72 protein-coding genes and 1 tRNA gene are annotated in these 81084 nt (G+C 63.7%); 32 read left to right on the top strand and 41 right to left on the bottom strand.

The annotated features are described in order from the left end of the window. Positions 1-224: 224 nt before the first annotated feature. The 3 genes from NKH30_RS24575 to NKH30_RS24565 form a co-directional block, all read right to left on the bottom strand. On the bottom strand, positions 225-1070 hold the full coding sequence (locus NKH30_RS24575) for an aldo/keto reductase (protein WP_352969908.1): 846 nt from the start codon (positions 1068-1070) through the stop codon (positions 225-227). A 109-nt stretch (positions 1071-1179) separates the two neighbouring features. Then, positions 1180-1566, bottom strand: coding sequence for a CopM family metallochaperone (copM, locus tag NKH30_RS24570; protein ID WP_352997397.1), 387 nt, complete (start codon positions 1564-1566; stop codon positions 1180-1182). 43 nt (positions 1567-1609) lie between these two features. Further along, entirely contained in the window at positions 1610-4114 is a 2505-nt protein-coding gene (locus NKH30_RS24565) for a heavy metal translocating P-type ATPase (protein WP_352997396.1), read from the bottom strand. A 226-nt stretch (positions 4115-4340) separates the two neighbouring features. On the opposite strand from NKH30_RS24565, the gene NKH30_RS24560 reads away from it, so the two are divergent. The 5 genes from NKH30_RS24560 to NKH30_RS24540 all read left to right on the top strand — a co-directional run bounded on the left by NKH30_RS24560 (position 4341) and on the right by NKH30_RS24540 (position 11666). Continuing rightward, positions 4341-7139 (top strand): [protein-PII] uridylyltransferase, encoded by a 2799-nt coding sequence (locus NKH30_RS24560; protein WP_352681365.1) that lies wholly within the window; start codon positions 4341-4343, stop codon positions 7137-7139. Positions 7140-7185: 46 nt separating this feature from the next. After that, entirely contained in the window at positions 7186-8784 is a 1599-nt protein-coding gene (murJ, locus tag NKH30_RS24555; protein ID WP_352997395.1) for a murein biosynthesis integral membrane protein MurJ, read from the top strand. Between the two features lie 280 nt (positions 8785-9064). Beyond that, positions 9065-10141: a tryptophan--tRNA ligase gene (gene trpS / locus NKH30_RS24550; RefSeq protein ID WP_352997394.1), complete on the top strand. Its 1077-nt coding sequence runs from the start codon at positions 9065-9067 to the stop codon at positions 10139-10141. A 185-nt stretch (positions 10142-10326) separates the two neighbouring features. Further along, positions 10327-10818 carry a universal stress protein gene (locus NKH30_RS24545; RefSeq protein ID WP_352997393.1) on the top strand — a complete coding sequence of 164 codons (492 nt, stop codon included), beginning with the start codon at positions 10327-10329 and terminating at the stop codon, positions 10816-10818. Positions 10819-11096: 278 nt separating this feature from the next. Further along, on the top strand, positions 11097-11666 hold the full coding sequence (locus NKH30_RS24540; protein WP_023676386.1) for a NifU family protein: 570 nt from the start codon (positions 11097-11099) through the stop codon (positions 11664-11666). 110 nt (positions 11667-11776) lie between these two features. Here the strand turns inward: NKH30_RS24540 and NKH30_RS24535 are convergent, their stop codons facing one another. The 4 genes from NKH30_RS24535 to NKH30_RS24520 form a co-directional block, all read right to left on the bottom strand. After that, positions 11777-12394 carry a L,D-transpeptidase gene (locus NKH30_RS24535; protein ID WP_352448678.1) on the bottom strand — a complete coding sequence of 206 codons (618 nt, stop codon included), beginning with the start codon at positions 12392-12394 and terminating at the stop codon, positions 11777-11779. A 339-nt stretch (positions 12395-12733) separates the two neighbouring features. Continuing rightward, on the bottom strand, positions 12734-12859 hold the full coding sequence (locus tag NKH30_RS24530; protein WP_352997392.1) for a hypothetical protein: 126 nt from the start codon (positions 12857-12859) through the stop codon (positions 12734-12736). Continuing rightward, complete coding sequence (locus tag NKH30_RS24525) at positions 12860-12988, bottom strand: hypothetical protein (RefSeq protein ID WP_023676389.1); 129 nt, start codon at positions 12986-12988, stop codon at positions 12860-12862. 159 nt (positions 12989-13147) lie between these two features. After that, on the bottom strand, positions 13148-13474 hold the full coding sequence (locus tag NKH30_RS24520) for a GYD domain-containing protein (protein ID WP_352997391.1): 327 nt from the start codon (positions 13472-13474) through the stop codon (positions 13148-13150). A 149-nt stretch (positions 13475-13623) separates the two neighbouring features. Between NKH30_RS24520 and NKH30_RS24515 the strand changes: the two genes are divergently transcribed. Both NKH30_RS24515 and NKH30_RS24510 read left to right on the top strand, forming a co-directional pair. After that, positions 13624-13923, top strand: coding sequence for a DUF1330 domain-containing protein (locus NKH30_RS24515; RefSeq protein ID WP_023717905.1), 300 nt, complete (start codon positions 13624-13626; stop codon positions 13921-13923). Between the two features lie 164 nt (positions 13924-14087). Beyond that, positions 14088-14161 (top strand) — tRNA-Cys (locus NKH30_RS24510). A 605-nt stretch (positions 14162-14766) separates the two neighbouring features. On the opposite strand, the gene NKH30_RS24505 is transcribed toward NKH30_RS24510, so the two are convergent. Further along, positions 14767-15012: a hypothetical protein gene (locus NKH30_RS24505; protein ID WP_352681357.1), complete on the bottom strand. Its 246-nt coding sequence runs from the start codon at positions 15010-15012 to the stop codon at positions 14767-14769. 214 nt (positions 15013-15226) lie between these two features. Here NKH30_RS24505 and NKH30_RS24500 point away from each other — a divergent pair, with 214 nt between their 5' ends. Beyond that, positions 15227-15727: an MmcB family DNA repair protein gene (locus NKH30_RS24500; RefSeq protein WP_352818486.1), complete on the top strand. Its 501-nt coding sequence runs from the start codon at positions 15227-15229 to the stop codon at positions 15725-15727. 434 nt (positions 15728-16161) lie between these two features. Here the strand turns inward: NKH30_RS24500 and NKH30_RS24495 are convergent, their stop codons facing one another. The 9 genes from NKH30_RS24495 to NKH30_RS24455 all read right to left on the bottom strand — a co-directional run bounded on the left by NKH30_RS24495 (position 16162) and on the right by NKH30_RS24455 (position 25968). Beyond that, positions 16162-16524 carry a nuclear transport factor 2 family protein gene (locus NKH30_RS24495; protein ID WP_352997390.1) on the bottom strand — a complete coding sequence of 121 codons (363 nt, stop codon included), beginning with the start codon at positions 16522-16524 and terminating at the stop codon, positions 16162-16164. A 77-nt stretch (positions 16525-16601) separates the two neighbouring features. Further along, positions 16602-17075, bottom strand: a complete 474-nt coding sequence (locus NKH30_RS24490) for a carboxymuconolactone decarboxylase family protein (RefSeq protein ID WP_352767174.1) — start codon at positions 17073-17075, stop codon at positions 16602-16604. 111 nt (positions 17076-17186) lie between these two features. Beyond that, a complete protein-coding gene (locus NKH30_RS24485) occupies positions 17187-18740 on the bottom strand; it encodes an alpha/beta fold hydrolase (protein ID WP_352997389.1) in 1554 nt (517 codons plus the stop codon). A gap of 105 nt (positions 18741-18845) precedes the next feature. After that, the gene (locus tag NKH30_RS24480) at positions 18846-19154 is read right to left on the bottom strand and encodes a formate dehydrogenase subunit delta (RefSeq protein WP_352469984.1); all 309 of its coding nucleotides are present in this window, start codon (positions 19152-19154) and stop codon (positions 18846-18848) included. Beyond that, positions 19144-19974, bottom strand: coding sequence for a formate dehydrogenase accessory sulfurtransferase FdhD (gene fdhD / locus NKH30_RS24475; protein WP_352540452.1), 831 nt, complete (start codon positions 19972-19974; stop codon positions 19144-19146). The genes NKH30_RS24480 and fdhD overlap by 11 nt, the downstream gene beginning before the upstream one ends. 3 nt (positions 19975-19977) lie before the next feature. Further along, on the bottom strand, positions 19978-22890 hold the full coding sequence (gene fdhF / locus NKH30_RS24470) for a formate dehydrogenase subunit alpha (RefSeq protein WP_352997388.1): 2913 nt from the start codon (positions 22888-22890) through the stop codon (positions 19978-19980). Positions 22891-22902: 12 nt separating this feature from the next. Continuing rightward, a complete protein-coding gene (locus NKH30_RS24465) occupies positions 22903-24459 on the bottom strand; it encodes a formate dehydrogenase beta subunit (RefSeq protein ID WP_352997387.1) in 1557 nt (518 codons plus the stop codon). Then, positions 24456-24935: a formate dehydrogenase subunit gamma gene (locus NKH30_RS24460; RefSeq protein ID WP_352997386.1), complete on the bottom strand. Its 480-nt coding sequence runs from the start codon at positions 24933-24935 to the stop codon at positions 24456-24458. Before NKH30_RS24460 ends, NKH30_RS24465 begins: the two co-directional genes overlap by 4 nt. Positions 24936-25068: 133 nt before the next feature. Then, on the bottom strand, positions 25069-25968 hold the full coding sequence (locus NKH30_RS24455) for a LysR family transcriptional regulator (RefSeq protein WP_352470186.1): 900 nt from the start codon (positions 25966-25968) through the stop codon (positions 25069-25071). Positions 25969-26161: 193 nt separating this feature from the next. Here NKH30_RS24455 and NKH30_RS24450 point away from each other — a divergent pair, with 193 nt between their 5' ends. Together NKH30_RS24450 and NKH30_RS24445 are read left to right on the top strand one after the other, a co-directional pair. Continuing rightward, positions 26162-26803 (top strand): DUF47 family protein, encoded by a 642-nt coding sequence (locus tag NKH30_RS24450; RefSeq protein ID WP_352469989.1) that lies wholly within the window; start codon positions 26162-26164, stop codon positions 26801-26803. Continuing rightward, complete coding sequence (locus NKH30_RS24445; protein ID WP_352997385.1) at positions 26803-27810, top strand: inorganic phosphate transporter; 1008 nt, start codon at positions 26803-26805, stop codon at positions 27808-27810. Before NKH30_RS24450 ends, NKH30_RS24445 begins: the two co-directional genes overlap by 1 nt. Positions 27811-27851: 41 nt before the next feature. Here the strand turns inward: NKH30_RS24445 and NKH30_RS24440 are convergent, their stop codons facing one another. Then, complete coding sequence (locus NKH30_RS24440; protein ID WP_352469991.1) at positions 27852-28229, bottom strand: VOC family protein; 378 nt, start codon at positions 28227-28229, stop codon at positions 27852-27854. 194 nt (positions 28230-28423) lie between these two features. Here NKH30_RS24440 and NKH30_RS24435 point away from each other — a divergent pair, with 194 nt between their 5' ends. From NKH30_RS24435 to NKH30_RS24415, 5 genes are all read left to right on the top strand, one after another. Next, entirely contained in the window at positions 28424-29608 is a 1185-nt protein-coding gene (locus NKH30_RS24435; RefSeq protein WP_352469992.1) for an Mrp/NBP35 family ATP-binding protein, read from the top strand. 237 nt (positions 29609-29845) lie between these two features. Beyond that, on the top strand, positions 29846-31651 hold the full coding sequence (locus NKH30_RS24430; RefSeq protein ID WP_352613838.1) for an IlvD/Edd family dehydratase: 1806 nt from the start codon (positions 29846-29848) through the stop codon (positions 31649-31651). A 318-nt stretch (positions 31652-31969) separates the two neighbouring features. Next, positions 31970-32803: a chromate resistance protein ChrB domain-containing protein gene (locus NKH30_RS24425; protein ID WP_352997384.1), complete on the top strand. Its 834-nt coding sequence runs from the start codon at positions 31970-31972 to the stop codon at positions 32801-32803. Beyond that, positions 32800-34188, top strand: coding sequence for a chromate efflux transporter (gene chrA / locus NKH30_RS24420; RefSeq protein ID WP_352997383.1), 1389 nt, complete (start codon positions 32800-32802; stop codon positions 34186-34188). Before NKH30_RS24425 ends, chrA begins: the two co-directional genes overlap by 4 nt. A 116-nt stretch (positions 34189-34304) precedes the next feature. After that, positions 34305-34703 (top strand): hypothetical protein, encoded by a 399-nt coding sequence (locus NKH30_RS24415; RefSeq protein ID WP_352997382.1) that lies wholly within the window; start codon positions 34305-34307, stop codon positions 34701-34703. A 46-nt stretch (positions 34704-34749) separates the two neighbouring features. Here NKH30_RS24415 and NKH30_RS24410 read toward each other — a convergent pair whose 3' ends face one another. The 3 genes from NKH30_RS24410 to pdxR form a co-directional block, all read right to left on the bottom strand. Beyond that, a complete protein-coding gene (locus tag NKH30_RS24410) occupies positions 34750-35979 on the bottom strand; it encodes an aromatic ring-hydroxylating oxygenase subunit alpha (protein WP_352540459.1) in 1230 nt (409 codons plus the stop codon). Positions 35980-36094: 115 nt separating this feature from the next. Further along, positions 36095-37684: a trimethylamine methyltransferase family protein gene (locus NKH30_RS24405; RefSeq protein WP_352469998.1), complete on the bottom strand. Its 1590-nt coding sequence runs from the start codon at positions 37682-37684 to the stop codon at positions 36095-36097. Positions 37685-37876: 192 nt separating this feature from the next. After that, positions 37877-39370 (bottom strand): MocR-like pyridoxine biosynthesis transcription factor PdxR, encoded by a 1494-nt coding sequence (gene pdxR, locus NKH30_RS24400; protein WP_352997381.1) that lies wholly within the window; start codon positions 39368-39370, stop codon positions 37877-37879. A 255-nt stretch (positions 39371-39625) separates the two neighbouring features. On the opposite strand from pdxR, the gene pgi reads away from it, so the two are divergent. Together pgi and NKH30_RS24390 are read left to right on the top strand one after the other, a co-directional pair. Next, a complete protein-coding gene (pgi, locus tag NKH30_RS24395; protein WP_352997380.1) occupies positions 39626-41269 on the top strand; it encodes a glucose-6-phosphate isomerase in 1644 nt (547 codons plus the stop codon). Between the two features lie 5 nt (positions 41270-41274). Next, complete coding sequence (locus tag NKH30_RS24390) at positions 41275-41997, top strand: HAD family hydrolase (protein WP_352448533.1); 723 nt, start codon at positions 41275-41277, stop codon at positions 41995-41997. Here NKH30_RS24390 and NKH30_RS24385 read toward each other — a convergent pair. Beyond that, positions 41981-42715, bottom strand: a complete 735-nt coding sequence (locus NKH30_RS24385; RefSeq protein WP_352830379.1) for a class I SAM-dependent methyltransferase — start codon at positions 42713-42715, stop codon at positions 41981-41983. The genes NKH30_RS24390 and NKH30_RS24385 overlap by 17 nt on opposite strands. A gap of 7 nt (positions 42716-42722) precedes the next feature. Further along, the gene (locus NKH30_RS24380; RefSeq protein ID WP_352769182.1) at positions 42723-44354 is read right to left on the bottom strand and encodes a long-chain-fatty-acid--CoA ligase; all 1632 of its coding nucleotides are present in this window, start codon (positions 44352-44354) and stop codon (positions 42723-42725) included. A gap of 16 nt (positions 44355-44370) precedes the next feature. On the opposite strand from NKH30_RS24380, the gene NKH30_RS24375 reads away from it, so the two are divergent. The 6 genes from NKH30_RS24375 (at position 44371) to NKH30_RS24350 (ending at position 50445) form a co-directional block, all read left to right on the top strand. Continuing rightward, entirely contained in the window at positions 44371-45066 is a 696-nt protein-coding gene (locus tag NKH30_RS24375; protein WP_352997379.1) for a hypothetical protein, read from the top strand. A gap of 94 nt (positions 45067-45160) precedes the next feature. Then, positions 45161-46753: an ABC transporter substrate-binding protein gene (locus NKH30_RS24370; RefSeq protein WP_352448537.1), complete on the top strand. Its 1593-nt coding sequence runs from the start codon at positions 45161-45163 to the stop codon at positions 46751-46753. A 58-nt stretch (positions 46754-46811) separates the two neighbouring features. Continuing rightward, the gene (locus NKH30_RS24365) at positions 46812-47819 is read left to right on the top strand and encodes an ABC transporter permease subunit (RefSeq protein WP_023676822.1); all 1008 of its coding nucleotides are present in this window, start codon (positions 46812-46814) and stop codon (positions 47817-47819) included. 1 nt (position 47820) lies between these two features. Next, the gene (locus NKH30_RS24360; protein WP_023676823.1) at positions 47821-48738 is read left to right on the top strand and encodes an ABC transporter permease subunit; all 918 of its coding nucleotides are present in this window, start codon (positions 47821-47823) and stop codon (positions 48736-48738) included. Between the two features lie 4 nt (positions 48739-48742). Then, positions 48743-49618, top strand: a complete 876-nt coding sequence (locus tag NKH30_RS24355) for an ABC transporter ATP-binding protein (RefSeq protein WP_023676824.1) — start codon at positions 48743-48745, stop codon at positions 49616-49618. Further along, positions 49615-50445, top strand: a complete 831-nt coding sequence (locus NKH30_RS24350) for a dipeptide ABC transporter ATP-binding protein (protein ID WP_352448539.1) — start codon at positions 49615-49617, stop codon at positions 50443-50445. The genes NKH30_RS24355 and NKH30_RS24350 overlap by 4 nt, the downstream gene beginning before the upstream one ends. Positions 50446-50467: 22 nt before the next feature. Here the strand turns inward: NKH30_RS24350 and NKH30_RS24345 are convergent, their stop codons facing one another. Then, a complete protein-coding gene (locus NKH30_RS24345) occupies positions 50468-51388 on the bottom strand; it encodes a LysR family transcriptional regulator (protein WP_352997378.1) in 921 nt (306 codons plus the stop codon). 93 nt (positions 51389-51481) lie between these two features. Between NKH30_RS24345 and NKH30_RS24340 the strand changes: the two genes are divergently transcribed. Then, complete coding sequence (locus NKH30_RS24340) at positions 51482-52354, top strand: NAD(P)H-dependent oxidoreductase (RefSeq protein WP_352997376.1); 873 nt, start codon at positions 51482-51484, stop codon at positions 52352-52354. On the opposite strand, the gene NKH30_RS24335 is transcribed toward NKH30_RS24340, so the two are convergent. From NKH30_RS24335 to NKH30_RS24260, 16 genes are all read right to left on the bottom strand, one after another. Next, positions 52285-53577, bottom strand: a complete 1293-nt coding sequence (locus NKH30_RS24335; RefSeq protein ID WP_352921884.1) for a cysteine desulfurase-like protein — start codon at positions 53575-53577, stop codon at positions 52285-52287. The genes NKH30_RS24340 and NKH30_RS24335 overlap by 70 nt on opposite strands. Positions 53578-53606: 29 nt before the next feature. Continuing rightward, positions 53607-54281 (bottom strand): amino acid ABC transporter permease, encoded by a 675-nt coding sequence (locus NKH30_RS24330; RefSeq protein WP_292656040.1) that lies wholly within the window; start codon positions 54279-54281, stop codon positions 53607-53609. A 109-nt stretch (positions 54282-54390) separates the two neighbouring features. Continuing rightward, complete coding sequence (locus tag NKH30_RS24325; protein WP_352997374.1) at positions 54391-55182, bottom strand: ABC transporter substrate-binding protein; 792 nt, start codon at positions 55180-55182, stop codon at positions 54391-54393. 177 nt (positions 55183-55359) lie between these two features. Further along, positions 55360-55755, bottom strand: a complete 396-nt coding sequence (locus NKH30_RS24320) for a RidA family protein (protein WP_352681321.1) — start codon at positions 55753-55755, stop codon at positions 55360-55362. Positions 55756-55826: 71 nt separating this feature from the next. Further along, positions 55827-56975, bottom strand: coding sequence for an acyl-CoA dehydrogenase family protein (locus tag NKH30_RS24315; protein ID WP_352470006.1), 1149 nt, complete (start codon positions 56973-56975; stop codon positions 55827-55829). A 224-nt stretch (positions 56976-57199) separates the two neighbouring features. Next, the gene (locus NKH30_RS24310) at positions 57200-58012 is read right to left on the bottom strand and encodes an enoyl-CoA hydratase family protein (RefSeq protein ID WP_352969864.1); all 813 of its coding nucleotides are present in this window, start codon (positions 58010-58012) and stop codon (positions 57200-57202) included. Continuing rightward, on the bottom strand, positions 58009-58479 hold the full coding sequence (locus NKH30_RS24305; RefSeq protein WP_023676834.1) for a MarR family winged helix-turn-helix transcriptional regulator: 471 nt from the start codon (positions 58477-58479) through the stop codon (positions 58009-58011). Before NKH30_RS24305 ends, NKH30_RS24310 begins: the two co-directional genes overlap by 4 nt. Beyond that, complete coding sequence (locus NKH30_RS24300; protein ID WP_352743132.1) at positions 58473-59246, bottom strand: SDR family NAD(P)-dependent oxidoreductase; 774 nt, start codon at positions 59244-59246, stop codon at positions 58473-58475. The genes NKH30_RS24305 and NKH30_RS24300 overlap by 7 nt, the downstream gene beginning before the upstream one ends. After that, on the bottom strand, positions 59243-61537 hold the full coding sequence (locus NKH30_RS24295) for a bifunctional salicylyl-CoA 5-hydroxylase/oxidoreductase (protein ID WP_352997371.1): 2295 nt from the start codon (positions 61535-61537) through the stop codon (positions 59243-59245). Before NKH30_RS24295 ends, NKH30_RS24300 begins: the two co-directional genes overlap by 4 nt. A 143-nt stretch (positions 61538-61680) precedes the next feature. Continuing rightward, positions 61681-62280, bottom strand: a complete 600-nt coding sequence (locus NKH30_RS24290) for a VOC family protein (protein ID WP_352623230.1) — start codon at positions 62278-62280, stop codon at positions 61681-61683. A gap of 80 nt (positions 62281-62360) precedes the next feature. Continuing rightward, on the bottom strand, positions 62361-63191 hold the full coding sequence (locus tag NKH30_RS24285; protein WP_352997369.1) for an ATP-binding cassette domain-containing protein: 831 nt from the start codon (positions 63189-63191) through the stop codon (positions 62361-62363). Then, positions 63184-64074 carry an ABC transporter ATP-binding protein gene (locus NKH30_RS24280; protein ID WP_352921869.1) on the bottom strand — a complete coding sequence of 297 codons (891 nt, stop codon included), beginning with the start codon at positions 64072-64074 and terminating at the stop codon, positions 63184-63186. The genes NKH30_RS24285 and NKH30_RS24280 overlap by 8 nt, the downstream gene beginning before the upstream one ends. Further along, entirely contained in the window at positions 64071-64919 is an 849-nt protein-coding gene (locus tag NKH30_RS24275) for an ABC transporter permease (RefSeq protein ID WP_352997367.1), read from the bottom strand. The genes NKH30_RS24280 and NKH30_RS24275 overlap by 4 nt, the downstream gene beginning before the upstream one ends. Then, a complete protein-coding gene (locus NKH30_RS24270; protein ID WP_352540477.1) occupies positions 64912-65919 on the bottom strand; it encodes an ABC transporter permease in 1008 nt (335 codons plus the stop codon). The genes NKH30_RS24275 and NKH30_RS24270 overlap by 8 nt, the downstream gene beginning before the upstream one ends. A 64-nt stretch (positions 65920-65983) precedes the next feature. Continuing rightward, entirely contained in the window at positions 65984-67510 is a 1527-nt protein-coding gene (locus tag NKH30_RS24265; protein ID WP_352470015.1) for an ABC transporter substrate-binding protein, read from the bottom strand. Between the two features lie 107 nt (positions 67511-67617). Then, positions 67618-69192, bottom strand: coding sequence for a phytoene desaturase family protein (locus NKH30_RS24260; protein ID WP_352997365.1), 1575 nt, complete (start codon positions 69190-69192; stop codon positions 67618-67620). A gap of 117 nt (positions 69193-69309) precedes the next feature. On the opposite strand from NKH30_RS24260, the gene NKH30_RS24255 reads away from it, so the two are divergent. From NKH30_RS24255 to NKH30_RS24235, 5 genes are all read left to right on the top strand, one after another. Then, a complete protein-coding gene (locus tag NKH30_RS24255; RefSeq protein ID WP_352997363.1) occupies positions 69310-70101 on the top strand; it encodes a cyclase family protein in 792 nt (263 codons plus the stop codon). Positions 70102-70232: 131 nt separating this feature from the next. Continuing rightward, the gene (locus NKH30_RS24250; protein ID WP_352501691.1) at positions 70233-71804 is read left to right on the top strand and encodes a phytoene desaturase family protein; all 1572 of its coding nucleotides are present in this window, start codon (positions 70233-70235) and stop codon (positions 71802-71804) included. Continuing rightward, entirely contained in the window at positions 71804-72283 is a 480-nt protein-coding gene (locus NKH30_RS24245) for a MarR family winged helix-turn-helix transcriptional regulator (RefSeq protein ID WP_352819183.1), read from the top strand. Before NKH30_RS24250 ends, NKH30_RS24245 begins: the two co-directional genes overlap by 1 nt. Before the next feature lie 42 nt (positions 72284-72325). After that, positions 72326-74479: a thiamine pyrophosphate-dependent enzyme gene (locus NKH30_RS24240; protein ID WP_352997361.1), complete on the top strand. Its 2154-nt coding sequence runs from the start codon at positions 72326-72328 to the stop codon at positions 74477-74479. Beyond that, the gene (locus NKH30_RS24235) at positions 74472-76061 is read left to right on the top strand and encodes an indolepyruvate oxidoreductase subunit beta family protein (RefSeq protein ID WP_352470021.1); all 1590 of its coding nucleotides are present in this window, start codon (positions 74472-74474) and stop codon (positions 76059-76061) included. Before NKH30_RS24240 ends, NKH30_RS24235 begins: the two co-directional genes overlap by 8 nt. 26 nt (positions 76062-76087) lie before the next feature. Here NKH30_RS24235 and NKH30_RS24230 read toward each other — a convergent pair whose 3' ends face one another. Then, on the bottom strand, positions 76088-76462 hold the full coding sequence (locus tag NKH30_RS24230) for a hypothetical protein (protein ID WP_352470022.1): 375 nt from the start codon (positions 76460-76462) through the stop codon (positions 76088-76090). A 128-nt stretch (positions 76463-76590) separates the two neighbouring features. On the opposite strand from NKH30_RS24230, the gene NKH30_RS24225 reads away from it, so the two are divergent. The 3 genes from NKH30_RS24225 (at position 76591) to NKH30_RS24215 (ending at position 80952) form a co-directional block, all read left to right on the top strand. Next, a complete protein-coding gene (locus NKH30_RS24225; RefSeq protein WP_352769226.1) occupies positions 76591-79275 on the top strand; it encodes an ATP-binding protein in 2685 nt (894 codons plus the stop codon). Between the two features lie 320 nt (positions 79276-79595). Then, positions 79596-80222 (top strand): hypothetical protein, encoded by a 627-nt coding sequence (locus NKH30_RS24220; protein ID WP_352969845.1) that lies wholly within the window; start codon positions 79596-79598, stop codon positions 80220-80222. A 109-nt stretch (positions 80223-80331) separates the two neighbouring features. Then, positions 80332-80952, top strand: coding sequence for a LysE family translocator (locus NKH30_RS24215; RefSeq protein ID WP_352969843.1), 621 nt, complete (start codon positions 80332-80334; stop codon positions 80950-80952). Positions 80953-81084 lie beyond the last annotated feature (132 nt).

Here is an 81084-nt window from a genome sequence, read left to right as displayed (position 1 = left end):
ACCGTCATGTGTCCGCCGCTCCGCTAAACACGGGGGCTGCGCGGCGGACACGCCGACGTCAACGCAATGCCACGCCATTTTGCAGAACTTGACGCACACAACTTCTTTTCTTCGTTTGAAGTTGGCGAAAGCCGATGCGACGTCCAATCTCCCCACTCGTGGGGGAGATGTCCGGCAGGACAGAGGGGGGCGCGAAGGATCGCAACCTTGTACTGCGCGAACCCTCAAATCATCGCCAGGCCCGACTTCCGCCTCGGCGGTGGGAAGGCGTGGTCAATTTCGGCGAAATCTTCGCTCGTGAGCTCGATGTCCAACGCCGCGACATTCTGCCGGATATGCTCCGGGCGACTGGCCTTCGGAATGGCAATCACCCCGTCCTGCGCCATCACCCAGGCAAGAGCGATCTGCGCCGGCGTCGCACTGTGGCGGGCGGCGATGGCATCTAACCTGGCATTGCGCGCCAATACCCCCTGATCGACCGGCGAATAGGCCATCAGCGGCATGCCGCGTTGCCGGCTCCACGGGGCGAGGTCGAACTCGACGCCGCGCTGCGACAGATTGTAGAGCACCTGGTTGGTCTGGACGTTGCCGCCGGCCGGCAACCGAACCAGCTCTTCCATCTCATCGGTATCGAAATTGCTGACGCCCCAATGGCGGATCTTGCCGGCCGCCTTCAACGCTTCGAACGCCTCTACCGTTTCCATCAAAGGCACACTGCCCGGCCAATGCAGCAGATAAAGATCGATGCGGTCGGTGGCGAGATGCCTCAGGCTGTTCTCGCATGCCCGTTTCACGCCGGCGCGCGAGGCATTGGACGGCAGCACTTTGGAGACCAGGAAAACCTCGTCGCGGCGACCGGCGAGGGCCTCCGCCACCACCTCCTCGGCACCGCCGCTGGCATACATTTCGGCGGTGTCGATCAGCGTCATGCCGAGATCCAGCCCGAGCTTCAGGGCATTGGCCTCGTCGCCACGGCGGCGGCCGTCTTCGCCCATATTCCAGGTGCCCTGGCCGAGCACCGGCACGGCTTCGCCGCAGGGCAGGGTGGTCGTTCTTATCGTCGACGGCATGGCATGCTCCAGTCCGAGGCCCGGATAGCACCATAGCCGCCAAGGGAAATCCAGGTGAAGCAGAAATCCAGGTGAAGCCTCTCGCCCGGATTCCCCGACAGCGTGACGCCTACTTCACCGGATGGGCGGCGAGCCAGTCCTGCATCTGCTTGATCTCGGCTTGCTGCGCGGCGATCACTGCTTCCGCCAGCTTGCGGATTTCCGGATCCTTGCCGTTGGCGAGCTCGACCTTGGCCATGTCGATCGCCGCCTGGTGATGCGGGATCATGCCGCGGGCGAAATCGACGTCGGCATTGCCGGAATATTCGAGTGCCATCATGTCGGTATGCATCTTGTCCATCGCCGCCTTGTAGCCCTCGGTCGAGGGGCTCTGCGCGCCCATTGCGCCCATGTCGTGCTTCATCTCCTCGGCTTGTGCCGGAACGCTTTCGAGGAAAACGGCAAGCAGCATTCCCGCCGCCATCATCAACAGCACGATCTTCTTGGCCAAGGTCATTCGTCGTCTCCTTTTTTGAACAGGGTCTATCTGGAAGTTTTACTCAGAGTTTCAACGTCCTGAGCCGCAATGCGTTGGCGATCACCGAAACCGAAGACAGGCTCATCGCCGCCGCCGCAATCATCGGCGACAGCAGCGTGCCGGTGAGCGGATAAAGCACGCCGGCAGCAACCGGCACGCCGAGCACATTGTAGAGGAAAGCAAAAAACAGGTTCTGGCGGATGTTGCGGATCGTCGCGCGGGCCAGCGTCCTCGCCCTGACGATGCCGTTGAGATCGCCCTTGACCAGCGTGATCCCTGCACTCTCGACCGCGACATCGGCGCCGGTGCCCATGGCGATGCCGACATCGGCAGCGGCGAGTGCGGGCGCATCGTTGACGCCGTCGCCGGCCATGGCGACGCCGGCGCCGTTTGCACGCAATTCCTCGACCAGCGCGTTCTTCTGTTCCGGCAAAAGTCCGGCACGCACCGCGTCGATGCCGAGCTTGGCTGCGATGGCCTTGGCGGTGCGCTCGTTGTCGCCGGTCGCCATGACGATCCTCAGCCCGCTGTCATGCAGCGCCTTGATCGCCTCGGCGGTGGTCGCCTTGATCGGGTCGGCAACGGCGACGAGGCCGGCGAGCTTGCCTGCGACAGCGACGAACATCGCGGTCTTGCCGTCGGCCTGCAGCGCCTCGGCGCTGGCCTGGACCGGTGTGCTGTCGATGCCGAGATCGGCCATCATCGCGGCATTTCCGAGCGCCACCTTCTGTCCCGAAACCGTGCCGGAAACACCCTTGCCGGTGACGGCCTCGAAACCGCCGGCGTCCGGGATATTCACGCCGCGTTCGCGGGCGCCGTCGACGATCGCCTCGGCCAGCGGATGCTCCGAGCCTTTTTCCAGCCCGGCGGCGAGCGCCAGCAGATCGTCTTGCGCCATCCCTTCGAAAGCGACGACGTCGGTCAGCCGCGGCCGGCCTTCGGTCAGCGTTCCCGTCTTGTCGACGATCAGCGTGTCGACCGAGGCAAAGCGCTCGAGCGCCGCCGCTTCCTTGATCAGCACGCCGGCATGCGCGCCGCGCCCGGTGGCGGTCATGATCGACATGGGCGTGGCAAGGCCCAGTGCGCACGGACAGGCGATGATCAGCACCGAGACCGCCGAGACGATGGCAAACACCAGGCTGGGTTCCGGTCCGACGATCGCCCAGGCGACGAACGCAATGATGGCGACCAGCACGACGGCCGGGACGAAGTAGAACGAGACGCGGTCGGCCAGCCCCTGGATCGGCGCGCGTGAACGCTGAGCCTTGGCGACAAGCTCGACGATCCGCGCCAGCGTCGTCTCGGCGCCGACTTTGTCGGCGCGCATGATCAGCGAGCCGTTCTTGTTGAGCGTGCCGCCGGTGAGGTTGTCGCCGTCGGTCTTTTCGACCGGCAGCGGCTCGCCTGTGATCATCGATTCATCGATGGAAGAGCGTCCTTCGAGCACAATGCCGTCGACCGGCACAGCGTCACCGGGGCGGATGCGCAGGCGGTCGCCGGCCTTGACCGTATCGAGCGGCACGTCGTTTTCGGAACCGTCCGCGCCGATCAGCCGCGCCGTCTTCGGCGCCAGGTCGAGCAGCGCACGGATCGCCGAACCGGTTTTCTCGCGGGCACGCAATTCCAGCACCTGGCCGAGGAACACCAGCGCGACGATCACCGCCGCCGCCTCGAAATAGACCGGTACGGTGCCGTCATGGCCGCGGAACTGGTGCGGAAAGAGGCCTGGAAACAGCGTGGCGATGACGCTGTAGAGGTAGGCGGCACCGACGCCGAGCGAAATCAGCGTCCACATATTGGGGCTGCGGTTGAGGATCGAATCCCAGCCGCGGTGGAAGAACGGGAATGCCGCCCACAGCACCACCGGGCTGGCCAGCGCCAGCTCCAGCCAGACCTTTGCGCGGTCGTCGATGAAGGCCTGGAACGTCAGGCCGAGCATCGGTGCCATGGCGATGACCAGCAACGGCACGGACAGCACCGCGCTCACCCAAAAGCGCCTGGTGAAGTCGACCAGTTCCGGGTTAGGCCCCTCGTCGCCGGTCGGCACGCCCATCGGTTCCAGCGCCATGCCGCAGATCGGGCAGGAGCCGGGCTTGTCGCGGATGATTTCGGGATGCATCGGGCAGGTGTATTGCGTGCCCTTGGGCATCGGCTGCGGCGCCGGCCTGTCGCCGAGATATTTTGCCGGCTCGACTTCGAACTTCGCCTGGCAAGCGGCCGAGCAGAAATAGAAGCCCCGGCCCTCGTGCCGCAAAAAGTGCTTGGCCGTGGCGCGATCGACGCTCATGCCGCAGACGGGATCGGCTGCGGTCAGGTATTTTTTCGGCTCGGCGACGAATTTCGAACGGCAGCTTTCGCTGCAGAAATGATAGCGATGGCCGTCATGCTCGGCCGTCGGCTTGCCGGCAGCCGGATCGACGGTCATGCCGCAGACCGGATCGCGGATGACGGCGTCCGCGGCAGAGGGTGCGCCTTTTGCCGAGCAGCAGCTGCCATGGGCGTGATGATGGTGATCGGAATGCGTCATGCCGAAAGCCCCTGTATTTCGATGTTGTGGCGGAGGTAGTGCTTCCAGTAACTGGAAGGTCAAGGGCCGATTTCGATTTTTCGTGGCCAGGCCCTAACCGAACCGGCCGCGGGCGCGAGATGATCGTCCTGTCCGCGGCCGTGGAGAACGCGTCCGTCCGCCCCATACCCAGCGCCGCGAAAACGCGCTATAGACGCCGCCGAAACGGCGAGGCCGAACGGCATTTATGGCAAGAATATCCCTGAAGCTCGAGGAACTGATCGACGGCGAAGCCTTGCGCCGCGAGATGACCGAACTGACCGCGGCCACGGCAGGCGACGGCTCCGGCAAGGCCGCGCGCAGCGGCGTCCTCAAGCTTCTCAAAAGCCGGCTCGCCGACGGCCGCACGGTCGCCGAACGCATGCTGATGGACGATGGCAGTGGCACCGCCTGCGCCGCCCGGCTGTCGCATCTGATGGATGAGATCATCCGCGCGCTCTACGATTTCGCCGCCACCCACGTCTATCGCGTCAAAAACCCGTCTTCGGCCGAGCGCATGGCGGTCGTGGCCGTCGGCGGCTATGGCCGCGGCACGCTGGCGCCGGGGTCCGACATCGATCTGCTGTTCCTGCTGCCCTACAAGCAGACGCCATGGGGGGAGCAGATCGTCGAATACATGCTCTACATGCTGTGGGATCTGGGGCTGAAGGTCGGCCACGCCACGCGCAACATCGACGAGTGCCTCAGGCTGTCGCGCACCGACATCACCATCCGCACCTCGATCCTGGAGGCGCGCTTCCTGTGGGGCGAGCAAAAGCTCTATGACGAGCTTTTGCAGCGCTTCGACCACGAGGTGGTGCGCACCACCGGCCCCGAATATGTCCAGGCCAAGCTCGCCGAACGCGACGAGCGCCACGCCAAGGCCGGCGAGAGCCGTTACCTGGTCGAACCCAACGTCAAGGACGGCAAGGGCGGCCTGCGCGACCTGCAGACGCTGTTCTGGATCGCCAAATATTTTTACCGCGTGCGCACCGGCGAGGAACTGGTCGACAAGGGCGTCTTCACCGACGCCGAATACAGGGAATTCCAGAAGGCCGAGGATTTTCTATGGGCGGTGCGCTGCCACATGCATTTCCTCACCGGCAAGGCCGAGGAGCGGCTGCATTTCGATATCCAGCGCGATATTGCCGAGCGGCTGGGCTACACCACCCATCCCGGCCTGTCGGCGGTCGAGCGATTCATGAAGCACTACTTCCTCGTCGCCAAGGATGTCGGCGACCTGACCCGCATTTTCTGCGCCGCGCTGGAAGAAGAGCAGGCCAAGCATGTGCCGGGCTTCAACCGTATCTTTCTGACCTTTTCGCGCCGCAAGCGTAAGCTCGCCGGCACGGCCGATTTCATCGTCGACAACCACCGCATCAACATTGCCGACGACGAGGTGTTCGAGCGCGATCCGGTCAACCTGCTCAGGCTGTTCTGGTTTGCCGACAAGCATGGCCTGGAATTTCACCCCGATGCGCTGAAGCTTTTGACCCGCTCTCTCGGCCTCGTCGGCAAGGCGCTCAGGCGCGACGAGGAGGCCAACCGGCTGTTCCTCGATATCTTGACCTCGGACCGCAACGCCGAGCTCAATCTGCGGCGCATGAACGAGGCCGGACTGCTTGCCAAGCTGATCCCGGACTTCGGCAAGATCGTCGCCATGATGCAGTTCTCGATGTACCACCACTACACCGTGGACGAGCATTTGATCCGCTGCATCGGCGTGCTGGCCGAGATCGAGCGCGGCGACGGCGAAAAGGTCCATCCACTCGCCCACTCGCTGATGCCGGGGCTGAAGAAGAGCCGCGAGGCGCTCTATGTCGCCGTGCTGCTGCACGACATCGCCAAGGGCAGGCCGGAGGACCATTCGCAAGCCGGCGCCAGGATCGCCCGGCGCATCTGCCCGCATATGGGGCTGTCGCCGGCCGACACCGAAACGGTTGCCTGGCTGGTCGAGAACCACCTCGTCATGTCGATGACGGCGCAGACCCGCGATCTCAACGACCGCAAGACGATCGAGGATTTTGCCGCCATCGTGCAGTCGGTCGAACGGCTGAAGATGCTGCTTGTGCTTACCGTCTGCGATATCCGCGGCGTCGGGCCTGGGGTCTGGAACGGCTGGAAGGGCCAGTTGCTGCGTACGCTCTACTACGAGACCGAGCTTTTGTTGACCGGCGGGTTTTCGGAGGTGTCGCGCGCCAAACGGACGGCGGCGGCGCGCGAACAACTGGCCGAGGCGCTTGCCGACTGGCCGGAAAAGGCCCGCAAGCGTTATGTCGGCCAGCACTACGAGAACTATCTGCTGGCGGTCGATCTTCCCGACCAGCTCCGCCATGCCGAATTCATCCGCGAGGCCGATCACGCCGGCAAGAAGCTCGCCACCATGGTCAAAACCCACCAGTTCGAGGCGGTGACCGAGATCACCGTGCTGGCGCAGGACCATCCGCGCCTGCTCTCGGTGATTGCCGGCGCCTGTGCCGCGGCCGGCGGCAACATCGTCGACGCGCAGATCTTCACCACCTCGGACGGCCGCGCGCTCGACACCATCCTGATCTCGAGGGAGTTCGACCGCGACGAGGACGAGCGCCGCCGTGCCGAGCGCGTCGGCCGGCTGATCGAGGACGTGCTGTCGGGCAAGAGCTGGCTGCCCGAAATGATCGAGAAGCGCACCAAGCCGCGGCGCGGCGCCAAGGTTTTCCGTATTCCGCCACGCGCCGAGATCCGCAACACGCTGTCGAACCGTTTCTCGGTGATCGAGGTCGAGGGGCTGGACAGGCCGGGCCTTCTGTCGGAGATCACCGGCATGTTGTCGGACCTGTCGCTCGACATCGCCTCGGCCCACATCACCACCTTCGGCGAAAAAGTCATCGACACGTTCTACGTCACCGATCTCACCGGCCAGAAGATCGACAGCCCGTCGCGTACGGCGACCATCCGCAACAGGCTGATCGCGGTGCTCGAGGGCACGGCGTCCGAGCGCGGCAAGACCAAAACGGCCGCCGAGTGACTGTTACCTTCCATTTGCCCCAATCGCACAGGCAGTCTTCAAGCGCATGAGCCTTGTCAAGAAATTCGCCACGGTCGCTTCCGGCACGCTGATGAGCCGCGCCCTCGGTTTCGGCCGCGAGATGCTGATGGCTGCCGCACTCGGCACCGGGCCGATCGCCGACGCCTTCAACGCCGCCTTCCAGTTTCCCAACACCTTTCGTCGGCTGTTCGCCGAAGGCGCCTTCAATGCCGCCTTCGTACCGCTATTCGCCAAGGAGATCGAGACACACGGCACCGACGGCGCCAAGCGCTTTTCCGAAGAGGTGTTCGGCGTCTTGTTCACGGCGCTTCTGGCGCTGACCATCGCCATGGAACTGGCGATGCCGCTGATCGTGCGCTACCTGGTGGCGCCGGGCTTTGCCGACACGCCGGGAAAATTCGAGACGACGGTGGCGCTGGCGACCGTCATGTTCCCCTACCTGATCTGCATGTCGCTCGGCGCCATGATGGCCGGCATGCTGAATTCGCTGCGCCGCTATTTCGCCGCCGCGGTGGCGCCGGTGTTCCTTAACGTCATCCTTATCGCCGTGCTTGCCTATGCCTGGTACAAGGGTTCGGACGCCCGCACCGTTGGTTTCGGCCTGGCCTGGGGCGTGCTGGCGGCCGGCCTGGTGCAGCTGGCGATCGTCTGGGCGGCGGTGCGCCATGCCGGCATTTCGATCGGCTTCCGGCGGCCGAAGATGACGCCGAACGTCAAGCGGCTGCTGATCCTGGCACTGCCGGCGGCGATCACCGGCGGCATCACCCAGATCAACCAGCTGATCGGCACGGCGATCGCGTCGGCGCAGGACAGCGCGGTGTCGTCGCTGGCCTATGCCGACCGCGTCTACCAGCTGCCGCTGGGCGTCGTCGGCGTCGCCGTCGCCATCGTGCTGTTGCCGGAACTGTCGCGGGCGCTGAAATCAGGCAATCTGGTCGAGGCCGCCAATCTGCAGAACCGCTCGGTCGAGTTTACCCTTTTCATGACCTTGCCGGCGGCGGCCGCGCTGCTGGTCATGTCCGAGCCGATCGTGCGGCTGGTCTATGAGCGCGGCGCCTTTGCCGCCAACAATTCGACGCCGACGGTCGCGGCAATCCTGGCGATCTTCGGGCTCGGCCTGCCGGCCTTCGTGCTGATCAAGGCGTTCACCCCAGGCTATTTCGCTCGCGAGGACACGCGCACGCCGATGATTTTCGCCGCCATCTCGGTGGCGGTTAACATTACGACGGCACTGACGCTGTTTCCGACCATGGGCGCGCCCGGCATTGCCGTTGCCTCCGCTGTCGCCGGCTGGGTCAATGCGGCGATGCTGCTCGCCGTGCTGATCCGGCGCGGCCATTGGGGCCGCGACGTGCCGCTCATGAAACGCATCCCGCGGCTGGTGCTGTCGGCGGCGGTGATGGCCGCGGCGCTCTATTTTGCCGAACACTGGTTCGCCGCAAGGCTCGCCTCCGGCTCGCCGCTGGTGATCAAGGCGGTAACCCTGCTTGCGCTCGTCGCCGGCGGAGCGCTGCTTTACTTCGTCACCGCCTTCGCCACCGGCGGCGCCGATTTCGGCATGATCCGCCGCAATATCGGGCGCAAGGGCTCCCAGCCGGTCACGGAGCAATCTCCGGATCCGTGAGGGGGAAATTCATCAGCGCCAATTTTGTTCTTGCTTTGTGCCGGCAGCTATGTTATTAATTTCGGTATGGTGCTAATTGGCTCCAACGACCCGCCCACCGAGGCGGGTTTTTGTTTCTGGTCGGCGCCATCCCTCAAACAGCCTTCTGTTCGGCCGACGTCAAAGCCTGCGCGCCCTGGCCAACGCCCCTCTTGATCGTCTCCTCGCTCTCGTCCATAAGCGCGCCGTCGCAAGACTCTCGCCGCGCGCGAAACGGCCCTCCACAAGCCAGGGAAACACCATGACCGATCAGCCCCCCTTCAAACCGCTCGTTTTTTCCGGCGTCCAGCCAACCGGCAATCTGCATCTCGGCAATTATCTCGGCGCCATCAAGAAATTCGTCGCCCTGCAGGACACCTCCGACTGTATCTATTGCGTCGTCGATCTGCATTCGCTGACCGCACAGCTCATCCATGAGGATCTGCAGGACCAGACGCGGTCGATCACCGCGGCGTTTCTCGCCTCCGGCATCGACCCGACCAAGCACATCGTCTTCAACCAGTCGCGGGTGATGCAGCACGCCGAGCTTGCCTGGATCTTCAACTGCGTGGCGCGCATCGGTTGGATGAACCGCATGACGCAATTCAAGGACAAGGCGGGCAAGGACCGCGAGAACGCCTCGCTCGGCCTGCTCGCCTATCCCTCCCTGATGGCCGCCGACATCCTGGTCTACCGCGCCACCCACGTACCGGTCGGCGACGACCAGAAGCAGCATCTGGAGCTGACCCGCGACATTGCGCAGAAGTTCAACAACGACTTTTCGGACCGCATCGCAGCGCTTGGCGTCGGCGTCGAGATGCAGGTCGGCGAAGAGACGGTGAACGGTTATTTCCCGCTGACCGAGCCGGTCATCGGCGGCCCGGCAGCGCGCATCATGTCGCTGCGCGACGGTTCGAAGAAGATGTCGAAATCCGATCCGTCGGACCTGTCGCGCATCAACCTGACCGACGATGCCGACGCCATCTCGAAGAAGATCCGCAAGGCCAAGACCGACCCGGAGGCTTTGCCCGGCGAACTGGACGGGCTTGCCGGCCGGCCGGAAGCGGAAAACCTCGTCGGCATCTATGCCGGCCTCGCCGAAATCTCGAAAGAGGCGGTGCTGAAGGAATATGGCGGCCAGCAGTTTTCGGTGTTCAAGCCGGCGCTGGCTGATCTCGCCGTGGAAAAGCTGGCGCCGATCGCCGAAGAGATGCGCCGCATCTCCGGCGACCGCGCCTATGTCGACGCGGTGCTGCGCGATGGCGGCGAGCGTGCCGGCACATTGGCCGAAGCGACCATGAAGACCGTGCGCGACATTATCGGCCTGCTGCAAGGCTAATGCATGGCGCGCAAAAGTGTGCAGCGGTTTTGCGATAACGACATGCATAAAACAAGAACCTGAAGCGCGTCGCTGGTCGAACGCGACGCGCTTTAAGCTGCACCAGCATTGCCACAGCCGCCGGTCGCTTGCGGGCGGGCTGTGGCGGTGGCAGATTGCGGCCGAAACCATCGAACAGGGTGAATATGGTCTCCAAACGCCTCAGCCGCGAAGTCGGTCATCGCCGCAGGTTCCTGGCGATCATCGACGATACGCCCGAATGCGAGCGCGCCGTCGCCTACGCCTCGAAGCGGGCGCAAAGCACGGGCGGCGTGCTGGTGCTGCTCTATGTCATCGAGCCGGATGATTTCCAGCACTGGCTGGGCGTCGAGAAGATCATGCGCGAGGAGGCGAACGCCACGGCGCGCGCCGCACTCGACAGCTACGCCAACAAGGTGCGCCAGAAGCTCGGCATCGAGCCGGAACTGGTGGTCCGCGAGGGCAAGCCGACCGAAGAGATCCACAAGCTGATCGAGGAAGACCAGGACATCGCCATCCTGGTGCTGGCGGCAGGCGCCGGCAAGGAAGGGCCTGGGCCGCTGGTCGGCGCGGTCGCCGGCAAGGGCGCCGCCTTTCCGATTCCCGTCACGGTGGTGCCGCAGAATCTGTCGGACGAAGAGATCGACAGCCTCGCCTGAGATGCGCTGATATTCAGGTGAGGCCGGCCTGCAATTGGCGGCTTCCTGCGCTTCCGGTGCTCACGTACCAAAAGTACGCTCCGCTCCGGTTCTCGGAACCCACCATTTTCGGCTCGGCCTGACCTGAATCTCAACACATCTCCAAGCGTTTCAGGGCGCTAGCAAAACATTCCGCCAGCCAGCCGTTCCCCGCGATGCCTTTCGCTTGAATGTCGGGCGGATAAGGCCTAATTAGAATTATTCCAAACTAGCTGCCCCAAACGGGCACGGAGACGGCCATGTTCATCCAGACCGAGTCGACGCCAAACCCGGCGACGCTGAAATTCCTGCCCGGCAAGGAAGTGCTGCAAGAAGGCACCGCCGATTTCCGCGATGCCGATAGCGCCGCGACGGCTTCGCCGCTCGCCGGCCGGCTGTTCGAAATCCCCGGCGTCACCGGCGTCTTCTTCGGCTATGACTTCATCACCGTGACCAAGGACGGCCCCGACTGGCAGCATCTGAAGCCGGCTATCCTCGGCGCCATCATGGAGCATTTCATGTCCGGCGCCCCGGTGATGGCCAAGGCCGGCCCCGCCGCCGAGACCAGCCAGACCGGCGAATTCTACGACAAGGCCGACGAGGAGCTGGTCGTCACCATCAAGGAGCTGCTCGACACGCGGGTGCGCCCGGCGGTGGCCCAGGACGGCGGCGACATCACCTTCCGCGGCTTCGAGAACGGCACCGTGTTCCTGCACATGAAGGGCGCCTGCGCCGGCTGCCCGTCGTCGACCGCGACGCTGAAGCACGGCATCCAGAACCTGCTCCGGCACTTTGTGCCGGAAGTGCAGCATGTCGAACAGGTCTCCTGACGCACCGTTCCATCGTCAACGTCGATAGACAACAAAAAACCGGGCCAAAGTGCCCGGTTTTCTGTTTGCGACGTCTGTGTTGTTGCCTAGACGGTCCGCGTATAAGGGTTTTATATCACAATGACCTTGGCGCCGACCGAGGTGCGGTCGTAGAGGTCGATAATGTCCTGGTTCATCAGCCGGATGCAGCCCGACGACATCGCCTTGCCGATCGAATTCCATTCCGGGCTGCCATGCAGGCGATAACCCATGTCGCCACCCTTGTTGAACAGGTACATGGCGCGCGCGCCGAGCGGGTTCTTCAACCCCGGCTCCATGCCACCGGCAAACTTGGCCAGCTCCGGCTGGCGCTTGATCATCTGCGAAGGCGGTGTCCAGGTCGGCCATTCGCGCTTCAGCGCGATATGGGCGGTGCCGTGCCATTCGAAACCCTCACGGCCGACGCCGATGCCGTAGCGCATCGCTTCGCCGTCGCCCATGACGAAGTAGAGGAACTTGTTCTGCGTATCGACGATGATGGTGCCCGGCTTTTCCCTGGTGTCGTAGTCGACGATCTGCCGGCGGTATTTGAACGGCACCTTTTCGATCGGAACGCGCGGCAGGTGATAGCCGGCGTCGGTCACCGCGCCGTAGTTGTTGGTGAAGATCTGCGAGCCGATGGTGCTGCAACCGGCGACAGCCGTCGACAGCGCCAGGGCCGCGACGATTGCAAGTGACTTCATGCGCATGAAAAGGTCCGATGCCTGCCCAAACAACAGCGGCTCGAGTCGGCCGCTTTTTTCATCTTCATTCATGCTGGCATTTGCTTTGCTTGCCAAGCGGGCGATGCCTATATCCTTGCGCTTGCGTGCTGGTAAACCTGCGACTATGGCATTTCGGCAACAGCCCCCGCAGGATTATGTTGCAAAATCAATGGGGCCAGGAACAAGGACCAGGAGACGAAGAAATCACCCATGAATGTCGGCGACGCTGCCCGGCGCTCTGGCCTGCGGCCAAGACCATCCGTTGCTACCAGGAGATCGGCCTGAGACGCGGCCGCCGCAGGGGAAAGTCCAGACGGGCCGGGTTTAATAAAGGACGCCGCGAAGCACGGTCCAGGCCAGAAGCCCGAACGTGCCGATCACCACCAATGCACCAAGGACCGTGCCGATCTTTTCAGGCAATCCATCGGGGCGACCAGGACCGTCGGCCATTCAACTATCGATCATGACGTAGGCCGCACCAAACACGGCAACGATAATTGCCCCAAGCACCGCCCATCCTCTGATGGCCGGGCGGATTTCCTCCGGCGTCGCTGATTTCCGGTCGTCATCTTCCGTCATCTAATGCTCCTCGTAAAAGACCGTAGCCGACATTGAAAGCGCAAGCTGCCGGCGCTGCCAAGAGCCGCAGTGGACTCTTTTGCGCAAAAGTTTAGGAACGTGCGCAGTTCGCGAGCAAGCGTTACCAGCCTTCGACACTCCGCAAAGCGCGGGCGGCGGTCACGATCCCGGTGGGCGATACCGGATCGACTTGGCTTTCCCAAGAGCGTCCATCGTCTCTTCGACACTTAACAGCACGGTGGTCTGGTACGAGCTGAGCGCGCCTGCCGCACCGATGGCCAGCATGACGGATGCCATCGACACGTTGTCCGGCGCCTCCCATAGGTTCCAGCCATCGTACTCTCCGAAGGCATACCAGAACCCGTGCAGCTTTCCGCCGACCGACTCGATGTAGGAACGGGCAGCCTCGCGTCTATCCTCGGGATTATCCATCAAGCGCGCCCAGGTTTCGGGCCTGTAGCTGAATCGCGTGAGATACATCGGCATGGTTCGTCTCCTCCCAGAGCTGCCCCCACCAAGACAGTTAAGCGCCCCAATCCGGGAGAACGCGAGTCGTTTCCGAGGCGTAGTACCGCTGGCTTAGTTGCGGGGCCGCTAATAGACCTGTTTCAATGTTTTTTCAGGGAGTAAGGTCAATGGCCGCATATCTCATTGCTGATGTCGACATAACCGACGCCGCCGTTTTCGAGGAATACCGCCGGGACGTGCCGGCAACCGAAGCCCGCTACGGGGGGAGGTATATCGCTCGCGGCGGAGCCACCAAAGTTCTGGAGGGCGATTGGGAACCTCATCGCCTCGTCATTGTCGAATTCCCGGACATGGCGTCCCTCCTGGCATGGTACGACTCTCCAGAATACGGCCGCCTCAAAGCCATCCGCGAACGCTGCGCAAAGACCAGGATCATTGCCCTGGAGGGCATGATGCCGGTTAGTTAAAAGTCGAATATCTACGCATGTCACGGCGAGGACAGGCCCGACTGCCCGATTTTGGAGGATATGCCGGGCGGCGGACGGCTTGCGACAAGCGTGCTTCGGCGACGGCTGGGTATCCTGGCATCGACGGGTTGACTGCGCTGATGGATTGGGCATAGAGGCACCGAGGTCTGAGGGCGGGACGGTGACGCATCGGTCTGCAAAACCGACGTAGTGGGTTCAATTCCCACTCAGACCTCCAGCCGCGCAACACCCGGCGCTGATTTGTTCCGCTGTAATCAATTATAGACGCATCCTAAAATGTTGATGCCGGCCGGTCGAGGACCATATTCCTGTTCGTCTTTGGGTTCGTCGAACAGATAATCGCCGGAAAAGTCCGCACGATCTTCGTCCGCAGTACCGCCCTCATAGGCAGGGCGCGCGGGGTGAGACCAAACGCATCTATGCGCTCATTGAACGGGACCTCCATATCAATATGGACCCAACACCGGATCGGCAGGCGATGTTTGACCTAGGGTTGTGTCATGGCGTTGAAAATGCCGGCGCCAACTATCGCACATAAGGCTGCGGCCCCAAGCCCTCCCACAATGATGCACCACCAGGCGCGGCCATTTCCCCGAAGCATGGGATTCATTTTTATTATCCGTCGCGCCAGAAGCCCCTGGTAAAGCGCATAAGAAGACCCGAAACCGGCAAGCCAAACGACGGAAAATACGATGCCCCGCATGAGTATCCTATTGAGCCTAGTCTGCTCGACCGTCAAACTTGCATTCTCAGTAACCATGCTTCGCCACCTTTTTTGATTACGCTGCGACCACTATCGGGCCTGCAGCGGTGAATATTAGATCAACGGCGACGCCTCGCGAAAACATAGCTCCCCTCACCCGTAGGAATTGCATTGCCACCACCGGCTACAAACATTTGCGGGTGCTTGCTGCCGCCAAAGCTATCCTCGACGCTGTTAAGTTGTTGGAAGGGGGCGCGCTCTGCCAGCCATTCCTGTATGCTCTCGAAGAGAATGGGCAGGCCGTTCGGGCTCGATCGATCTTCAGCAGAAGACGTACAAAGCACCACACCGCTCACGACGCTCATTGTGACTTAGCCATTGCCTAACGGGCCTTCTTGCCCGTCTCCAGCCGTTCGAAAGCAGCTTCTTCGTTGTGGAAGTGTGGCTCGAAAAGGACACCCATAACCCGGATTCCTACTGTGGATTCAAGGTATCAGGCACATCGCCGTGTTTGTAAAGTGCGTAATCGCCCGCAAAAACCGGTTCAAACCGTGAACAAAATCTGGCATGGTGGTCGCCATGCCGATCATTTCACCTCTACCTCTCAACCCGCTCATCGACGGCCGCCAGTCGGAGCGCGCCATGCTGGTCCGGCGCGGCGTGCAGCGGCTGCTCAGGCAGATGGGCGCGCATGTCTTGCCCGAACTGTCGCTGGCCACCGGCCGCCGCGCCGACCTCGTCGCGCTGACCCGCCACGGCGACATCTGGATCATCGAGATCAAATCCTCGATCGAGGATTTCAGGGTCGACCGCAAATGGCCGGACTACCGGCTGCATTCCGACCGCTTCTTCTTCGCCACCCATCCCGGCGTGCCTTCCGAAATCTTTCCGCAGGAATGCGGCTTCATTCTCTCCGACGGCTATGGCGCCGAGATCTTGCGCGATGCGCCCGAGCATCGCATGGCGGCGGCGACGCGCAAGGCGCTGATGCTGCGGATCGCACGCGCCGGTGCGTCGCGGCTGCTCGCGGCCGAGCTTGCCGGCGTGTCGGTGCCGGCGCTGGACGGCGAGAGCGAGTAGGGGGGTGCGCTCGTCGTGATTTCAGACGTCGTGCTGCCCCTCGTCCGGCCGGTGCGCGGGTGAGGGGGCATCTTCCCAAATGCGATAGCCCTGCGGAAGCGAGGATGAGAACCGCTATTCCACGATGCGGTAGATATTCCACAGGCTGGTGCCCGACACCACGTAAGGCTCCATCTCCTTGCCCCATTTGGCGTGCGCGTCGATCTTGTCGATCCTGGCGAAGAACGCCTCCAACTGGCGAGGCTTTCGACCTGGTGATGTGACCCGATCGTCGCTTCCCGCGCGCCGATCGATCCGGTCATGATCTGGAACTTGAGGTCGTCGAGACCGATCTGCGAGCCGATCTCGCGTTCCCATTTCTTCAACAGAGCACGGCCTGCTTGTGGCCGAATTTTGCGTCGATCTGCCATCTGGCACTAAACATCGCCGCCTCCTTATTCGTCCCAGGCCTGCACGACCGTCTGCCGTGCGATCAGGCCGTTCTTCAGCTCGAGCATCGCCGCGCAGAACACCTTGGTCCCGTCCGGATAGGCGCAGGCCTGGGTAAAGGCGAGATTGTTGCCGTCGGCGATGGTGGTGTCGACCTTGTGGGTCATCGCCCGGCTGCAAATGTCGTCCCAGAACGTGGTGATCGCAGCGCGCCCGCGGATTTCGCGCGGCTTGCTCGGCGGGTTGTTGCGGTCGATCACCCGCACCAATGCGTCGTCGGCATATAAGCTCGCCAGCAATTTTCCATCACGGCCCTCAATCGCCTTCTTGATCGCAGCGCCGTCTAGCGTCTGTGTCTTGGTCAGCATTTTTTCCTCCATAGGCCCGTCTTAACCGGGCGTTCAATTGATCAGAACCGCCCTGCGCTCACAGACGGGCAGGTGGCTCACTGCGACTTCGCCTTGACGGCCGCGAACACCTCGTCGGACTGCTTCTTGAAAGTGGCGAGATCGACCTGGCTGCCGTTGAGCATCGTCGACCAGTGGCGCACGATCGCCGCCATCGCCACCGCCTCCTTGATCTCCTCGTCGCTGGCGCCATTGAGCTTGGCCGCCTGCGTGTGGAAATAGATGCAGTACTGGCAGGGGATCTGCGAGGCGACGGCGAGGCCCATCAATTCCTTGGTCTTGCCGTCGAGCGCGGTGTTCGGGTTGAGCTGCACGCCCTTGATCTCGGCCCAGGCGCCGGCAACAGCGACATCCGGCAGCGTCTTGAACATGTCCGGTACCGAGCCGAGCGTTGCCTGGATGTCCTTGTAGGCAGCCGTCGCCGAGGTGTCTTCGGCCTTGGCAGGAACGATCGCCAACAGCGCGCCAACGCCTGCCGCAAGCACCAGTGATTTGAGTGTCGACTTCAGCATTTTATTCCTCCCTTCGCAGCGCCTTTCCCGGCGATATCCGCCTGGCCTGCATGGGACGAAGTGATAGCGCTTACGCATGCCCGGCCGCTTCGCCCGAAAGCGCCATGGCTCCTATGGCCCGTGCGGGCCAGCGTGCCGGGCCGAGAACGCCGCCGCCGCCGCCCGCGACGGCAGGTCCAGCTTGAGCAGAATATTGGCGACGTGGCGCTTGACGGTGTGTTCGCTCAGCCCGAGTTCGGCGGCGATCGCGGCATTGCTCTTGCCATCGGCGATGAGGTTCACCACCTCGCTTTCGCGCGCCGTCAGTGCGGCCGGCTCGGCAGCCTTGGCCTTCGGCCGGCAGGCCGGCTCCAGATGCTGTTCCGAGGTCGCCTGCACCAGCGCCAGCGGCTCATCCAGCTCGTCAAGCGCAATGCGCCCGGCGTCATTGAAATGAAGCCCTGAACCGGCGGCGAGATCGGCGACCAGCCGTGAAGCGAGGATGTCGCCGCGCCCGGCATGCGCGGCAAGCTGCATCGTCACGCGCGCCGTCAACCCCGTCGGCGGCCCACGCAACTCGACCTCGCCGACATGCACGCCCTGCGCGCTGGCGACGCCGATCTCCTGCGCCGCATCGCGCAGCCCCGCCGCGCAGCGTACGGCCCGCGCCGGGCCGTCGAAGCGCGCCATCATCAGCTCGCCATGCGTGCCGGCCGGGCGGCCGCCATGGCGCCCGACCGTAAGCCGCCACGTTTCCTGAAAACGCTGGCTGCGCTCGCTCCACATGCGGTCGCCAAGCCGCGCCGTGTCGTAGATCCGGGTGACCAGCAGTGCAGCCAGCACGCGCTCGGCCTCGGCAACGGCGCGCGCTCCGGTCAGGAATTCCTCGATCAGATCGGCCACCCGGTCGACATCGCCGGTCCAGATCGGGTGGTCGCGCCCGGCCACCTCGACCAGCCGCGCATTCGGGATCTTCCTTGCCAGGAAGCGGCTGGCCTCCGGGTCGACGCGCGCATCGTTGCGGCGATGGATGAGCAGCGTCGGTGCGCTGATCGCCGCCAGCACGCCGCGCACGTCGATAGCCGCATTCATGCGGGCCAGGGCGATTGCCGCGGTCGGGCTCGCCGACAGCCGCTCGAAGCGCGCCCACCATGTGGCGAAACGCGGATCGTCGACGCGGCCGGGCGCGAAATGCGGCAGGGTGGCGCCGGTGCCCCATGCGGTCTCCGCCGTCGCGATGAACGCCTCAAGGCGTTCCGGCGGCATCACCCATTTGTGGAAATGCGCATAGCCGCCATAAAGCGCCAGCGCCCGCGTCCGCTCCGGGTAGGTGGCGGCGAACAGCATTGCCATCGGCGCGCCTTCCGAAGCGCCGAGCAAGGCGGCGCGGCCGCTGCCGGTCGCATCCATCACCGCGCGTACATCGTCCATGCGGGTTTCGAGGCTGGGCAGGTGGTGGACATCGACGCGGTCCGACAGACCGGTGCCGCGCTTGTCGAACAGGATCAGCCGTGAGAACGCGGAAAGCCGCTTCAACAGCCGGGTGTAGCCCTCGTCTTCCCAGTGCAGGTCGAGATTGGAAATGAAACCCGGCACGAAGACGAGATCGAGCGATCCCTGGCCGACCACCTGATAGGCGATCCGCACGTCGCCACTGAGCGCGTATCGAGTTTCGATCGGCCTCACGAGTTGTCCGCCCGACCCGACGATTTCTTATCGCCGGATCATAGCAGAGGCGCGCGGCTTGCGGCAGATGAAACTTTAGAGAGTGTGAATGTGGGCCCGCGGCGCCTACTTCTGTGACGCGGCGGCAGTCTCGGTGTTCGCTCCGCCGACGCTGAAACCTGCGCCCTCCGGCGCGCCCGGCCGCTTGATGTGTGGCGCGGCCGCGACGACAAGCTCGTTGAACCCCTCGCCACCGCTGTCCAGCATCTCGAACAATTGCCGGCGCATCCTCGGCTCCCAGAACTTGTTGATGTGCTCGGCGACGCCGGCAATGCCTTGCTCGCGCGGCTTTGAGTGGAAAAAGGCGGCAATCTGGTTGGCCATGCGAACCAGCTTTTCGCTGGTGCTCATGAGGTGGCCTTCGTCATGCGACATGCTTGGCAACTCCGGAAACCACGCGGTCAGGATGGGTGAAAATATCGAAATCGTCGCCGCGCACCAGTGCCACCAGCGTCATACCGGAATCGTCCGCGGTGCGGATGGCAAGTGCGGTCGGCGCCGAGACGGCAATGATGACGGCCGAGCCGATCGCCGCGGTCTTCTGCACCATCTCGACCGAAACGCGCGACGTGACGACGACGGCCCCCGACCTGCCGTCGATACCGGCTTTGGCCAGCGCGCCAGCCAGCTTGTCCAGCGCGTTATGGCGGCCGACATCCTCGCGCGCCATGACGATGCCCTTGCCGGGAAGGTAAAAACCGGCCGCGTGGACGGCACCGGTCTCGGCGTGCAGCGGCTGCAGCTTCGACAAAAGCTTGACCGAGCGGACGATGTCATTGGCCTGAAGTGTAAGTTGCGACGCACCGACCGGGTTTACCGAGCGCATCGCCTCCTCGATCGATTCGATGCCGCACAACCCGCAGCCGACCGGGCCGGCCAGGCGTCTGCGACGCGCTTCGAAGCGGGTGTTGGCCTGGTCCTTCAGCCGGATCTGGATATCGATGCCGGCGCCGTGATCCTCGACCTCGATCGCTTCGATTTCGTCCGGCGAGGCAATGATGCCTTCGGTCAGCGAGAAGCCGAGCGCGAAATCCTCGAAATCAGCCGGGCTTGCCATCATCACCGCATGCGTGGTGCCGGCAAAGGAGAACGCCACCGGCGTCTCTTCCGGCACCATGCGGTTGGCGGCCGCAGTGCCGCCGGCGCGGCGCGCGAGACGCGAGATCTGCGCAATGGCTTTGCGGCGCGCGGTCAAGGACTACTCCGCCGCTTCCAACTTCGCGATGCGGCGGCTTTGCTTTGCCTGCTCGTCATAGTCGCGCTGCCATTCCGACGGGCCGTTGGATGCACCCACCTGCACCGCGGTCACCTTGTATTCCGGGCAGTTGGTCGCCCAGTCGGAGAAGTCGGTGGTGATGACGTTAGCCTGGGTGTCGGGATGGTGGAAGGTCGTATAGACGACGCCCGGCGACACCCGCTCGGTGATCAGCGCGCGCAGCGTCGTCTCGCCGGAGCGGCTGGTCAGCCGCACCCAGTCGCCGTCGCGCAGGCCGCGATTTTCGGCATCGTGCGGATGGATCTCCAGCCGGTCCTCGCTATGCCAGACCACATTGTCGGTGCGCCGGGTCTGCGCGCCGACATTGTATTGCGACAGGATGCGGCCGGTGGTCAGCAGCAGCGGGAAGCGCGGTCCGGTCCTTTCGTCGGTCGCGACATATTCGGTGCGGATGAACTTGCCCTTGCCGCGCACGAAGCCGCCAATGTGCATGATCGGCGTGCCTTCCGGCGACTTCTCGTTGCAGGGCCACTGCACCGAGCCCACCCGGTCGAGAAGGTCGAAGGAAACGCCGGCGAAACTTGGGGTTGTCTTGGCGATCTCGTCCATGATCTGGGACGGATGCGTGTAGTTCCAGCCGAGGCCGAGCGCCTTGGCGAGCTCCTGCGTCGCTTCCCAGTCGGCATAGCCGCATTTCGGCTCCATTACCTTGCGCACCATGTTGATGCGGCGCTCGGCGTTGGTGAAGGTGCCGTCCTTCTCGAGGAACGTCGAGCCGGGCAGGAACACATGCGCGTAGTTGGCCGTCTCGTTGAGGAAGAGGTCGTGCACGACGACGCATTCCATCGCGGCGAGACCGGCGGCGACATGCTTGGTGTCGGGGTCCGACTGCAGGATGTCCTCGCCCTGCACATAGAGCCCCTTGAACGAGCCGTCGACGGCCGCATCCAGCATATTGGGGATGCGCAGGCCGGGCTCGTCGTCGAGCTTGACGCCCCACAGGCTCTCATAGATGGCGCGCACCGCGTCGCCTGAAATGTGGCGATAGCCGGGAAGCTCGTGCGGGAACGAGCCCATGTCGCAAGAGCCCTGCACATTGTTCTGGCCGCGCAGCGGGTTCACGCCGACGCCCGGCCGGCCGATATTGCCGGTCGCCATGGCGAGGTTGGCAATGGCGATGACGGTGGTCGAGCCCTGGCTGTGCTCGGTCACGCCGAGGCCGTAATAGATCGCGCCGTTACCGCCGCGGGCGTAGAGCCGCGCCGCGCCGCGTATGTCGTCGGGATCGACATTTGCAAGCTGGCCGATCACTTCCGGGCTATTTTCCGGCAGCGCCACGAACGATGCCCAGTCCTGGAACTCGTCCCAGTCGCAGCGCTCGCGGATGAAGGCCTCGTCGAACAGGCCCTCGGTGACGATGACATGGGCAAGTGCGGTCAGCATGGCGACGTTGGTGCCCGGCTTCAGCGGCAGATGGAACTGCGCCTCGACGTGGGCCGAGCGCACGATGTCGGTGCGGCGCGGATCGAGCACGATCAGCTTGGCGCCCTCGCGCATGCGCTTCTTCATGCGCGAGGCGAACACCGGATGCGCATCGGTCGGATTGGCGCCGATCAGCAGGATCACGTCCGTCTGCTCGATCGAATCGAAATCCTGCGTGCCGGCGGAGGTGCCAAAGGTCTGGCCGAGGCCATAGCCGGTCGGCGAATGGCAGACGCGGGCGCAGGTATCGACATTGTTGTTGCGGAAGCCCTGCCGGACCAGCTTCTGGACGAGGTAGGTCTCCTCGTTGGTGCAGCGCGACGAGGTGATGCCGCCGATCGAGGTGCGGCCGTACTGGTACTGGATGCGGCGGAACTCATTCGCCGTATGGGTGAGCGCCTCTTCCCACGACACTTCGCGCCACGGATCGCTGACCTTTTCGCGGATCATCGGTTTCAGGATACGGTCCTTGTGCGTCGCGTAGCCATAGGCGAAGCGGCCCTTGACGCAGGAGTGGCCGTGGTTGGCCTTGCCTGCCTTGTAGGGCATCATGCGGATGACCTCGTCGCCCTTGACCTCGGCCTTGAACGAACAGCCGACGCCGCAATAGGCGCAGGTGGTGACGGTCGAGCGCTCGGGCAGGCCTTTCGCCAGCACGGTCTTCTCCCTCAGCGCATCGGTCGGGCAGGCCTGCACGCAGGCCCCGCAAGAGACGCACTCGGAATCGACAAACGCCTCGTGCATGCCGGCCGAGACCCTGGATTCGAAGCCGCGGCCCTCGATGGTCAGCGCGAACGTGCCCTGCACCTCCTCGCAGGCGCGCACGCAGCGCGAACAGACGATGCACTGCGCCGGATCGTAGGTGAAATACGGGTTCGATTCATCGCGCGCGATGTAATCGATGGTCAGCGAGCCATGGCCGGGCGCCACGCCGTTTTCCTGCTTGACGTGGTTGCGGCCGTCCACGCCATAGCGGTTCTTGGTCAGGCCGACCGTCGTGACGACCTTGTCGAACTCGCTGGCGCCAGTGCCGGCCTTCTCGCCCCACGCCGCAGGATGGTCGGAGACGTAGAGTTCCATCACGCCGCGGCGAATCGCGTTCAGCCGATCGGTCTGCGTATGCACGACCATGCCTTCGCCAACCGGCGTCGTGCATGAAGCCGGCGTGCCGCCGCGCCCGTCGATCTCGACGAGGCAGATCCGGCAGGAGCCGAACGAGTCCAGCATGTCGGTGGCGCACAGTTTCGGGATTTCGACGCCCGCTTCCATCGAAGCGCGCATGATCGAGGTCCCCGCCGGTACCGTTATCGACTTGCCGTCGACCGTCAGCGTCACTTGCTGCTCGGCTTCAGAGGCAGGTGTGCCGTAGTCGATTTCCTGGACCAGCGATTTGATGTCGAATGCCGCGTTCATGGCTGTCCGCTCCTATTCCGCTGCTTCGGCGACCGGCGTCGGCCGAAAGTCGTCCGGGAAATGGTTGAGTGCACTCATCACTGGATATGGGGTGAAGCCGCCGAGAGCGCAAAGCGAGCCGAACTTCATTGTGTTGCAAAGGTCGGTGGCCAGCGCGATCTGCTTTTCCGGTTCGACGTTCTGGGCGAGCCTGTCCAGCACCTCGACACCGCGCGTCGAGCCGATGCGGCACGGCGTGCACTTGCCGCAGCTCTCGATGGCGCAGAATTCCATGGCAAAGCGTGCCTGCTTCAGCATGTCGGCGCTGTCGTCGAAAACGACGATGCCGGCATGGCCGATCAGCCCGTCCTTGGCGGCAAACGCTTCGTAGTCGAACGGCGTGTCGAACAGCGCGCGCGGGAAATAGGCGCCGAGCGGGCCACCCACCTGCACCGCTTTGACCGGGCGTCCCGTCGCCGTGCCGCCGCCGATATCGTCGACGATCTCGCCCAGCGTCATGCCGAACGCCGCCTCGTGGAGACCGGGATACTTGACGTTGCCGGCAATCTGGATCGGGATGGTGCCGCGTGAACGGCCCATGCCGAAATCCTTGTAGAAGGCAGCGCCCTTGTCCATGATCACCGGCACCGAGGCCAGCGAGATGACGTTGTTGATCACTGTCGGCTTGCCGAACAGGCCCTTGTGCGCCGGCAGCGGCGGCTTGGCCCGCACCTGCCCGCGCTTGCCTTCGAGGCTGTCGAGCAGCGCGGTCTCCTCGCCGCAGACATAGGCGCCGGCGCCGACCCGCACTTCCATGTCGAATGAATTGGCCGAGCCGAGCACATTGACGCCGAGCACGCCGGCCTTGCGGGCGATCTCGACGGCCTTCTGCATCACCGCCACCGCATGCGGATATTCCGAGCGGATATAGATGAAGCCCTTGGTCGCGCCGGTGGCGATGCCGGCGATCGCCATGCCTTCGATCAGCACGAAGGGGTCGCCTTCCATGATCATGCGGTCGGCGAACGTGCCGGAATCGCCTTCATCGGCGTTGCAGACGATGTATTTGCGGTCGGCCGACGTATCGAGCACAGTTTTCCATTTGATGCCGGTCGGGAAGCCGGCGCCGCCGCGACCGCGCAGCCCGGACTCGGTCACCTGCTTGACGACCTCGGCCGGCGTCATCGCCACTGCATTCTGCAGGCCCTTCAGCCCGCCATGCGCCTTGTAGTGGTCGAGCGACAGCGGATCGGTGACGCCGCAGCGCGCAAAGGTCAGCCGTGTCTGCCTTGCCAGGAACGGGATCTTGTCCGGTGCGCCCAGCCAGCGCTTGTGGTGGCCCCCGGTGAGGAAGCCGCAGTCGAACAGGCTTTTGACGTCGGATGGCTTCACCGGCCCGTAGGCGACGCGGCCAGTGGCTGTCGCAACCTCGACCATAGGCTCGAGGAAATAGGCGCCGCGCGAGCCGTTGCGCACGATCTTGGCCTCGATGCCGCGCTCGGCCAATTCCGCACGAACCGCCTTGGCAACCTTTTCCGCACCGAGCGCCAGCGCGCCGGAATCGCCGGGAATATAGATACGCGGGATCATGAGCGCACCTCGGCAACGATCTCGTTGAGCTTTTCGTCGTCGAGCCGCCCGATCACCTCCCCGTCCAGCATTGCCGACGGCGAGCAGGCGCAAAGGCCGAGGCAATAGACCGGCTCCAGTGTCACCGAACCGTCGCGGGTTGTCTCGTGGAAACCGATGCCCAGCAATGATTTGAGCTTGGCGGCAATCGCATCCGAGCCCATCGACTGGCAGGCTTCCGCCTGGCAGAGCTTCAGCACATGGCGGCCGGCGGGCTGGCTGCGGTAATCGTGATAGAAGGTGACGACGCCATGAACCTCGGCCCTGGAGATGTTCAGCGCCACGGCGATGATCGGCAGTGCGTCCTGCGGCACATAACCGAACTCTTCCTGTATGCCGTGCAGGATCGGCAACAGCGGGCCTTCGAGGCCTTTCAGCTCGTGGATGATCGCCGCCGTGCGCGATGCGATCTCGGTACTTGCTAGCTGCATCGTCATGCAGCGCCCTCCCTGGTCGTGGCGGTCTTCCGCTAAGTGGTTAGGAAATCAGAGGAAACCCGCCAAATCAATAAAGCCGATCCGTTGCTCGATAGAAATTTTCTATCGTTCGCGTTCACCAGCATTGTCTAGACTAGCGGCGGCCGTGGAAATCGTCCGCCAGCGCCATTGCCTCGTCCAACAGCGCCGAGACCAGCGGCGTGTGCGGTTCGCGCCGCGCCGCCACCAGCCCGACCGTGTGGCTGGCATCCGGCTCGACGATCGGGATCGCCCGGATCGGCTCGGAAAAACCGAAGGTTTCCGCAAGGTTAAGCGGCATGATCGACGACCATTTGCCGGTGCGGATATGCGAAAACAGCACGATCATCGAGTTGGATTCCAATGTCGGCCGCACCTGCACGCCGGCTTCGGCCAGATGCTGGTCGATGATGCGGCGGTTCTGCATGTCCGGCGTCAGCAGGCAGAGCGGCAGCTGGCTGAGTTCCGCCCATGTCACTTTGTCGCGGTCGAAATAGGGGTTCCCGACCGCGGTGATCAGCTGATAGCGCTCGTCATAGAGCGGCACGCTGGTGACGCGTCCGAGCGGCTCGTTGTCGAGATAGGTGATGCCGGCGTCGATGTCGAAATTGCCGAGCAGCGATAGCACCTCGATCGAGGTGCGCGACAGCACCGAGAAGGTGACGCCGGGGTGCTTTGCCCGAAACGGCGTCGTCAGTCGCGCCACCATGGCCAGCGCCGTCGGGATCGCGGCGATGCGGATGCGCCCCGACAGGCCGTGGCGCGCCGCCCGCATCTCCTCGCGCATGGTCCTGCTATCGCCGACGATGCGGCGCGCCCACACCAACACCTGCTTGCCTTCCGGCGTCAGCCCCTGGAAGCGCGAGCCGCGCAGCACCAGCATCACGCCGAGCTGACCCTCCAGCTGCTTGATGCCGGCCGAAAGCGTCGGTTGGGTGACGCCGCACACCTCCGCCGCCCGGCCGAAATGTTCTTCCCTGGCAAGTGCTATGAAGAATTCCAGCTTGTCGATCATGCCGTCGGAGCCTGTCATGGACGCTGTGTCCGATCTTAGCGCGCAAGGTCGGGGAAATCGCCTTCGGCCGCAAGCCGCCTGTGTAAATCGTCCGCATCCACATCTTTCAGCCGGCTTACTGTTTCCCGCGATGGAATGCGGCGCTATGTGGATGAGACGGGGTCGTGGACTGGACACGACGGGAGTACCGAACATGCTGGGCTGGTTCCGCAAGCTGCTGCCGCGCGAAGATCGCTTCTTCGACCTGTTCGAGCGGCATTCCCGCACCGTGGTCGGTGGCGCCGAGGCACTGCAGCAGCTTTTGCAGGGCAACGACATCGAGCGCTGGTGCCAGACGATCATCGATCTCGAGAACGAAGCCGATCAGATCACCGCGGAAGTGCTGCTGGCCGTGCGCCGCTCCTTCATCACGCCCTTCGACCGCGGCGACATCAAGGACCTGATCCAGTCGATGGATGATGCCATCGATATGATGCACAAAACCGTCAAGACGGTAAGGCTGTTCGAGAAGAAGGAATTCGACCCGCTGATGCAGGAAATGGGAGGTGTCATCGTCGAGGCCGCCAAGTTGGTGGCCGAGGCGATCCCGCTGCTCGGCAAGGTCGGGGCGCATACGGTGCGCCTCAACGCCATCGCCGAGGAGGTCATGCGCGCCGAAGGCCGGGCCGACGACCTGCACGAGCAGGGCCTGAAGGACCTGTTCAAGCGGCACGGCCGCAGCGATCCGATGGCCTATCTGATCGGCAGCGAGATTTACGGCCAGCTGGAAAAGGTGGTCGATCGCTTCGAGGACGTCGCCAACGAAATCAGCGGCATCGTCATCGAGAACGTATAGTGTCAGAAGCCGCAATAGCCTTTCCCGTGCTGGTCGGCCTTGTCGTCGTCGCGCTGTTCTTCGATTTCCTCAACGGCCTGCACGATGCCGCCAACTCCATCGCCACCATCGTCTCCACCCGGGTGCTGCGGCCGCACTATGCGGTGTTCTGGGCGGCCTTCTTCAATTTCATCGCCTTCATGTTCTTCGGTCTCCACGTAGCGGAGACGCTCGGAACCGGCATCATCGACGCCAGCATCGTCACGCCGGCAGTGATCTTCGCAGCACTTGTCGGCGCCATCGTCTGGAATGTCGTCACCTGGCTCGTCGGAATCCCGTCCAGCAGCTCGCACGCTCTGATCGGCGGTTTGGTCGGCGCCGGGGTTGCCAAGGCAGGCACCGGTGCCATCGTCTGGGCCGGGTTGGGCAAGACGACGGCGGCCATCGTGCTATCGCCGGCGGCAGGCTTTCTGCTGGCGCTTGTCTTGATCCTCGCGGTCTCCTGGCTGTTCGTGCGGCGGACGCCGTTCGCCGTCGACAGCACCTTCCGCGTCATGCAGTTCTTTTCCGCCTCGCTCTATTCGCTCGGCCATGGCGGCAACGACGCGCAGAAGACTATGGGCATCATCGCCGTGCTGCTCTATTCGCAAGGCATGCTCGGCGCGAATTTTTACGTGCCGCTGTGGGTCGTCATCACCTGTCAGTCGGCGCTGGCGCTGGGCACGTTGCTCGGCGGCTGGCGCATCGTCCACACCATGGGCTCGAAGATCACCCGGCTGAACCCGATGCAGGGTTTCTGCGCCGAGACCGGCGGAGCGATCACCCTGTTCGCCGCGACCTGGCTCGGTATTCCTGTATCGACCACGCACACGATCACCGGCGCCATCATCGGCGTCGGCGCCGCCCGCCGCGTCTCCGCCGTTCGCTGGGGCATTGCCGGTAACATCGTGGTGGCATGGATCGTCACCCTGCCGGCAACCGCGGCGATCGCGGCTCTCACCTACTTCGCGGTCGGTCTGGCAAGGTGATGTGAGCATCATGGCGCCTGGAGCCGCCTCTGGCGCGGCGACTACCGGTCCACAAGATTCAGGATGTTGCCGTCCGGGTCCCTGAACCATGCGACCTTCATGCCGTGACCGACATGGATGTCACCCTCAAGCGTCAGCCCGGGCATGTCGTAATGCTCGAAGGTCACGCCCTTCGATTTCAATGCCTCAACGATCTTGCCGAGTTCGTCGCCGACCGTCCATGTCACAGCCGTCGCCTTGTTGGTCCCAGCGAAGTTCGAACGGTAGACGTTGATGCTGGTGTCGCCGCTTTTATAGACGATCAGTTCGCCACCTTCATTGTGCACCTCTTTCAGGCCAAGGACCCCTTCGTAGAATGCCCTGGCCTTGGCCAGGTCCTTCACGGCGAGATTGGCCGTCGCGTTGCTGTTTGCGAGCATGATTCGTCTCCTTCCCTGGCTGTCATTCCATGCTCATGAAATAGGCTGCGCTGACGATTTGGCGACGGCTGCTCCCACTGGAAATGCCGTCATATGCTCGCTGCCTCCCCGATACGCCGCTGCAATTGGTGGTCCATCGCTTGGTTCTGTTCCGGAACTGCATTATCTGGAGCGGAAAAGTAGAGGAAAAACTCATGCCCGCCGCCAATGAAAACGTGACCAAGGAAATCGTTATCGAGCGCCTGAAGACGGTCAATGGGCCGGATTTCACCGGCAATATCGTCGACCTCGGCCTGGTTTCCGAGATTTTCATTGCCGATGCCAAGGTGTTCTTTTCGATAACCGTTCCCGCTGCCCGTGCCCAGGAGATGGAACCGCTGCGTGCGGCGGCCGAACGTGTCGTCAAGGCGATCCCCGGTGTTGCCGGCGCCGTGGTCGCGCTGACGGCGGAAAAGAAGGGCGGCGGCATGGAGGCGCCGGTTCCGCAAAGACCGGCTCAGAGGCCCGCTCCGCCGGCCGCACCTGCGCGTCCCACGCCGCAGGCGCCCGCCTCGCACAGCCAGGGCAAGCGCGGCGTACCCGGCATCGAAGCGATCATCGCCGTCGCTTCCGGCAAGGGCGGCGTCGGCAAGTCGACCACCGCCGTCAATATCGCCCTTGGGCTTGCCGCCAACGGGCTGCGGGTCGGGGTGCTCGATGCCGACATTTATGGCCCTTCCATGCCGCGTCTGCTCAACATTCGTGGCAGGCCGCAGACCGTCGACGGCAAGATCCTGAAGCCGATGCAGAATTATGGCCTCAAGGTCATGTCGATGGGCTTCCTCGTCGATGAGGAGACGCCGATGATCTGGCGCGGGCCGATGGTGATGTCGGCATTGACGCAGATGCTGCGCGAGGTCGAATGGGGACCGCTTGATGTGCTCGTCGTCGACATGCCGCCCGGCACCGGCGACGCCCAGCTGACCATGGCCCAACAGGTGCCGCTGGCCGGCGCCGTCATCGTCTCGACGCCACAGGACCTGGCCCTGATCGATGCGCGCAAAGGCCTCAACATGTTCAGAAAGGTCGACGTGCCGCTATTGGGTATCGTCGAAAACATGAGCTATTTTCTCGCCCCCGATACGGGAAAACGCTACGACATCTTCGGCCATGGCGGCGCCCGCCGCGAGGCCGAGCGTCTCGGCGTCACCTTCCTTGGCGAAGTGCCGCTCGAGATGGGCATCCGCGAAAGCTCCGATGCCGGCACGCCGGTGGTGGTCTCCAAGCCGGATGGCGCTGAGGCGAAAATCTATCGCGACATCGCGGCCAAGGTCTGGGACCGCGTCAATGAAGAGCGCGGCGCGGCCGAGGCTGCAGTGCCGAGCATCGTGTTCGAGTGATGCGGATGTGCCTCCCCAAGTGGGCCCCTTGAGGGGGAGGGTGGCCGGAAGGGTCAGGTAGGGTCCGCGGCGACGCGCTCCAACTCTCCGGGATAGCGGGCTGACAAACCACGATCCCGTCTGGCGCGGAGGCAGATGTATGTCTTTCGTACCAAAGAGCGGATTCGGATGGCGCGTGCCCCTTGCCTGCTCCCGCGGGTTGTCATATCGATTTGTCATACAAATACGGAGACCACGATGGCAGGCGCCCCCACCCACAAGAAAAAATTTCGCTCGCAGGAGTGGTTCGACAATCCCGACAATCCGGGCATGACGGCACTCTATCTGGAGCGCTACCTGAATTACGGGCTGACGCGGGCCGAACTGATGTCCGGCAAGCCGCTGATCGGCATCGCCCAGACCGGCTCGGACCTGTCGCCCTGCAACCGCCATCACATCGAACTGGCCAAGCGCGTGCGCGAAGGCATCGTCTCGATGGGTGGCATCCCTTTCGAGTTCCCTTGCCACCCGATCCAGGAGACCGGCAAGCGGCCCACTGCTGCACTTGACCGCAACCTTGCCTATCTCAGCCTGGTAGAGGTGCTCTACGGCTATCCGCTCGACGGCGTGGTGCTCACCATTGGCTGCGACAAGACGACGCCGGCCATGCTGATGGCCGCGGCCACCGTCAACATTCCGGCTATCGCGCTTTCGGTCGGCCCGATGCTCAACGGCTGGCACAAGGGCAAGCGCACCGGCTCCGGCACCATCGTCTGGGAATCGCGCCAGCGCCTGTCGGCCGGCGAGATTGGCTATGACGAGTTCATGGATATCGTTGCCTCCTCGGCGCCGTCGACCGGCTATTGCAACACGATGGGTACCGCCACCACGATGAATTCGCTGGCCGAGGCGCTCGGCATGCAATTGCCGGGCTCGGCCGCTATCCCCGCCCCCTATCGCGAGCGCGGCCAGATCGCCTACGAGACCGGAAAGCGCATCGTCGACATGGTGCATGAGGATCTGAAGCCGTCCGACATCATGACCCGTAAGGCCTTCGAGAACGCCATCGTCGTCAACTCGGCGATCGGCGGCTCGACCAACGCGCCGATCCACCTCAACGCCATCGCCCGCCATCTCGGCGTGCCGCTCGACAATGACGATTGGCAGAAGGTCGGCCTCAACATACCGCTCATCGTCAATCTGCAGCCGACGGGCGAATATCTCGGCGAGGACTATCACCATGCCGGCGGCGTGCCGGCCGTGGTCGCCGAACTGATGAAGGGCGGCCTGCTGCCCTATCCGGAAGCCATGACAGCTAATGGCAAGACCATCGGTGACAATTGCAGGGGCGCCGTCAACGAGAACCTCGACGTCATCCGCACGGTTGCCGAGCCGCTGAAAGCCAATGCCGGCTTCATCAATCTCAAGGGCAATCTGTTCGATTCGGCGATCATGAAGACCAGCGGCATCTCGCCCGAGTTCCGCGAGCGCTATCTGTCGAACCCGAAGGACCCCGAAGCCTTCGAGGGCAACGCCATGGTGTTCGACGGGCCCGAGGATTACCACGCCCGCATCGACGATCCGGCACAAGGCATCGACGAGCACACCATCCTGTTCATGCGCGGCGCCGGCCCGATCGGCTATCCGGGCGGCGCCGAAGTCGTCAACATGCAGCCGCCGGCCTATCTGATCAAAAAGGGCATCCACGCGCTGGCCTGTATCGGCGACGGCCGCCAGTCGGGCACGTCGGGTTCGCCCTCGATCCTCAACGCCTCGCCGGAAGCCGCCATCGGCGGCGGGCTGGCGCTGCTGAAGACCGGTGACCGCGTCCGCGTCGATCTGCGCAAGGGCACCGCCGATATCCTCGTCAGCGACGACGAGATCACGCGGCGGCGCACCGAACTGCAGAACAATGGCGGCTATCACTATCCCAAGCACCAGACGCCGTGGCAGGAGATCCAGCGCGGCATGGTCGACCAGTTTTCCGAAGGCATGGTGCTGAAGCCGGCGGTAAAATACCAGGATGTGGCTCATACAAGCGGGGTGCCGAGGGACAATCACTGACCAGGGTCCGTCGCATGAGCCAGCCGCCGGTGCAGGCAATTTGCCGAGGTCAGCGCCAGGAGGGGTAGGGGTGGGGTCACATCGCAGAGCGAAAGCCTCGGCTTTCCACCTGCGATAGCCTGCCGCTAATGGGCAGAAATGCCCGGCACAGGGTTGGACGCGGTCATTTGTCAACAGCGATTGCTCCCGCGAGAACGGCAATGCTTGACAAGCGAGCGCGACAAATCCACGATCATCGCAAGGGGTTAATCGCGACGACCCCGTGAGGCGTCAGCCCAATGTTCGCGTCCAAGCTTCTCTTTCCAGGAGGTGGACGCCATGCCGTCGACAACAACCATCACCGTACCGCAACTATCCCGTCTGATTGGTCTGCCGGGTGCACCCGCGATCATCGATGTCCGCATCGACGATGACTACAACGCCGACCCGCGACTGCTGCCGGGGTCGGATCGGCGTGATTTCAGGACTGTCTCGAACTGGGCTGCCGACTTCGCCGGCTGGCAAGTGACAGTCGTCTGCCAACAGGGAAAAAAGCTCTCGCAAGGCGTGGCCGCATGGCTGCGCCACGAGGGCATTGCCGCCGAATCGCTCGACGGCGGGTTTGAAGACTGGCGCGACGCCAAGGGGCTTCTTGTTGACGCCCGCAAGATACCGCCCCGCGACGCCAAGGGCCGCACCGTTTGGGTGACGCGTACGCGCCCGAAGGTCGACCGCATCGCCTGCCCCTGGCTGATTCGGCGCTTCATCGATCCTCACGCGGTCTTTCTCTTCGTCGAGCCGGCCGAAGTGTCGGCCGTCGCCGATCGCTTTCAGGCCGTGCCTTTCGACATTGAGAACGTGTTCTGGAGCCACCGCGGCGAACGCTGCACCTTCGACACCATGATCGAGGAGTTCGGGCTTAAATCCGAAGCACTCGATCGCTTGGCCACGATCATACGCGCCGCCGATACTGCGAGCCTCGATCTTGTTCCACAGGCGGCCGGGTTCCTGGCTGCCTCGCTTGGCCTGTCACGGATGTTTCGCAACGATCTGGAGCAGCTCGAGGCCGGCATGCTGCTCTATGATATGTTCTTCCGCTGGTGCCGCGATGCCACCGAGGAGACGCATAACTGGCCGGCCGCCGGCGCAGTCAGCGCGGGCAAACCATCGTGAGCGCCGTCCTATCGAAAAAGCCGGCGGAGATTCAGGAGCCCGCTGTGCCGAGCTTCCGGCAGGCCGTGAAGGTCTGGGCGAAAATCGGCGTGCTCAGCTTTGGCGGCCCGGCCGGGCAGATCGCGCTCATGCACAAGGAACTGGTCGAGGAACGGCGCTGGATCGGCGAACAGCGCTTCCTGCATGCGTTGAACTACTGCATGTTGCTGCCTGGCCCCGAGGCCCAGCAGCTCGCCATCTATATCGGCTGGTTGCTGCACAAAACGGCCGGCGGCCTTGTTGCCGGCATTCTCTTCGTCGTGCCGGGCGCGCTTGTCATGCTCGTCCTGAGCAGCCTCTATGCGCTCTATGGCGATGTACCACTCGTCGCGGCGCTGTTTTTCGGGGTCAAGGCGACCGTGCTCGCCATTGTCATCGAGGCGGTGATCCGGATCGGCAGACGCGCGCTGAAAAACCCGATCATGGTGTCGATCGCACTCGCTGCCTTCATCGCCATCTACGCGTTGAACGTGCCGTTTCCGCTGATCGTCCTGCTTGCCGGCCTGACAGGCTGGATCGGCAACCGTAGTGCGCCGGCATTTTTTTCAGCCGCATCGCAGGGCAAGGGCGATGTTCCCGACATCAAGGGCGCGGTGGATCTGATGTTCGAGCGCGGTGAACTGACCCACGTCAGGCCGACGCGATGGCACGCGCCGCGCACTTTGGCGATCTGGCTGCCGATCTGGCTGGGGCCTGTTCTGCTGGTCTGGGCTTTCACCGGCCCTGCCAGCGTCTGGACGCAAATCGGTGGCTTCTTCAGTGTCATGGCGGTCGTCACCTTCGGCGGCGCCTACGCAGCCCTTGCCTATGTCGCGCAGGCAGCGGTCGAGTACTTCGGCTGGCTGGCACCCGGTGAAATGGTCGACGGCCTTGGACTTGCCGAAACCACGCCGGGTCCGCTCATCCTGGTCTTGCAGTTCGTCGGCTTCGTTGCCGCGTTCCGCCAGCCGGGCTTGCTGGCGCCGCTGGTTGCCGGACTGTTTGGCGGGCTGTTCACGCTGTGGGCGACGTTTACCCCATGTTTCCTATGGATATTCCTTGGCGCGCCTTACATCGAAGCGCTGCGCGGCAACAAGGCGCTGTCGGCGGCGCTCGGTGCGATCACCGCCGCCGTCGTTGGCGTCATCATGAATCTCGCTCTATGGTTCGGCTTGCACGTCATCTTCGGTGAAGTGCGCAATGTCGGGCTTGGAATGGACGTGCCGGTGCTTTCATCGATAGACTGGCGGGCGGCGCTGCTTTCCTGTGCCTCGATGATCGCCATTCTGAAGCTGAAGATCGGTATGCTGCCGACGCTTGCCGGATCGGCGCTGGCCGGTGTCTTGTTGCTGGCGGTAAGTAGCTGATGCCTGCAAGGACTTGAAGCGCATCGCCTGAATCTACTTAAACGCGACGCTTGGATGCCGCTGCCTTTGTATTCCGCTTGTGAACCACCTAACTGGTTGGGAACGGTTGGACCATTATGGCGCAACGGCGTTCTTCCCTCGGCTTCCTTGGAATGTTCGGTCGCTCGGGCGACTTGAGGCAGCTCGACGATGCATTGCGCGGCGCCGATCTGCATCCCGCCCTTGTGCCGGAGGGGGTAAAACTCACGATCGTCAATCCGATGAAGGATCACTGGCCCGACGAGCCGCCGCCGGGCATCTATGCGTCGGTGGCACAATTGTGCAGCTATTGCATCGCGGGTCCCGAAACCTTCGAGCAAGCCAATGGCCATCAACGGACGCTGGAAGCCGAGCGCCGCATCGAGGCGGCACTTGAGGCCGGCGACAGCTTCGACGCACAGATCGTGCTGATGACGCTGCATGCCAAGCTGATCAACGCCGAAGTCGTCGACCGATACGGGCTCAGCGCGGAATGACGCGACAGGCAAGATCTGCCGGATCCCCCCGCGGCAGCCGAGTCGATCAAGCCCGGCTGATCTCCTCAAGATACCAGCCGATGTAGCGCAGTTCGTTGTATTCCATCGGCGCGATCGGCCCCGGCACGAAATAGTGCGAGCGCACGCCACGCGCTGTGTGCTCGATGATCTTCTTGTCCTCTTGGGTGGTGACCTTCCACAGCCAGGTCAGCTTCTCCAGATCGTAGTCCTGGCCCTCGACCGCGTCGCCGCGCACCAGCCAGATCAGCTCCATCTCGCAGGTGCCCGCCGTTTTCGGGATGAAGCGGTAGATCATGCCGTGATCGGGATAGCAGACGAGGAAGGTCGTGCCGCCGAGATGGATGGAGGTGACGCCACCGTCATAGTCGGTGAATCGGCCCATCAGCGGGGCCACCGGCGAGCCATCCTGGCTGCCGCTCGAAACGCCATCATAGAGCGCATAGCGGAAGGTATGGATTGCTTCCTGACCGGCCGCCGAGTTCTGCCAGCGGTTGGCGCTGCCGATCTCGATGCCGAGCGCGCAGGTGCGCTGCTCCATCGCCGCGTTGAGCTGCTCGATCATCTCGGCCGGCTTTTCCAGCGCATGCGTCTGCGAATATTCCGGATGCGCCGGCCCGCAATGGTAGCATTCGACATAGTTCTCGACGGCGAGCTTCCAGTTGGCGTCGAGCGGATAGGACTGGCGATACGCCACCTTGGCGTCGCCCCAGCCATACTGGCCGCAGCTTGTGCGCAGCGACTGTTCGATTGGATCGAAATCGAGCGGCGTCTCCGCGAAGGAAATGAAAACCAGCCCGGAGGCAACGCGGACATGAAGCTTCTTCAGCCCGTGCGCCGTGCGGTCGAAATCCTTCGGCATCAGGCGGGCAGCGCGCAACGACCCGTCATTGGAATAGGTCCAGGCGTGGTAGGGACACACGAACATCTTCGCGTTGCCCTTCTCCTTGGTGCAGACCTCGGCGCCGCGGTGGCGGCAGACATTGAGCATGGCATGCACGGTGCCATCCATGCCGCGCGTCAGGATGACCGCCTCGTCGCCCAATTTGAACAGCTCGAAATCGCCGGGGTTCGGGATAACGCTGGCATGGGCCAGGCAATGCCAGTGGCGGCGAAAGACACGTTCCATGTCACGCTCGAAGATCGCCGGGTCATGATAGAAGGCACGCACCAGGCCGTGGCCGGGCCGGTGAGACGCCACCAGCCGATCGATCGCGTCGCCGTCGGTGTGGGCTTGCAGGATAGGATGCGCACTCATTTGTCGTTCTGCCCGATGGTTGGTCCTGGGGCAATTCCAGGAAAACTGTGAAGCGGTTTTCCGTCCGGAATTGGCTCTGGGTGGTGGCTGTATGGCTGCACGAACTCGTCTCCGGTCAGCCGCCCATATGCGTGCGCGGCAGGTGGATCAGGCTGCCGAAGCGGGCACGCAATCTGTCGTCGACCTGTTTTGGCACGTGGCGCGGAAATCGTTCGGCAAGAATGCGTTTCTTCTCGGTGATCGCACGCAGCAATATATCAGGTCGGCCTTTTTCGTTCCATTCCTTCGGTGAGGAACGATCGGCGAAGGCGGGATAGAAATGCTCGGTCTGCATCAGCTTGAGCGTTTGTTCGTTGTCGAGATAGTGGCCTGGGCCTTTGAGGCAGACCTCGGCGATGTTGTCGATCGACAAGGCCTCGTCAGTCACGTCGATGCCACGTGCGCAGCCCAGGCAATGACCGAGCATGTCGTTGTCGATGACCAGGCTCTCCAGGCAGAAGCCGAGCAGCGAGGCATGCATGCCGGCCGCCTCGTAGACGAGGTTGAGGCCGGAGAGGCCGGCCATCACATTGGTGATGCCCTTTTCGTAGCCGGATTGAATGTCGGGCAGTTTCGAATCCGTCATGCCAGCGGCCGAGCCGCCGGGCAGATCGTAGAATTGCGCCATCTGGGCGCAGGCCGCGGTTGCCACCGACTGCTCGGCCGACCCGCCGGCCATGGCGCCGGTACGCAGGTCCGACATGAACGGCCAGGCGCCGAAGATCGCCGGATGGCCCGGCTTGAGCGCATTGACATAGACCAGGCCGGCCAATACTTCGGCCACCGCTTGCACGACGGCGCCGGCCATCGCCGCGGGTGCTGTGGTGCCGGACTGGCCGGTCGAGAGCAGCAGGATCGGGATGCCGCCTTCAACGCAAGCCTCGAGCACGCCGCAGGCATCCTCCGCGAACTTCATCGGCGGCACGACGAATGAGTTAGAGTTAGAAACGAATGGCCGGGCGCGGAAATTCTCCTCGCCGCCGGCGATGGCGTACAGCATTTCAAGCGCCGGCTTCACGTTCTCACGCACGGTGAAGGATGTTCCGACGTGCTTCGATGTCCCCATCACACAGGCATAGAGCGTGTTGAAATCCATCTCGAGCGGATCGGCGATGTCGCGCGCCACCATCGGCCGCTGGAAGAAATGGATGTTGTCCAGCCCATCGACGATGCGGGCAGCATCATAAATGTCCTGCAGCTTGGATTCGCGGTACTCGCGCTTCTCCAGATCCACCAGGTGCACGGCGATACCTGCCGTGCCGTAGTGCACGCGCTTGCCCTGGACCACCATGTCGTGCCTGGCGTCCTGGCCATGAAGTGTGAAATGTCGTGCCGCCCGCTTGATGGTGTCGAGCACTAGCGCGCGCGGAAAGCGCACACGGTCGTCGTCGCCATGGACCGCCCCCGCCTTGGTCAGCACCTTTATGCAGGAAGGGATGGCATTGGCGAAACCCACCGTCTCCAGGAGCGTCAGCACGCCCTCGTGGATGCGCTCGCAGTCATCCCCGCGCAGCGGCCCGTAGCTGCCGCCCTCGATGGCCTGGTGTCGTGGTCCGGTGTCCTCCATCAGAGGAGCTGATCGCATGGCATGTCCTGTTTCGCGAAGACCGGAGCGCTGTGGACGACGGTTCGCCGGCGTGTCCTGCTGTTCGACAGCCACTGGCATGGAAGCACTCCACCTTCATCGGCAGGAACGCGCGGCGGTTGGTCCACCATCGGCCTGCTTCGTCCCTCTACACAGCGACTATGCCGCCGGCATTGGCACAGCCTATGTGCCAGCCGGTCCCGTCGAATATGCCAAGGAGCTAAAGAACCGGAGCCGCACCACATGCGCCAGGCTCCGGTCGGGGAAGGGAGATCAGGCCGCTGCCGGCCTGCGTCCAGCTGCGGTCGCCAGTTCGCGGATGCCGGGTTCGATGTGCTGCAACGCGATCGAGGAAATGCCCAAGCGCATGAAACGCGATGGCTTTTCGGTGCGGTCGAAGAAGCGGTCGCCAGGCTCGATGATGACGCTGCGCGAGGCCGCGGCCTCCGCCAGCCCGCGCGAATCGGTGCCGCGCGGCCCCTCGAGCCAGAGCGACGTGCCGCCGGCCGAATCGGTCGAGCGCCACTCCGGCAGGAAGGCGGAAATCGCATGGACCAGACGCTTCCGCCTCTCGTCGAAGGCGCTCGACAGCCGCCGCACCAGCGCCTCGTGATGGCCGAGCGACAGGAAGAGCGCCACGGCGCGCTGGTTGTTCGCCGGCGGATGGCGCAGCATGAAGCGGCGTAGCGCCCGAAGCTCGGAGATCAGCCCGGCCGAGGCGACGATGTAGCCGAGCCTCAGGCCGGGAGCCAGCGTCTTCGACATCGAGCCGACATAGATGACGCGGCCGGAGCGATCGAGGCTCTTCAGCGCCTGCTGCGGCGCCTCGTCCAGGAGCTGGCTGTCATATCCGTCCTCGATGATGATCTGGTTGTGCCGGTTGGCGCGCGCCAAAAGCTCCTGCCGCCGCTCTGCCGACAGCGGCACCATGGTCGGGCAATGGTGGCTGGGCGTGACGAAGACGAAGCCGGAATCATTGGGAATGGCCGAGGTTACGATGCCGGAGTGGTCGACCGGAACCGGCTGGATCTCGGCGCCGGCCAGCCGGAAGATCGAACGTGCATCGGGATAGCCCGGGTCCTCCATCGCCACCTTGGAGCCCTTGGTCATCAACAGCGTCGCCAGCATGTAAAGCGCGTTCTGCGCGCCCAACGTCACGATGATCTCGTCCGGATTGGCGAAGATGCCGCGTCGCGGCAGCAGCCGTGCCTGGATCTGCTCGATCAGGAGCGGATCGTCGCGGTCGACCATGTCGGATGCCCAGTTGCGGATTTCGAGCACCGCCAACGCCATGCGGTTGCACTCGCGCCATTCGGCGGTCGGGAACAGCGCCGGGTCGAATTGGCCATAGACGAAGGGGTATGACGACTTGATCCAGTTGTCGTGCTTGGCCGGCGGCGGCATGTCGCTCGCCGCGATCTGCCGACGCGCCTTCCAGTCGATCTCGTTGGCCTGGTCGGGCGCCTTCTGATGCGGCTTGGCCGGCGTCGCCAGCACTTCGGGATTGACGAAATGGCCGCGGCGCTCGCGCGCCACCAGGAAGCCCTGGTCGACCAGTTGCTGGAAGGCCAGCACCACGGTGCCGCGCGCCACGCCGAGTTTTTCGGCAAGAATCCGGCAGGACGGAAGCGGCATGGAAGCCGCGATCTGCCGGTCGAGGATGGCGGCGACGATCGCCTGGCGGATCTGCGCCTGCAGGGTCTGACCGGATTCCGCCGAAATCCGGAACAGGCCGGACCAAATGGCCGTGTCGTTTCGCTGTGGCATGGGAGATGTTCCTCGATGGCCAGCTTTTTTCACATGGCTGGACCAGTCGAATGTACCGGTGGCACAAGGTGTTGCGCCAATCAATTTTTCTGATCGCTGGGATTTATGCCAGTGATCCTTTGAGCCGACCCACGCTGCGCTGCGGCATCGCTGCGCATTGAAACAGATGGGATTCGACCCGATAGTTTGCCGCGACGACACGCGCCGGAAACATCCGGCCTGATAAGATGCATCTCAAGAGACCGGAGCGAAGCAGTGGATCAATCGTCCTTTCAAAAGCAGCTCGACGCATTGCGCGATCACCGTGCGGCCAAATCGGGCTCGATGCGCGAGGCTTTCGCTGCCGATCCGCAGCGCTTCGAGAAATTCTCCGCCAGTGACGGCGACCTGCTGCTCGACTGGTCGAAATGCGCGGTCGATGCGCGGACTATGGAGTTGCTGGAGAAACTGGCTGAGGCCGCTGACCTTGAAGGCCGGCGCGACGCGATGTTTGCCGGCAAGAAGATCAACGTCACTGAAGGCCGCGCCGTGCTGCACACGGCGCTGCGCAACCTGACCGGCAAGGGCATCGTGCTCGACGGCCAGGACGTGAAGGCGGAAGTCCTTGCCGTACTCGACGCGATGGGTGCCTTCGCCGACGCGGTGCGTTCCGGCAAGGCGGCCGGCGCGACCGGCAAGAAGATCACCGACATCGTCAACATCGGCATCGGCGGCTCCGATCTCGGCCCGGCCATGGCGACGCTGGCGCTGGCGCCCTATCATGACGGGCCGCGCGCGCATTACGTATCCAATATCGACGGTGCCCATATCCACGACACGCTGAAGGGTCTTTCCGCCGAAACCACCCTGTTCATCATCGCCTCCAAGACCTTCACCACGGTCGAGACGATGACCAATGCCGAAACCGCGCGCAGATGGGTCGAGAAGGCGCTCGGCAAGGAAGCGGTCGGCAAGCATTTCGCCGCCGTCTCGACGGCGCTCGACCTGGTCGCCAAATTCGGCATCGCGCCCGATCGCGTCTTCGGCTTCTGGGACTGGGTCGGCGGGCGCTATTCCGTCTGGGGTGCGATCGGTCTGCCGGTGATGATCGCCATCGGCCCGAAGGATTTTCGCGCCTTTCTCGACGGCGCCCATGAGATGGACGAGCATTTCCGCACCGCCCCGCTGGCGAAGAACCTGCCGGCGCTGATGGGGCTGATTGGCTGGTGGCACCGCGTGATCTGCAAATACCCCGCTCGCGCCGTCATCCCTTACGATCAGCGTCTGTCCAGGCTGCCGGCCTATCTGCAGCAGCTCGACATGGAATCGAACGGCAAGAGCGTCACCCTGGACGGCGGCCCTGTACCGACACCGACCGGCCCGCTGGTCTGGGGCGAGCCCGGCACCAATGGCCAGCATGCCTTCTTCCAACTTCTGCATCAGGGCACCGATTTCATTCCGGTCGAATTCCTCGCCGCTGCCGTCGGCCACGAGCCGGAACTGAAGCATCACCACGACCTTCTGCTTGCCAATTGCCTGGCGCAGTCGGAAGCCTTCATGAAGGGCCGCACGCTTGAGGAAGCCCGAGCGCAGATGCTGGCGAAAGGCATGAAGCCGGCCGATGTCGACAGGATTGCTCCGCACCGCGTCTTCTCCGGCGACCGCCCCTCAGTGACGATCCTCTACAGGAAACTCGACCCTCACACATTCGGACGGCTGATTGCGCTTTACGAACACCGCGTCTTCGTCGAAGGCACGCTGTTCAACATCAACTCCTTCGACCAGTGGGGCGTCGAGCTCGGCAAGGAACTGGCGACCGGGCTGCTGCCCGTCGTTGAAGGCAAGGAGAACGCCGCAAAGCGGGACGCCTCGACTGCCGGACTGGTGGAATACATCCACCGCTTGCGCGGCCCGGAGTGAAAAGCTTGGCGGACATCAAGGGAATATTGTTCGACAAGGACGGGACGCTCGTAGATTTCAACGCGACATGGCTGGGCATCGCCGACTTCATGGCGATGGATGCGGCCGAAGGCGATCGCTGGAAAGCAGACAGGCTGCTTGCGGCGGCGGGTTTCGATTTCGCTACCAAGCGCTTCAAGCCGGATTCGATTTTTGCCTCCGGTACCAACATGGACGTCGTCGAGCTGTGGTTTCCACGGCTGTCCGACGAGGACCAGATGCTTGCCGTCGCCCGCTTCAACGCCATCACCTCGGCGCAAGGATCGGCAATGGCGGTGGCGCTGCCGGGCGTGGTCGAGACGCTTGGCCTGCTTCACAGAAAATCCTACCGGCTTGGTGTCGCCACCAACGACTCGACCAGCGGCGCGGAAAAGACCCTGGTCACGCTGGGCGTCGCGCAGCTTTTCGACGCCGCCTATGGTTACGACGCGGTGGCCAATCCAAAACCGGCGCCGGATACGATCCTTGCCTTCTCTGATCTGACGGGGCTCAGGCCCTCGGCAATCGCCATGGTCGGCGACAACCGTCACGATCTTGAAATGGCGCGGGCGGGCGGCTGCGGTCTGGCGGTCGGCGTGCTGTCCGGCACCGGCACACGTGAATCGCTGTCCCAGATAGCCGACGTCATTCTGGATTCGGTGGCCGACCTGCCTGATTTTCTTTCGGCGCGGGTCAGCGAGACAGTCTAGACTCGCAGCTAGCTGGTCCGAACGAGAACACGCCGCTCGGTTTCATCGCCGCATTCCTGCCTTCGCCGACATCCGGCACCTCGTATTCGGCCAGCAGGCGAAGCCGCGAGCGGGGCAGATAGGCGCGGCCCGGATCGCCGATCAGCACGGCGATGCCGGCTGCAAGGCAGCGGTCGAGGAAGGGGACGACCCGGCCGGCGAGATCATGGGCGTAGAACAGGTCGCCGACCACCACGACATCCACCGGTGGCGGCGGACCGCTGGTGATGTCTTCGCCAATGATCATGATAGCGACGCCGTTCGCAGTCGCGTTGAGGCCGAGCGCAACCACACCGTTGCGATCGATCTCGGCCGCGACGACCGCGCTTGCCCCGGCTTTTGCCGCTGCAATGCCGACGAGACCCGAACCGGCGCCGAGGTCGAGCACGCGACGGCCGGCCACGGTCTCCGGCCGGTCGAATATGTAGCGGGCGAGCACCGCGCCGCCGGCCCAGACATAGGCCCAGTACGGTGGCTCCGGTTCAGGTCCGTCTTCTTCGGTCGCATGTTGGTTCCATTCGAGAAGCCGCCTGAGCCCGCTTCCCGGATGGGCGGTGTAAAGCCGAATTTCGGGAAGCGCGGGCACGGGGGCGATCCGCATGTTCGCCCGGATGAACTGTGCCGGGTCCGGGCGCGAACCTATGCTCACGGCGTTGGCGCCGGCGATGCAATCGCTCAAGCTGCGCCTAGCCCCGCAACGCCCGTCGCAGGATCTTGCCGACCGGTGTCTTCGGCAGCTCGGTGCGGAACTCAATATACCTGGGACGCTTGTAGCCGGTCAGGTTCTCACGGCAATAAGCCGTCAGCATGTCGGCGGTCAGTGCCGGGTCCTTCTTGACGACGAACAGCTTCGGCACTTCACCCGAATGCTCGTCCGGCACGCCGATCGCCGCCACTTCGAGTACGCCTGGATGCTGCGCCACCACTTCCTCGAGTTCGTTCGGATAGACGTTGAAGCCGGAAACCAGGATCATGTCCTTCTTGCGGTCGACGATCTTGGTGTAGCCAAGGTCGTCCATAAAGCCCATGTCGCCCGATTTGAAGAAGCCGTCCTCGGTCATCACCTTGGCGGTCTCGTCCGGCCGGTTCCAGTAGCCGGCCATCACCTGCGGTCCGCGGATGCAGATTTCGCCGACTTCGCCGAGCGGCAAATTGTTGCCGTCGTCGTCGCGGATGGCGATCTCGGTCGAGGGCAGCGGCAGGCCGATCGTGCCGGTGTAAACGCCGTCGCTGAATTTGTTGATCGTTGCTCCCGGCGAGGTCTCGGTGAGCCCGTAGGCCTCGCTGATCGGGCAGCCGGTCAGCGCCTTCCAGCGTTCGGCGATGGCCCTCTGCACCGGCATGCCGCCACCCAGCGTCAGGATCAGCGGCTTGAAATCGAGCTTGCGAAAATCCTCATTATTGAGCAGCGCATTGAACAGCGTGTTGAGGCCCGGAAAGATGTGGATCGGGTATTTCTGCAGCTCCTTGACGAAGCCGGGAATGTCGCGCGGATTGGGGATGAGGACATTCTGCGCGCCTTGCTGCATGCCTACCAGCACGTTCGCCGTCAGCGCAAAAATGTGATAGAGCGGCAGCGCGCAGAGGAAGTTCAGATGCGCCGGCTTCGGCTTGACGGTAAAAGCGTCTTCGGCCCACAGCGCGTTCTGCGCGACGTTCGCCAAAATGTTGCTGTGCAAAAGCATCGCGCCCTTGGAGATGCCGGTCGTGCCGCCCGTGTATTGCAGGAAGGCGATGTCGTCGGCCGCGACCCTTGCGGGCCTGAAGGCCTTGCCGGTGCCCGCCTTCAGCGCGGCGTTGAACTTGACATGGCCGGGCAGCGACCATGCCGGCACCATCTTCTTGACGCGGCGTACAACGAAGTTGACGATCGTTCCCTTGAGCCCGCCGAGCATGTCGCCCATCGAGGCGACCACGACATGCTTGACCGCGGTCCTGGCGATCACCGCCTGCAGGGTGCAGGCAAAATTTTCGAGGATGACAATGGCTTGAGCGCCGGAATCCTTGAGCTGGTGCTCCAGCTCGCGCGGCGTGTAGAGCGGATTGATGTTTACCACGACATAGCCGGCGCGAAGCACTGCCATCATCGCCACCGGATATTGCAGCACATTCGGCATCATCAGCGCGACGCGCGCGCCCTTCTGCAGCCCCGTTGATTGCAGATAGGCGCCGAAGGCGGCCGACTGTCGCTCGAGGTCGGCATAGGTGATCGATTTGCCCATGCAGACGAAAGCCGGCCGGCTTGCAAACTGCTTGCACACGGTGACGAGAAAGTCGCCGATCGAGCTGGAGGGCAGGGCGCCGATCTCGGCCGGCACGATCTTTGGATAACTCTTGAGCCACGGTTTTTCCGGCAGGCCGGCGGCCAGCGACGTGATCGCCTTTGGTAATCTCTTGGCCGGACCTGCCGGCAGTCGTGGCGCTGTCGGCACTGCCTTCGCCGCCGGCTTGGCGGCAGACTTTGCAGCAGGCGCCGTCTTGCCGGTTGCCGGTTTAGCAGCCGCTCCAGCCGTGATCTTCGCCGCCGGCTTCGCGCTTGCCTTTGCGGTAGCCGTCGGCTTGGCGCCGGCCGCTTTTGACTTGACTGCTTTCGATGTTGCCTCGGCCTTTGCTTTCGCCGCGTTGGTTGTCTTTGCCGGTTTTGCCACCTGTCGCTCCCTCAATCGTTCTTATTGTTTCGGCATGCTTGCGCGCCACCACCGCCCTGATCACAACGATATCCCACGCTTGCCGCAATGTCCGGAACGTGGGAAATTCCGGCACGCTGCCCACCTATCTATGTATTGCCACAAGCGACGGCCGTGCAAGCCTCGCCACCTGGAGTGCGGTAAGACTTGCCGTCAAACCTCTCGGCCGCGACCGGTTTTCGGATGCGCATCTCTTGAACCGAACGGCTCGATTCCCACAATTGGCGGCATCGCCGATCAACAAAAAATTGAAGTCGCTAATAATGTCGTGATCTGCGGATTCGGCTCGTTTTTTCCACAATTTGCCGCGTCCCGGAATTTTTTTCTGCTTCCCGTGGGTTAGGCAAACAAGCAGTTCCAAAGCTAGAAAAACGGTGCTTATATGCGGCCTTCGCGAGCCTGATAGAGGGGCTTGGAAGAACATCAGGGAGTGCTCAATGAAAAAGAAACTGACTTTTGCAGCCGCGTTGCTGGCTGCAAGCGTCCTCGGCGGCATGGCCAATGCAAAACAACTGGTCTATTGCTCGGAGGCTTCGCCGGCCGGCTTCGACCCGTCGCCATGGAGCGGCGGCAACGACTTCGACGCCTCGTCGCGCACCATCTATTCGCGCCTGGTCGAGTTCGAGCATGGCAAGACCACCATCTCGCCCGGCCTGGCCGAGAGCTGGACGGTTTCCGACGACGGTCTCGAATACACCTTCAAGCTTCGCCCGGGTGTGAAATTCCAGACGACCGATTATTTCACGCCGACGCGCGACCTCAACGCCGACGACGTGATCTTTTCCTTCGAACGCCAGTGGAAGAAAGAAAGCCCGTGGTACAGCTATCTGGAAGGCACCGGCTGGGAATATTTCACCGGCATGGGCTTTCCCGATCTCCTGAAGGAAATCGTCAAGGTCGACGACCTGACGGTGAAATTCGTGCTGAACAAGCCTGAAGTCGCGTTCCTGCCGGACCTCGGCATGGATTTCGCCTCGATCGTCTCCAAGGAATATGCCGACCAACTCGACAAGGCCGGCACCAGGCAGCAGTTCACCCAGAAGCCGGTCGGCACTGGTCCGTTCCAGTTCGTCGACTATCAGGTCGATGCGGTCGTGCGCTATGCAGCATGGGACGGCTACTATGGCGGGCGACAGAAGATCGACGATCTGATCTTCGCCATCACGCCCGATCCGGCCGTACGCGCGCAGAAGCTGAAGGCGGGCGAGTGCGATATCATGTCATACCCGGCGCCGGCCGACATTGCCGGACTGCAGGCTGACGCGAACCTCAAGGTCGACGAGCAGGAAGGCCTGAACATCGGCTACATGGCTTACAACACGACGCAGCCGCCCTTCGACAAGGTCGAGGTCCGCAAGGCCCTCAACATGGCGGTAAACAAGAAGGCGATCATCGACGCGGTCTATCAGGGCGCCGGCGCGCCGGCCATCAACCCGATCCCGCCGACCATGTGGTCCTATAACAAGGACATCAAGGACGATCCCTATGATCCGGAGGCGGCCAAGAAGATGCTGGCCGATGCAGGCGTCAAGGATCTGTCGATGAAGATCTGGGCTATGCCGGTCAGCCGCCCCTACAACCCGAACGCCCAGCGCGTCGCCGAGTTGATCCAGGCCGACTATGCCGCCGTCGGCGTCAAGGCGGAGATCGTCAGTTACGAATGGACCGAGTATCGCCAGCGCGGCAAGGCTAAGGATCGCGACGGCGCCTTCCAACTGGGCTGGACCGGTGACAATGGCGATCCGGACAACTTCTTTTTCCTGCTCGGTTGCGATGCCATCGGCCAGTCCAATTATGCGATCTGGTGCAACCAGGAATTCGAAGCCCTGCTGAAAAAAGGCAAGGCGACGACGGACGTCGCCGAGCGCACCAAGATCTACGAGGAAGCTCAGGTGGTGTTCAAGCGTGAGGCTCCGTGGCTGACCATCGCCCACTCCAAGGTCTTCATGCCGATGAACAAGAAGGTGTCGGGCTTCGTTATGGACCCGCTCGGCATTCATCGGTTTGACGGCGTCGACGTCACCGAATAAGTCCTGAGAAATTGAACGGCGGCGCTGGACTTCCCGCGCCGCCGTTCTATGAAGCAAGATGCTCCGTTATCTCCTCCACAAGCTCGCTTTGATCATCCCGACCGTGTTCGGCATATCGCTGGCGGCGTTTGCTTTCGTCCGGCTTCTGCCCGGCGATCCTATCCTGGCCCTGGCGGGCGAGCGCGGCGTCAGCCCCGAGCGCTACGCCCAGCTCATCGAGCAGTTTGGCTACAACCGGCCCTATGTCATCCAATACCTGGAATATATCGGCAGGGTCCTGACCGGCGATTTCGGCATATCTATTGCCACCAAGCGGCCAGTGCTCGGCGAATTCCAGGCGCTGTTTCCAGCCACGCTGGAACTGGCGACAGTGGCGTTGATCATCGCCGTCCTGCTCGGCATTCCTGCCGGTATCTTCGCCGCGGTCAAGCGCGGCTCGTGGTTCGACCAGGCTACGATGGGTGTCGCGCTGACCGGCTATTCGATGCCGATCTTCTGGTGGGGGTTGCTGCTCATTATCTTCTTCTCCGGCTATCTCGGCTGGACGCCGGTTTCCGGCCGCATCGGCCTGCAGTATTTCTTCAGGCCGACGACCGGGTTCATGCTCATCGACAGCCTGATCTCCGGCAGGAGCGGCGCTTTCAAATCTGCCGTCAGCCATTTGATCCTGCCGTCGATCGTGCTGGCGACGATCCCGCTTGCCGTCATAGCGCGCCAGACGCGCTCGGCTATGCTCGAGGTGCTGGGCGAGGACTATGTCCGCACCGCGCGCGCCAAGGGCCTGGCGCCTCGCCGCGTCATCGGTCTGCACGCTTTTCGCAACGCGCTGATCCCGGTAGTCACCACCATTGGACTGCAGGTCGGCACCTTGATGGCGGGCGCCATTCTGACCGAGACCATTTTCTCCTGGCCGGGCATCGGCAAATGGATGATCGATGCCATCGGCAAGCGCGACTATGTCGTCGTCCAGAGCGGATTGCTGATCATCGCGCTGATCGTCATGGCGGTGAACCTGATCGTCGACGTGCTCTACGCCGTCATCAATCCGCGCATCCGGGTGCAGTGAGATGACCGACGAATCCGCCGCCGAAGCTACCGCCGCCTCCATCCCGACAGGCGGCAGGCAACGGGCTTTCGCCGAGTTCTGGCACTACTTCTCGATGAACACCGGCGCGGTCATCGGCCTTGTCGTGTTTTCGGCGCTGGTGCTGGTGGCGATCTTTGCGCCGTTCGTCGCCCCACATTCGCCCGACGAGCAGTTTCGCGATGCGCTGCTGGCACCCCCTGCCTGGCAGGAAGGCGGCAAATCGATGTTCCTGCTCGGCACCGACGCGGTCGGCCGCGACATGCTTTCACGGTTGATCTTCGGGGCGCGTTTCTCGCTGTTCATCGGTCTGGTGGTCGTTGTCTTCTCGCTCACCAGCGGCATCGTGCTTGGCGTGCTCGCCGGCTATTTCCGCGGCTGGGTCGACACTCTGATCATGCGCATCATGGATATCATCCTGGCCTTCCCGTCGCTGCTTCTGGCGCTGGTGCTGGTGGCGATCCTCGGCCCGGGCCTGTTCAATGCCATGCTGGCGATCGCGCTGGTGCTGCAGCCGCATTTCGCGCGCCTCACCCGCGCCGCCGTGATGGCCGAAAAGAACCGCGAATATGTCATCTCCGCCAAGGTGGCTGGTGCCGGTCATCTTCGCTTGATGGTGAGGACGATCCTGCCGAACTGCCTGGCACCGCTGATCGTGCAGGCGACATTGTCCTTCTCCAACGCTATTCTCGAAGCTGCGGCGCTCGGCTTCCTCGGTGTCGGTGCGCAGCCGCCGACGCCGGAATGGGGCACGATGCTCGCCTCGGCGCGCGAGTTCATCCTGCGCGCGCCTTGGGTGGTGACCTTCCCCGGACTTGCCATCCTGATCACTGTGCTTGCCATCAATCTGATCGGCGACGGCTTGCGCGATGCCTTCGATCCCAAGCTGAAGAGGTCATAATCCAATGCCTCTTCTCGAGATCAAGAACCTGACCGTTTCCTTCGACACCGCCGCTGGACCATTCATGGCGGTACAAGGCATCGACCTGTCGGTCGAACCGCGCGAGGTGCTGGCGATCGTCGGCGAATCCGGTTCGGGCAAGTCGGTGGCGATGCTGGCGGTGATGGGGCTTTTGCCCAACACCGCGACGGTGAGGGCCGACCGCATGGCCTTCGACGGCATCGACCTGCTCAAGCTCGGCCCATCCGAGCGGCGCAAGATCGTCGGCAAGGACATTTCGATGATCTTCCAGGAGCCGGTCGCCAGCCTCAACCCGTGCTTCACCGTCGGCTTCCAGATCGAGGAGGTGCTGCGCTTCCATATGGGCATGGACCGCGCCCAGCGCCGGGCGCGTGCCATCGAATTGATGAAGTTGGTCGGCATCGCCGACCCCGAGGAACGGCTGGGCTCCTTCCCGCACCAGATGTCGGGTGGTCAGTGTCAGCGCGTCATGATCGCCATCGCCATCGCCTGCAATCCCAAGCTTTTGATCGCCGACGAGCCAACCACGGCGCTCGACGTCACCATCCAGAAGCAGATCCTCGATCTGCTGGTCGGCCTGCAGGCCAAATATGGCATGGGCCTGATCATGATCACCCACAATATGGGGGTGGTTGCCGAGACCGCCGACCGTGTCATCGTCCAGTACAAGGGCCGCAAGATGGAAGAGGCCGACGTGCTGTCGCTGTTCGAGTCCCCCAAGAGCAACTACACGCGCGCGCTCCTGTCGGCGCTGCCCGAAAACGCCGTCGGCGACCGGTTGCCTACTGTTTCCGACATGCTGTTTGAGCCGGCCCCATCTGTAGTCGCAGCCCGGTCCGCAGGAGGAACCGCCTCATGAGCGTGACGGTAGTCGAAGGCAAGAACATCGTGCGCGACTATCATGTCGGTGGCGGGCTTTTCCGCCCCTCCCGTACGGTTCATGCGGTCAAGGGTGTTTCGTTCAGCGTCGACAAGGGCAAGACGCTGGCCATCGTCGGCGAGAGCGGCTGCGGCAAGTCAACACTCGCCCGCATCATCACCCTGATCGACCCGGCGACCTCCGGCGAGCTTTTCATCGACGGCAAGAAGGTAGACATCGGCAGGAACGGCCTGTCGAAGGAAATGCGCCGCAAGGTCCAGATCGTCTTCCAAAACCCTTATGGTTCGCTCAATCCACGCCAGAAGATCGGCGACGTGCTTGCCGAGCCGCTGCTCATCAACACCGACAGCACGGCCGACGAACGGCGCGATCTTGCCATGAAGATGCTAAAGAAGGTCGGTCTCGGCCCCGAGCACTTTAATCGCTACCCGCATATGTTTTCGGGCGGCCAGCGCCAGCGGATCGCCATCGCCCGCGCGCTGATGCTCAACCCCAGCCTTCTGGTGCTGGACGAGCCGGTCTCGGCACTTGATCTTTCGGTGCAGGCGCAGGTGCTGAACCTGCTCGCCGACCTGCAGGACGAGTTTCAGCTAACCTATGTTTTCATCAGCCACGACCTGTCGGTGGTGCGCTACATCGCCGACGACGTGATGGTAATGTATTTCGGCGAAGCGGTCGAATACGGCTCGCGCGACGAGGTCTTCGCCGACCCCAAACACAGCTACACCAGGACGCTGTTCGCGGCGACGCCACGTGCCGACGTTGCCAGCATCAAGGCACGTTTGGCGAAGAAGAAGGCCGCCTGATCCGGCGAGGTTTGCCGGCCGGCTACCGCTTCTCGATCCCCGGAATGCCGGAGATCTGCTCGGCGAGAAAGTCGACCAGCAGCCGCACCCGGGCAATGCCCGCACGCTCCGGAACGATCAGCATGCTCAGCGGGACGGGAGGCGGAAAATAGCCCGGCAGGACCACTTCCAGCCGGCCGGCCGCCAGGAGATCGTCGACAAGCCAATGGTGGGCGGGTGCGATACCGCGCCCGGCGACAATGGCTTCGCGCGCGGCAAGCCCATGGTCGACGCGAAATCGACCGCCAAAGGGCACCGCAAAGCGTTTGCCGACCGGCCCCTGCAGGGCGAGTGTGTCGCTTCCTGCGATGTTCGACATCCGGATGCCTTCATGGCCAGGCAGATCCTGCGGGACAGCCGGTCCGCCCCGCGCCGCCAGATAGGCCGGCGCCGCCACCAGCAGACGCCGGGATTGCCCGAGCGCCCGCAGTTTCATTGAGCTGTCGGTGAGCGGACCCAGGCGAAGCGCAATGTCGACGCCCTCCCGCACAAGATCGATGCGCTCGTCGGTGAGGCTAAGATCGATGCCGATATCGGGATAGCGGTCCTGAAAGGCGAAGATCAGCCGGCTGACGTGCAAGACCCCGAGCGCCGCCGTGCAGGATATCCGGATCGTGCCGGCCGACGCGCCGCGCGTGCCCCGCGCCTCATCGCCGGCCTGCTCAACGAGGCGCAGGACCTGGACGCTGTCGGTATAGTAACGGCTGCCTTCATCAGTCATCGTCACACGCCGGGTGGTCCTGCTGAGCAAGGGCACTCCGACGGCCTCCTCGAGTTCTCGCAAATGCCGTGTGACCGTCGACTGCCCAACTCCGAGCTCGCGCGCCACCGCCGAGAGGCTGCCGCGCTCGGCGACGCGAACGAAGGTGCGCATGCGCTCGAGAGTGACGTCCGATCTATCCATTATTCGGCATTATCTTATGCATTTCCTACATATAGCGGATCATTCCGCGGCTGGCTACCTTTGGTGTCTATCGTCCTTCTTCGGAGTAGACCCATGAAAGTCCTGCTTGTTTTTGCTCATCCTGAACCGCGTTCGCTCAACGGCGCGCTGCGTGACGTCGCCATCAGGGAACTCGAGGCCCAAGGCCACGAGGTGCGGGTGTCGGACCTCTATGCCGACGGCTGGAAAGCCGAGGTGGACCGTGCCGACTTTCCGTCGTGGCCGCCCGAAGCACGCTTCCTGCCGGCCGGCGCCTCCAAAAAGGCTTTTGCGACCAACACTCTGACCGATGACGTCAAAGCCGAGATCGACAAGCTGCTATGGGCCGACACCCTGATCCTCCAGTTCCCGCTGTGGTGGTACGCCATGCCGGCGATCCTCAAGGGCTGGGTCGATCGCGTGTACGCCTACGGCTTCGCCTATGGCGTTGGCGAGCACAGCGACAAGCGGTGGGGTGACCGCTTTGGTGAGGGAACGCTCGCCGGCAAGCGCGCAATGCTGATCGTGACCGCAGGCGGCTGGGAAGAGCATTACTCCGCCCGCGGCGTCAACGGCCCGATCGACGACCTGCTGTTCCCGATCAATCACGGGATTCTATACTATCCGGGCTACGACGTGCTTCCGCCGTTCGTGGTTTACAGGGTGGACCGTTTCGGGGAGGCGGATTTCGAGCCTGTCGCGGAGCGACTGTGCGAAAGGATGCGGACGCTCGAGACAATCCGGCCCATTCGTTATCGGCAGCAGAATGGCGGCGATTACCTGATCCCAAGCATGCAATTGCGCCCCGGCTTGGAGAACCCGGGTGCGACCGCCTTTGCGCTTCACGAGGATCGCGCCGGCGCCGCCGCCCAGTCCGATCAGGACAGCCGGGCGATGATGGTGCGCAGCGCCTCGCCGAAGCGCCGGACTTCCTCGATCGTATTGTAATGCACCAGCGACGCGCGCACGGCGCCGCTGTCCATGCTGAGGTTGAGCCGCTTCATCAGACGCGGCGCATACATGTGGCCGTCGCGAATGCCGATCTGCATCTCGGCCATTTCCTCGACGATCCTCTGCGGCGACAGCGTGCCGACATTGAAGCAGAAGGTCGGCACGCGCTCGCTGAGGCGTGCCTCTTCGGCCACGCCGTAGATCGTCGCGCCGCAATCTTTGAGCACCGCCAGCATTTCGCGCGCCAGCACCTGTTCGTAGTCGCGGATTGCATTCATGCCGGCGACGATGTTGTCGCGGCGCGACCGGTTATTCTCGGACAAGAAATTGCGGCCGATCGATTCGAGGTAACGCACCGCGGCATCCATGCCGGAGACGTTCTCGTAGATGAACGTGCCGGCTTCGATTTTGTGGGGCGGCTCGTCGGGGATGAAATCCTCGCGGAAGGTCGGCAAGCGCTTCAGTGTTTCGAAGCGGCCCCACAGGAAGCCCATATGCGGCGAGAAATTCTTGTAGCCGGAGCAGACGAGATAGTCGCAATCCCAGGCCTGCACATCGATCAGCCCGTGCGGCCCGTAATGCACGCAGTCGAGGAACACTTCGGCGCCTGCCGCATGCGCAATCGCAGCCACGGAGGCAACGTCGACAATCGAGCCGATCGAATGCGCCGTTACCGTGCAGGCGACGAGCCGGGTGCGCTCTGAGACCAGCGGGCGCAAATCGTCGACATGCAGATTGCCGTCGTCGCGCATCCGCCACCATTTGAACTTGGCGCCGGCGGGCGCCAGCGCCAGCCACGTCGCGATATTGGCGTCGTGATCCATGTCGGTGATGACTATCTCGTCACGCTCCCCGTTTGGGCGCTCGGAAAGCATCTGGCCGATGCCGAGGCTGACCAGGCGGATGAACGAAGTGGCGTTCATGCCGAAACAGATCTCCGCCGGGTTGGTGGCGTTGATCAGCAAGGCCACGCTTTCGCGAGCGCCGGCGACGGCTTGGTCGACGGTGACGCTGCGGCCATAGCGGCCGCCGCGCTGCACATTATGCGCGACCAAATGGTTGGTGACCGCATCGAGCACGCTTTGCGGGATCTGCGCGCCGGCGGCATTGTCCATGAAGACGAAGTCCCCGGCCTGCTGCAAGGCGGGAAACATGGCGCGGATCGTCTCGACCGGGAAAGCTGCGGCATCGCCGGTTTTCGAAATCTGATGCTGGTTCAAGGTCGTCTCCTGCGAAGTGCGCTGACAGATTAGCGGGTCTTTTCGGTTTGAAAGCGGCGTTCAAGGAGGCTGACGAGACGGACCATCGGCCAGAGAAAGATGAGATAGACCAGCGCCGCGCCGATCAGCGGTGAAGGATTGGCATAGAGCGATTGCGCGTTGGTCGCTTCTTTCAGCAGTTCGGGCAGCGCCACGGTGGAAGCGAGCGAAGTATCCTTGAACATCGAAACGCAATTGCTGGTCATTGGCGGAATGACGACGCGGATCGCCTGCGGCAGCACTACCTTGCGCAAGGTCAGCAAGAACGGCAGGCCGAGCGCCTGCGCCGCCTCGAACTGGCCGCGCGGAATGCTCTCTATACCGGAGCGGAACACCTCGGCCGAATAGGCCGCCATGATGATGGCGAAGGCCATCACCGCGGACGTCCACGATGACAGGCGAATGCCGAGGAACGGCAGCGCATAGTAGATCAGGATCAGCACGACCAGCACCGGCATCGCCCGGAAAATGTCAATGTAGCCGACAGCCAGCAGCCGAAGCGGCTTTGGCGCATAGAGCCGCACCAGGCTGATCGCGAGGCCGACGGGAATACCGATGCCGATGCTCATGATTCCGAGCAGCAGGGTGTTCAGGAAGCCGCGCAACAGCGCCGGCAGGCTGGAGACCATGACGTCGGCGTTGAAGAAGGTGTCCAGCAGCGACATCGCAGCATTTCCGAAACGTTTGGCGTCCCGCGACGCTCGAGCCCGAGCCCGAAATCCGAAATCGTGCCGGCATCGAAAGCCGGCACGACATTTAAGCGTGAACTGCCGCTCAGGCCTTCGGCATAGGAGTTTCCTTGACGGTCGAGGAATCGGCAGGTGCGTCGCTGCCGAACCACTTCTTGTGGATCGCGGCCAGCGTGCCGTCCTTCTTCATCGCGGTCAGCGCGTCGTTCAGCTTGCCGAGCAGCGGGTGGTCCTTGGTCATCATCAGACCGTACTGCTCGCCGGTCTTGATGCGCTCTTTTACGGCGAGATCCTTCATCCTGGTGAAAGAATATTCCAGGCCCGGAATATCGCTGACCGCCGCATCGACGCGGCCGGAGCTGAGATCGAGCAGCAAATTCTGCTGCGTGTCGTAGCCCTTGACGTCACTGAACCCGTCCGCTTCCTGGTGGGCCTTGACCCAGGCTTCGCCGGTCGAGCCGGACAGCACGCCGACAATCTTGCCCTTGAGGTCGGCCTCGGCCTTGATCGGGCTGTCGGCCTTCGCGGCGATGCCCATGTCGGAATCATAGTAGGGCTGCGTGAACGACTGAGACTTCAGCCGCTCCGGCGTGATGGTGATCGACGAGATGGCGACGTCGATGCGCTTCGAGGTGGTGGCGGCGAACAGCGCCTGGAAACCGAGATCGGCGATATCAGTGGTCATGCCGATACGCTTTGCCGCCTCATTGATGATGTCGACTTCGAAACCCTCGAACGTGCCGCTCTCGTTCTTGTATTCAAAAGGCGGATTGGTCGGATAGGCGCCGACATTCAGCGTGCCTTCGGCGTAGGCCGGGCCGCCGGCGATGCCGACGGCGGCAGCAAGAAGCAGCAGGTTGCGACGGGTGAAGTTCATTTTCGTTCCCTCTGGTTGTGATCGGACGGGTTTGGCCCGCACGGTTTTGATGCGCCAAGTGACGGGACTGCCGGAAAGCCCTCCCGGCACGGCAGTCGCAAGACATCGAATGCTATCCAAAGTACCGCGCTTTTCAAGGCGAAAGTTTTAAGCTTAAAAAATTGCCACGTGTTGCCGTCACTCCGGAATAACCGCCGTCGCCTGGATCTCAACCTTGGCGCGATCCTCGACCAGCGCCATCACCTGCATGGCGGCCATCGCCGGAAAATGCCGGCCGATCACCTCGCGATAAACCTCGCCGATCCCCTTGAGATTGGTCAGATATTCCGCCTTGTCGGTAAAGTACCAGGTCATAGAGGTGATATGTTCCGGCTTGGCGTCGGCCTCGGCGAGCACAGCAACAATATTGGCCAGCGTCTGCCGCACCTGGCCGACAAGATCATCGGTCTCGAAGCGGCCCTGTCCGTTCCAGCCGACCTGCCCGCCGACGAAGACAAGCTGCCCACGCGCGGCGACGCCATTGGCGTAGCCGACGGGTTTCGCCCAGCCTTCCGGCTGCAGGATGGTGTGCATGTCAAAACCTCCCAATGCTCAAATCCGGTCGCTCAAAACTCGAAGACAATAATTTCACGCAAACTCTCGTCTCAGGCCGCTCCCATCACTTGCCGTGCAATCACCACCTTCTGCACGTCGGACGCTCCCTCGTAGATGCGCAGCGCCCGGATCTCGCGATACAGGCTTTCGACGATATGGCCCTTGCGGACGCCGTCGCCGCCATGCAGCTGCACAGCCTTGTCGATCACCTCCTGCGCTTTGTCGGTAGCGAACAGCTTGGCCATGGCGGCTTCGCGGGTAACCCGAGCCGCGCCCATGTCCTTGGTCCAGGCGGCGCGATAGACCAGCAACGCGGCGGCATCGACATCCAGCGCCATGTCGGCGATGTGGCCCTGCACCATCTGCAGCTCGGCCATCGGCGCACCGAACAGCCTGCGCTCGGCCACTCTTGTGATGCTTTCGTCCAGCGCGCGCCGGGCAAAGCCGAGCGCCGCTGCGCCGACGGTCGAACGGAACACGTCGAGCACGGACATGGCGATGCGAAAACCGTCCCCGGGTCTGCCGATCAGCGCCGAGGCTGGAATGCGTGCATTGTCGAAGGACAGCCGGGCGAGCGGGTGCGGCGCAATCACCTCCAGCCGCTCGGCAACGATCAGCCTTTCGGTTTCGGAAGGCACGATAAAGGCGGAAAGCCCCTTGGCGCCGGGCGCCTCGCCGGTACGGGCAAAGACAACATAAAAGTCAGCGATACCGCCGTTGGAGATCCAGGTCTTTTCGCCGGATAGGAGATAGCTGTCGCCGTCACGCGCGGCGGTCATTTCCATATTGGCAACGTCCGAGCCCGAGCGCGGCTCCGACAGCGCGAAAGCCGAAATCGCCTTGCCGGCCCGTGTCTTCGCCAGCCAGTGCTGCTGGTCGGGCGAGCCGAACAGGCTGAGCGCGCCAGTGCCGAGCCCTTGCATCGCGAAGGCGAAATCGGCCAGCCCATCATGCCGGGCCAGCGTCTCGCGCGTGAGGCAGAGCGTGCGCACGTCGAGCGGCGAGGGGTTTTCGGTGTCGAGCGCCGTCGGCTTCAGCCAGCCGTCCTGGCCGAGCTTGGCCACCAGCTCGCGGCAGGCCGCGTCGACATCGTGATGCGCGACCGGCAGGTTCTTGGCGCACCATGCCTCCAGCCGCTCCGCCAGATCGCGGTGGCGATCCTCGAAGAACGGCCAGGAGAGGAAGGAACGGTCAGGCATTGCTGCCTCCACAATTCTCCGGCCCTGGCGCTCCACGGCGCCCCCCTCTGTCCTGCTGGACATCTCTAGGGGGGAGATTGGCGGCTTCGCTGCCACGGCTCTCCCTGCGATGTTGGAGATTGGCGAAAGCGGGCCTGATATCCAATCTCCCCCCTTGAGGGGGAGATGGCCGGCAGGCCAGAGGGGGGCGCTGTCCCGCCAACATCTCTATTGAATGGGTCATCCTAATTTCCCTCGAACACCGGCTTCTCCTTAGCCACGAAAGCCTCGTACGCCCGCTCGAAATCGCGGGTCTGCATGCAGATCGCCTGCGCCTGCGCTTCCGCTTCGATCGCCTGGTCGAGACCCATCGACCATTCCTGGTTCAGCTGCGTCTTGGTCATGCCATGGGCGAAGGTCGGGCCGGAAAGGATGCGCGCGGCCATGTCGAGCGCGTCGGCCTCAAGCGTTGCGGTATCGACCAGCCGGTTGTAGAAGCCCCAGCGCTCGCCTTCCTCGGCACTCATCGTGCGGCCGGTATAGAGCAGCTCGGCGGCGCGGCCCTGGCCAATGATGCGCGGCAGGATCGCGCAGGCCCCCATGTCGCAGCCGGCAAGGCCGACGCGGGTGAACAGGAATGCTGTCTTGGCCTGGGGCGTTGCGATGCGGATATCGGAGGCCATGGCGATAATGGCGCCGGCGCCGACCGCCACGCCATCGACCGCCGCAATAATCGGCTTGCCGCAATTCAGCATCGCCTTGACGAAATCGCCCGTCATGCGGGTGAAGGCGAGCAGCGCCTTCATGTCCATCTTGACCAGTGGGCCGATGATTTCGTGGACATCGCCGCCCGAGCAGAAATTGCCGCCATTGGGCAGGAACACCACAGCATCGACATCATCGGCGTAGACAAGGTCGCGAAATATGTCGCGCAATTCGGCATAGCTGTCGAAGGTCAGCGGGTTCTTGCGCTCCGGTCGATCGAGCCGGATCTTTGCGATCTTGCCTTCGACCTGCCAGAGGAAATGCTTCGGCTTGCGGCCGGCCAGCTTCGTCATTCCCGTCCCTCCCAATTGCTGCGGAAGGAGGTCAGCATGCCGGTCAGCCGGCGCGCCTCATCCTCGCTCACATTGCCCAGCAACTCGCCGACCCATTTTTCATGCGCGGCGGCGATCACGGCGAAAATCTTCGATCCCTCTTCCGTCAGCCGCACCATCGAGGTGCGGCGGTCGCCATTGCGTCGGGCCCGCATCACCAACCCTTCCGAGACCAGCCGGTCGATGATGCCGGTAACATTGCCGTTGGACACCAGCAGGAAGCGCGAAAGATCGCTCATCAGCATGCCCTCCGGCGCGCGGTAGAGCGCGGCCATCACGTCGAAGCGTGGCAGCGTCGTGTTGAACTCTTGCCGCAGTCGTTCGCGCAGCTCGGCCTCGATGGTGCGCGAGGCGCGCAGCAGGCGTATCCACAGCCGCAGGCGGTCCTTGCCGGGTCCGGACGGGGCGGGCAGGGGACCGGCTACCATGTCTCACCTCCGGAGATCGAAATCGTCTGCCCGGTAATCGACCGGGCGGCGTCGCCACACAGATAAAGTACCGCGGCCGCAATTTCTTCCGGCTGGATGAAGCGGCCTTGCGGGTTGGTCGCGGCTAGGCTCGTCCGTGCCTGCTCGGACGAACGGCCGGTCGTTTGGACGATGCGTTGGACGGTGCTCTCCAGCATCTCGGTTTCGACAAACCCTGGGCACACGGCATTCACTGTTATGCCGGACTTGGCGGTCTCGACGGCGAGTGCCCGCATCAGGCCGACGACGCCATGCTTGGCGGCAACGTAAGCTGCGACATAGGGATAACCTTTCAGTCCGGCGGTGGAAGCGACGAAGATGATACGGCCAGTCTTGCGCACTGCCATGCCGGCCAACGCCGGCTTCACCGTCAGGAACGCACCGGTCAAGTTGACGTCGAGCGTGCGCTGCCAGTCTGCCAGCGAGGTCCGCTGCGCCGGGGCACTGCCGGACATGCCGGCATTGGCAACGACGATGTCGAACGCTCCGCGTGCCGCTTCCGCTGCCTCGTAGAGCGACGCCATCGACGTCTCGTCGGTGACGTCGGCGGCAATGGCGAAGATGGACTTGTTCTCCGCGGCGACCTCGGCAAGCGGCTCCACGCGCCGGCCGCAGATGGTCACGTCAATGCCCCCGCCGGCCAGCGCCAGCGCGATCGCGCGGCCGACGCCGGAGCCGCCGCCGGTGACCAGCGCATGACGCCCCGAAATCGTCGCCGCGGCACTCATACTTTCAACCCCGCTGCCGCTTCGCGTTCGGCCAGCCGGTAGAGCTGGTCGCGGCCGGGCAGATAGGGATCCGGCCATTTGACGCCGCGATCGCCAAGCGTTACGGCCGCGTGCAGCGTCCAATACGGATCGGCAAGATGCGGCCTAGCCAGTGCGACGAGATCGGCGCGGCCCGCCATCAGGATCGAGTTGACGTGGTCCGGCTCATAGATATTGCCGACCGCCATCGTCGCCATGCCGACCTCGTTGCGGATGCGATCGGAAAACGGCGTCTGGAACATGCGGCCATAGACCGGTCTTGCCACGGCCGACGTCTGGCCGGCCGATACGTCGCAGATGTCTACGCCGGCCTCATGCAGCAGCCGCGCGATCTCTACGGCATCGGCCGGCGTCACGCCTTCGATGCCCAGCCAGTCATTGGCGGAGATGCGCATCGAGATCGGCTTCTCGGCCGGCCACGCGGCGCGCACCGCATGAAAGATTTCCAAGGGGTAGCGCATGCGGTTTTCCAGCGAGCCGCCATAGGAGTCGGTGCGCCGGTTGGTCAAGGGCGTGATGAAGGAGGACAGGAGATAGCCGTGCGCGGCGTGGATTTCGAGCATGTCGAAGCCGCAGCGCGCCGCCATCTCGGCCGAAGCGACAAACTGGCCGCGCACCATATCCATGTCGGCGCGGTCCATCGCCTTCGGCACCTGGTTTTCCCGCGACCACGGCACGGAAGACGCTGCCATGACGGGCCAATTGCCTGAGGGCAGCGGCACGTCGGTTCCCTGCCAGCCGAGCCTGGTCGACCCCTTTGCACCGGAATGGCCGATCTGGGCGCAGATCTTGGCCTCGGTTTCGGCATGGACGAACTCGACCAGCCGCTTCCAGGCGACCTCATGCTCGGGCGCATAGAAACCGGGGCAGCCAGGCGTGATGCGGCCCTCCGCGCTGACGCACGTCATCTCGATGTAGAGGAGACCGGCGCCGCCCTTGGCCCGTTCGGCGTAATGGGCGAAATGCCAATCGGTCGGACAGCCGTCGACCGCCTTGTACTGCGCCATCGGCGAGACGACGACGCGGTTCTGCAGCGCCATGCCGCGCAGCCGGAACGGCGCGAACATCGGCGCGCGACGCAGATTGTTGCCCCCGGCGCCGGCCTGGCGCTGGAACCACTCCTCGGCGCCGGCCAGCCATTCGGCATCGCGCAGCCGCAAATTTTCGTGACTGATGCGTTGCGAACGCGTCAGCAGCGAATAGTTGAACTGCACCGGATCGAGGCCGAGATAGCGCTCGACCTCCTCGAACCATTCGAGCGAATTGCGCGCCGCCGACTGCAGCTTCAGCACTTCGGTGCGGCGGGCGTCCTCATATTTGCTAAAGGCGGCCTCGAGGTCTGGCTCGGACTCGACATAGTCGGCCAGCGCCACCGCGCTTTCCAGCGCCAGCTTGGTGCCGGAACCGATCGAGAAATGCGCGCTTGCCGCCGCGTCGCCCATCAGCGCCAGGTTCGTGTAGGACCAGCGTTCGCACAAGACGCGCGGGAAATTGATCCACGCCGAGCCGCGGATATGATTGGCGTTGGTCATCAGCGCGTGGCCGCCGAGATGACGGGCAAAGATGCGCTCGCAGACGGCAATCGATTCCTGCTGCGACATCGCGCCGAAGCCGAAGCGCTGCCAGGTCTGCTCGCTGCATTCGACGATGAAGGTCGCGGTATCGCTGTCGAACTGGTAGGCATGCGCCCACACCCAGCCATGCTCGGTCTTTTCGAAGATGAAGGTGAAGGCGTCGTCGAATTTCTGGTGGGTGCCGAGCCAGACGAACTTGCATCTACGAATGTCGATATCGGGCTTGAACACGTCGACGAAGGTGCTCCGCGCTTTCGAGTTCAACCCGTCGGCGGCGACAACCAGGTCGTGCGTCTCCATATATGGCTTGGGATCGGCGATGTCGGTTTCGAAGACCAGCTTGACGCCGAGTTCGCGCGCGCGCCGCTGCAGCAATGTGAGCAGCCGCTTGCGGCCAATGCCGCAAAAGCCGTGACCGGTCGAGACCGTGCGCACGCCGTCATGGATGACGGCGATATCGTCCCAATAGGCGAAATGCTTGCGGATCCAGACGGCGCTGACCGGGTCGTTTTTGGTCAGGTTCTCCAGCGTTTCGGCCGACAGCACGACGCCCCAGCCAAACGTGTCATCGGCACGGTTGCGCTCGAACACCGTGACCTCATGCGCGGCATCCCTGAGCTTCAGCGAGATTGCAAAGTAGAGCCCGGCTGGTCCGCCGCCGAGAACCGCAACTTTCATCGTGCGATCTCCTCTTCGCTTCTGTTTGTCGAGTTTACGCCTGAGACGGATTAATTCAAGCTTGAAGTTTCAGGATTGAAACAATCCGCCCCAGAAACCCAGCTTGCCGGCAGTCGGCTTGCGCAGGCCAGGGACGCCCCGGGCTATTTTTCCGGGTTCTTCGGGCTCCACAGCACCGTCTCCGCATCTTTTTCATAAGCCATACCATTGGGATAGCTGATCGCTTCCAACTGCAAGCCCCAGGGCGCCTGGAAGTAGAGGATGGTCTGGCCGGCGGCCGGGCCTTCGGTAACCGGCAGCGGCCCCATCCGCGTCTTGACGCCCTTGCCGTCAAGATAGGCTTTTGCGGCGGCGATGTCGTCGACATAGAAGGCGATATGGAAGCCGCCTATGTCGCTGTTGCGAGGCGTCAAGTCCTTCTGGTCCGGCGCGGTGTATTTGAACAGCTCGATGTTCGACCCGTGTCCGCAGCGGACCAGGGTGATCTCCTCAATCACCGCCTTGGGATCGACGCCCAGCAGATCCTGCATGAATGTGCCCTTGTCGTCGGCGAACGGGCCGAACGACATCGCCTTCTTGCAGCCAACCACCTCGGTGAAGAAATCGACCGCCTGCTCCATGTCGGGGACGGTGACGCCGGTGTGGTCGTGGCCTCGCATGCCGGGTATCGAATCAGCCGAGGCTGCTCCCATCGAGCCGACTAGAGCGGCCGCAAGCATCGTGTTTCTGATTGCGTATTTCATTCCAGTTCTCCTCCGTTTCGCGAGCTGACTTGTCGGCGCACGTCCGAGGCCCGCTCTTCGGCGTGCGAATAGGAATGTGTTCATGCCAGCGCCTTTGCGGCGGGAAGCAGCCAGGCGTCATCGATCTCGGGCAGCGGAATGGCGGCGAGCAGGTCGCGCGTGTAAGCCTGCTGCGGCTGCTCGAACAAAGTATCCGTCGCACTGGCTTCGACGATCGCGCCTTCGCGCATGACGATCACGTGCCGGCAGAGCCGCCGAATGACAGAAAGATCATGGCTGATGAAGGCAACGGTCAGGCCCATTTCGGCGGCGAGTTTTTCCAGCAGCGTCAGGATCTGCGCCTGCGTCGACACGTCGAGGCCGGAGACGATTTCGTCGGCCAGCACGAATTTCGGCGACAGCGCCAGCGCCCGGGCAATGCCGACGCGCTGGCGCTGGCCGCCCGACAGTTCGTGGCGGTAGCGGCTGGCAAAACTTTGCGGCAGGCCGACGCGCTGCAATGCCTCCGCGACACGCCCCTTGAGATTGTCGCCAAGCCCGTTCTGCTTGAGCGGTGCTGCGATGATGCTGAAGATAGTGCGGCGCGGATTGAGCGACGACATCGGATCCTGGAAGATCATCTGCAGATTGCGGCGCAGCGGCCGGAGCTCGGCCTCAGGCAAATGGGTGATGTCGCGGCCGTCGAAGATGACGTTGCCGGCACTGGGCTCCAGAAGCCGCACCAACGCGCGGCCAAGCGTCGATTTGCCGGAGCCGGATTCGCCGACGATGCCGGTCACCGATCCCTTTGGCAGGTCGAAATCCAGCCCTTTCAGGATCTCGGCCAAGGGCGCGCGGCCGATCAGCGGCTTGCGCGTCATGTCGGGCAGCGCGACCTTCAGCCCACGCACGGAAAACAGCGGCTCAGCCATGCGGGCGCCTCCAGGCCTGGTCGGCAGCAGTGATCTCGGCGGCAAGCCCGGCCAGTACCGCCCCGTCCACGGGTTTCAGTGAAGTGTATGGATCGGTGTAGCGTGGCGTCGCCGCCATCAGCGCCCGTGTATAGGGATGCTGGGGTGCTGCGAAGAGGGTTGCCGTTTGGGCCTCCTCCACCACCTTGCCGGCATAAAGCACCGAAACTTTCTGGCTGATTTTGGCGACGACGCCGAGATCGTGGGTGACAAACAGGATCGCGGTGCCGTGCTCACGCTGCAACGCAGCGATCAGCCGCAGGATCTGTTTTTGCACGGTGACGTCGAGCGCCGTGGTCGGCTCGTCGGCGACGATCAGCCGGGGCTCGGCGGCAAAGGCGGCGGCGATCAGCACGCGCTGGCGCATGCCGCCCGAAAGCTCGTGCGGATAGCTTTTCAGCACGCGGCCGGGATCACGGATCTGCACCTCGTCCAGCAACTGCCGGGTGCGCCGATCAGCCTTGTCGCCACTCCAGCCGAGGATGCGCACCAGCCGGTCGGTCATCTGCGGGCCGATGCGCCGCGACGGGTTGAGCGCGGTCAGCGGGTCCTGCGGGATCAGCGCCGTGCGGGCGCCGATCAGCGTGCGCCGCGCCTTGGGCTGGAGCTTGCCGAGGTCTTCGCCTTCAAGCAGCATGTCGCCTTCGACGATGCGCACGCTCGGCGGCAGCACGCCAAGCACCGCCTTGCCGATCATCGTCTTGCCGGCACCGCTCTCGCCGACCAGCGCGCGCACCTCGCCGGGCTGGACGGCGAGCGACACCGAGCGCAGCACGCGCTGGCCGTTGGGCAGCACGGCGCTCAAGCTGCGGATATCGAGGCAGGGTTTGACGGCTACGCTCATCGCAACACCGGATCGAAACGCGCCTTCAGCGCGTCGCCGAACTGGCTGAACGACAGCACGGTCAGGATCAGCGTGATCAGCGGGAACACCAGCACCCACCAGGCCTGATGGATCGACAGGCGGCCCTCGGCGATGATGCCGCCCCAGGTCGGGTCATCGGTCGAGATCGACAGATTGACGAAGGACAGGATCGCCTCGACGATGACGGCAATGCCCATCTCCAGCGACAGCAGCGCGACGATCGACGGCACCACATTGGGCAGCACCTCGCGCAGCATGATGCCGATGCGGCCGTAGCCGGCGATGCGGGCGTTCTCGACATAGTCCATGCGCGACTGGCCCAACGTCTCGGCGCGGATCACCCGGCAGAAGCGCGTCCAGTCGATGACGGCAATGGCAATGATAACCGAGCTCAAGCCGGTGCCGAGCACGGCGACCAAAAGGATGGCAAACAGCACCGGCGGAAACGCCATCCAGACATCGACGATGCGCGAGATGATGCGGTCGGCCCAGCCGCCGAAATAGCCGGCGATCAGCCCCAGCGTCGAGCCGACCAGGCAGGCGGCAAAGGCTGCCGCGAAGGCGACGATGAAGGCGATGCGGGCACCGAAGATCAGCCGTGACAGAAGATCGCGGCCGAGGCTGTCGGTGCCGAGCCAGTAGCCGGGCTCGGCGCCATCAATCCAGAAAGGCGGCAGCCGCTCCAGCATCAAATCCTGCGCCAGCGGGTCCTGCGGTGCGACCAACGGCGCAAAAATCGCGGCCAGCAGCGCAATCAGCAGCCAGCCGCCGGCCAGCCACAGGCGTGCCCGCGAGCCACGTCTCGAAATGCGGGCCTCATCCATGGCGCAGCCTCGGATTGAGCAGGGCGTACATCATGTCGACGGCAAGGTTGATCAGCACGAACAGCAGCGCGAAGACCAGCACGATGCCCTGGATCAGCGGCAGGTCGCGGTTGATGACGGCATCGATCGCCATGTTGCCGAGACCTTCATAGGAAAACAGCCGTTCGACGATGACCGTGCCGCCGATGAGGAAGGTGAACTGCACGCCGACCAGCGTCAGCGTCGGCAGGGCCGCGTTCTTCAGCGCCTCGCGCAGGATGACCTGCGTTTCCGAAAAGCCCTTTACCCGCGCCAGCACGACGTAGTCGAGGTCGAGCACTTCCTTCAGCGACTGTTTCAGCAGCTGCGAGATGATCGCGGCCAGTGGCAGCGCCAGCGCAATCGCCGGCATCAGCATGTGTGCCAGCAGGTCCCTGGTCAGGTCGAAGCGCAGCCGTACAATGCTTTCGAACAGATAGAATTGCGTGGCGAAGGGCAGGTCGAGCTGCGGCGACACCCGGCCAGAAATGTCGAAGATAGGCACCAGCACGCCGAACAGAAGGATCAGCACCAGGCCCCACAGGAAATCGGGAATCGAGAGTGCCGCACCGCTGGCAATGTCGATGCCGGCTTCGACTGCGGTGCCGCGTTCGCGCGCGCCGAGGATCGCCGTCGTGCCACCGATCGCCAGCGCCATCACAAGCGCGACGATGGCGAGTTCCAGCGTCGCCGGGAGGCGATTGAAGACCAGGCCCAGAACATCCTGCCGGAGCGAAATCGAAGTGCCGAAATCGCCCCTGACGACACCGGCCAGCCAGATGAAGAATTGCTGGACGATGGTCTTGTCCAGCCCGTAAAGCGCGCGCAGCCGAGCGATGTCGGCATCGGTCGCGCCGGGCGGCAGCATCATCGCGATCGGGTCGCCCGGCGCGACACGGATGACGACGAAGACGACGACGGCCACGCCGAACAGCGTGATCGCCATCGTCAGAAGACGGATCAGGAATCTTTGCAGCAGCATGGTCGCCCGTGGCGGAAAATGCGCGCCGTCATTCCGGACGGCGCGCGACAAGCCGAAGACTGTCTCAGGCCGGGCTCATCAGCGCCGGCAGAAGTGCGCCCGACACATGCTGCACGACATTGACGCCCTTGGCATGCACGATCGGCTGCGCATACTGGATCAGCGGCAGCACATAGGCCTGTTCGGCGATGTATTTGTCGACGGCCTTCCAGCCGGCAATGCGCTTGGCCTCGTCCTTCTCGCCCCATAGTGGATTGATCATGTCGATCAGATCCTGACTGTCCCACACCGAATGCGGGCTCGGGCCATACATGGCAAAACCGGTCGAGGTGGTCGGGTCGCCGATGGCGTTGCCCCAATTGTAGAAGGCCGCCGGCGCCAGCTTGTCGGCGGCGCGCAGCTCGTAGTGCTTGGCGATCTCGTAGACCTCGATCGTCGCCTCGATGCCGACCTTGCGCCACATGCCGACGATCGCCTGGATCATCTCGTAGTCCTTGGGCTTGAAGCCCTTCGTCGTCTGTATCGTGAACTTGACCGGCTTTTCCGGCGAATAGCCGGAGGCGGCCAGCAGTTCCTTGGCCTTGTCCGGATTGTGCTCCACCTTGATCGACGCATCGTAGGCCGCGTATTCCGGCGTCTCCAGCGTATCGATGGGCTGGCCGTAACCGCGCAGCAGCCGGTCGACCAAAAGCTTTTTGTCGACGGCCATCACCGCTGCCTGGCGCACGTTCTTGTCCAGCATCACGTCGATGTCGTTGAAGAAGATCATGCCGATGTCGGAAACGTTCTTGCATGAGCCGGCAAGTCCATCCTTGGCGATCAGGCGGTCATATTCCTCATAGGGGACCTCGAGGGTCACCTGCGAGGAACCGGACTCGATCTCGGCGACGCGGCTCGCCGCATCGGTAACGAACTTGATGGTTACGTTCTCGAAGGCCGGCTTGCTGCCCCAGTAGTTCGGGTTGGCCTTGAGCCGCAGGAAGGCGTTGCGCTCGAATTTGTCGACCATGTAGGGCCCGGTGCCGATCGGGGCTTTCTCAAAACCCTCGGCGCCGACCTTTTCGTAATAGGCCTTCGGCATGATGTAGCCGGTCAGGAACGACATCCACTTGAAATACACCGGGTCGAATTGCACGACGTCGCCGGTGATCTTGTTGCCGTCGATCTTGAAGTTGTTGACGTTCTTCCAGACGAACTGGATCGGGTTGCCGGTTTTTTCATCGCCCGCCCGCTGCAGCGACCAGACCACGTCTTCGGCCGTGAATGGCGAGCCGTCATGCCAGGTGACGCCCTCGCGCACCGTCATCATGATCTTGCTGCGATCCTCGTTCCAGCCCCATTCGGTGAGCAGGCCGGGCGCGAAAGAAAGATCCGGTTTCTGCGGGATGAACTGGTCGAACACCGACTGGTAGAGACCCTGGATGGTCGGGTTGACCGCCGAAGGCCCGGTGGTCGGGTCCCAGGACGGCAAATTGACATTGTAGGCGATGGTCAGTTCGCCGGCAGCCTTGGCGATTTGCGGCAGGCCGAGCGCCGTGGCGCCAAGTGCGGCCGCGCCATATCCGAGCAATTCTCGTCTGTTGATTGTCATGGTCGTTCCCCTGTTGCTTTTATGCGCGGTGTCGTTGTCAATCGGTGGGTTCAGGCTCCTTGGGCAACCGCGCCTTGTCCTCCTTCACCCTAGATGAAAAATGGAGCCTACCTCCCGCCAAGTTGTTGCGCGAGCATGAAGCCCGACGCCGCCCCGGTGCCGGCGCCGGGCCATGTTGCCGCCCCGGTCAGGTGCAGATTGCCGACCGGCGTGTTCCAGCCAGCGTAACCGCGCGCCGGCCGGAACAGGAAATTCTGCGCCAGATGATGGCTGCCGCAGATCTGGTCGCCGCCGACAAGGTTCGGGTTCTCGCGTTCGAGGTCGATGGGCGAGAACACGGCGCGGCCGAGGATCTTCCGACGAAGGCCGGGCGCATAGCGCTCGATAATGTCGAGGACGCGCTCGGCGTAGTGCTCCCTAGCCTCGTCCCAGTGAGCCACCGCGATCGTGCCCGCCGCATCGCCTGCAATCTCGGCTGGCAGCATGCGCACCTGCACCCAAAGTACGTGCTTGCCGTCCGGCGCGCGCGAGGGATCGACGGCCGTCGGCTGGCCGACGACCAGCACCGGTTCGTCCGGCAGCACCCCTGACATCGCCTGCTGATAGGTCCAGGACATGGCATCGAGCGACGGCGACAGATGCACATAGGCGAACTGCCGAAGCTCGGCACCGGCGCGCCAGTCCGGCAGGTCGTCGAGCGCCAGATGGATCATCAACGTCCCCGGCGCGTGGCGGAATTTTTTCACGGCCGTGTCGAAGCCGGTGTCGCCGGATCCGTTAGGCAACAGTTTCCCGGTCAGCGCCTTGGGCGCGACACCGGCGATGACGGCCTTGGTGGCGGTGTGGGTCTCGCCGGAAGTGAGCCGCACGCCGGTCGCTTTGCCGGCCGAAACCGTGATCTCGGCGACATCAGCCCCAGTGACGATCTTGCCGCCGGCGGCCGTGAGCATGCCCGACAAAGCGCGGATAATCGTGTCGGCGCCGCCTCTGCCGAGCACCATGCCGACGCACTGGTTGGCCATGGATTCGAGGTAAGGGAACACCGCGCCGCCGGCGATGTCAGGCGCGAAATCGAGATGCATGCCCCAGGTGGCCAGCGTCGCCCTGACATGCGGTGACTCGAAAGTATCCTCGAGCCAGGCGCGGGGTGACGAAAGCAGCAACCGACCTGTATCGAGCGCGCCGGCAAAACCCTTCTTGCGCCAGAGGTTCCAGGCGGTGCCGGCGAGCGCACGGCCGCTCATCGGCGAGCCCAGCAGCCGGAACAGATGCTCGGCCTCCGCCGGGAATGCCGCAACCAGACGGCGCCATGTCTGTGCGTCGGCGTCGGAAAAAGCGGCCATGCGCGAGGCGGTCACTTCCAGGTCGCTGCTGACGCCGAACCAGCGACCGTCGGGGAAGGCGCTGGCAAAACAGTCGGCCACCGGCACGAATTCCAGCCCGTGGGTTTTCAATTCATTTGCATATTTCTTGTGAAAGGCCGAGCCGGCGAACAGGCTGAGATTCATCGCGCCGAAATCGTGCCGGAAGCCCGGAAGCGTCAATTCGCGCGTCTGAACGGCGCCGCCGATCGTTGCATTACGCTCGAAAACTGCGGTTTTCCAGCCTTTGAGCGCCAGATGCGCGGCGCATGCCAGACTGTTGTGGCCTGCCCCGACAAATATGGCGTCGAACTCGCTCACGCCCCGTCCCATTTCCTTTATGCTTAAAGATAATTGCAGATGCATATGTTTTCGTCTAGTAGGATATTAAGGGCCGCGAGAGCCTTCAGCACCATCGAGAAAGAGGGAACAGAGACCATGGACACACAACAACTTTTAGGCGAAGTCGCCGGCCAGCTGCTTTCAGGCGCCATTCAGGTGGTCGACCTGACGGCGCCGCTCGGGCCCGACACACCGCTGATCAAGCTGCCGCCGGAACTGGCGGTCGACACGCCGAAGATCGAGATCCACGCCATCTCCGCCTATGACAAGAACGGTCCGTGGTGGGCGTGGAACTGGCTCAAGCTCGGGGAGCATTCGGGCACGCATTTCGACGCGCCCAACCACTGGATCACCGGCAAGGATTATCCGGACGGCGCCACCGACACCATTCCGGCGCAGAACTTCGTCGGACCCGTCAACGTCATCGACTGTTCCAAGCAAGCGGCAGTCGATCACGATTTCCTGCTCACCGTCGATCACATCAAGGCATGGGAAGCCGAACATGGCGCTATCAACCCCGGCGAGTGGGTGGTGATGCGCACCGACTGGTATAAGCGCAACGGCTCGGAAGCCGAGTTCCTCAACGCCAATGAGACCGGACCGCACACGCCTGGCCCGACCGCCGAAGCCATCCAGTATCTGATTAGCAAGGACATCAAGGGCTGGGGCAGCGAGACGATCGGCACGGATGCTGGAAAAGCAGGGGGAATGGAGCCGCCGTTCCCGGCGCATAGCCTGATGCACAAGGCTAACCGCTACGGTCTCGCCAGCCTTTGCAACCTCGACCGGCTGCCGCCGAAAGGCGCGATCCTGATCGCGGCGCCGCTCAAGATCGAGCACGGCACCGGCAGCCCGATCCGCGCGTTGGCGTTGGTGCCAAGGCAATAGGGTAGCTGCGGTCTTCGGGAGAAGATCATGTGCGGAAGTGGCACTGTGGTGACGGAGTGGGAGCGGCAGCCTTGCAAAGCTGCGGCTCTACGGCGCCGTAGAGCGCCAATCTCTGCTAGGAGCACGCATCGATGAGCGCTCCCGATCACATCGTCGTCGGCAGCGGCATCAACGCGCTGGTCTGCTCGGCGATGCTTGGCGGCAAGGGGGCGAAGGTGCTGGTGCTCGAGCGCAACGACCGCATCGGCGGCTGCATGCGCACCGAAGAAATCACCGCGCCCGGCTTCATCCACGACGTGATGGCGACGACCTTTGTCCTGTTCATCACCTCGCCGGCCTATGCGGCGCTGGGCAAGGATCTGGCGCGGCACGGCCTGGAGTTTTGCAACAGCTCCACGCCGACCGGTGTGCTGCGCCCGGACGGCAGCCATGCCGTCCTGCGCACCGACCGTATCGCCAATGTAGCGGCGATCAATGCGCTTGCCGCGGGCGACGGCGACCGGCACGCAAACGATGTCGGCGAGATCGAGCGCAACGCCGGTCTGCTGTTCGGACTGCTCGGTGGCAGCCTGTGGTCCTACCCGACGGCCAGGCTGCTGGCGGGTGAAGCCTGGCGGCGCGGCCCGCGTGGCCTTGCCGCCTTTCTCGGCAGCGCGCTGGTGCCGGCGCGCGGTTGGCTGGAAAGCACCTATCAGTCGGAAACCATGCGCGCGCTGTGGGCGCCCTGGGTGCTGCATGCCGGCCTCGGGCCTGAGGACGCGTTCTCCGGCCAGATCGCCAAGGTCATCGCCTTCGCGCTTGAGGCGGCCGGCGCGCCGATCGTCAAGGGCGGTGCCAGGAATCTGCTGGCCGCCTTCGAGGCCCTGATCAGGGAACGTGGCGGCGAAATCCGCACCGGCGCCGACGTCGCGGCTATTGTCCAAAGCGGAGGCCGCGCCGCCGGCGTGCGGCTGGCTTCGGGCGAAACGATCAACGTGAACAAGAGCGTCATCTGCTCGGTCACGCCGACCCAGCTCTACGAGCGGCTGCTCGGCGACGCGGCGCCGAAAGCAGACGTCGAGGCAGCGCAAAAATACCGCTACGGCAAGGGCAATTTCCAGATCCACTATGCCTTGGACAAGCCGCCGGCATGGCGCGGCGAGGGCCTGGACAAGGTCGCGCTGCTGCATCTGACGCCGGGGCTCGACGGCGTCTCGAAGGCCTGCAACGAAGCCGTGCGCGGCATGCTGCCGGAGGTGCCGACCATGTGCATCGGCCAGCCGCACGCGCTCGACCCATCGCGCTGCCCGGACGGCAAGGCGGTCCTGTGGCTGCAACTGCCCGAGGCGCCACGGCATATCAAGGGCGATGCCGCCGGCAAACTGCAAACACCGGCAGACGGTCGCTGGACCGAGGCGCTGCGCGAAGCCTATGCCGACCGTGCCGAAGCGATCCTTGCCAGCCATATCGATGGGTTCAAGGACAGCGTCATCGCACGCCGCGCCTGTTCGCCGGCCGACCTGGAAGCGATGAACATCAATCTGGTCGGCGGCGACCCCTATGGCGGTTCCTCGGCTATCGACCAGTCGTTTCTGTGGCGGCCGTTCAAGACGAGCCGCAATCACGCCACCGGGGTCAGGGGTCTCTACCACATCGGTGCCTCGACCCATCCGGGTGCTGGCTTGGGCGGCGGCTCCGGCTTTCTCCTGGCGGGGAGGCTGTGATGGAACAGAAGGTTGAAAAGCGCCAGCGCATCTCGACTTTGGGCCAGATCGGCCTGCAGCAATTCGCGCCCTATCTGATGAACCGTATCATGGGCCGCTACAACGCCACCTTGCGTGACAATTTCCGCAAGCAAGGTCTGACCATTCCGCAGGTGCGCACGCTGGCTGTGTTGTCGGTCACCGATGGCGTCACCGTCAACGATCTCTCGGTCTATACCGTCATCGAGCAGTCGACCTTGAGCCGCACGCTCGACACGCTGGAGGCGCAAGGGTTTGTGCGGCGCGAGCAGGGGGTCACCGACAGCCGTATCCGCCATGTGTTCCTGACCGACGATGGCCGCGCCGAGTTCGCGCGCGCCTGGCCGGCCATGCACGACGCTTTCGAGGCAATGTTCGACGATGTGGACGATGCCGAATACGCGGCGCTGATCGCGACATTGCAGAAGATGCTGAAGAACATTCGCAAGCACGACATCTGATCTTACGCGCCGCCATCGGGGCGGTAACGGAAGGAGCCCAAAATGGCCGAACGGTCTTTTGCCAAGGAAGTCGAAAAGCTCAGGCTCGGCGCCGGCGAGGAGTTTTCCGGCGAAGGCATTCTCGCCATCACCAAGGCGCTGCTGCAATGCGGCGTCGGCTATGTCGGCGGCTATCAGGGCGCGCCGATCAGCCATTTGATGGACGTGCTGGCCGACGCGCAGGATATCCTGGGCGAGCTCGGCGTGCATTTCGAGGCGAGCGCCTCGGAAGCGACCGCCACCGCCATGCTTGCCGCATCGGTGCATTATCCTATCCGCGGCGCGGCGACCTTCAAGTCGACGGTCGGCACCAATGTCGCCTCCGACGCGCTCGCCAATCTCGCTTCCGGCGGCGTCACCGGCGGTGCATTGATCATCGTCGGCGAGGATTACGGCGAAGGCTCCTCGATCATGCAGGAGCGCAGCCACGCCTTTGCCATGAAGAGCCAGGTCTGGCTGCTCGACCCGCGACCGAACCTGCCGTCGATCGTCAAGGCGGTGGAGGACGGCTTCGAGCTGTCCGAGGTTTCCAACACGCCGGTCATGCTGCAGGTCCGTATTCGCTGCTGCCATGTCCACGGCCATTTCATCGCCAAGGACAACAAGCGCCCGGCAATGACTGTGGCCGATGCGCTCGAGGCGCCGCGCCGCGACACCGGCCGCATCGTGCTGCCGCCCGCGTCCTTCCTGCACGAGAAGGAAAAGGTGCAGAAACGCTGGCCGGCGGCGGTGGATTTCATCCGCGCCAACAAGATCAACGAGTTTTTCGGCCCGGAGCATGGCTCGGTCGGCATCGTCATGCAGGGCGGCATGTACAATTCGGTCATCCGGGCGCTGCAGCGGCTCGGCCTCGCCGACACTTATGGCGACACCGACGTGCCGCTCTATGTGCTGAACGCCGTATACCCGCTGGTCGATGACGAGTTCCTGTCCTTCTGCGAAGGCAAGGACGCCGTTCTCGTCGTCGAGGAAGGCCAGCCCAACTACATCGAACAGGCCTTTGCCGCGATGCTGCACAAGGCCGGCCGCGGCACCAGGCTCGTCGGCAAGGAACATCTGCCTATGGCCGGCGAATATACCGGCCAGGTGATGCTCGACGGCATCGGATCGTTCCTGCGTGCCACCATCCCGCATCTGCTGCCAAGCGAGGTCCGCGCGCCGAACAAGATCGGCGACGGGCTCGACACCGCCGACCTGATCAACGTCGTCCCGGGCCGGCCGCCCGGCTTCTGCGTCGGCTGCCCGGAGCGGCCGATCTTCGCCGCCACCAAGCTGGTCGAGCAGGAGTTGGGCAAGCACCACATCGCCTCCGACATTGGCTGCCATCTGTTCTCGATCATGCCGCCTTTCGAGCTAGGTGCCACTACCATGGGCTACGGGCTGGGGCCGGCCTCGGCTTCGGCGTTCAATTCGCCCGATGCCAAGCGCCGCTCGATCTCCTTCGTCGGCGACGGCGGCTTCTGGCACAACGGCCTGACCTCCTCGGTCGGCAATGCCGTGTTCAACAAGAATGACGGCGTCATCGTCATCGTCGACAATTTCTATTCGGCCGCGACCGGAGGGCAGGACATCCTGTCGTCCCGCGCCGGCAACAAGACCAAGTCGACCAAGCACCCGATCACCGAGGCGGTGAAGGGCATGGGCGTCAAATGGCTGCGCCACATCGACCGCACCTACGACGTAACCAGAATGCAAGACACGCTGCGCGAGGCGCTGACGACGGACGAGAAGGGCCCGAAAGTCATTGTCGCGTCGTCCGAATGCATGCTCAACCGGCAGCGCCGCGAAAAGCCGCTGGTCGACAAGGCGATCAAGGGCGGGACGCGCATAGTCAAGCCGAAATTCGGTGTCGACGAAGATATCTGCACCGGCGACCATGCCTGCATGCGGCTGTCCGGCTGTCCGTCGCTTTCGGTGAAGTCGCTCGACGATCCGTTGCGCGACGATCCGGTGGCGCATATCGACCAAAGCTGCGTCGGTTGCGGCAATTGCGGCGAGGTCGCCGATGCGGCGGTGCTCTGCCCGTCCTTCTACCGCGCCGATGTCGTCCACAATCCGAGCCGCTGGGACCGTTTCCTTGAAGGCGCGCGTCGCGCCATGATCGGTCTCTTGCAGCGGCGCCGTGAAAACCGGCGCCTGACATTCGCCGATGCTTGACGCCGTGCCCTCATCGCGCTCGAAAGCCGGCGCCCCCGAAGACGAGCGCGTCATCAAGCTTGCCGTGCTGGCGGTCGGCGGCCAGGGCGGCGGCGTGCTGGCCGACTGGATCACCGACGTCGCCGAGCGCAATTTCTATGTCGCGCAATCAACCTCCGTTGCCGGCGTTGCCCAGCGCACCGGCGCCACCATCTATTATGTCGAAATGTGCCGCGACACCGGCCGCCTGCCGGTCTTCGCGCTGTCGCCGTCGCAGGGCGACGTCGACATCCTGATTGCCGCCGAACTGATGGAGGCCGGCCGCGCCATCATCCGCGGCTTCGTCACGCCCGAGCGCACCACGCTGATCGCCTCGTCGCACCGCATCGCCGCGGTCTCGGAGAAGATCGAGCCCGGCGACGGCCGCGCCTCGTCCTCCAAGGTGCATGCCACGGCGGAAGCCGCGGCCAAGCGCTTCATTGCCTTCGACATGGAGAAGATCGCCGCCGACAATGGCTCGATGATCTCGGCCAGCCTGCTCGGCGCGCTGGCCGGCTCCGACGCCTTGCCGTTCAGTCGCGAAAGCTATGAGCAGGCGGTCAGTGCCGGCGGCCGTGGTGTCAAGGCCAGCCTCGCCGCCTTCGGCGCCGCCTACGATCGGGCGCGCGGCATCGCGAGTGCGCCTTCGGGCGACAAGACTGCAGGGCCGGCGGCCGCTGAAACCGGCTCGGGCGCCGCGACAGAAGTCAGCGGCCCGGAAAGCCTGTTGAAGGGCTGGCAACAATTGGCGGCGCGCGTCGCCACGCTGCCTGTACCCGTGCGCGACATGGCGCTTCGCGGCCTGAAAAAAGTGGTCGACTATCAGGACGTTGCTTATGGCGGCGAGTATCTCGATAGGCTCGACCGGGCCGTCGCTCTGGACAATGCCGAACACGCCTACGCGCTGTCGATCGCCGCCGCCAAGCATCTGGCCAACGCCATGTGCTACGACGACATGATCCGCGTCGCCGACCTGAAGACGCGCTCGAGCCGCGACCGACGCGTACGCCGTGAGGTCGGCGTCAAGGACGGCTCGGTCCTGCAGGTGACCGAATATTTCCACCCGCGCATCGAGGAATTCTGCGGCACGCTGCCGGCCGGGCTCGGCAGCTACATCGAAAGCCGGCCGAAGCTCGCCGCCTTTCTCGACCGCCGCATCAATCGCGGCCGCCGCATCCGCACCGACAGTTTCGCCGGCTTTGCCGCATTGTGGTTCATCGGCGGCCTGCGCCGCTGGCGCCGCCGACTGCTGCGCCACAAGGTCGAGACCGCGCATATCGAGCGCTGGTATGCGCTGGCGCTGGGCCAAGTCGGCCAGGACTACGCGCTTGGCACGGAGATCCTCAACTGCCGCCGGCTGATCAAGGGCTACAGCGACACCCACGCCCGCGCCCAGTCGAAATTCGACCGGGTGCTGTCGGCGCTCGACCAGCTCAAGGGCCGCCCGGACGCCGCAGACTGGATCCGGCGCCTGCGCGAAGCGGCGCTGAAGGACGAGAAGGGCGACATGCTCGACGGCGCGCTGAAGACTGTGGCGTCGCTGGGCGACAATCCGGTGAGCTGAGGCGCTCGTTCAACCCCGGCTGCAACTCAGTCTGGCGCCCATTTCGCCTTCGACGCGGCAGTCTGCACGGTGATTCTGAGGCCGATGATCTCGGCGATCGCGGCTTCCAGCACCAGAATGATCGTTTCCTTTCCCACATCGTCGAAATTTTCGGCGACATAGCTCAGGTCGCTCAGGATGTCGTCTTCCTCTTCCATGATTTTCTCCCCCTGTTGAACGTCAGGCCGGAACAGCCGACGATGAGATGGGCTTGGGGCTGGATCTATGGAACGCGTTTCTTTCGCCACTGTCACCAAGGAAGTGAAGGCTATCCTGTCCGCTTCGCCAGGTCTTGCCGACGGCTTGCAGCCGTGGCGGCCTGCCTGTTCTGTGGTCTTCGTGCCTATGGCAGCGGCAAACATATCTGCTCCAAGACAAATGACGCCCGGTTCCGAGCGGCGATTTGCCAAACATCCCCGGCCATGTGAAACGACTGTGTTGCACTCATTGCCTGCTGTTGTACCTTCAATATTCTGGAGGCGCGGGCTTGATGCTGCTTGAGCGAGAGGACCCACTTGGAGCTTTGTTGGCCGCGGCCGAGAGAGCTGCTGCCGGACATGGTGGGACCGTGCTGGTGCACGGCGAGGCGGGCCTGGGCAAGACCTCTCTGCTGCGCGAATTCGCGGAAAACGCCGACCGGGACTGCCGGGTGCTGTGGGGCTGGTGCGAGGCGCTCTTCACGCCACGCCCATTGGGCCCTCTCCAGGACATGGCCCACTTGCTCGACCCGCGCGTGGCGGCGCTGCTTGAGGAGACCGCTGCGCCGGAGCGGCTTTTCCCGGCATTGCTGAATGCGCTGCAGCGCGCCAAGGGCACGACCGTGCTCATCTTCGAGGACATGCATTGGGCGGACAATGCGACGCTCGACCTCGTAAGATATCTCGGGCGCCGCGTCTCTCTGCTCCGCACCATGCTGGTGCTGAGCATGCGCAGAGAGGATTTGAACGCCGATCACCCGCTGACCCACGTGCTCGGCGATCTTCCCGCCGCCTCCGTACGCCGCGTGACGCTTAGACCGCTGTCTCCCCAGGCGGTGACAATGCTGGCCGAACAGGCCGGCCGTTCCGCCGACGGGCTTTATCGCATTACCGAGGGCAATCCCTTCTTCGTTACCGAGCTCCTGTCCAGCAGCGAGACCGAATCGGCGCGAGTGCCCGATTCCATACGCGACGCGGTGTGGTCGCGCCTGTCGCGCCTGACGCCTGGAGAGCGCGACGTCCTGGAGGTCATGAGCATCATGCCGGGCAGCGTTGAGCCGTGGCTGATCCGGGCCCTTCTCGGGGCCGAGGCCGAAGTGCTCGTCGATCGATGTGTCGTGCGCGGATTGCTGCGGCGGGACGACCAGGGCGCGCTGACATTTCGTCACGAGCTTGCCAGGGAAGCGACGCTCGACCGGCTCTCCCCCTCTGTGCAACGCTCGCTCCATGCGAAGGTCGAAGCGGCACTCTCGGAAGTTCCGGCCTCGCAGGCAAGCGCTCTGCTTTCGCGCCGCGTGCACCACGCCGGCGGCGCCGACAATGGCGAACGCGTGCTCGAACTTGCGCCGCTCGCCGCCAGCCAAGCCGCGCGCCTGGGGGCGCATCGGGAGGCGGCCTCGCATCTGGCGACCGCACTCAGATATGTCGACCAGGCCCCGCCGGAGCTGGCCGCGCAGCTCCATGAGGACTGGGCATACGAGGCCGGGTTGGCGCTGCTTGTCTATGACGCCATCATCGAGGCCCGGCATCGCGCCATCGCTATCTGGCGGCAGCTGGGCCGGATCGACAAGGTAGGCCTTAATCTACGCTGGCTGTCGCGGCTGCACTGGCGGCGCGGCGAAGGCCCGCAGGCGGAGGAATATGCGGACCAAGCCGTGCGTGAGGTGGAAAGCCTGCCGCCCGGTCCCGAGGTGGCAATGGCCTACAGCACGCGCTCGCAGCTCCACATGCTGCACTATCGTTTCGATGAGGCGATCGAATGGGGCGAGCGCGCGATCAGTCTGGCCGATCGGCTGGGCGAGGTCGAGACGCGTGTTCACGCCCTCAACAATGTCGGAACCGCGCTCATGTTTGCCAACCGCCCCGGCGGCGTTGAGCGGCTGGAGGAAAGCCTTGCCCTGGCGCTCGAGCACGGGCTCCACGACCATGCGGCGCGGGCCTATACGAACTTTGCGGAATGCGCGGTGGTGGCCAAGGACTTCGAGCTGGCGGAGCGGCTGCTGGCCGAAGGCATCGCATTCTGCACCAGGCACGACCTCGATTCGGCGGCGCAATACCTGCTCGGCCGGCAGGCGCAGCTTTGCATGGAACAGGGCCGGTTTCGCGAGGCCGCAACCATCGCTCAGGGCGTCATGAATGTGGAACGCCTGCCGATGGTGATGCACTTGCCGGCGCTCACCGTGCTTGGCACGGTCCGCGTAAGGCTGGGCGAGACCGACGGCGTCGACCTTTTGCAGCGCGCGCTTGTGGAGGGCCAGACGACCGGCGAGCCGCAGCGTATCGTCCCGGTTCGCCTGGCGCTGGCGGAGGCGGCCTGGCTTGCCGAGGATGTCGGCGCCAGCCACGCGCAGCTTACCGAGCTGGCGGCTATGAACCTCGACAATTTCCGCCCCCGGGACCTTGGCGAATTGTCGGTCTGGTGGCGTCGATGCGGAATGCCCGGGTCGCTGCCGGCGCAATCGGCGCCGATTCCCTCGCCCTGGTCCGCCGAGCTTCTCGGCGATCCGCAGACCGCCGCGGCGGAGTGGACGCGTTTGTCGCTGCCCTATGAGGCAGCGCTTTCCCTCATGCAGGTTCGTGGGGCGGATGCGGGGGCGGCGCTCGCTCGCGCCGTGGCGATGCTCGACCAGATCGACGCGCCCGCGGCCGCGGCGCTCGCGCGCAAGCTTGCGCAGCGTCAGGGCCTGTCAGGCCTGCTGCCGAAGGTGCAGCGCGGACCCTATGCGGCAGCTCGCCGCCATCCACTCGGCCTGACACGGCACGAGCAGAAGGTGCTCGCCCTGATCGCCCAGGGCATCAGCAACAAGGAGGTCGCGCGACATCTGTCGCGCTCGCCCCGCACGATCGAGCATCACGTCTCCTCGCTGCTCGGCAAGCTCAATGCCGCAAACCGCATGGAAATCCTCCTGCGCCTGCGAGGCGAGCCGTGGCTGTTGACGGGCACCCATCCGCTGGAACCGCACCAGACTGGATCATGATCCCAGCCGATTCTGTCGAGATGGAACAGGCTCTGGGTAGTTCCCACAGCAAAATTTCCGCGAAAACTGGGAAATCGACCGCCTAAAAATGGGTGGCGGTACCGATTTGCACGCCCGCCGCTCCGCGTAGGCTTCTGCTCGCAGCGTGGATGGACCTCCCAACACCACGACGCCTTCACGATCCGGGGGAAGAAGGCGGGCAACGGCGGCGGAACGGGGGCCGCCGCCGGCGTCCGTCGCTGGGGCGGATCGTACCAGGAGCAGGGGCGATGTCGGCAAGCGAAAAAGCGGATGCCCAGCGGCGCTGGCCAGGACAACGATTGGCACAAGCGGTCGCGGTGCGGCTTTCAGGACCCGGAGGCTGTTATATTGCCGGCAATGTGCTGGGCCTCGGCATGGCCATGTTCATGCAGATTCGGCTGGCGCTAACCGAGGCGAGCAGCACTTTCGCCGCGCCTCTAATGTTCGGCCACGACCTCGCCGGCGGCTGGAACTCACTGGCGCTGCTGGTGGCGAGCGCCATCTTCTTGCGCAGCGGCGAGGAGTATCATCGCGCCCTCAGCAACGGACATCTCGACCCGTCGGCAATACAGCGCGCAGATTTTCTGTCCGGCACCGGGTCATTGGTGCTCGGGTCAAGTCTGCTGCTCGTCGGCAATCCAATCCTGGTCGTGACATCGGGGTTGCTCCATGCCGTGGGCAAGTTCGGCAGCGCCTTCAGGCTCGGCGCGCATGGCGTGGTGCTCTTCGGCCTTAAAGTGCCGGAGCTCTTCCGCCTTTCGGTACTGCTCAGCCGCTTTCCGGCAATCATCGTCACGGCGACCGAAGTCGCCCGCGTCATTGCTGACGCTCGCACCGATCAGATCCAGGCTCTCGCAATGCCTGCGACGCTTCTCGTCTGTTACCTGCTTTGGGCACGCGGGGATATTCTTCTATTTGGAAAGTAAATCTGGAAACATCTAAGCATTTTAGCGTCGCATGGTGAGAAATAGGGAGTGGGAGCGCGACGGTGATTCTTCTCTAATCTGTAACCGGCGCAGCAAACGGGAGACTGGCATGTCAAGTTCGCTTATTCTGTCGACGGCGATGCTGCAATTCCTGGCGGCATATACGGTGATCATGATCACGCCAGGCCCTATTGGCCTCGCGACCGGCAGCCTTGCCTCCTTGCACGGCTTTGGCAGGACGATCCCGCTGGTGACCGGGATCGGCGCCGGTACCGCCGTGCTGGCGGTCCTGGTGGCGTTTGGCGCCGTTCATCTTTCCGGGTCGCTGTCGGTGCCGGCGGTCAAGATCGCCGGTGCGGCCGTCCTGGGCTGGATGGCCCTGCGCATCGCCAGAACGGCGCCGCCGGCCATCGGCGAAGCGCCTCGGCAGGCCGGATTGTTTGCCGGCGGGTTTCTCATCAGCATTCTCTCGCCTGAAACCGCCACTTTCTTCGCCGTCGCCTTCATGGGGCTGATGCTGCCGATCCGGACCTCGAACGAGATGCTGATGGTCGCGGCCATCGTCGCCATCATCGACATAGGCTGGTACGGATTCCTGGCCGTAGCGCTTTCGCGTCCTCTCGTGCGCGCTGCCGCGGTGCGGCATCATCGCGTCATCTGTCGGGCGGCGGGGATCGTGCTGGCAATGCTCGCCCTCGTCTCGGTGGCGTCAGCTTTTCCACTCGGCTGAGCGCTGGTTGAAGCAGGCGCGCTGCGCGGCCTGAGACATAGGTGACGTTTTGTACCGGACACATGGGTAACACTTTTGGCTTTTGGCCGGAGGTGTTGATGCCGTGGAGAGAGTGTTCGGTGATGGAGGAAC

It is taken from the genome of Mesorhizobium sp. M1273, from assembly GCF_040318195.1.
Lineage (GTDB): Bacteria > Pseudomonadota > Alphaproteobacteria > Rhizobiales > Rhizobiaceae > Mesorhizobium.
This window is presented reverse-complemented; position numbering and strand designations above follow the sequence as displayed.

Excerpts from the sequence above, each read along its gene's own strand:
- NKH30_RS24545 (WP_352997393.1), top strand. The coding sequence starts at position 10,327 with ATGGTCTCCAAACGCCTCAGCCGCGAAGTCGGTCATCGCCGCAGGTTC.
- NKH30_RS24440 (WP_352469991.1), bottom strand. The coding sequence starts at position 28,229 with ATGCTCGCAAACAGCAACGCGACGGCCAATCTCGCCGTGAAGGACCTG.
- NKH30_RS24460 (WP_352997386.1), bottom strand. The coding sequence starts at position 24,935 with ATGACGATGCAGCTAGCAAGTACCGAGATCGCATCGCGCACGGCGGCG.
- NKH30_RS24285 (WP_352997369.1), bottom strand. The coding sequence starts at position 63,191 with ATGGCTGAGCCGCTGTTTTCCGTGCGTGGGCTGAAGGTCGCGCTGCCC.
- NKH30_RS24410 (WP_352540459.1), bottom strand. The coding sequence starts at position 35,979 with ATGAGTGCGCATCCTATCCTGCAAGCCCACACCGACGGCGACGCGATC.
- NKH30_RS24350 (WP_352448539.1), top strand. The coding sequence starts at position 49,615 with ATGAGCGTGACGGTAGTCGAAGGCAAGAACATCGTGCGCGACTATCAT.
- NKH30_RS24235 (WP_352470021.1), top strand. The coding sequence starts at position 74,472 with ATGCTTGACGCCGTGCCCTCATCGCGCTCGAAAGCCGGCGCCCCCGAA.
- NKH30_RS24490 (WP_352767174.1), bottom strand. The coding sequence starts at position 17,075 with ATGCTGAAGTCGACACTCAAATCACTGGTGCTTGCGGCAGGCGTTGGC.
- NKH30_RS24290 (WP_352623230.1), bottom strand. The coding sequence starts at position 62,280 with ATGAAATACGCAATCAGAAACACGATGCTTGCGGCCGCTCTAGTCGGC.
- NKH30_RS24415 (WP_352997382.1), top strand. The coding sequence starts at position 34,305 with ATGGCGCAACGGCGTTCTTCCCTCGGCTTCCTTGGAATGTTCGGTCGC.
- pdxR (WP_352997381.1), bottom strand. The coding sequence starts at position 39,370 with ATGCCACAGCGAAACGACACGGCCATTTGGTCCGGCCTGTTCCGGATT.
- NKH30_RS24480 (WP_352469984.1), bottom strand. The coding sequence starts at position 19,154 with ATGTCGCATGACGAAGGCCACCTCATGAGCACCAGCGAAAAGCTGGTT.
- NKH30_RS24325 (WP_352997374.1), bottom strand. The coding sequence starts at position 55,182 with ATGAACTTCACCCGTCGCAACCTGCTGCTTCTTGCTGCCGCCGTCGGC.
- NKH30_RS24365 (WP_023676822.1), top strand. The coding sequence starts at position 46,812 with ATGCTCCGTTATCTCCTCCACAAGCTCGCTTTGATCATCCCGACCGTG.
- murJ (WP_352997395.1), top strand. The coding sequence starts at position 7,186 with ATGAGCCTTGTCAAGAAATTCGCCACGGTCGCTTCCGGCACGCTGATG.
- NKH30_RS24280 (WP_352921869.1), bottom strand. The coding sequence starts at position 64,074 with ATGAGCGTAGCCGTCAAACCCTGCCTCGATATCCGCAGCTTGAGCGCC.
- NKH30_RS24465 (WP_352997387.1), bottom strand. The coding sequence starts at position 24,459 with ATGATCCCGCGTATCTATATTCCCGGCGATTCCGGCGCGCTGGCGCTC.
- NKH30_RS24225 (WP_352769226.1), top strand. The coding sequence starts at position 76,591 with ATGCTGCTTGAGCGAGAGGACCCACTTGGAGCTTTGTTGGCCGCGGCC.
- NKH30_RS24275 (WP_352997367.1), bottom strand. The coding sequence starts at position 64,919 with ATGGATGAGGCCCGCATTTCGAGACGTGGCTCGCGGGCACGCCTGTGG.
- NKH30_RS24230 (WP_352470022.1), bottom strand. The coding sequence starts at position 76,462 with ATGTTTGCCGCTGCCATAGGCACGAAGACCACAGAACAGGCAGGCCGC.
- NKH30_RS24455 (WP_352470186.1), bottom strand. The coding sequence starts at position 25,968 with ATGATCGACAAGCTGGAATTCTTCATAGCACTTGCCAGGGAAGAACAT.
- NKH30_RS24370 (WP_352448537.1), top strand. The coding sequence starts at position 45,161 with ATGAAAAAGAAACTGACTTTTGCAGCCGCGTTGCTGGCTGCAAGCGTC.
- NKH30_RS24240 (WP_352997361.1), top strand. The coding sequence starts at position 72,326 with ATGGCCGAACGGTCTTTTGCCAAGGAAGTCGAAAAGCTCAGGCTCGGC.
- NKH30_RS24255 (WP_352997363.1), top strand. The coding sequence starts at position 69,310 with ATGGACACACAACAACTTTTAGGCGAAGTCGCCGGCCAGCTGCTTTCA.
- NKH30_RS24435 (WP_352469992.1), top strand. The coding sequence starts at position 28,424 with ATGCCCGCCGCCAATGAAAACGTGACCAAGGAAATCGTTATCGAGCGC.
- NKH30_RS24215 (WP_352969843.1), top strand. The coding sequence starts at position 80,332 with ATGTCAAGTTCGCTTATTCTGTCGACGGCGATGCTGCAATTCCTGGCG.
- NKH30_RS24245 (WP_352819183.1), top strand. The coding sequence starts at position 71,804 with ATGGAACAGAAGGTTGAAAAGCGCCAGCGCATCTCGACTTTGGGCCAG.
- NKH30_RS24495 (WP_352997390.1), bottom strand. The coding sequence starts at position 16,524 with ATGCTGACCAAGACACAGACGCTAGACGGCGCTGCGATCAAGAAGGCG.
- NKH30_RS24295 (WP_352997371.1), bottom strand. The coding sequence starts at position 61,537 with ATGAAAGTTGCGGTTCTCGGCGGCGGACCAGCCGGGCTCTACTTTGCA.
- NKH30_RS24575 (WP_352969908.1), bottom strand. The coding sequence starts at position 1,070 with ATGCCGTCGACGATAAGAACGACCACCCTGCCCTGCGGCGAAGCCGTG.
- NKH30_RS24300 (WP_352743132.1), bottom strand. The coding sequence starts at position 59,246 with ATGAGTGCCGCGGCGACGATTTCGGGGCGTCATGCGCTGGTCACCGGC.
- NKH30_RS24515 (WP_023717905.1), top strand. The coding sequence starts at position 13,624 with ATGGCCGCATATCTCATTGCTGATGTCGACATAACCGACGCCGCCGTT.
- NKH30_RS24340 (WP_352997376.1), top strand. The coding sequence starts at position 51,482 with ATGAAAGTCCTGCTTGTTTTTGCTCATCCTGAACCGCGTTCGCTCAAC.
- NKH30_RS24360 (WP_023676823.1), top strand. The coding sequence starts at position 47,821 with ATGACCGACGAATCCGCCGCCGAAGCTACCGCCGCCTCCATCCCGACA.
- NKH30_RS24320 (WP_352681321.1), bottom strand. The coding sequence starts at position 55,755 with ATGCACACCATCCTGCAGCCGGAAGGCTGGGCGAAACCCGTCGGCTAC.
- NKH30_RS24330 (WP_292656040.1), bottom strand. The coding sequence starts at position 54,281 with ATGTCGCTGCTGGACACCTTCTTCAACGCCGACGTCATGGTCTCCAGC.
- trpS (WP_352997394.1), top strand. The coding sequence starts at position 9,065 with ATGACCGATCAGCCCCCCTTCAAACCGCTCGTTTTTTCCGGCGTCCAG.
- NKH30_RS24540 (WP_023676386.1), top strand. The coding sequence starts at position 11,097 with ATGTTCATCCAGACCGAGTCGACGCCAAACCCGGCGACGCTGAAATTC.
- NKH30_RS24505 (WP_352681357.1), bottom strand. The coding sequence starts at position 15,012 with ATGAGCGTCGTGAGCGGTGTGGTGCTTTGTACGTCTTCTGCTGAAGAT.
- NKH30_RS24565 (WP_352997396.1), bottom strand. The coding sequence starts at position 4,114 with ATGACGCATTCCGATCACCATCATCACGCCCATGGCAGCTGCTGCTCG.
- NKH30_RS24430 (WP_352613838.1), top strand. The coding sequence starts at position 29,846 with ATGGCAGGCGCCCCCACCCACAAGAAAAAATTTCGCTCGCAGGAGTGG.
- NKH30_RS24315 (WP_352470006.1), bottom strand. The coding sequence starts at position 56,975 with ATGCCTGACCGTTCCTTCCTCTCCTGGCCGTTCTTCGAGGATCGCCAC.
- NKH30_RS24355 (WP_023676824.1), top strand. The coding sequence starts at position 48,743 with ATGCCTCTTCTCGAGATCAAGAACCTGACCGTTTCCTTCGACACCGCC.
- NKH30_RS24560 (WP_352681365.1), top strand. The coding sequence starts at position 4,341 with ATGGCAAGAATATCCCTGAAGCTCGAGGAACTGATCGACGGCGAAGCC.
- NKH30_RS24310 (WP_352969864.1), bottom strand. The coding sequence starts at position 58,012 with ATGACGAAGCTGGCCGGCCGCAAGCCGAAGCATTTCCTCTGGCAGGTC.
- copM (WP_352997397.1), bottom strand. The coding sequence starts at position 1,566 with ATGACCTTGGCCAAGAAGATCGTGCTGTTGATGATGGCGGCGGGAATG.
- NKH30_RS24530 (WP_352997392.1), bottom strand. The coding sequence starts at position 12,859 with ATGGCCGACGGTCCTGGTCGCCCCGATGGATTGCCTGAAAAGATCGGC.
- NKH30_RS24500 (WP_352818486.1), top strand. The coding sequence starts at position 15,227 with ATGCCGATCATTTCACCTCTACCTCTCAACCCGCTCATCGACGGCCGC.
- fdhF (WP_352997388.1), bottom strand. The coding sequence starts at position 22,890 with ATGAACGCGGCATTCGACATCAAATCGCTGGTCCAGGAAATCGACTAC.
- NKH30_RS24305 (WP_023676834.1), bottom strand. The coding sequence starts at position 58,479 with ATGGTAGCCGGTCCCCTGCCCGCCCCGTCCGGACCCGGCAAGGACCGC.
- NKH30_RS24345 (WP_352997378.1), bottom strand. The coding sequence starts at position 51,388 with ATGGATAGATCGGACGTCACTCTCGAGCGCATGCGCACCTTCGTTCGC.
- NKH30_RS24250 (WP_352501691.1), top strand. The coding sequence starts at position 70,233 with ATGAGCGCTCCCGATCACATCGTCGTCGGCAGCGGCATCAACGCGCTG.
- NKH30_RS24520 (WP_352997391.1), bottom strand. The coding sequence starts at position 13,474 with ATGCCGATGTATCTCACGCGATTCAGCTACAGGCCCGAAACCTGGGCG.
- NKH30_RS24405 (WP_352469998.1), bottom strand. The coding sequence starts at position 37,684 with ATGCCAGTGGCTGTCGAACAGCAGGACACGCCGGCGAACCGTCGTCCA.
- NKH30_RS24265 (WP_352470015.1), bottom strand. The coding sequence starts at position 67,510 with ATGACAATCAACAGACGAGAATTGCTCGGATATGGCGCGGCCGCACTT.
- NKH30_RS24450 (WP_352469989.1), top strand. The coding sequence starts at position 26,162 with ATGCTGGGCTGGTTCCGCAAGCTGCTGCCGCGCGAAGATCGCTTCTTC.
- NKH30_RS24535 (WP_352448678.1), bottom strand. The coding sequence starts at position 12,394 with ATGCGCATGAAGTCACTTGCAATCGTCGCGGCCCTGGCGCTGTCGACG.
- NKH30_RS24525 (WP_023676389.1), bottom strand. The coding sequence starts at position 12,988 with ATGACGGAAGATGACGACCGGAAATCAGCGACGCCGGAGGAAATCCGC.
- NKH30_RS24425 (WP_352997384.1), top strand. The coding sequence starts at position 31,970 with ATGCCGTCGACAACAACCATCACCGTACCGCAACTATCCCGTCTGATT.
- NKH30_RS24270 (WP_352540477.1), bottom strand. The coding sequence starts at position 65,919 with ATGCTGCTGCAAAGATTCCTGATCCGTCTTCTGACGATGGCGATCACG.